Consider the following 115,343-nt stretch of genomic DNA (forward strand, 5'->3'; position numbering starts at 1 on the left):
AGTCTCTGCCGCAATCTGTATGGTCATATTAGTTTTTCGGTTCCCTATTGTTCTATTAACTACCGGACTATTCGCCATTCTCTCCTTTACCGAATTTGGAGTAACCAATGTTTGGCCCCCAGCCCCTGGCAAGCCCCCGGCCTGGGTGTTTGAGCTACTACTCACAACTTTAGTGAGCTTAACCTGTGGCCTTTATTATCTTTTTGATGCCTTAAAATGCAAATCCTGGCGTTACTGGCTGCTTGGTTACAAGGTGTTTGAATCCATATCCAGTCTGGATAAACGTTTATTATTTATTCTATTTTTCATCCTGGAGATAATTGTATTTTCAGTGAGCCCATCCAGCAAAGAAAACGATATAATAGCATTGCACTTGGCAGCACTCGCACTGATTCCTTTATTTTATATATTGACATTATTAGATGTGCATAGAAAAGATAGCAAATATCATTAATTTTTAAGCAGCCCAACTCTACCCCACTTATCATCTCGAAAACAATGCTCAATAAAAATCATAAATCCCCCAGCATCTAACAAATTATTTTGCGCCGCTTTTAAATCAAAATTTTTTCTTTATAAAAAACCGACAGACACATAAGATACCATTTCGCATTTTTAGATTTATTTCTCACAGAAAAAATTGCTAATGGCATGTAAGCCTGAAATCTATTTATTTAAGCACGCTTACACATAAAATTCTCAACTTTAAGTGTAGATAGGATAGAGTCTGATTTACCAGCAAGAAATCTTTTTTTTTGGGGGGGGGGGGGGGGGGGGGGGGGGATTTTTCTTCAGAAAAAAGGCGAGCTGAACTCGAAAAAATTCAGGTTAGGCAAGGGTATAAAGTGGATGGTATTAGTTGATGGCGAAGGAACTCCATTGAGTGGCGTCATTACTTCGGCCACACCAGCAGAAGTAAATTTATAACAACCACTACCGAGTGTTATCTAAAAAAATAACGTCTGGAGCATGACAAAGCCGCAAATTCAGACCAGTTAAGCTACAGTTTACCCCGTTGTGGGATTTACCTGACTTTTCCTCATCTTAGGAATAAAATGGAACCTTCGAAACAAGATGGCAGAAAGCTTAGAAGGTATGTGTGACATTGGAAGCGTTCAGCAAGCTTTTACATGGCTAGGAAATTGCCGTCGTTTAGCCGTCAGGTGGGATCGCTATTTATCTTCTTAAAGGGCTTTCTCCATATTACCTATATGTTAGATACATTAAAGAAATTCTGAAATATATTTTCATAATTATGAAATAAAAATGCGCCCATAATGTGGGCGCATTAAGTTTCTACACTAAATCTTAATTTGTAGTATAACTCCAAACTTTGGATGCATCATCTCCACATTCTACCTTACCGAGAAGCATCGTATCTGTTCTGGATGGATTAGTCTGTGGAATCAAGCAAGTCCCTGTCGATCTATTTTTTATCTGAAAATAGCTACCACCATCAGACAAGGTATATGGGCCAATGAAATCCCAGGTAGTGGAGCTCTCTATATTATTACTTAGACCCAAACTGTTATGCCCAAAGCCTTGATTCAAATCTTGTATATAAGAATCCGCAATGCGATCCCAAATTAAGTATCCACCCTCATGTTTCGTTACAGCTATGGATCCATAAGCGCAACTACCCACTCTAAATGCATCAACTTCACCACTTAGATCATCTCTATAACGAGATAAGCATAAATTCTCTCCTCCCGTTATTCCTGAAGGATGAATGCCTATAAGCTCACCATCGGCTTTACTAGGTAAATCGACAGTCTCTAAAGCGAAGAACTCTGTCTCAGATGGAACCAATCCGCAGTTAACAGCAACTAAGCTAGAACTATCGCTATTATAGTCAAGACACTTTTCAGTATATTTATTTTGCAAACGGAAAATACCATTGGTATCCAAATCCATCATATACCATGTGGCTACATCACCAAGCCCGCTTACAAATCTTATTCCATCTTCTTTATCCTTTAAATTTCTACCATTACGTGTTATCCGGTACCCGTCGTTGTATTTTGCCAGCTCATAGAGAAAAGCATTGTCATCACAACCTACTACACCTGATGTTCCAAAGCATACATCTGCTTCTGCATGTCGGATACGAACGAAGGCCTCTTCATCGGGAATATTTACACCGTCAACCTCCCAGATGGAGCCATCTTCGCAATTGCCTGCAGCAAGAGATCCAGCTTCATTTACAATCAGGCACCTTCCCGTATTCGCATTTTTAAATTCAAAGTATGGATTAAACCAGCTTGGAGGCTCTGAAAAAAGTTCCCATACTGAATCTGCTCCCAAACCACTGCGTATAACAAAACCTTCTGCATCCTCGCCTTTATCTTTAAAATTGCGATTATCACTGAGCCTGGTTATTTTATATCCATCACCATAAGGCAATAGAATAAAATGATTAGCCTCTATATCACAATATTTATCAACTTTTCCATCTAAATTGACACATGTATCAGTTGGCATATGTCTAAGCCTTACGCCAGCGAAACTCTTTACTGCATACGCATTAAAAAATTCAAATGAATCCTCAGCAATTTGGAATTTTGCTTCCGGCATATCGAAATTGTAACGATCCCATTGATCTGCAACATGCACAAGATCTCTGAAAATCATGTTACGCTCAGCTTCGCTGGAAAATAAACTGATATTATTAAGACTATCTAGATAAATATCACGATTTTCATTACATACAGAATCATTTGAATAATTACGGAAATCATTTAACCATTCATCTCTAAATAAACCATTGCTACAAGCAGTTACAAGAGACCGTCTATAGTCATTCAATTTCGTATTTGTAAAATCAAGAGTAGCTGATGCCATGCCAGGTACAGCACCTTCAGAAATTTTAATACCGACCTTACTCAACAAAGCATTGTGATCAGTACTTTCATTAGCCGTGATAATTTTATCATATACTTGATAGGTATCAAATCCTGCCCTACAGTCACTCTCGTCACCGTCTGGTATGTTTAAATAATCTTCTACATCTTCTTGCAGCATCTCAATCGAGTACAATATATCCTGAGAGATCATCTCCGTCGGTTCAATATTATTCCAGGTTGGATACTCTTCTCGATTGTAACAATAACGATTGTATTCTTGCCTATGAAGCAATTCTAACTGGATAAGAGAAACATATGTAGGGACGAGCTCATTAATCAGTTCACGATAAGATTCAGGAGTTGTGGCACCGATGTCCACTTTATTAAGCTCGTTTTCCAGATATCCAGACCAAGTGATTGAAAGGGCTTTTAATTTTTCAGCTAACTCTACATGCTTTTCGTATCTTTTGAAAATTGCTATTTCAGTTTTTGCATCTTCGAAAATAGATTCTAATGTTTGTTGTGCGTCAGTGGTAACATTAAGTTCTAATGATTGGAGACGTGAATTTAACTGTTCTAAACAGCCCACAATTTCCGGATCAGCTCCAGGTCTTTCTTGAAATGTCCGCCCTTCTGCAGCCTTAAAAGCAAAAGGAAATACCGCAGATAATGCTGATAAAGGAGAAGCATCCAAAACTTCCTCCATTAGCATACCTGCCATAACGAGCCCTACACCCGCCCCATCGTATCCCACAGTTGATGTGGCCTCTCTGGTGGCATAATCGTAACATGCGCCAGATAATTCGGTCGCATTTACCGACTGGTTTGAAATTGCTATGGCTATAGCCGCAATCAGCCCGGCTCCCTTTAAAGGTTTCATAACTCGTTGACCCTATATTTTTCTAAAGGAGAAATCAGGATAATCTGATATTTTTAGAAACGTAAGTTCCAGTTTTGAAAAAAATATAGGTCCAGTATCAAATAAAAATCTATCAAGATTACTGTTAATAAATTAGTTACAGATGATACTTTTTGGCAGGAAAAAGATGGTAAGCACTCACTCAAGCCTTTAAGTGACAAACATGGCAGATTAACAATCTGCTTGAGGATAAATGATATCCTATAAAATTAATTTTATTCTTTGAATTTTATCAATGATGAGCATACCTGATTTTAATGATTTATTAATAGACAAGAGAAAACCGATCAAAGAACAACTTTATTATGCTTTGCTCGAGCGAATTGTAAATGGCCGCCTGGAGACAGGTTCAAAACTTCCATCTTCAAGAAAAATATCTGAATATTTATGTATCAGCCGTAGCACTGTTATTCGAGTAATTGATCTATTAAAAAAAGAAGGTTTTTTAACTAGCAAACCATGTAGCGGAGTATTTATTACCGATAAGCTCCCTACTTATGCTTTTGATATTCCATATAAATTTCGAGCTGAAAAATTCAAAAAAAACACCAACTACTTGCCAAGCCTGTCAAACTATGGTGAGTCACAAAATGTATTAGCAATAAATAATTCGCCTTGGCCAGAAACATTGCCTTTTTCACCAGGGTTGCCAGATCTAAAAGCATTCCCAAACCGGGCATGGAATGAGTTATACCGAAAGAATATAGGAAAAATCTCAATTGATCATTTCAGTTGCTCAAGTGGCTATTTACCACTAAGGGAGCAAATATCCAAATATTTATGTAGTTATCGAGATTTAAATTGCACACCAAATCAAGTCATCATTACCAGTGGTGCTCTTGAGTCATTGAATTTGTGCAGCAGGGTCTTATTAGATCCTGGTGATACTGTACTAATGGAAAATCCAGGCTATAAGAGAGCAAGACATTTATTTGATGCAATGAATGCAAACATAGAGTTAGTAGCATTAAAGAAAAAGTATATAGATATCGAAGATCTATCAAAGAAAAATATGAATGTAAAGCTCCTCTATATTTCTCCGAATCATCAATATCCATTAGGAGGAGTTATCCCCATTAAAGAAAGATATACTTTATTAAATTGGATAACAAAGTCTAATTGCTGGGTGATAGAAAATGATTATCAATCTGAATTTTTGTTCAACAGAAAGAGTAGGGATACCTTGCAAGGCTTAAAAGAAAATACCCCTATAATCTATGCTGGTGGATTTAGTAGAACTCTAATGCCTGCTTTACGCTTAAGTTATATTGTTGTCCCCAAGGAGGTAGCATCAACCTTTGTAAACGCAAAAGCACACATATCTGGTCCGTCTCCTTCCATATATCAAGCAGTATTATCTGGTTTCATAAAAGAAGGGCACTATATAAAACATTTACGAGAGATGCGTAATTCTTATTTTGAAAAATGTAATCACTTTTGCAACATTATTAGTAGAGAACTAATAACCTCGGTAAATATTATTTCCAGCAACTCACCAATGGATATTGTAATTCAACTTAAACACCATGATGATGTTGAGATCTCAGAAAAATTATCTAAATATGGATTTGGAAGCACGCCTATTTCCCCGTATTATTATTCAGGAAATAAAAAATCTGGCTTAATAATCAATTGCGCTAACTCGACAAAATCCGAGAGAGAACGCTTTATATCTTGCATAAAGAATATTTTTAAAAATTAATTTTACGCAAAACCACTCGGTATAAATTGTTTTCACAAACAGATGCATTTAATTGTTAGCACTTACTCACTGTTCATTTCTCTATGCTACATTCTTTGTTATAAACACACTTTAAATTCACTTGTGATGCTGTATTAAATGTTTAATTGGCTTAAACCTCAATGAAATTAAAAAAATTTACTAATCTTATATTGTCTCAAAAATACCCTTTGCAAAAACAAATTTATAATTTCATTGTAAAGCTTATAGAAGATGGTGAACTGCTGCCAGGAAACAGGTTACCTTCCTCAAGAGTCTTGGCCAAATATCTGGACGTTAGTCGAAATACTATTATTCAAGTAGTAGAGAAATTGAAAAAGGAAGGTTTTTTAGTAAGCGAAGCTCAAAAAGGAATTTTCATAAATTCAAATATCACAATCTATAAGAAATCAAAGGAAGGCATTCAAAAAGTCAATGTAACTAATTGTAATGTTAAATCTCTTCCCGGTTTATCAAGTTTTGGTGAGTCAATGAAGAGATTGCCTTTGGTTAAATCACATTGGAGTAGTACGCTTCCTTTTTCACCAGGTTTGCCCGATCAAAATACTTTTCCTTACGATAAATGGCAGAAATTATATCAGATGCATCAAGGCAGGATCTCCGTAAGTGGATTTGGTGATCCAAGAGGTTATGCTCCTCTCAGAGAGAAAATTGCGGAATACTTGCGTATTTCTCGTGGTGTTCACTGTACAAAGGATCAAGTAATAATCACAAACGGGTGTATGGAAGCTGTAAATCTGTGTTCAAAGGTCATATTGAATCATGGAGATTCGGTGCTTATTGAAAATCCTGGGTATCCTCGTGCACATCAAGTATTCAGTGCGCTTGGCGCCAATATAAATTTGGTCGAACTAAAAAATGGATGTACAAATACTGATGATATAAAAAATTACAAATTATCAGGAAAAATTCTATACCTTTCTCCTACTCGCCAATATCCTACAGGATGTATAATGGAATATGAGAATAGGGTTAAGTTACTTGAATGGGCTACAAAGAACAACTGCTGGATTTTAGAGGATGATTATAACATTGAATTTTCAAAAAGAAATAATTTAGTAACCCCTCTACAAGGATTGATTAAAAATTCTCCAACACTTTATATGGGTAGTTTTGATAGAATTTTAATACCCAGTATACGATTAGCTTATCTGGTAGTTCCCGAGCCTGTGGTACCAGCTTTTATAAACATAAAAAATAATCTCCAAGGACCTTGCCCATTATTATATCAAGCAATCTTAGCTGATTTCATGAGTGAAGGGCATTTTATACGTTACATACGGAAAATGCGCTCTCTGTATACTGATAAGTTAAACCATTTATGTTGCCTCATTCACGAACATCTTACTCCTCAGGTTAAAATAATTTCAAAAGATTCAGTAATGTTTATTGTTTTGCTCACACCAGGTATGAATGATATAAAAATTGTAGAGGAACTTTCAAAGTATGGATTTGGCAGCACAGCACTTTCATTATGTTACTTTGGAAAAATAGAAAAGTCTGGTTTAATAATTGGTTGTGCAAACACAACAAAATTACAGCGTGTAGCCTTTACAAGGCGCCTAGAAAGAATAATCAACTCTAAAGACTTTAACTATTGAAGAATTTTTTATATGAACTTTTAATTTTTACCGAATAAGTAAACCTTCTTAAAAACGATTTAAACTTCTCATTCTTTGATGATGCTCGCGGAATTCAATTTGAGCTAGGTATATGTTGCATAAACTACTTCTGCTTGTAGTTTATGCAAAATTATCCTTATCAATATTCTTAATTTAAAACCATGACTTATTACTGAATGCGTAAGAATTATCTATAACGTTTATACCTATTTAATCTTACTTAATTTTATATATAAAACTTATTTGCTTTCAAATAAATTATAACTAAGAAAATAATACCAGTTTTAAAAAAAGTTTAGGGCCAGTTAAAATAATCATGATACCAGTTGCAAAAAAAACATGGTACCAGTTATAGAAATTTATCCTTTCAAATGTAGAATTCTTATAACACTAAAGGCCAATTGGCATGTGACGGACTAACCACAATCAAACTGTATGAAAAGTGATCTACCACAAGGCCTATAAAGTGATAATGAATCATCTACTACCGAAATATTTATCCACAATGAGAAAAGCATCTCAATTAACAAGCTCTATGAGTTTTATAAAAAATTAGAGAAATACTCTTATGGTTATTGGCTAGATTAGAGATCTCTAAAGTTTATTAATTAATGGTAGTGCATATTTTTAATACTGCTATAAATTAGCATTCGATTGGAGAGCTCCATAAATACTTATAACAGCAATATATATTATGAAAAAACAAAACGCTATATAAGGTTATGCATGAAATCTAAAATGGTAAATATCATAATTCATAGATAGCAATATAAATGAATCTATTCAAGGTTCCAAGTATATATAAGACTAATGATATTAAAAGAAATTGGTGCTAGTAGTGAGTGCTCCAGATTTTATTGATTTAAATATATCTCGCGATAAGCCACTTCAAGAGCAGTTATATAAAGCTCTTGTTGAACGAATAAAAAGCGGAAGATATCCAGCTGGTTCACAGCTACCCTCTTCACGTGCAATGTCTAAATCTATAGGTGTTAGTCGTAATACTATAATTCATGTTATAGAGCAGCTAAAAAAGGATGGCTTTCTGGTTAGTAAAGCATCTAAAGGGGTATTCGTATCTCCAATCTTTTCAGCTTGTATCGATAAAATAACTAATATCAGTAAGAACGCCAGCAAAACTGAATTATCACTTCCTAGCCTGTCGAACCAAGATAAATTAAGCGCGATAGAAAACACTTACTGGCCAGATTCTCACCCGTTTTCACCAGGGATGCCAGATGTAAAATCTTTTCCATATAAAAAATGGGGAAAGCTTTTTCATAGACATCAAGAAAATATAAAATTCAATGGGTATGGTGATATTAATGGATACCAACCATTAAGAGAATTGTTATCTGACTATTTAAATTCCACTAGAGGAACCTTTTGTACTCCTGACCAAATTATTATAACAAGCGGACGCCTAGAGTCTTTGGATTTGTGTGCAAGGTTAACTTTAGATGCGGGAGATACAGTACTCATGGAAAATCCAGGATGTACTAGAGCCAGATTTTTATTTAACACAATGCATGTAAATTTGAAACCTCTTGAGGTTAACCAGGGGGTTTTAAATGTAGATTATTTAATGAAAAATAAAATAAATGGAAAACTTCTTTGCTTAACACCAAACCAACAGTCCCCGTTAGGTGGAATTATTCCTTTTCAAGAAAGATTAGAAATACTCAATTGGGCTGAAAAAAATAAGTGTTGGATATTAGAGGGTGATTCTGACAATGAACTTTTCAACGAAGGTATACCCGTTGATTCAATTCAAGGCTTACATAGCAGCACTCCTGTAATTTATATAGGAGGGTTCAGTAGAGTTTTACTACCAAATCTGCGCTTGGGTTATTTAATATCTCCTAAGCCTCTAGTGCCTGCTTTCAAGAATGCAAAAATGCAGCTCTCAGGCCCTTGCCCTCTCACACATCAAGTTATATTGGCAGATTTTATACGCGAAGGTTACTTCACTCAACATGCACGTCAAATGAGGAAGAGTTATCAAGAAAAGTTGGATCATTTTTTTGGTCTAATGAGATGTGACCTATCTTCCAGTGTAAATATCATTTCCAAACGTTCTGCTTTAAATTTTACATTAAATATTCCTGGACATAATGATGTAAAGATTTCTGAAAATTTATTTAAAAAAGGCTTTGGTAGCGCTCCAATTTCTCCTTATTATTATTGTGATAACTCAAAAGAAAATGGTCTAGTTTTAGGATGCGCCAATACAAATTCATGTGACCGTATAAGATTTATTAGCACCCTTAAAGATCTACTAACTTAACTTCCTTTTCACTTATTGAGCCCAATTTATTACAAGGAAAATATCGTCACTATAAATGGCATTACTAACATTTATCAATGTACAAAATATAATCCAGAAAATTCTTAGGTTCTATGGTGAAAATTTTAGATCTTACAGATATATTTATAGATCGAAATCAACCTCTTCAAAAGCAGCTATATAAAGCTCTGCTGAATAAGATTGAATGTCAAGTATTTACGAGCGGGTCAAAACTGCCATCATCTAGGATAATGTCCGAGTCTTTAGGTGTAAGTCGCAATACTATTATTCAAGTTATTGAACAATTAAAAAGTGAAGGTTTTTTAGTTGCCCAGGCAGGTAAAGGGATATTTATATCTTCAAAAACGCCAAACAATATATCTGATAGATCATTCAGTTGTTCGAATAAGGGGCAGTTTTTTTTCTCAGAAAGCACTCACTCTTTACCTGACTTATCAAACTATGGTGAGTCTATAAGATCATCATCATATTCTTTGTCTCGATGGCCTGAATCGCTTCCATTTTCACCTGGTCTGCCTGATCTTGAGGCCTTCCCCCATAATAAATGGTGCAAATTATACCGTCAAAATTTAGATAGAATCACTATAAGTGGATATGGAGACTCACGAGGATATTTACCGCTTAGAAAAAGACTTTCAGAATATCTAAGAATATCTCGTGGCGTTCATTGTTCCGAGGAACATATCATTATCACGAATGGTGAATTGGAAGCTCTAGATATTTGCATCAGAGTCATATTGAATAAAGGTGATTTAGTATTGATTGAAAATCCTGGCTATAAGCGAGCTAGATTCTTATTTAAGTCTATGGACGTGAACTTACAAGAAATACAAATAGAAAACGGCACTTTTAATGTAGACAATTTAATTAAAAAAAATTTTGTAGCTAAACTTCTTTTTTGTTCACCAACTCATCAATATCCCTTGGGTGGTATTATGGAGCTTAAGGATCGAGTAAAATTGCTGAACTGGGCTGAAAAATCTAAGTGTTGGATTTTTGAAGACGATTATGAGAGTGAATTTTATTCTCAAAAAAAGCCAGTCGCTGCCTTACAGGGGTTAAGGAAGGATGCTCCAGTCCTCTATTGTGGAAGTTTTAGCAAAACTCTTATGCCGAGTCTAAATTTAGGTTATCTCGTAGTGCCTGAGCCTGTAGCACCAGCTTTTATAGAAGCAAAAGGCCAAATTTCTGGGCCATCTACATTGCTTTACCAAGCGATATTGGCCGATTTTATTGGCGAAGGACATTTTGTACGCCATATAAGAAGAATGCGTAATATTTATCAGGAAAAATGGGTTCATTTTTGCACACTTATTCAGAGTCGATTAAAATCACAGGCACAACTAATTTCTCCCGGTACACCAATGAATCTTGTAATTGCAACCCCTGGGCACGACGATATAAAACTGTCAAAAGATTTAGCTAACCATGGCTTTGGTAGCACCCCACTATCAACTTGCTACTTTGGAAAAATAAAAAGAAGCGGACTAATTTTAGGTTGCGCTAATACAACAACGTCACAACGTGAAGAATTCATATCCTATCTAGAAAGATACTTAATTAAAAAATGAAATATCTTAAGATTTAATTTCAATTATAAGTTTATCAAATCAGGAATGCTCCTGACATTTTTTGTAAGAAGTATTATTTTTTTCAAAATTAATTTTGCCCCAATTCCCCCCCAAAAAAAGAAGTGCCCCCCGGGAAGGGATTGCGAAAAGTGACTACCAGAGCATTCAACCAGTTCTTGAAGACGCTCCCACTGAGCAGGAGAGAGACCCTTTAATGCATTAGTCCCAAGTACCCTCTTAATAAGCACTCTATTTCTAATAAACGCCCAGTTAGAGGTATTCAGTAATACGTTTTCCGCATCAGATATCGAATCACCATGAATAACTACAGGAAAAGGATAATCGTCGTAATTGAAAGTGTTCGCGGACTTAAGGCTCCATTCTAAGTCTTCTACAAATTGGCCATTCTTATACATCAGGCCCGTGCCAATCAATCCCACAGGGGTGGCCCCCAGGATCCTCTGCCGATAAATATCTTTTGGGAGAATAGTGTGGCCGTTATAGGTACTTTGATCTTCCAGTGCCTGAAAAAACCAGGGGTATAAGCTCTCCCGGTTTGCCAGCCCTTCTGGTGTCATAGCGATATTTTCAGCATTTGCTTTTGGTAAGAAGCCCGGAACAGCGGGATCTCCCGACATGGCAACAAACAACACTATTGAGAAGCTCTTACCAATCGCCTCCTTCCCAAGAGCTCCTGCAATCTTGCATCCCATACTCCAGCCACAGACGATCACCTCTTGCTGCAAGCTATTCTCAGAGACAATCTTGTCAATTACTTCCGCGACCTGCTTACCCCAATCTGCGATGGTGAAATTGGGATAATATCCATCAAAGGCCTTATTGGCGATGGGGAAGGATATCGCGAGAAAAGGGTGACCTGAACGATGTACCCAATAACTGATAAAGTCTTCTTCCCTGGCCTCAGGGCAGCCATAAAAGATACGTGCCAAGTGAGAGTTACCCGGCACAAATACCATTAGAGGTTTGGATTTATCTGCAGCCATATAGCGATAAAGAACGGGGAATCCTGCTGCAGTGCTCATTACCTCCCCTTCTTGCAACCTGCCAGATTCGGTGTTCCCCATGCCGTTTACCACATCTGAATTATCCTAGTCAGCAGACTTATTCGCTTAAGGGCACCTCTATTTAAGAGATCAAAAAACACCCCAAACTCTTCAGCTCTTGCTCTTACCTTTTCCCCAAACTTCCTCAAGCCGCTGATCCCGCCCGCAGCGAAAGCGGTAGTATTTATAGCGTAGGGGATTGCGCTGATAATAATCCTGGTGGTAAGCCTCTGCCGGATAGAAAGTAGCGGCAGGCTTTATCTGGGTGACAACTTTCTTACCCAGCTCGGCCTCTACTTTCTTCTTACTCTCTTCGGCCAGCTTTTTCTCTTCTTCATTACCGTAAAAGATCTCAGCACGGTACTGATCGCCCCGGTCACAAAACTGGCCACCGGCATCAAAGGGGTCCACGTTGTGCCAAAAAATATTGAGTAACTCGGAATAACTCACTTTGTTTGCATCATATTTAACTTGCACCACCTCGGCATGGCCAGTGCCACCAGCAGAGACCTGATCATAGGAAGGGTTCTTTACATGACCACCGCTGTAACCTGAGGTGGTTTCCAGCACGCCATTCACTTTGTCATACGGCGGTTCCATACACCAGAAACAGCCTCCAGCAAAAATAGCGGTTCGTATATCAGGAGAATCCTGGGCATATCCGAGGGTGGCTGCCAGAAGAATAAACAGAGTAAAAATACCGCGCATAACGAATTCCTATGGAATGTTCTATTGATGGTTACTCTTCTGTCGACTCATAGAGGGAAACTCTTACAGTGTGACACTACCCTGGCAAGCACGCAGGAAAATATCGCGATATTTCACTGTACTAAACGACATAGGATTACTGGCTGCCGAGGGATCTGCCGCAGCCATATGAGCGATTCTATCGGCGTCTTCGGCTTTGATACCGATTTCAACCAGGGTGTGGGGAATATTTAATTGCTGACGCAGACCGAGAATCCAATTCAGCACGGCATCGAAACCGCTCTCGAACCTATCTTTGCCGGTCAATTGCAGTGAGAGGGCCAACTGCCCCATGGGAACCTCTATAGCGGGCCGGTTGGCTACAAGCACATAGGGCATCAATATGGCGTTGAGTAAACCGTGATGCTTGTCATATAGGGCACCGAGCGGATGTGCCAGGGCATGAATAGCTCCCAAGCCACGCTGAAATGCGGTGGCTCCCATACAGGAGGCTACCAACATCTGTTGACGGGCTTTCAACTCAGTGCCAATCATGTAAGCACGGGGCAGATAATTCTTAATCAGACGCATCCCCTGTAGTGCGATGCCCTCTGCCATGGGGTGGTAAATGGGGGAATAATAAGCTTCCAGGTTATGCGAGAGTGCATCCATGCCAGTGGCCGCAGTAATCTGGGGGGGAAGATCCAGAGTCAGCTCGGCATCCAGTATGACGATATCCGGCAATAGTTTGGGGTGAAATATCAGGCGTTTTACCTTCGCCTGCTCATCGGTTATGACCGCCACCCGCCCGACTTCCGAGCCAGTGCCCGCGGTTGTAGGCACGGCAATTACTGGAAGCATGCCGTCGAGGTCAACCCGCTTATAGTTATCGCCAATATCTTCAAAATCCCAAATGGGACGACGCTGCCCGGCCATTAGGGCAATCGCCTTACCGGCATCTATGGCTGAACCACCACCGAAGGCGATTACGCCGTCGCAATTTTTATCTCGTAACAGCTCGACACCACTGTCAATATTCTCACCGTTGGGATTCCCCTTGATTGTGGAGAAAATCTCCACCTCCAGGCCGTATTCCTTACAAGGCACCAATGCGCGTTGAAGCAGTGGTATGCCTGCAATACCGGGATCCGTTACCAGTAAGGGGTGCTGCATATTGAGATCAGAGCAGGCTTTGGCAAGATCTGATATCCGGCCGGGACCAACCCAAATATTGGTAGGAAAATTCCAGTTTACCCGGTATTTATCCACATTATCCTCTCTGCCTTTACCGCCTAACCATTTAAAATTTCTAGTTACTCACAGTCTCTGTGCGTTTAACCGATAGAATAAGATTAAAAACAAATTTTCTATTCATGACCTCAACGCTATCTAGATATCCCACCTGTAAAAGCTCGGGGTTATTATCCATAGGCCAAACTACAGCTGAAAAAAGCGCAATTGTCATTTTAGTAATTGGACCTATAAAGCCAGTAGAAGCATCATTAATCGACTACATCTTCTAAGGGCTCGATAGATTCAACTAACTTAATCACTGGAGTAAAGTCCACTGAATGACAGTCACCTTGATAGGACGCAATCAGTAGATCGCTCCCATCCCCCAAAAACCAATTTGCCGAACACTTTTCTTCCGCTGTAAAAGTGACAAAGTAACCTGAATATTTGCCAATCTGTACCGAAGAAACTGGATGCTCCAATGGGTGCATTTTTAAGAACACACTGGGGTCTCCTCCATTAACCAGCAACCCTTTCCTCAGAAAAAACCCCATCACATTGCCTGTATCATTCTGGCAAAATTCTATTCCCACATAGTCATTATATTCTCTGCGTATCGACCAACCATCAGGGACCTCTAGAGCAATATCTCTATAAACATAGGACTCCGCGTTTAGCACTAGGGGATAAGTTAAGAACACACCATAAATACAACAAGCAATCCACCTCACAACATTTCCCTCTTTACTGGTTTACTAGCCCCCAACTTTAAAGTGAAATGATTTGGGCCTGGTTAGCTGCTCAAACCCGACTCTGGACAAAGTACACCCCCTGCCAGATTGTTTAACGCCGCTCCAGGCCAATTCCGGGTCTAAATAGTCACAGCGATTGAGAAACACTGTGCCCACTCGCAAGTGATCGCCAATTGCCAGGGCAGTTTCTTCATCTTGTGAAAAAATAGCTGCCGTCAAACCGAAAGGGCTGTTATTCATTAATTCTAGAGCCTCACCATCGTCATGGACTTTTTGCACCCCCAAAACCGGGCCAAAAGATTCATCGCGCATTACCCGCATTTTTTGCCGCACACCAGTGAGTAATTGTGGTGCCATATACTGAGTACCGCGCCTGTCCATGGAAAATTTACTGCTGTGCAGGTGGGGCTGGGCGCCCTGGGCCACTGCTTCATCAATTTGAGTGCGCACTTTGTCGGCAGCCTCTGCATTGACTAACGGACCCAGGGTTGTTTGAGGGTCATCGGGGCGCCCCAATTGGTAATCATCCACTAGTGCCACGGCGCGTTCGACAAATTCTTCGAATAGATTTTCCTGTACATAGGCACGTTCAATACCACAGCAAGACTGGCCGGAATTAAAAAAAGCACCATCCACTACAGCCTCTACCGCCAGTTCAAGGTCCGCATCTTCACGCACATAAGCGGGGTCCTTACCACCCAGCTCCAGTCCCAACTGGATAAATCGGCCGGCAACGATACGCTCCATATTGGCCCCGGCATCCACAGATCCGGTAAAAGCAATATGCTGGATTTCTTCGGCACAGGCTAAACGTTGCGTATTGGAATGATTGAGGTGCAAATATTGAAATACTCCGTAGGGCAGACCCGCTTCCCTGAAAGCCTCCACCATACGCTCGGCGCACAAGGGCGTTTGTGCCGAGTGTTTTAATATGACCGCATTGCCAGCCAGCAAGGATGGCACCAGTGCATTTACTGCGGTTAAATAGGGGTAGTTCCAGGGGGCGATCACCAGGGAAACCCCCAGCGGTTCACGGCGTATAAAGCGGGAAAATCCCGGTTTAATTGGCAAGTGGATATCTACAAGGGCCTCCTCTGCCAGATTTGCCATGGCCGTAGCGCGCTCCGCAAAGCCATCTATTTCCCCTGGTGCAAAACGAATAGGTCTGCCCATCATCCAACAGAGTTCCTCAGCCAGACGATGCTTGCGCTCGGTAAAAAACTCCACTGCACGATGGACAATGGCGATACGCTCCACCAGAGGGGTCAATCGCCAGGCTTTTTGTGAAGCTGCCGCCCTATCCAGGGCTACACGAATTTCAGCCTCGCCGGCCAGGGCCCGCTCCAGATATACACTGTTATCGACAGGGGAAATACAGCGCAGGTGGTGCATATTAAATATTCCTTATCCGCGGCTTATTTTGATTTCCTTACCATCCAAAAAATCACAAAAGCGGGCTTTTAAAAGGGCCATTTAAATAATTTCAAAATACCTATCCAGCTCCCAGTCAGTAACATGGCGACGATACTCGCGCTCCTCCCATTCCCGGCTGGCGGCGAAATGCTCAATAAATTCACTGCCGAATAATTCATGAGCCGTCTCGGAATTTTTTAGACGCTGGGTGGCATCCCATAAAGTGGTAGGCAACGCCTGCTGTGCCTCTTGTGTCAGGGCATAGGCATTGCCCTCGATGGGCGTACTGGGCTGCCACTGCTGCATGATTCCGTAAAGGCCGGAGCCCAGGGCGGCGGCCAGCGCCAGATAGGGGTTGGCATCTGCAGCGCCCAGGCGGTATTCCACCCGCTGTGATTTTTCCCCGCCGGGGATGGCACGCAAGGCCGTGGTGCGATTTTCCACGCCCCAGTTCGCACCGGTAGGCGCCCAAAAACCCGGAACCAGGCGACGGTAGCTGTTGATAGTTGGCGCGAACAGAGCCAGGAATTCTGGCATCAGGCGCTGTTGGCCGGCGATAAAGTAACGCATGGTCTCACTGATTCCCTGGGGCTGAGAGCCATCGAAAAACGCGGCATTGCCGTTATTCAAATCGCGCAGCGATAAATGAATATGGCCACTCTGCCCGGGAAGATCGCTGGACCAGCGCGACATAAAAGTCGCCATCAGGCCCATACGCTGGGCCAGCACTTTCATAAAGGTTTTAAACAGTGCGGCTTTATCCCCAGCAGCCTCGACCCTATCCACGGCGATTGCCGCTTCGAGAACCCCTGGGCCGGTTTCTGTATGAAGCCCCTCCAAAGGAAAGTCCATACACTCACCCATTTCGAGGATTTCCCGGTAGAGTTCGGCATGAACCGAATTGCGCAGTATTGAATAGCCAAACCAGTCCGGCGTGAAAGGCTTCAGATTGCGAAAGCCCTTTTCCCGTACCGACTCGGGTGTTTCATCAAATAAAAAGAACTCGTATTCCAAAGCCGCGAAGGGCTCAAATCCAATAGCCCGACAACGGTCTACCACCCGCTGCAGAGCCGCACGCGGACACACGACCTGAGCCCGTTCATCAAACTCCGCCAGGAATAACAGCATATTGTCTTCAAAGGGAATATCGCGACAGCTGTGCGGCAGGATGCGCACCGGCGCGTCTGGGTAGCCCGTGTGCCAGCCGGTATAACGGGTATTGTCATAGAGCTGGTCTTTGACATCCCAGCCCAGCACCACATCACAGAAGGAAAACCCCTGCTCCAGGGCAGAGAAGAATTTTTCACGGCTCATATATTTGCCGCGCATGACCCCATCCAAATCAAACAGGCCCACTTTCACATGACTGAGACCGCGCCCCTCAACGATGGCACGAGCCTCCTGAACGGTTTTTACCTCCCGCGCTTTGATCATGGCCATCCCTGCCCATTGTTGTTATCAATGTCCTACAGGATAGACCCGCCAGCCGAGCCTTGACGCCCCATATTTCCTTTAAGGGCGTGACTTTCAGCCGTGCCGAACTGCATATATAATCCGCGCTCCAAATTTTTCGTTTTACCCAGTTCAGGACCAGCAATGAGCTTCGACAAGATCCCCGCAGGTAAAGACCTGCCCAGCGATATCAACGTAATCATCGAGATCCCTGCCAACTCCGACCCCATCAAATATGAGGTGGACAAGGACTCAGACGCCGTATTTGTGGATCGTTTCGTTGCCACTCCCATGTTCTACCCAGCCAACTACGGTTATGTACCCCAGACTCTGTCCGAAGACGGCGACCCCCTGGACGTACTGGTAGTGGCACCCTACCCGGTAATGGTTGGCTCCGTGATCCGCTCTCGCGTGATCGGCGTTCTGAAAATGACCGACGAATCCGGTGTTGACGCCAAGCTGCTGGCGGTACCTCACACCAAACTGACCAAGCTGTACGATCACGTTCAGGAAATTGGCGACCTGCCCGAGCTGCTGCTCAAGCAGATCGAACACTACTTCGAGAACTACAAGGCTCTGGAAGCTGGCAAGTGGGTGAAAGTGGAAGGCTGGGCCGACGCTGAAGAAGCGCGCAAAGAAGTGCTTTCCTCTCGCGAGCGCTACCTGAAAGAAGAAGGCTAATCACAGCTTCTCTTAAGCCCGGCACGATTTTGTATTGGCCGGGCTGACAGGCATAAAAAAACCGGCATCTAGCCGGTTTTTTTATGCCTGGGCGCTGTAATCAACGCGAATCGCAGAAGATCTAATTGAGATCCCATTGGGGAATATTGACTGGTGCAGCAACTGTTTCGGCCCGCTCGCTCTCATCCAGTAACAACCCCTCCGCCGCGCGCAGGCTGATATGTTCGGTGGGCACCTGCACCTCCGCTATCGACTCGCGTTCGTGGTCCTTAATCAGGTTGCCCTCCATTGGCGCGAGCGTCCAGTTTGGAACGCGAGGGCCCTCTGGCTGAGGTGTTTGGCTCGGTTCGGGCACCGGAGGGACGTCTTCAGGGCCACCCTCGCTTTTCAGATTGACCTGAGCCCCAACCTTGGCCAGGGTCGCTTGAAATTGCTCCGCCTGGGCGCGACTCAACCCCTTGCGCAGCACCAGCGGTCGACCACTAAACAGTTTTTCCACTGCCTGCGGGCTGCTCTTAAACAAGCGCGCCAAATTGGCCTTCACATCACCGGCAGTAAACCCGGCAATCAGGTCGCCGCGGAAAATCAGGCTATAGGTGGCTTGGGTCATCACTCAATCCCTATGTGTAATGCTGGTTGGATAATACTTGCTGCAGTGAGTTTATTCTTCAGAATCCAGGGTTTGATCCATGGTAAACGCGGGGGCCTTTTCTATCCGGCCACCCACTTGACGCGCGGGGACACCGGCCACTGTGGTGTGGTCGGGGACGTCCTGTAGAACCAGGCTACCCGCAGCAATCTTCACATCCTCACCCACCCGCACAGGCCCCAATATCTTGGCGCCGGCACCGATCATAACCCCGTGACCAATCTTCGGGTGGCGATCCCCAGAACCTCGGCCGCTGCCGCCCAGAGTCACCGAATGCAAAATAGAGACGTTGTCGCCCACCACCGAGGTCTCTCCCACGACCAGGCCCGTAGCGTGGTCAATCATAATGCCGCTGCCAAATTGAGCTGCGGGATGGATGTCCACAGAAAACTGTTCCGACACACGGCTCTGGAAGTACAGCGCGAGCGTCGTGCGGCCCTGCTTCCACAGCCAGTGGGCAATTCGGTGCGACTGCAGTGCATGAAAGCCCTTGAAGTAGAGAAAGGGGGTGAGGTACTGATCACAGGCGGGATCGCGATCGTACCAGGCACAGATATCCGCCAGCATACTGCTGGATATCCCTGTATCTGCCTGCAAGGCCGAAGCGATCACCTCCTGCAAAGCGGTGGAGGTGAGCGCATTGTGATCCAGGACTGAGGCTAACTGGTCGGCGATTGCGTGCTCCGCCGACTTGTGGCGCAGCACCGTATTGTGAAAATAACTCGCCAGAATTGGTTCATCCCTGGCAGCTACGGCAGCCTCTGCGCGCATAGCACTCCATACGTCTCTGGGCTCAGTTTGGCTGTCGATATTCAGTTCCTCACCTGTCGTACTCATTTTCCCGACGCTTTCCTAATGTATTTGATTTGTCTCACACAACTTTGCGCCATTGGGCCCGCGCAGCTTCGCAGGAATACCAGGGCCTTTCAAGCGCCATCCGGCGGTGAAAATAAAGCGTACAGATTTGCATAAATTTTGCTCAGAGCGGCATATCTGTCGGATAACAGTGATCCGGAATCCATACAAAGCGCGTATAGATTTGCTCCAGCTGCTCGCAAACTGTGTCACACAGCGCCAAGTCGCAGGAGCGCAACTGCGCCTCCAGGCGTTCGGGTGTCAACAGGTGCTGTAGCTCCAGGGCTCGCGGTGCATAACTCAAATGCCAGCGCTCCGGTGCAACGCCACCGAGATCTTCGGCATAGGGACGAAACAGGCCGTAACTTTGCCCCGCGGCTATACGCTGATCCAGCCATTGGTGAAAAGCGCCAAAAACCCCATCATCGGCCACTTCCTGTGGGGTGAGCTGTACCTGGTAGTCCTCGGCTACAGCGGCGGCATCGATAATATCGAAATCAGTACCCCAATGGTGGCGCGAGGCACCGGGCAGTGCCGACCAACGCAGTATGGCCAGCACTAACTCCTGCGGTGGCAGCTCAGAGACTTCAAGCTCTACGCCATCGGTGTTCAGCACTGGACGCAATCCTTGTGCCTTGTTATTCCAGATGGTGCGCTGGCGCTCAAAGCTGCGAAAACCTGAGACCACCTTGGGGTCAAAACCGACATCTCGCGCATCGCGCCGCAGGCGCTGAAATGCCACCAGTGCCTCAGGGTGTAGCAGCTGTCCTGAGGGTGGATCGAGGATAACGTGCATATCGGTTAGCCCGAAGAGCATGCTCTTAAGCGGTGTGGATAACATTTGGCTCCTATAGACAGGCGATTTTCAAAAGGCGGGCTAAAGTGAGTAAACCCCCAGCTATTACTCTACCAAAGAGCGGCATGGAATAAGTGGCCAATGGAAATGCTAGGCAAAGTAATAGGCGCTGTCTTAGGCCATGCGGCGGTTATCTTTGTTGGCAGCTTGCTAATTTATGTTAAGTTCAGCCCCGCGATTGGGGATTGATCGTGACTACTGGACGGAAAACCTTGCAGGGAAAACTGAATGCACCCAAGTCAATCAGAACTACTTAAGCTGAAAAATTTGGGGCTCGCCTCCGTTAACATCCTTCACTCCATTGGTATTCGCACCTACGAAGACCTCCATCGTATTGGCCCGGTTGAGGCCTTTATCAGTATTCGCAACCGCGGGATCAACGCCTCCCGCGTCATGCTTTATGCACTGCAAGGTGCTCTACTTGATGTGCACTGGAACGATCTGGACCCAGATCTTAAACAGCAATTGGTCACTGAAGCCGACCGCCTGCTGGCTACACAGAACTCAAACTAAAGCCTGTCACCAACAATTTTAGAAAGGGAAAAGCTACGCTGGGGCCCTTGCGCATCTGAGTGCCTGCGCATGATGTACCGAGACGTTCGCACTGGCCCCTAATGCCTTACCCCATGCTACGGCTACGCAATAACTCGAGCTTTTGTCACACAAACCACCACAACCTATCTAAACTTGTCTAAGGGCAAAGAGACGGAGAGAGCCGATGTTGCGCATTGGGCTATTCCTGCTGACCAACCTTGCGGTATTAGTTCTGGTTGGCATCATCTTCAATATTTTTGGTATCGGGGGCATCCTTCAGGCCAACGGGGTCGACCTGAATCTGGGGGCACTGTTACTCCTCTGCGCTCTTTTTGGGTTTGGTGGTTCGTTTATATCCCTGTTTCTCTCCAAGACCATTGCCCGCATGAGTACCCGCACCCAGATTATCACCGAGCCGCGCAGCGCCGATGAGCAATGGCTGGTAGAGACTGTACGGGAGCTTTCGCGCAAGGCCAATATCGGTATGCCGGATGTGGGGATTTTTCCCATGCCCCAGGCCAATGCCTTTGCCACCGGCTGGAATCGCAACAACGCTCTGGTCTCTGTGAGTGCCGGGCTATTGCAACGCTTTAGCCGGGAAGAGGCCCGCGCGGTGATCGGCCATGAGATCGGTCACGTGGCCAACGGCGATATGGTAACTCTGGCGTTGATTCAGGGAGTGGTGAATACCTTTGTGATGTTCTTCGCACGGCTGGTCGGTTTCTTTGTCGACCGGGTGATACTGCGCAATGAGCAGGGCCTTGGCATCGGCTACTACGTTACCTCTATCGTGATGGATATTATTTTTGGCTTCCTCGCCATGTTTATCATTGCTTGGTTCAGCCGCCGCCGGGAGTACCGCGCAGACCACGCCGGTGCCACCCTCGCCAGTCCCAATTCAATGATCGCCGCACTGCAACGGCTCAAAGTGGAATCTGAACGGGGTCACGAGGAACCGCTGCCAGGCAATATGAAAGCCTTCGGTATTTTCGGCAATATGGGCGCACTATTAGCCACCCATCCGCCCTTGGATGATCGTATCCTGGCCCTGCAAAACTTCCGTAAGTAATACCCTGATTGCTGTTGGCACGTTTTAGGGGCAGGTTTTAATTCTTTGCCGCGCCCCCATCTTCACTCCCTCACAACGAGCAAAGTAAACTTTTCATTAAAGTGCTAAAGCGAAGACAGCGACCATGACACCGCTTAAAACTCTGCCCACTATTCTGTCGATCCTTTTATTCATTCTCAGTGCTCCCCTGTACGCAGAGGTACAGGAGTTCGCTACAGATGACGAACGCAACACCATGCAGGTGTTTAATTTTGCCAGCCCCTCTGTGGTGTATGTCACCAATGAAACCCTGGTTCGCGACCGCAGAACCCTGCGCCTGCACGCAGTACCCAAAGGCGCCGGCAGTGGATTTATCTGGGATGAACAGGGTCACGTTGTGACCAATTTCCATGTCATCGAGGGCGCGCGTAAAGTCACAATCACCCTGCAGGACCGCAGTGAGTGGCCCGCCACTGTAGTGGGTTCCGCTCCAGAAAAAGATCTGGCGGTGTTGAAAATCGAGGCTCCGAAAAAATTACTTAAACCACTGGTTGCCGGTACTTCCAGTGAACTCTCTGTGGGCCGAAAAGTACTCGCCATCGGCAACCCCTTTGGCCTCGATACCACCCTAACCACCGGAGTGGTCAGCGCGTTGGGGCGTGAAATCGAGGCCGCCAACAACCGCACCATTCGCAATGTGATTCAAACTGATGCCGCCATTAATCCCGGCAACTCTGGCGGTCCTCTGCTCGATTCCCTCGGCCGTCTGATCGGGGTAAATACCGCCATCTATAGCCCCAGCGGTGCCAGTGTGGGCATCGGTTTTGCTATTCCTGTGGATACTGTAAAGAAAATAGTGCCGCAACTGATTAACTACGGCCGCCTGGTGCGACCGATTCTCGGCATTGAATCCGCACCGGATCAGTGGAGCAGCCGCTACGGTTTTGAAGGTGTGGCGGTGCTGCGCACAGCCCCTGGTATGCCGGCGGAAAAAGCCGGGTTGCAAGGCATTTATCGCACACGCCAAGGGGGCTGGCAGCTCGGAGACGTTATCGTGGAAGTCGAGCAGCAACCCGTCCGCAGCTACGACGACCTGCTCAACGCACTGGAGAAGTACCGCGCCGGCGACCAGATCACCTTGGGGATAATGCGCAACGGGACAATCCGCTACACCTCGATTACACTCGCGGCGCCCCAATAAATCGGGGCAGAATCTGGCGCAGCTTCCCCAAATCAACCTATTTGGAGAGAAGGCGCCGCAATAACGAATAAATAATTGCGCCTAAGGCCGACCAGTTATGCAGAAATACTTCCTGTGCCGTTACGAGGAATTAGCGGAAGGGCAATCCAAGGGCTTCTCCCTCGGTGACACTGCCGCCGGCACCGACAATGTGTTTGCGGTAATGAAAGGGGGCGAGGTTTTCGCCTATAAAAACACCTGCCCCCATCGCGGCATCAATCTCGACTGGCAGGAAGACCAGTTCCTCGATCCCGATGGTGCACTGATCCAATGCGCCTCCCATGGGGCGCTGTTCACCATTGAAACCGGCGAGTGTATTGCCGGGCCCTGCACCGGCGATTCACTTACTCCCATACCCGTTGAATACGCCCAAGACGGCCTCTACGCCCTGCTGCCTGAATAAGATATTACTGGCTGGGTGGCCCCCACCCGGCCAGTTACTCTAAATTCCCTCAGCGAAACGGCAGAGCTTCGCCTAAAACGATTTCATCGGCGCTCATCCGCGCCCGGTAAGCGAGCACCTGCACACCGGCTGAGACAGCACTGTCGAGAGCTTTAGCATAAGCCGGGTCAATTTCTCGCGCTGCCTCTACGCTATCTATGCCACTGTGCTGTACACAGTAAAAAAGCACTGCACGCACACCACTCTCAGCCAATTTCTGTAACTCACGCAGGTGCTTAGCACCGCGAGCACTCACCGCATCGGGAAAATAACCCCGCGCACCATCCGCCAGGGTGACATTCTTAACCTCCACATAGCAGTCGCCAGCATCGCCAGACAACAGAAAATCGATGCGGCTGTTTTCTTCGCCATAACGCACTTCCCGACGCAGGGATTCATACCCTTGCAACTCACTGATCACACCGGAATTTATTGCCTCTTCCACCAGGGCATTCGCGCGCCCAGTATTAACGCCGGCCAGAGATCCATCCGGTGTTGTACAAATTTCCAGCGTGTGACGGTACTTGCGCTTGGGATTGCCCGAGTCCGAATACCAGCAGGCGCCGCCTTCGATCCAGCAATTTTTCATAGAACCGGTATTTGGGCAGTGGATGGTAAATTTCTCGCCATCAGCCGTCTCCACATCAGCGAGGAAACGTTTGTAGCGACGCAACAGGGTGGCCTTTTGTAACTCAGGGGAAAACTTCACTGGCTGGCACTCTTGTACATTTCAGCGCCACAAAATAGCAGACAACTATTTGTGGCGCGAATCGCGCAGATTTGATAGCTTCCTCGCTCTCGGTCGCCGGGGTACCGGCAATCGGGGCAAGGATTAGCCTGCCACCGCAACTGATTTGATAGGTGAAAAAAGCATCACCCAAAAAGATTCCGGTCTAGGCTAGATTGAATTTGGTGGTATCGCCCCCATTATCGGGGGCCCGTAAAGAAAGAGAGGCAACGACTATGCCCAAAACTGCTGCGAGCACCGATTCTCTGCACGGCTTTGAGCCCTACAAGGAGACTAAGGGCGAAGAGTACATGAATGAGAAGCAGCAGGAGCATTTCCGCAACTTGCTGTTGGCCTGGAAGGCCGAACTGATGGCGGAAGTGGACCGCACCGTTTCCCACATGAAAGACGAGGCTGCAAACTTTCCCGATCCCGCTGATCGTGCGAGCCAGGAAGAGGAGTTCAGCCTTGAACTTCGCACCCGCGATCGCGAGCGCAAGCTGATTAAGAAAATCGACGCCACCCTGGAACTGATCGACCAGGATGATTACGGTTTCTGTGAAGCTTGTGGGGTCGATATTGGTATCCGCCGTCTTGAAGCGCGCCCCACCGCAACCCTGTGTGTGGACTGCAAAACCCTGGCGGAAATCAAAGAAAAACAGCTTTCCGGCTGATTTTTCCCATCGTATTGCGGCGATCACCCTTGATCGCCCAGCTCGACAGGGCGGTCGACGGGACCGCCCCTATCACTTTGAATAGTAAAACGCCCTATTTCGGTCGCTTCGCGCCTTCGCCGAGCGGTCCTCTGCATTTCGGCTCGCTAGTGTGCGCACTCGGCAGCTATCTGGACGCCCTTGCGCATGGTGGGCACTGGCTCGTGCGTATGGAAGATCTCGACCCCCCGCGCGAGGAGCCCGGCGCAGCCACTCGAATACTGAAATCCTTGGAATCCCATGGGCTGCACTGGCACGGCCCCGTGGTGTGGCAAAGTAAGCGCCACGCCCAGTACGAGGCAGTTCTGTCACAGTTACGCCAACGCGGACTCCTATATCCATGTCATTGCTCACGCAGCCAGATCCGTCAAAATGGTGGGCACGACAATCAAGCCTGCCGGATAAAAGACGGGGGCACAGGTGCCTGCGCCCTGCGCCTGTCCTGTGCCGGAGGTGAGGAGCACTTCGAAGATATCTGGCGCGGGCCCCAATCCCAGCCAGTGCGTGAAGACACCATTCTCAAGCGCCGCGATGGCCTCTACGCCTATCAGCTGGCGGTAGTGGTCGATGATATTGCCCAGGGCATTACTCATATCGTGCGCGGAACGGACCTGCTCGACACCACCGCTGCACAAATTCGCCTGTTTCACCTGCTCGATAACAGAGCACCGATCTTCGGCCACCTGCCGCTGGTCATGGGACCGGGGGGGGCGCAAAAACTCAGCAAACAAAACCACGCACCGGCTATCGACGACAACCGAGCCGCCAGCAATCTCTGCTCCGCACTGGATTTTCTCGGCTTTCATGTCGCGGATGGGCTGGAGGGCGAGGCGCCAGAACATATTCTCAAGTGGGCTGCTGCACGCTGGCAGCGTCATCAGATCGATAAACGCGACCGACAATTGCACTGATCGTTGGAGGCAATTAACATTTTTGCGCCAGCCGACAGGCTCGCCATTTAACTTTTCACCCTCCACGCGGATTTACATAACAACCTATGAGCAACCGCACCCTGCTAATCCTGCTCGTGCTGGTGGGCTATGTGTTCTCCCCCACCATATTTACCTGGATGATCAACCCCGTTGGCGCCTGGTACCGGCCCTTTATCCTCTGGTTCGTTTTGATCCTGCTGGCGATTTTTATCCAGTGGAGGCGCAACTCGAATGAGCTTTGAGATCGCCCATATTGCCCTGATCGGGGTTGCCTACATCGCTACCTTGTTCTTTGTCGCTTTCGCCACTTCCAAGGGCTGGCTGCCCGCACGCTGGGTGCGCCATCCACTGGTGTACGTACTCTCGCTGGGGGTCTCTCTATCCGCCTGGACGTTCTATGGCATTGTCGACCTCGCCTGGCAATACGGCTACGGGGTGCTTGCCTACTACCTGGGCACCGGTGCCATGTTCTTATTTGCGCCAGTGGCACTGGAGCCCTTGGCGCGCCTGGCCCAACGCTACCAGCTCTACTCCCCCGCAGATCTACTGGTTTTCCGTTACCACAGCCGCCAGGTGGGCACCCTGGCCACCCTGTTTATGCTATTGGCGCTGCTACCACTGGTCGCCCTACAGATCCAGGCGGTATCGGAAACCTTGGCACTGCTGTCACGAGACAGCGTTGCTGCCCTCGGCCTACCCGACAGTGGTGTTTCCAGTAAAAACCTGATCGCCTTTTTCTACTGTGTGCTGTTGGCAGTTTTCACCAGTATGTATGGCGCCACCCGCGAGCGCGGTGAGGGCCTCGCCAGTGCCATGGCGCTGGAATCCCTGGTTAAACTGGTGGCACTGACCGCGGTCGGTGGTTATGCCGTTTACGGTGTGTTCGGCGGTTTCTCGGGGCTCGACCAGTGGCTGCTGGAAAACAATGATATGCAGCAGCTGCTCTACACCCCCATTGAACAGGGCTCCTCGCATACACTGCTGTTAGTCTTTATCGCTACCGCCGTGGCCATGCCACATATCTTTTACCTCAGCATCGCCGAGCGCCCCACCGGCCAGGCCCTGCGCACCGCCAGCTGGGGTTTTCCGCTTTTCCTGTTGCTAATGGCGCTGCCGATCTTTCCGATTATGTGGGCGGGCTTCGCCCTGGATGTGGCTGAACCGGTACAGTACTTCTCGCTGGCGGTACCGCGTGCCAGTGGCTCAGCCCTGCTCACAACGCTGGCCTTTATCGGCGGGCTCTCCGCCGCAACCGGCGCACTGATTATGATCACCCTGGCATTATCTACCATGGTCATGAATCACTGGCTGCTACCGGGCACCCGTTGGGACTCCGAAGACAATATGTACCGCCAGTTGGTGTGGCTGCGCCGCGCTTTAATCGCTGCATTGTTTATTGCGGGTTTTGCTTTTTACCTGCTGCTGGACAATCGCCTAACCCTGTCAGATTTAGCCCTGCTGGCCTTTATCGGTTCCCTGCAGTTCCTACCGGGTATCTTCGCTGTTATTCACTGGCCGCGAGGCAATCGACGCGGCCTGATTGGTGGACTTCTGGCGGGGATGTTGATCTGGGGTTGCGGCCTGTTGCTGCCATCGGTATTCGAACTAACCGGTATCACCCTACCGGGTACTTCTCTGCAGATACCCCTGGGCATGTCCATCTGGACCCAGGTCACTACCCTGTCTCTCGGTGTCAACATACTTCTATTCGTCAGCCTCTCGCTGTTCACTTCAACGAGCAGCCTGGAGCAATACGCCGCCGACCTATGCAGTGACGACACCATCGCCCAAGCGCTACGCCTGGGACTCGATGTGCAGTCCGCAGCGGACTTTCGCCTGCGCCTGGCAGAGAGCCTGGGGGCGGCCACCGCCAACACCGAGGTGAAGCGCGCTCTCAATCAACTCAACCTGCCCGATAACGAGCGCCGCCCCTATGCCCTGCGCCAGCTGCGCAATCGCATTGAATCCAACCTGTCCGGGCTGCTCGGACGGGTACTGGCCGGCCAGATTATCGATCGCCACTTTCCCTTTCAGAACAGCGATCAGCCGGCCAACAAGGATATCCACCTGATCGAGACACGCCTGGGGCGTTACAAGCACCAGCTGACCGGGCTGGCCGCAGAGCTGAACAATTTGCGGCTTTACCACCGGCAAATGCTGGAAGAGCTGCCCATGGCCGCCTGCTCACTGGGGCGCGACGGCGAGATACTGTTGTGGAATTACGCCATGCAGGATCTCACCGGGATTGCCGCCGTTGAGGTAATTGGCTCCAAGCTGGAATATCTGGCAGAGCCCTGGCGGAGTCTGCTAGCGGAGTTTGCCGAATCCAGCGATGCCAGCCGCTTCAAGCAGCAAGTCAGTCTCGGCGGCAACAGCCACTGGCTCAACCTGCACAAAACCCGGCAGAAACGCAGCCGCAGCGGGCGGGCCCGCAACCAGCGTGGCGATGGGCAGATGCTACTGCTCGAGGACATCACCGAGACCCAGACTCTGGAGCAGGAGCTGATTCACAGCGAGCGCCTGGCCTCGGTGGGACGCCTCGCCGCCGGTGTCGCCCATGAGGTGGGCAACCCAGTGACCGGCATCGCCTGCCTGGCACAGAACCTCCAGTTCGATTGCGACAACCCGGAAGTGCTGGAAACCGCCGACCAGATCCTCAGCCAGACCCAGCGCATCAGCCGCATCGTACACTCGCTGGTGAATTTCTCTCACAGTGGCAGCCAAGAGAGCGAGCGGGCTCCGGTAGACCTCTACGCCTGTGTGCAGGAAGCGGTGCACCTGCTATCCCTGCAACGGGATAAAACCGAGGTGCGCTTCGAAAATGCAGTCCCAGCAGATCTGATCGCCCCTGGGGATAACCAGCGTCTGATCCAGGTATTTATCAACCTGCTCAGCAACGCACGCGACGCCAGCCCGGATGGCGGTCTCATCCGCATTGAAGGTCGAGAAGCCAAGGGTTGTGCCTGTGTGTCAGTCACCGACGACGGCCCCGGTATCTCTGCCCAACACCGCGAGCGTATTCTGGAACCCTTCTTCACGACCAAGGAACCCGGAGAAGGTACAGGCCTGGGCTTGGCCATGGTGTACAGCATTGTTGAGGAGCACGGAGGGCAGCTAGAGCTGGAGAGCCCGGCCAATCCGGAGACCGGCCGCGGCGCCAGATTTACTGTACAGCTGCCCTTGGCAGGCTAAGACTCCAGCCGGCAAACCGGCCAGGAACTGGGCAAAAATAACCCGGTTCTCCGTTTTTGAGTTGCATCGAAACGGCGGCCGGGTAAAACTAGGCGTTTATTGAGCATTTTGTAACCAGGCGTAACATATGAGCCACATCCTGATCGTCGAAGATGAAGCCATTATTCGAACGGCGCTGCGCAAACTGTTAGAGCGGCACCGATATAAGGTCAGTGAGGCGGGCTCAGTTAGGGAGGCCCTTAGTAAGCACCGGGTCAATGAAGTTGACCTGGTTATCTCAGACCTGCGCCTACCCGGTGCACCGGGCACCGACTTGCTCAAACATGCCGGTGAAGTACCGGTATTGATCATGACCAGTTACGCCAGCCTGCGCTCCGCTGTGGACTCCATGCGCATGGGCGCCGCGGACTATATCGCCAAGCCATTCGACCACGACGAGATGCTCGCCACCGTGCGCCGCGTCATCGGCAAGGCCGAACAAAGTCGCGCCCAAGCGCCTTTGGATAAAAGTAACCCAGGCACTATCGCCGGAATGATCGGCGACAGCATGGCTATGCGCGAACTCTACAGGCGCATTCACAAAGTGGCACCCACAGACGCCACCGTACTGGTGCATGGAGAAACCGGCACCGGTAAAGAGCTGGTGGCCAAAGCTATCCATGAAGAGAGCCGCCGCGCTGGCAAGCCGTTGATCTCCGTCAACTGTGCCGCCATTCCCGAGACATTGATCGAATCGGAGCTGTTTGGTTACGAAAAGGGCGCTTTTACCGGCGCCCAGAGTGCCCGTGAGGGACTGGTTGCCGCCGCTGATGGCGGCACCCTGTTTCTCGATGAAATCGGTGAACTCCCGCTAGAGGCTCAAGCACGGCTATTGCGGGTGATACAAGAGGGGGAGGTGCGCCCGATTGGCTCTATCGAGTCGCACAAAGTGGATGTGCGGCTGGTTACCGCCACCCACCGTAACCTGCGTCAACTCGCCGCTGAACGCAAGTTCCGCGAAGACCTTTACTACCGCATCAACGTGGTGCAGATGACTCTGGCACCGCTGCGCGAGCGCGGCCGCGATGTCCTTGCACTGGCAGAGCACCTTCTGGAAAAGTTCTGCACCAAAATTGAGCGCCCACTGCTGCGCCTCTCTCCCGAGGCAGTTCAGGCAGTCACCACGTACACTTGGCCTGGTAACGTTCGCGAACTGGAGAACGCCATACAACGCGCGGTCATCCTCACCGACCGTGACAGCCGGGAAATCGACCACAAAACCCTAGATATAGACTTGGACCTGGTCCCCGTGGAGGAGGCCATCGGCGAGCCTCGCCCGCGCAGCCTGCATACTGATCCCCGCGAGGATCTCTCGCTGGAGGACTACTTCGCTCGCTTCGTAATCGAGCACCAGGACACCATGAGCGAGACCGAGCTGGCGAAAAAGCTGGGGGTCAGCCGCAAGTGCCTGTGGGAGCGCCGCCAAAAACTGGGCATTCCCCGCAAGAAAACCCGCCGCAGCGCGGTTGCCGAAGCCTGATCAACTTTCTTGGGGGCTGAGCCCCCTCCCTCACCTACGCCACACTTCCTTAACAAGTAGCCCCTTAAACTTCTCTTCAACAGGCTTTAGCCGCGTCCATGACCGCTGTCCCACTTTGTTACATCACCGGTAACAGAGGGAAGTGTTACCCAAGACCTACCTCAAGTAACAGTTGCCGCACCTTACGTAACGCAATGCCACCCAGAAAAGTTCCATCAATTTTCGTAAAGATTATAAGCTGTTGATTTATAAGGGTTTTTAAAAGTTGGCACACTAAATGCTTTACTCTTAGTACAAAAATTAAAAACGGCCAACAATAAAAATAAATGACCGTTAAAAGCCCTATAACTACTCAAAATAAGTGGGCGAAACACAATAAAAATAATGGGGCGGCCGATAACAAAAGCAATGAGTGGCCAAAACCGCAAGAACAACAATAAACAATAACAATAATTTCGAAAGAAGAATAAAAATAACAACAAGCGCGTTGCAAACTGACTGATTTATACCTGGGAGAGGGTGTTTGCTTGATAGCAAATTAAGAGCGCAAGGAAGCCGCTGCCTTCATACCTGTAATAATAATTCCCAAACTTTTCCCCAACTTTCCGGCACCCGCAGATTGCGGGCGCATTGCTTTGCGTGTGTTAGAATCGCGCCAGCGAGTCCTCCACACTGACAGCAGATGCCATTGCCGCCCCCTGTTTTGGACTTCGCCCCCTGGGCCCGCCCAGGTACAGAGGCCCCAGTAGTGCAACAACATGCCCCAACTCCGTTGGGGAGGAAAGTGCAGGTGTAATGCCTGTCGCCACCGGAGATGTGGCCTCAGCACCAACAGGGCATTTTCGGTCACCAACAGATGGCAGCAGTCAAGACAGACAGCCGTATGCTCAATAATTTGATTAGTAGTATCAAACGCTGGCGCAAGCCGGCCAAGAAAGGCCCCAGGGTTATCGCCCGCAACGACCACAATATCTCCCGCCGGGATATCAGCCGCGCAGCCCTAACGGTCATGAAACGCCTACAGGAAGCAGGTTACCAAGCGTACATTGTCGGGGGAGGCGTGCGGGATCTAATGCTCGGCGGCCACCCCAAAGACTTCGATGTTGCCACTGACGCTACACCAGAACAGGCTAAAGTACTGTTTCGCGGCGCACGCATTGTCGGTCGGCGCTTTCGAATCCTGCACGCGCGTATTGGCCGCGAGGTTATTGAGGTCACCACTTTTCGGGGCCACCACAGCGATGGCGAGACGCACGAAGCAAAACAATCCGAACACGGTATGTTGCTGCGCGACAACGTCTACGGCGACCTGGAAAGCGATGCCATGCGCCGCGACTTTACAGTCAATGCTCTCTATTACACCACCGATGGCTTCGCTGTTCACGACTACACCGGGGGTGTTGAGGACATTAATAATCGCCTGATCCGCATGATCGGGGCCCCCGCTACCCGCTATAAAGAAGACCCTGTGCGGATGCTGCGTGCGGTGCGCTTCGCAGCCAAACTGGATTTTGCCATCGAACCCGCTACCGAGGCCCCGCTAAAAGAGCTGGCTCCTCTATTGCGCAATATCGCCCCCGCGCGCTTGTTTGACGAGATCCTCAAACTGCTGATGAGCGGCCAGGGCGAGCGCACTTTCGAACTATTGCGCCGCTATCATCTGTGGCAGCACCTGTTCCCAGATAATGCAGCCCAAATTGAAAAAAGCCCCGCAGCACTGGAGCTGACTAAGCGCGCCCTGCGCAATACCGACCAGCGCATCCAGGCTGACATGCGCGTGACTCCCGCCTTCTTATACGCGGCACTGTTGTGGCCGGCTGTGGACGAGGAGCAGAAAAAGCTCATCGAGAAAGGGATTCCACCGGCGCCGGCACTGGCCCAGGCGGCTCAAAAAATTACCAGTAACCAACTGGCCCACACCGCTATTCCCAAGCGCTTTTCTATCCCCATGCGCGAGATATGGGATCTCCAGCATCGTCTGCCACAACGCGGCGGCAGTCGCGCCCAGCGCCAGCTGGAGCACCCCCGCTTCCGCGCCGCTTACGACTTCCTGCTATTGCGCGAAGAGTGTGGAGAAATTGAACCCGGTCTGGGCAACTGGTGGACCGACTTTCAGCAAGCCGATGATGAACAGCGCCAGCAAATGGTACGCAAACTCCAGCGCAGCGGCGGCAACAATCGACGAGGCCGCAACTCCCGTGGCGGACGCCGACGCAAGCCAAAGGCTGCCGAATAATGGAAAGGGTTTTTATCGGGCTCGGCAGTAATCTGTCTGAGCCACAGAAGCAGCTGCGCAGTGCCCTGGCGGCCATGGAGGAAATCCCCGACTGCCGCCTGCTGCGCTGCTCCAGCTTTTATCACAGTGCGCCCATAGGCCCTGGCGAGCAGCCAGATTATGTCAACGCCGTGGCTGAGCTGGAGTGCGCACTAACGCCCATTGGGTTACTCGACCAGCTGCAAACGATTGAGCAGGCTCACGGACGCGAGCGCTCGGTGCGCTGGGGAGCGCGAACCCTCGATTTGGATGTACTTTTGTTTGGCGAACAGCAATTAGACGAGACGCGTCTGCAGGTACCGCACCCGCGTATGGCTGAGCGCAATTTTGTACTGCAGCCACTCGCTGAGCTCGATCCACAACTGCAACTGCCATCGGGGGAGCTATTGCAACAGTTGCTGCAGGATTGCCCACAAAACCGCCTGGAGAAATTCTAAACAGCCTCAAATACAGCGCTAAAAGTACTCGACTGGCCGCCCCGCTTGATAGTATTTTGGCGCCTGTAACCCATCAGGGAAGACGCCCCAACCAGAGGAGTCGAGCACGTGGTTATCGACAACAGCGAAACCAGTTCGTGTGAGTTTGGCCAGCCGGAAAGAACGCCACCGAAATTTATTGCCGTTGAGGGTAATATCGGAGTGGGCAAAACTACCCTCGCCAAAAAACTGGCCTGTACCTTCAATTACGACACTCTGTTGGAGCTACCCGAGGAAAACCCCTTTCTCGAGCGCTTCTATCGCGACCCCAAAAACGCCGCTCTACCCACCCAGTTACATTTTTTGCTGCAACGCTCTCAACAGATTCAGGCCCTGCGCCAGGATGATTTGTTTGAACCCGTGCGGGTGGCAGACTTTCTTATCGAGAAAGACCAACTGTTTGCCCAAGTCACGCTGGACGCGGATGAACTCGCGCTCTACCAACAGGTATTTCAGCACCTCACACTAGAGGCCCCCAAGCCCGACTTGGTTATTTATTTACAGGCCCCACTGGAAGTCCTACAGGCTCGTATCCGCAATCGAGGCGTCCCAGCGGAACGCGTAATCAGTACCGAATATCTGGCCACACTCAATGACGCCTACACGCAATTTTTCCACTTTTACGACAGCTCACCGCTGTTGATTGTCAACAGTGAGGAAATCGATATCGTCGATAGCCCCGAGGATTACCAACAACTGGTGGAGTATATGCTCACCGTCACCAAGGGCCGTCATTACTACAACCCGGGAAGTTAACCGCTATGTATGCACCTTCAGAATTAGAAAAGCTCGTAACCGTTCAAACCCTGCGAAAAATGAAAGCGAATGGTGAGAAGTTTATTACCGTTGCTCTCTACGATGCCCCTATGGCTGCGATGGCACAAAAGTCCGGGGTTGAGACACTGCTCGTCGGAGATTCCCTGGGCATGACCGTGCTGGGTTACGACAGCACCGTGCCAGTGACGATGGAGCAAATGATTTACCACGTCGAGGCGGTCGCGCGCGGCAATAAGAAGTCCCTGATTATGGGGGATATGCCGTTTATGACCTACGCCACCCCAGAGCAGGCACTCCAGAATGCAACCCGGATCATGCAGGCCGGTGCACATATGGTGAAGATCGAGGGAGGCGCCTGGCTCGCCGACACCGTGAAGATTCTTACTGATCGCGGTATTCCCGTTTGCGCCCACCTGGGCCTCACCCCTCAATCAGTACACAAACTGGGAGGCTATCGCGTTCAGGGGCGCGACGAAGAACACGCCAAGCAAATCCTCGAAGACGCCCTACAACTCGACGAAGCCGGAGCTGATCTGCTGGTGTTGGAATGTGTACCCGCCGACCTGGCAAAGCGTATTACCGAAGCCGTTTCCATGCCCACAATCGGCATCGGCGCTGGGCGCGATACCGATGCCCAAGTCCTGGTTATCAACGATATCCTCGGCCTTACCGAACAGCCGCCGAAATTTTCCAAGAACTTTTTAGTGGAGGCCGGCGATATCCCCGGTGCCCTGCGCAAGTATGCAGGGGACGTTAAACTCGGCGTATTCCCAGAAGACAGCCACACTTTCAATTAAGTTTCTACGGGGCCACTTAACGACAGTGCAGTGGCCCAGACACCTCCTCCCGCGGACTGCACAAAGCCCGCTCTCCCAGCGGTAACACTATGACTTTTGATGAACTTCTCCTTGATTGGCGCGATAAACATGGCGCCAATGTGGTACCGACAGGCTGGAGCCAGGGCCGCGCTACTTTTGGCGGCCTGGTTGCTGCCATGCTCTATGAGAAAATGGCAGTGGAGGTGATTGCAGAAAGCAGTTTACGCTCACTCACCTTCTCCTTCGTCAGCCCGGTTAGCGCGGATGCGGTAAAAGTCGAAGCGCAGCTACTGCGCGCAGGCCGCTCCGTCACCCAGGTGCAGGGCCAATTACAGCAAAATAACGCAACTGTGCTCGCTGGACTTGCCAGTTTTGGCAGCGGCAGGGAATCCTCCGTTAAAGTCGACACCCCTGCTGCTCCTGAGTTTGCCAGCCCGGATAAATGTATCGCCCTACCTTATATCGAGGGTGTGGTGCCAGAATTCACTCAGAAATATGACTATCGCATCGCTCGTGGCCAACTCCCCTTCAGCGGCACCACGGAGCGGCAACTGGGTGGTTGGGTGCGCTTTAAAGACGGCAGCGAATCTACTGTAGGCATTAGCCATCTACTCACACTCATCGACGCCTGGCCACCAGCTACTCTACCGATGCTAAAAGTTCCAGCACCGGCCAGCTCGCTCACCTGGACGCTGGAGCTGATGGAACCGCTACCACAACGCAGCGCGTCGGACTGGTGGCAATATTTAGCAGAGGTGGAGCAGGCTGAAGATGGCTATGCGGTGATCCAGGCGCGCCTTTGGGATAACGCGGGCAGACTCGTCGCTATATCCCGGCAAATGGTGACTATTTTTGCTTAAACAAACTCACGACTGACCTCCCTTCTTTTAGGCGCGCCATATAGAAACCACACCCAATACCACGCAGGGCCATATTCTAATAAAGTAAAAGAAAGTGCTCTGCAACTAGGTTCTTTACTTAATTGCCAAACAGAAAATACTGACGCAGAAAAACCTGTGAGCAAGCATGTGGCTGGCGCCGCTTTATTGTCAGGATAATCTCAACTGACCGGCCTGTTAGTGTCTAACTTTTCTGACGCTGAGTATTTTCCTGGCAAAGCGTACAAATTAACGTCAATTAAATTAAAAAATAAAATAAAAAAAACCTTCCTTACTCCAATTTGTAATCTACGCTATCCATTATCCCACCCTCGAAAAATCAAAGACCGAGACAAAAAGGCCACGCCTTTTTAATTTCAATCCACCGGCGATAAGAACCATGGAGAATAAAGAATGATAAAAAAAATCTGTATATCCCTTGCTCTACTGATCAGCTATCCCGCTAGCGCGGCAGATTTTGAGGATGTATGGGATGCGATCACCTCATGCAACTGGTTCGAATTTATTGATGATGTGGATGACACGGGCTCAAAAGATCTGGATGGCTACGAGTATGGTGACACCAGCTTCGAAGATGCCAACTCAGGCAGCTTTGACATGATGGTGTATAACATGGATGGATTTTTACAATGTATTGGTGGCAACAGTAAGTCAGATTTCAAACAAATTATCCGCACTTTTAATGATGACCCCAAGGATCTCTGGTTAATGCAGGAAGTGTGGAGTAAAACCAAAGCCAACTATCTGGATGACGATGACAAACTGAGCAACGGTACAGTTCCCTATCGCTCAAAACATTGGAAGGGTGGCGGCACCTCTTTTGGTAACGGCTTGCTGACTTTTTCCAAATTCCCCTTTGACCGGGACAATCGCGACGATAACGATTATTCCTTTGCCACTTATGAAGAGGAAACTTTTGATAAATGCTCAGGCAACGATTGTGATACCGAGAAAGGTTTCACCGTGGCCAACGTTGAAGTGACGGAGAACTATCATGTGCATATTTATAACACCCACATGGATGCGGGCCATCAGGATGCCGACCTAAACGCCAAGGCAAAGCAACTTGATCAAATCGCCGATATGATTGTCTCCCACTCAAATAATGCCACTGTTATTTTGGCAGGGGACTTCAATATGGCATTCGATGAAAATGATGATGGCTGGCGCGGCGTTAACTACCAAACCTGGAAGGCCTTTTTCGAAAAAACCGGCGGTAAGCACGCCTGCCAATATATGCTCTCTGGCAATGACACCAGCCTGGAAGCCTGCTCCGATGAGCTACAAAATGACACAGACCATGTAGTAATCATTAACAATAATCCCAACTACACGCTGGAAGTTACTGATTATTTTATCGGTTCTGCAACCTATTCTGGGTTAAGCGACCACGACCCAGTTTTTGTAGATTTTTCCTGGGTTAAACACTAATTTCAAAAAGGCTTCTTCTACTGCATTACTGAAGGAGCCTTACAACCATTTCTTCCAGAAGAAAAATGCAATTTGTCCGGCAAGGGCAACGACCAATAGAACACAAAATGTAACAAAACCCTCTTGAGACTGTGCCCAGGGCAAGCCCCCAACATTGATACCAAACAGCCCGGTCAAAAAACTTAATGGTAGAAATACTGCTGCCACCACCGACAGCATGTACATACGGCTATTCAGCTGCTCGGAGTTGTAACTCAATAACTCCTCCTGAGTGACGGAAGCGCGCTCGCGCACCACATCAATATCCTCAATATGCCTCTGCAAGCGATCACTGACCTCGCGCATATGCAGTAAATTCGCCTCGTGGAACCAGGGCATTTCCGCAGCCATAATCCCAGACAGTGCTTCTCGTTGCGGGGATAAATAACGCCGTAGAGTAATAGCCTGCTTGCGAAGGTGCGCCAGTTCTGAACGCAACTCACCACCAGATTCATCCAGAGCCAAGCTCTCCAGCTCATCAATTTTTTCCTCGAGCTGATCCACGGTGTCACTCATTCGCCGCACCAGTAAATCCACCAGAGAGACAATAAAGTTAGAGGGACCGCTGGGACCGCGACCAGCGCGCAGGCGCCCGAGCAAATCCTCTATCGATAATAAGCGGCGCTTGCGGGTACTGATAATGCGGTTTTCTTCTATCCACAGGCGGATCGAAACCATATCTTCAGGCTGTGAGGCCGGATTTAGATTCACACCGCGCAAAGCGATTAACAAGCTATCCCCTATCGGCGTGGTACGGGGACGCGACTCCTCTGTCAGGAGAGCCTCTACCACCAGACGATCCAAACCACTTTCTGTGCGCAACCACTGGGCTGCTGTCTCATCGGTGTAATCCATGTGTAACCACAGCACTCCCTGCCCGGGTTGCCAGTCTGCTACCTCTGCCCAGCTCAGCTCCCTGCCGCCACCGCGATGATCAAGTAGATAGGCGTGAATCAACCCAGATTGCATTTTCCCTCTCCTGCACCGGTCTAACTCAAATACCAAAAACCCGGTTGCTAAATAACCCCAAAAAGCCGACACGAATACCAAGCTTGAAGTATTTCCTTCTTGCTCAAGACCCAATTTTTATTTGGCCGAAAAACCGAGCGACTATTTCTCTGCTGTACTCAAGTGCGCTAATCCCGCAGCATTCTGTTCCCAGTTTTGCCCATCAAATGGCTCGACCTCTAATTCCTGCGGCACAATATCGAGACAACGCGCATTGAGGCTGTAACCATCGGGATTGGAGCGCGGTATGTAAAAGGGTTTTACACCGCAATGACGGCAAAAATAGTGTTTTGCCACACCCGTATTAAAAGTGTAACAAGTGAGGGCTTCCTCTCCCCGCTCCAGCTGGAAGTTTGCCGCAGGTACGATCAGATGTAAGTAACCCACCTTTTCGCACATAGAGCAATTACAGGCGTGCGCCACCAGCGGCTCTCCATTTTGGCGACGATGTATCGCACGAAAGCGCACAGCATCACAGTGGCAACCGCCCTGCAGCGGCAAGATAACTTCACTCATTATTAGATTGATCCAGATTAAATAATGGACGTGCCCACAATAGGGATAAAATTGAGAGGGCAAGAAGTAGGTGGAACCAATTAGTACGGGCAAGGCCCAACAGTCGTGAAGCTCCGGTGCCAATAAAGAGCCCATTGAACACTACTAACAGTGCACCCGCGCCAATTAACAGGGCTTGGTTGCGCTTGAGCCGGCGCGGCGCTATCAGCTCCAATAATGCTACCAATAACCACAGTACCAGCCCCACAGTAGAAAAGAGGTCGATCACTGTAAGGGCTGACATGCTGCTACTTTGCGCGAGACCAATTGCCCCAGCCAATATCAAAACCATTACCAGATAAGCCGGCGCGCGAGTATCTCGGCCCCAAGATATTTCCAGACGTGCCCAGGCAAGACCTATGCCGATCAACAGGAAGGAGGCAAAACCGGAGATCTGCGCAAGTGCCCGATGCAGCTCTGTCACTCCAGGATCAATGCCATAGCGATAAGCGCCCACCAGGGCGGCCAGGGCCATAATCATCAGGGCGGCCACGATTATCAGAGCTGCCGATTGAAAGCGCGCGCGGGTGAGATACCAATACTGGTTGGCAACCAGCAGGCTAGCGAGACCAAGGAGTGCATCGAGAAGCCAGTAGTTGTGCAAAATTTTCCCCTTTTTCGACAAATTCTAACCGAAAAATCCCTGGGGCAAGTGCCTTTATTCCGTGTGAAGCCACTTTGAGCAGCTACAAAAAAACCCGGCACTGGGCCGGGTTTTTTCAGGCTTCATCAGCTCGAGAGGTTTATGCCTCTTCGGAACCCTGTTTCGCCTCTTCGGAAGCGGCTTGGTCAGCCTTTGCTTCCTTGATGGACAGCTTGATACGTCCGCGCTGGTCAACGTCGAGCACCTTAACCTTAATCTTCTCACCTTCACTCAGGTAATCAGTTACGGCATTTACACGCTCTTCAGCGATCTGGGAGATATGCACCAGACCGTCTTTGCCCGGCAGGAAGTTAACGAATGCACCGAAATCTACGATGCGTACCACGGTACCTTCGTAGATAGCGCCAATCTCAGCTTCCGCAGTGATCTCCTCGATGCGGGTTACCGCCGCTTCCAGGCTCTCACCATCTTCACCGAAGACTTTGATAGTGCCGTCATCTTCGATATCAATGGAGGCGCCGGTCTCTTCAGTGATGGAGCGGATAGTCGCACCACCCTTACCGATCACGTCGCGGATCTTGTCTGGATGGATTTTCAGGGTCGCGTAGCGCGGTGCGTTCTCATTCACGGTGGTGCGGGAAGAGTCGATCACCTTGTTCATTTCCGCCAGGATGTGCAGACGTGCGTGCAGGGCCTGTTCCAGAGCGGTTTCCATGATCTCTTCGGTAATACCTTCGATCTTGATGTCCATCTGCAGCGCGGTTACACCAGAGGCGGTACCCGCTACTTTGAAGTCCATATCGCCGAGGTGGTCTTCGTCACCGAGGATATCGGTCAAAACCGCATAGCCTTCGTCTTCCTTCACCAGGCCCATAGCGATACCGGCTACCGGTGCCTTCAGCGGAACACCCGCATCCATCAGCGCCAGGCTGGAACCACATACGGAAGCCATGGAGCTGGAACCGTTGGATTCAGTGATCTCGGAAACCACACGTACGGTGTAGGGGAAGCTGTCCGGGCTCGGCAGAACCGCAGCGATACCGCGACGAGCGAGGCGGCCGTGACCGATTTCGCGACGACCGGTAGCACCTACACGACCCGCTTCACCTACAGAGTAGGGAGGGAAGTTGTAGTGCAGCATAAAGTAGTCTTTGCGCTCACCTTCCAGGGCGTCGATGATCTGTGCATCGCCAGTGGAACCGAGGGTAGCCACTACCAGAGCCTGGGTCTCACCACGGGTGAACAACGCAGAGCCGTGGGACTTGGGCAGAGCACCAACTTCCACTGCGATCGAGCGTACAGTTTTGCTGTCGCGACCGTCGATACGGGGCTCGCCGCGCACTACAGCGCCGCGCACCAGTTTCTTCTCCAGCTTGCCGAAGTAGCTTTTTACCAAATCGGCGCTAATTTCTTCAGTAGCCAGGGCTTCAGCGGCTTCGTTGCGCAGTTCCGCCAGGCGGGTGCTGCGCTCTTGCTTGTTGGTGATGCGGTAGGCTTCGGCAACCTTCTCGCCGAACTGACCTTCCAGGGCAGTTTTCAGCTCGGTATTTTCTGCAGGTGCCTGCCAGTCCCATTGGGGCTTGCCCGCTTCCGCTTTCAGTTCTTCACAAACCTTGATGATGGCCTGCATCTCTTGGTGTGCATACAGCACAGCACCGAGCATGATGTCTTCCGGCAGCTCTTGCGCTTCAGATTCCACCATCAACACAGCGTCTTTGGTACCGGCAACGACCATGTCCAGCTCGGAGGTCTTCAGAGCTTCATAACCCGGGTTTAACAGGTAACCGTCTTGCTGGGTGTAACCCACGCGTGCAGCGCCTATGGGGCCTGCGAAAGGAATACCGGAAACAGACAGCGCTGCGGAAGTGCCGATCATGGCAGCGATATCCGGATCCATGTCCTTCTCAGCGGAGAGAACGGTACACATCACCTGAACTTCGTTCATAAAGCCATTCGGGAACAGCGGGCGGATCGGGCGATCGATCAGACGGGAAGTCAGGGTTTCTTTTTCAGACGGACGGCCTTCACGCTTGAAGAAACCACCGGGAATTTTGCCAGCCGCGTAGGCTTTTTCTTGATAATGCACGGACAACGGGAAGAAGCCCTGATCTGGCTTGGCTTCTTTAGCGCCGACAACAGTACACAGGACGACGGTCTCACCCATGCTAACCAGGGCAGCACCGGTTGCCTGGCGCGCGATGCGGCCGGTCTCGATGGTGACTTGGTGTTGTCCGTATTGGAAAGTTTTGCTTACTGGATTCACTAGTTTTTTCCTATTTCCTTACGGTTACTGGCCCATTCCAGTAACCCCTACATAGTTGCCCGGGAGAGAGTTCCGAAAGCCTCACCCGAGGCGGCACGGGGATGTGCCACCACCGACCTGGGGTGGCCGGTGCAAACACTACACATCCAGCTCGGGTTGTTTTCCGCTGGCCTGTGCAGTGCGACTTCTGAAAAATGACAGTAAGGCCACTTTTCAGCAAGCATTAAAAAAGAATGCCCGCCAGAGGCGGGCATTCCAGGGTCTTAGCGACGCAGGCCGAGCTTGGCGATCAGCTGTGCGTAACGATTCAGATCCTTGCGCTTCAGGTAGTCCAGCAGCTTACGGCGCTGGTTTACCATGCGGATCAGACCACGACGAGAGTGGTGATCCTGCTTGTGCGCAGAGAAGTGACCCTGCAGTTTGTTGATGTTAGCGGTCAGCAGGGCTACCTGGACTTCCGGAGAACCGGTATCGCCTTCAGATTGGCCGTGCTCTTTCAGGATGGCTGCTTTTTCAACTGCAGACAGTGCCATAACGAATTACCTCGTCGTAATATGCTTTAAAAGATTCGGCTGGCCCGTGCATATTTACAGACCAGCTAATCGTGAATGCGGCTGCGCCGCGCGGGCACCTTGCGGGTTACCGAATGTTGGCTTTCACCAAAAAGCAGCTTCCATTCAGGTGCCACTTACCAGACGTCGTGGTGCCACGCACCCTTCGTCGGTAATTTCTCCTACGCCCAGAAAATCACCGTTTTCCAGGAAGAGGCGCACCATATCACCTTCTGTACCGATACGGTAGACCTGCAAATCCATTACCGGTTGCCCCTGACGCACATAGTAACCAGAGTCGTCCGGCAGGACGAGTTTGGGCAGTGAAGACGCTGGAGAATCCATCGGCAACAAGTGGTGATCAAGCACTTCTGCCTTATCTTCACCGCGTTCTTCTGTAAGCTCATCCAGGGTCACTGCGTCGGCTTCATCGAAGGGGCCGGCAGCACTGCGGTGCAGTACTTCCACATAGGCGCCTACACCCAGAGCTTGACCCAGGTCCTCGGCAATACTGCGAATATAGGTTCCCTTGGAGCAGTGCACCTCAACTTCCGCACGAGGCTGTGCGCCCGGCGTAAAGCTCAGCAGTTCAAACTCAAAAATTTCCACTTCACGCGCTTCGCGTTCCACTTCCAAGCCCTGGCGCGCCAGCTTATATAGAGGCTGCCCCTTGTGCTTAAGGGCGGAATACATGGAGGGCACCTGTTTGATGCTGCCGCGAAAGGCTTCCATGGCCTTGAGCACTGCTTTTTCGGTCAAACCGGAAGCATCTTTGGTTTCCAGTACATCACCATCGGCATCGCCACTGGCAGTGGTCATACCGAAGACAAAGGTGCTGCGGTAACGCTTGTCAGCATCGAGCAGGTACTGGGAAAACTTGGTGGCTTCGCCGAGACAGATCGGCAGCACACCGGTTGCCAGTGGATCTAAGGCCCCGGTATGACCGGCGCGATTGGCAAAAAAGAGTCGTTTGGCTTTCTGCAGGGCGTCATTGGCGGTAATACCGGCGGGCTTGTTTAATAACAGCACGCCGTGAACCGGCCGGCCCCATTTTGGTCTGCGGCCCATGGATCAATCTTCGTTAGAGTCGCTGTCGTCTTGGTGCTTGCGATCGGCGCGCACCGCCTTGTCGATCAGAGCGGAGAGCTCCTGGCCGCGCACCGAGGTCTCGTCGTAGCGGAAATACAGACGCGGGATGGTGCGTATCTGGATGGCGCGCGCCAACTGGCTGCGCAGAAAACCTGCGGCCTTGTTAAGCACTTCCATCGAGGTATTGATCTTACTGCGGTCGTCCTCACCCACAAAGGTGACAAACACTTTTGCGGTGGTCAGATCACGGCTGACTTCAACATCGTTGATATTGACCATGCCCAGACGCGGGTCGCGCACTTCCTGCTGAATCAGCTGGGCCAGTTCGCGACGCATAGCATCGGCGACACGGTCGGCGCGTTGGAATTCTCTTGCCATTGTTTACCTATTGAGAATGGCGGTTTAAAGACAGGAAAACCCGCACGGCCAAAGCCGCGCGGGTTTTCCTTCACCAGGTGCCGGAACGCTTTACAGTTCGCGGGCAACCTTGACGATATCGTAAACTTCGATCTGGTCACCGGACTTAACGTCGTTGTAGTCCTTCACCCCGATACCACACTCCATACCGTTGCGCACGTCCTGCACATCGTCTTTGAAGCGGCGTAGGGATTCCAGCTCACCCTGGTAGATTACAACGTTGTCGCGCAGCACGCGGATCGGCTTGTTGCGGTAAACGGTACCCTCGGTAACCATACAACCGGCAATCGCGCCAAACTTCGGTGAGCGGAATACATCGCGAACCTGGGCAATACCCACGATCTCTTCGCGAACTTCCGGCTCCAGCATACCAGACAGTGCCTGCTTCACTTCGTCGAGCAGGTTGTAGATCACGCTGTAGTAGCGAATCTCTACACCTTCAGTCTCTGCCGTTTTACGCGCTGCAACATCGGCACGGGTGTTAAAGCCCAGTACGATAGCACCGGAAGTCAGTGCCAGGTTGATATCGTTCTCGGCGATACCACCCACACCACTGGAGACTACATTTACGGAAACCTCTTCGTTACCGATATCCGCCAGTGCACCCAGAATAGCTTCCAGGGAACCACGCACGTCGGCCTTGATGACAACCGGCAGCACCTTGCGCTCGCCAGCTTCCATATCCGCAAACATGTTTTCCAGCTTGGCTGCCTGCTGGCGCTGCATACGATCGCGTCGCTCGCTGTCAGCGCGCTGTTCAGCCACCTCACGGGCCTTGCGCTCATCGGCAACCACCATGAACTCGTCACCGGCATTCGGGGTGGAATCCAGACCCAGCAGCTCTACTGGGGTGGACGGACCAGCTTCCTTCACCTGCTTGCCGTGCTCGTTGGTCATGGCACGTACGCGACCATAGCTCTGACCAGCCAAGATAATGTCGCCGCGCTTCAATTCGCCATTCTGCACCAGCAGGGTAGCAACAACACCGCGGCCTTTTTCCAGGCGGGACTCAATCACAACGCCAGTGGCCGGTACATTTACCTTGGCCTTCAGCTCCAGCATTTCCGCTTGTAGGGACACCGCTTCCAGGAGGTCATCAATACCCTGGCCAGTATGCGCGGATACGTTGATGAACTGGGTATCGCCGCCCCAGTCTTCTGGGATTACGTCTTTTGCGGCCAACTCATTTTTCACGCGATCGGGATCCGCGGCTTCTTTGTCGCACTTGTTCACGGCAACAACCAGCGGTACACCGGCGGCGCGGGCGTGATTCACGGCTTCCTCGGTCTGCGGCATAACGCCATCATCGGCGGCCACTACCAGGATTACCACGTCGGTGGCCTGAGCACCGCGGGCACGCATGGCAGTAAAGGCGGCGTGTCCCGGAGTATCCAGGAAGGCAATCTCGCCCTGGCTGGTTTTCACTCGGTAGGCACCGATATGCTGGGTAATACCACCAGCCTCACCAGAAGCCACCTTGGTCTTGCGGATATAGTCGAGCAAAGAGGTTTTACCGTGGTCGACGTGCCCCATTACGGTTACTACCGGTGCGCGGGTAACCTCGGTGCCCTCTTGGGCCTTAGATTGCGCCATCAAGCTGTCTTCCAGCTCGGTCTCGGAGCGCATTACGACTTTGTGGCCCATTTCCTCGATGATCAACTGTGCAGTCTCACGGTCCAGGCTCTGGTTGATGGTAGCCATCTCGCCCATTTTCATCAGGCGCTTGATCAGCTCCCCAGCCTTCACATTCATCTGCTTGGCCAGTTCTGCGACGGTGATGGTATCGCCCAACTGTACTTCGTACACCTGCTTCTCCGTGGGCCGTTTAAACCCATGAGTCGGTTTAATTTTCAGATTCGGACGAGACAGGGAGCGCGTGCTGCGCTTGCTGGCTTCATCTTCCTCAAATACTTCCAGTGCCTGCTCGTACAGAGAGGTTTTGCTGGACTTCTTCGGGCCGGACTTGGAGCGACGACCTCGACGCTTGCGGGGCTCGTCCTCAGCACGAGCAGCTTCGCTTGGGGCGGCTTCTAGCTTGCGGCGCAAAGAGGGTTTAACCTCTTCGGTTTTTTCCGTAGCTTTGGTGGGCTTCGCCTTAGCAGCCTGAGAGGCCTGAGCAGCCTTCTCTTTTTTCTCTTGGGCGGCGCGTCGGTCGGCTTCTACTTTCGCCTTCTTCTCTTCTAGCTCGCGCTTCTCTTGCTCAGCCTGCTGCTTGCGACGCTCCATCGCGGCGATACGCATCGCCTCAATGTCATCTACATACGTTGAGCGGATGGGTGCGGCGGGTTGCGCCTTTTTCGCTACATTATCTACGGGTTTACCCTCTGCCTTTTTATCGGCTTTCTGTGCTTCTTTAGCGGCTTCCGCTGCGGCAGCTTCCGCGCGAGCCTTCTCTTCTGCCTCGGCAGCGGCCTTCGCCTCTGCCTCAGCCTTCAAACGTGCTTCCTCTTCCTCAGCAGCGCGACGAGCGGCCTCAGCTTCAGCGGCAGCCTTGGCTTCCGCTGCTGCTTTAGCTTCAGCGGCTGCTTTGGCTTCCGCTTCTGTGATAGCAGTAGCATCCGCGCCCTGAAGAGCCTCTTCCACCTCGGCAGCGCTCTCGGTACCAGCTCCTGTTTCAAGCTCAGCCTGTGGACGCTTCACATAAGTGCGCTTCTTGCGCACTTCCACGTTTACAGTTTTACGGCCGGTGCCAGAGCCGGTTTTCAGCGTGGTTGTGGTCTTGCGCTTCAAGGTGATCTTGCGTGGGCTAGCGCCCTGCTCCCCGTGACTGCTTTTCAGGAAACTGAGCAGGACCTGCTTTTCCTCATCTGACACCACTGCATTCGCAGAGGTGTGAGGCAAACCCGCTTCTTTCATCTGCTTGAGCAGACGGTCTTCGGTGGCACCAACCGATTTGGCGAGTTCGCTAACTGTTACTTCGGCCATTCTCTCTCCTAAAAGTCACTTGGTCGGAGGGGGTTACTTATACGTAATACTTATTGCGGTGTGTTTAAGCCTGCTCGCCATCATCGTCGGCAAACCAGGGCTCACGCGCCTTCATAATCAGCGCTGCGGCGCGCTCCTGATCGAGACCCTCGATATCGAGCAGGTCATCCACCGCTTGTTCCGCCAGGTCTTCCATCGTGGAAATACCGCGGCTGGCCAGCTGGAAGGCCAGGTGGCGCTCCATACCATCCATATTCAACAGATCTTCCTGGGGCTCAGAAGCATCCAGCTTTTCTTCAGAGGCCAGGGCCTGGGTGAGCAGGGAATCCTTGGCTCGGGCGCGCAATTCTTCGGCGATATCCTCATCGAAGCCCTCGATTCCGAGCATCTCTTCGATGGGCACGTAAGCCACTTCCTCTAGGGAGGTAAAGCCCTCTTCCACCAGTACAGCGGCGACATCTTCATCAATATCCAGGCGATCGATAAACACCTGCATGATGGAGCTGGATTCAGCCTCCTGCTTATTCTGCCACTCGTCGGAACTCATGACATTGATTTGCCACTGAGTCAGCTCTGAAGCCAAGCGAACATTCTGGCCACTGCGGCCGATAGCCATAGCGAGATTTTCCTCAGCTACCGCCACATCCATAGAACCGGTGTCTTCGTCGACAACGATGGATTCAATTTCCGCCGGCGCCATGGCGTTGATTACAAACTGGGCCGGATTTTCGTCCCACAGCACGATATCTACACGCTCACCAGACAGCTCATTGGAGACTGCCTGAACACGCGCACCGCGCATGCCCACACAAGCACCGACAGGATCGATACGGCCGTCATTGGTGTTTACTGCGATTTTTGCACGCAGGCCGGGATCGCGGGCCGCGCCTTTAATTTCGATTACCTGCTCGGAGATTTCCGGCACTTCAATGCGGAACAATTCGATAATCATTTCCGGGCAAGAGCGGCTCAGCATTAGCTGAGGGCCGCGGGCTTCCGGCTGGATTTCCAACAGAATTGCGCGCACACGATCACCGAGTCGGAAAATTTCGCGGCCAACCAACTGGTCGCGGGGCAGGCGCGCTTCGGCGTTATTCCCCAGGTCCACAGCAATAAAGTCGCGCGTCACTTTTTTCACAGTGCCGCTGACCATCTCGCCTACGCGATCGCGGTACTCGTCTACAACTTTGGCACGTTCGGCTTCACGTACTTTTTGCACGATAACCTGCTTTGCGGTCTGCGCGGCAATACGGCCGAACTCTACATTCTCTACCTGCTCGCGGTAGATATCACCGGCCTTCAGCTCAGCATCTTTTTCATGGGCTTCTTCCAGGGTGAACTGGGTACCCAGCTCCGCCAGGACTTCATCACCGACTACTTCCCAGCTGCGGAAAGTCTCGTAATCGCCCGAACGACGATCAATGATAACCTCAATGGTTGAATCTTCGTCGTAGCGCTTCTTCGTGGCCGTTGCCAATGCCGCTTCGATGGCCTGGAAAATAATCTCCTGGTCAACGCCCTTCTCGTTGGATACCGCCTCGGCTACCAGCAAGATCTCTTTGTTCATGCAACTGTGCCTCAAAATCGCCTGAGCTCAGGCTCCTACAGGTTACTTGGTAAATTGGGGAATAATATTTGCTTTCTCGATGCTGTCGATCGGCAGCAGGTATTCATTTTCACTGTCCACGCGCAGAACGACTTCATCCCCCTCCACACCGGCCAGCAGGCCGCGCCACTTGCGCTGACCGTCGAGCGGCATACGCAGGCGCACCTCGATTTGGGCACCGGCAAAACGCTCGTACTGCTCCAGCTTATACAGGGGACGGTCTAGTCCTGGGGAGGAGACCTCCAGGGTATATCTACCGCTAATGGGGTCTTCCACATCCAGTACGGCACTGGCCTGGCGACTGACTTTCTCGCAGTCCTCCACACCTATGCCATTTTCAGAATCGATATAGATGCGCAGCAGCGCGTTGCGACCATGGGTCTGATAATCGATCCCCCACAGTTCACACCCCAGCGATGCCACCACCGGCGCCAGAAGTTCTTCCAGCAATTCGCGTTTGCTCGCCATTTACGTCACCACATACAAAAAATGGGCCTGCGGCCCACTTCGAAAATTATCTGCAACTTTTCTTGCAGATACGAAAAAGCCCCTGACGGGGCTTTGACCGCACATTCATGCAGCCAGTATGCATGAATGCAAAATTTGGTAGCGGGGGCAGGATTTGAACCTACGACCTTCGGGTTATGAGCCCGACGAGCTACCAGGCTGCTCCACCCCGCAACAACACATGCGCATCAAAGCTTTTCATAGAAAAGCAAAATTGGTAGCGGGGGCAGGATTTGAACCTACGACCTTCGGGTTATGAGCCCGACGAGCTACCAGGCTGCTCCACCCCGCAACAACAAATGCACATCAAAGTTTTTGCTAAAAGCAAAATTGGTAGCGGGGGCAGGATTTGAACCTACGACCTTCGGGTTATGAGCCCGACGAGCTACCAGGCTGCTCCACCCCGCAACAACTCCGAGAAACAAAGCCTGGTTGACCTTTGTTTCCCTGCGGCGGGACCAGCCCAACCACTCAAGAGGCTGCGCATTCTATGGTTAGCGCCCCTATGAGTCAAGCCACAATTGGCATTTGTTTTCCCCTTCAGTCGGGAACAGCCTCGAATATACCTCGCTGATCAGTATAGAAAAGGAAGAAAATCCCGCAAATACAGCCCACTGCATATGCCGATTCTTACTTCCAATGCCACGGCCCTGTGTGCATTCATCACATCAAGCCTTGCTGTTTAGCGGGTGAGCTGGTGCACTATGGCACGCCGTACCGGTGGAAAATGTTCACTGATACGCAATATCGCTCTGCGTAATAATTTCGCTGGCAGTCGATCATCGGTGAAAAGGTCCACAACCCGGTTAGTACCGGTATAAATAGGGTGCGAATCCAAACGGTGCTGAGCCTGATAGCGAGACAATGCAAGGGAGAGCCCCGCCGGCTGATACAGCCGCGTTACATTATGCAATTGGCTAGCCAGAGTATTCGCGCCGGCCAAGCCCAGGTTAAAACCGTGCGCCGTAACGGGGTGCATCCCCACCGCAGCATCTCCCACCAGGGCAAAGCGCTCAGCAAGAAATCGATGGGCATAAACTGCCACCAGCGGGTAACAATGGCGCCTAGTGAAAGCCTCAACAGCCCCAAGAGCCCCAGCGCTCTCTCTCTGTACATGGGCCGCAAATTCCCTATCGCTGTAGGCCATCATTTCCTCGGCACAACTGGCGGATACCGTCACTACCGCCGAACAGGTTTGCGCATCGGACATTGGCAGTAGAGCAAGGGTTGAACCGTAACGAAAACACTCCCGGGCAACGCCACCATGCTCCCGCTCTGTGCGCACCGGACCTAGCACCGCAACCCTGCCGAAGTCGCGCATATCTGCGCCAATCCCAGCCATACGACGAACCTCAGAAAAGCGGCTATCCGCCGCCACCAACAAGGCCGCAGTAACAACCTGCCCCCCTTCAAGCTGTACCAGTCGCCGACTCGTCTCGCAACCTGTGCCAATCACCTTACTATTAGGCAGCAGCTGTATATTGCTATCCTCACGCACCGCTTCATAAAGCACCCGCCGAATTGCAGCATTGGGCACAATAAAGCCCAGTGGACCTCGCCCCCGAGTATCGAAGTCCAGACTAGAGGGGGAATCGCCATCCACCACCTGCGCAGACTGCAGCGAGCTCTGCTCCTCGGGCTTCAGCCGCTGCCAGGCTCCTAGAGACTGCAACAATCTTACGGATTTGTGAGTGAGCGCAATTTCCCGCCCATCGTTCGCTGGACACGCCAGTATTTCATCATCCTGGCGCTCCAGCAACGTTACCCTGCAATCCCGAGCAGCCAGCATAAGCGCCAAAGCCAGACCCGCAGGACCCGCCCCTACAATCGCGACATCTGTGTGCAGCATCCTCCCCCCCTAGAACATCCCACTTCAATTTCTGCTTGTGATAAATAACTTTTGTTATCTACCGATCGAAGCTCACTGTATGCTGGAGTAACAGCGGAGCAACTGATACAAATCAGAAAACCTCAAGGCAGGCGCAACAAGAGAATAGACACATACAAAGGATCGTATATGCAGGTAGAAATCGATATCGTCGACGCTTTCACCAGCGCCCAATTTGGAGGCAACTCTGCAGCGGTAATCATTACTGAAAAGTGGCTCAGCGAGCCCTTGATGCAATCCATCGCCGCACAAAACAATCTCTCGGAAACAGCATTCCTACTCAAACGCAGCGACAGCGAATATCATATCCGCTGGTTTTCTCCGTTAACCGAAATCGACTTTTGTGGCCACGCCACCCTGGCCTCTGCTTTTGTAGTCTTTCGAAAGCACCCACATTTAAAAGCTTTGGATTTATTTGCCGAGGCAGTCGGTGAGATGCATGTCACTCATAGAGGGGACGGCCTGATCGCTATGAATTTTCCCTCCCGCACCCCACAGCCATTAGCTAACATTCCCTGTGACCTGCTCGAAGGGCTATCGATCACACCGAGAGAAGTTCTGCGCAACAATCAAGCCTACTTTGCCATTTACGCTGAAGAAGAGGATATCCTACAGCTGCAGCAGGACCCCGCCAGGCTGGCAAAACTCGCTCCCTATGATGTGGTAGCCACCGCACAATCTAGGCAATACGATTTTATCTCCAGGTATTTTTGGCCCACCAATGGCGGTGCTGAAGATCCAGTAACCGGCTCCATTCACACCGGACTGGCACCCTACTGGGGAGTAAAACTGGGAAGATCAAACCTGATAGCCTTCCAAGCCTCAAAACGCGGAGGCCTGCTACACTGCCAGCTTGATGGGGAGCGAGTGATCATCTCCGGTAACGCAGTGCCATACCTTAGCGGCGTGATTGATGTAGTCGAAAAGGACAAATAGTTTTTAATCACTGCACGATCGTCAGATTTCACGCACAAAAAATCCTTTGCCACAAAAAATAAATGGAGAAAAAAATGAATCACAAAGGCTCATGCCTCTGTAATGAAGTCCAGTTCACAGTGGAGGGGGCTTTTGAAAGCTTCTTCCTTTGCCACTGCGACCACTGCCGTAAAGACACTGGTTCCGCCCATGCCGCCAGCCTCTTTTCCACCTCGGCCAAGCTCCACTGGAACCACGGGGAAGAACTCATCAAAGTCTTTAAACTCCCCTCAACCCGGCACGTAAAAAGCTTCTGCGGTCAGTGCGGGTCCGCCCTGCCCTTTGCCGACAAAGAAGCAGGATTACTGGCAGTGCCCGCTGGCAGCCTTAACAGCCCCATAACCATCAGACCCAATGCACATATCTTTATGGCCAGTAAAGCCGATTGGGACAAGGACCTTGGCAAAGTACCAGAACTCGATGGTTTCCCCCAGGTTGATAAAGCCGCCCCCCCCTGAAAGGAACAACGGTGCCGCTTGCAAATAGGCAAAGCAACACCTCACAACCTTTTGTAAGTTTTAGCCTGGGTGACCATCTACTCTGGGTTGAAATAGAACTGGGGTGTAGTAAATCAGGAAAAGTGAGTAACCCAGCACCCAGGCAACAATAGCAGCGAGAAAGCCACTGGGAGCCGGCGCCCAGAAAATACGGGCCAGGGCGGATAGCGCCAGTGCGGCAAACGCTAACGGCATAAGACGCGGCGCCTGTAAAATACGGCCGGTATGCCCCAAACTCACACGGCTGGTCATAGCCAGAATCAAACCACCAATGCCACCCACCGCAAAAGCATGTAGCGCTGGGCTCTGCCAAGCGGGTGCGATTCCGCTCCAGGCCAAAGCGGCGAGAAAGCAACCCAAAATCACCAACCAATAACTGAGGTGTAGGGACCAAACCATGGGCTCCGCCCAGATCTTGGTGGGATGCCAGCGCAACACTCTTACCAGCTGCAAAACACCCAGGGTAATGGCCAGCAATGCCCAAACCATCTTGGGCAGATCCAGGGCCACACTAAGCAGTAAGAGTACGGCCGCAATATGCGTGCCCCATTCCACAATGGGTAACTTCTCACGCGGGCTCAAATGGAAGCGCCGCGCAGTAAAGAAAGGAATAACCCTGCCACCAATCACCAAAATAATCGCCGTCACCAAGAGCAGAACCATCAACGCCACCCGGCTCTGCGAAGCGGGTAGCAACCAGTGGCTGGCCGCCAGTCCAGCAAAGGCCAACATAGCCGGCAGTACAAATAAGTTGCGCCATTGCTTGGTGCGCAGTACACGCGCCCCTAACAAGAATGCAGCCAGTAGGAAGAAAGACACCTCGGCCACGACCGGCATCCACAGAGGCACTGCCGCAAAGAGATATCCTAGGCGTGCCAGCAACCATAAACCCACCAGGCTTATCAGCTGAGTCCCCTTTGGTGAGGGAATTCCGGTCCAGGTTTGCATGGCAGTACCCAAAAAGCCCACCACTACTGCCGTAGCAAAGCCAAACAACATTTCATGGGAATGCCAGGCAACCCCCACACGTAGGGCGGGCAACTGCCAACCGAACAGAGAGGCCTGCCAGATCAGTAATGCGATCATGCTCCACAGGGCACCACCCCAAAAGAAAGGTCGAAAAGGCATGCGCCAGAAAGGGGCGATGGATTCCGCGCTCGCGCGGTCGACAATGGGTATCACAATCTTTTCTCCTTAAACAAAGGGAGGTTAATTCTCCCGGGGCAGGCATTTGCCTTCACAAGGCTCCATTCACAGTTAACACGCACTGCACAACGCCATTCTCACTGCTTCGAAATCAGCAATTTAAACGCAGGAGCCAAGAAAGGGGTCAGCACCAATAAGTCCCGTTTCTACTCAATGCCCAATGTAATGCCAGCCTGATGATTCATCACGATGTGAATTAACATCTGAGAGTCCATTCTAAGAATTGAGCACTCCGCTTATTTTCCCCCAATCAATCCTATTAGTTAATAGGCAAGGGGCATAGTTTTTAAAATTTATAACCCTATGCAAAAAGCGGGCATTTCTCCATAAAAAAATCAAATAATGATTGACAAAAAAGCAACCTCACCAAAAAACCGCTAACTTAAAGTTCAACTTTAAGTTAGTAAGCCAGCAACTTTATTCAAAGAATCCTCACTGGTTATCGATAAAATTTATAAACCCCGAAATATCAACAATTAAACAACTAGGATTTATATTTTACATTTTGTTATCTGCAGGCTTTCCACGTACAAACAGAACACATACCAGCAGCGCCAATAAAGCCAAGTAAGCATTGACCACAAACGCACGATCAATACCTGTGGCTAAACTCGGGGCCAAGGATACTATGGTGGTATTCATTGCCAGCCCTATCGCTCCACCAATAATCTGAAACATAAAAATCAGGGCTGCAGCAAGGCTAGCTCGATCAGGGCCCACTGCAGTAACAGCAGCAGTGGTAATGGTGGGAAAAAATAGACCCAGCCCAATTCCTAGAGAAATTAAGCCAGGTACTAAATGAAAATAACGGGTGTGCTCCAAGAGGTTCGATAACAAAAACATCCCTCCACCAAGAAAGATAGCTGCCGCTGACAAAATCACCTTGGCCCCAAGCATGGCATATAGCCTGCCAGCAACATAGGAAATAATTCCATAAGTAATCATAACCGGCAGCAAGCCGGCACCAGACCAGACAGCGGAGAGTTTTAATTCTTTTATTAAAAATTGTGGTACATAAAGCAACATTGAGACAAAAATAACGGAGAGTAACAGCGTGGTAATGCCCACAGTAAAAAATCGCCCATTTGTTGCCACATCTGCAGGGATGAGTGGACTTACCCTCGCATGAGCCTCCACCCAGGAAAAAGAACAAAATGCAATAACAGAAACGATAAGCAACCCCAAAACCAAGGAGCTACTCAAGCCCATATCCACAACAAAATCCAGAGCCAGCAAGAGTGTTAATAAAGAAATCGACAGGAAAATAATTCCTGCATAATCCACCTGCTCACCAGATTTTTCTGGGCTGTCATCATCAATTACTCGCCAGCTAATCAACATAGCGATAAGGGCAATAGGGAAATTAATAAGAAATATCCAGCGCCAACTAAGGAAATCAGTAAGCAGGCCTCCGAGTAGCGGCCCAACCGAATTGGCAAACCCGCAAACTGTCATAATCAAACCACCAGCCTGTCCAGCGCGATCCTTCGGCATAATCTGATAGGTCATCCCAAGAATAGCCGGCCACATCAAGGCCCCACCCACCCCCATCAGCGCCCGGCTGCCCAATAGCATCCAGACATTAACCGCAAAGCCACCCAATAGAGAAAACAGAATAAAAATACTGCTGCCAATAAAAAACAGACGGCGACGCCCAAACATATCAGCCAGGCGACCTCCGGTGACAATCAACACACCGAATACCAGTGCATAACCGTTAATTACCCACTGCATCGTAGAAATATCTGCCTGGAAATGTCTCTGCATAGCCGGTATTGCCACAGAGAAAGCTGTAAAGTCATTGGCGATTAGAAAAATCGCAAAGGTTAATGCGATAAGAGCAATGATCTGTTTTTTTGAAAGTGCCTCTTTTGCCGCTGCCATAGGTACTCCAGGCTGCCAATAGCTGAATTTATCGGCTCAATCTATTCACAATTTTAGAAGTAAAAAGTTGATCTCAAACTTTAAAGGAGAGGATTCAATTTGACATTTTAAGAGCTGGGATCTAATTACTGATAACAAAGTCCTATATTACTGAGAAACTCCCCTTATAAACGGTAGCCACCCAATAGCCTCCTACTTTATTCCCAGGATTTCTACACTTCTCTCTCATACCGCCTTCCCGTTTTATCACCAACACTTACCCATGTAACAAGGTGAGTCCGGAAAGTTACTCTCAGAAATAAATTAGGGTATCTCACGGCACAGTGAGAACGAGGCAGTAGAATTCGGATTTTAATCCTATGCGCCATGAATTTAATTCATCAGGATGAGAATAGTGAAACCCATCCTGATTCAAACTCCGCCATCGACCGGCACCTAGGTAAAGACAAGCAGTAGTGCCATTAACAGTGGTTTGGGAAGGGTTCTATTAAGCTGTTCTGGAACTGATCCGCCACTAAAGCCGATCCAATGCAGTAAACCGACTTCAGCGCCAGGCAGAGGCGGAAAGTAGTCGCCTGCGCTTGAAGTCGGACTTTTACGAACAAACAAAAAAATAATACATAGATCTCAGTGCCAGCTGTGAATAACATCCAGTGTACACACTGTAACTAGAATGGCTCACACTTACGATATAACCCCGCTTACTTAAAGCGATTTACCGTCATAGTTAAAGGTTTAGGCCAGACTACACTTACAGTCGAGCCAGGCAAAAGTAATAGGGCTGTTATTCTATAGCAACCACCCTAGCTGTCTTTTTGTACTCACCATTTACTGTTACACCATATACGATCCCCGTGCGCTATATTCATATCTGCCAGCACTTTATCGAAAACACTATTAATTTTAATCTAGTGGAGAGCTACCGATATGCTCGAACGGAAAACTGTCGAAGAGGTATTCAACGCTCTCCGTACCGACCCCCAACCATTTTTAGAGCGCGTTGCGAACAATGTGCACTGGGTTGTAAAGGGCACCCATGCTATGGCTGGTGAATATTCCTCCAAGAGAGAATTGGTTGAGCGTGCCTTTCATGGAATTGGCAAGGTACTCCAAGGAGGTAAAGTAATGATGGAGGTCAAGCGAATACTAATCGACGGGGACTATGCGGTGGTTGAAATGGAGAGCACCTGCATCGCATTAAATGGTAGAAGGTACAACAATACCTACTGTTGGATTGTTAAATTTGAGAATGGCTTAATTACTGAAGGCACTGCCTATGTGGATTCTGCACTGGTACAGCAGGTCTTGGATGAAAACTCTTAACCCAATTTTTTATTGCCGAAAAACTTGCTTTGGCTTCAGACTGTATAAAAATTATCTGTACAAAGCCCGGTAGCAATACTTGCTACCGGGCCCACTGATCAGTAAAGAGCCGCATATTTACGGCCCCAGATTTTAAGTCGCCACTATTAGTTAGTTTTGCTAATCGATAGTCATATCAAAATTACCCTCTACACATTTAGCGTAATCGCCTTGATTCAGTGCGGAGTAGGCGGTTTGATAGTTCACCAACTGACAGGCAAAACTCTCATTATTGGGATTGTCGGCAGACCAACCCCAATCCTTATCCCAATAGATACTCAGGGAGGCAGCACCACCGGTCTCAAACTGACCCATATTGGCACATCCCAACTCTTCATCCGCAGGAATGTTCACGCCCAAATAGTCGGTGAAACTTTTGTAGTAGTCCATGCGATTCTGAGAGCGAGCGTCCTCTGAGCCCTTACTACACTCGATAGCGCCGTTCACAATATTGGTAGTGACACCAAAACCGGAACTCAGGTTATTGGCCCGGTCAACACTATTGGGCTCCCAGGTCCCATCAACCACATGCAACATGCTCGGCTTGGGCGGCTGTGGATACACGAAGAAGAAAATAGCGCTCGCCAGGTTCAACCAGGTATCCGCAACCAGCTCCGGATTTTCCAGCAGTGTATAAATATCACCGTACATAGCCTGGGAGAAAGGCCCGTAGTTATAGTTCCAGCTCAACTGCTTGGCACCGCGGCCAAAATAACTCTTGTAGCCACCATCCGCATTGATGGCGCAGGGCCAAACATCTGCCGCCCAGCTGCTGCTGGACTCACAGGCGCCATAGCCACCGGAAGTTTCCTCAGTCCAACCGATTTCGCGAATCCAGTAAAGACCCTGACGCCATTCCGGCTCATCCCAGGCAGCTGCATGGGCACCAGTCTCCTGGCCGAAGTGGGCAAACATCACCGCCAGTACCTTGCGACAGATGGCATCGGAATCGCGGCCATCGGTGTAGTCACCGCAAAAAGCCGGAAACTTGGCCACTGCGCGCAGGAAATTGGTGTAAGTGTATGCATCGGCCCGCAGGGGGAACAAATAGTCCCAGGTATCCTCAGAAATAATACTCTCAACACGCTGAACATTTGTCGGGTTAGCACTGCGACCGGGTTGAACCGCTTCCACAATCGCGTTATCTCGGGTCTCAACAGTATTTTTCACTTCTTGCAGAAGCGAATCAGTGGTACGGGCACTCTCCTCCGCCTTCAGTTCACTCAAGCCCATGACATGACCACTTGCGGAGGCACAACCCGTTTGATTGATGCTTACCTCTGCAACGTCACTGGCCGCAGAGAAATCGGTAGCCGTCAGCTGGAAGGTGTAGGTCACATTGCTGTAAACCTCAGACAATACCGCCTGAGTGGAGCTGCCCACGTAGTTTGAGAGCTTGATGGAAGGGCCACCTGTCTGACTCCAGATATAGCGCATACCGCTACCACCGGTAGAGTCAGAACCATCCAGAGTAATGCTGCCGGTACAGCCCACACTATTGGCAGAAGCGGAGATCACCGCATTCACTGCACCACCTGAGTTGCCATTATCATTGGCGTCATCACCGTTACCAGCGTCAATGGCGAGGTTTTGCACTGTAACCTGCGCCTCCTCACTGGTTTCACCATCGCTGACAATCAGACTAAAAACAAAGTTCACATCATAGGTTGTGGCCGGCAGAGTCACAGAAGTCGAGGCGCTTGTCGCTGAGGCGATATCCGCTTTAGGAGCGCTCGGTGAGAGCTGTGCCCAACTATAACTGAGCGCGCCATCACCGCCGGAAGCACTAGCGCTGAGCTGCACCGTACCACCACCAGTCACTTGCGTTTGTGAAGTAGACAGGTTGAGAGAGATCGGAGTATTGCCGGTATCACCGCTGTTACCAGTATCTCCTCCACTATTACCGCCGTTATTACCGCCAGAGTCTCCGCCGTTTTCGCTTCCATTGTTTTCATCGTTAACGCTACATCCATCGGCCTCTTTGCGAACCCAAGGTGAATCCCAAGTATTTTCCGCTGTCAGTGCATCAGAGGGTAAGTCACTGCCATTTGCCCACCATTGAGCAACAAAAATATCGCCGGCATAGCAAACTTCACTGCCCTTGCGATAGCTTTGCCCGGATTGGTAAGCGGCTACGTCACTGGAGCTATCACTACCGGAATTATCTGAACCAGCAGAATTTCCGGAATCAGAATTGTCGTTGTCATTGTGATTATCGGAATGATCACTGTCACTACTATCATCAGAGGCGTCGCAGACTCCCGTTTCTTGCACGATCCAGGGGGAATCCCAGGTGTTCTGCGCAGTCAGGGCCTCAGCTGGACGCTGTTCTGCAGTAGCCCACCACTGCGCTTTAAAAAGATCGCCGCCATAGCAAACTTGGCTACCTCCCCGGTAATGCTGGCCTTCCACATAGTCTTCTGCGGGCTGATCGGCTGCCACAGCCTGGGCACCAATGATCAATGCCGAAGCAATCGCTGTACGAATAAAAAGGTGGCTCATGGAGTCTCCACTATTCATTTTTAGGGTTCTATTCAAAAATGGATGTATGCAAGGAGGTAGTGCAGCACGCTAGTGTTATTACAAGAAGTGCGGGCTAAGATTTTATCGTTAAACTCTATAGTGGGTTTTCAATTTCTAATTATGTGGTCAGAATTTATAAGCCATCTGACTTTAGCCCCAGGTATTTAGAGGAATAATATTCCCATCCAATTAGACTCTTATTTCGGCACAGATAAACTGAGCCATATGATACCTTCAACAAATACTTAAAATTTTTCTGCGCTTTATAGCCAAAACCCCATACATACACTGCAAATTCGATAGAACCTTCTCAGAATGGTTCCCACCATAAAAAACAATTCTTTACAAAACAGCCACCTCAAAACACACATAAAGTACTAGGAAGCGGAAGCAAATAGGAAATCTATTCCAAAGCATATCGAAAACACCTCTGCCTAGATTCAACTCAGCCTATCTTAAATAGAAATTTAATTTTTAATAAAACAGACAAATCAATACACAAAAAGCATATAAATATCATTCCATAGATAATCTTTTGCATATTTCTTCCATATTTATATATTTCAGGCTGTCGGCAAATGTAAAAAAACTAAACGAGCCAAAGTCATTCTCCAGAGCAATTTCTGTCGTACTTCCAACAATCCAGCTTAACAGCCCTCCTTTTCCCTATGAGTGGGCTAGAGCCTCAATAGAAAATCTCTGGTAAAACTATCAATTCCCATTCAGCCTCAACTCCAGCTTTACAATTGAATCGGCTATCGAACTTATCCCTTCAACCTACAGCCCAGCTTGAGCCTCATCCGAATTACCCTTAAAGGACAACCAGGATTACCTAGCAACTGTTTCCCCACCATATGAAAAAATAGAAAAAAACTAATAGATCAAAGAGCAAGATATTGGTGCTTATCGCACTCAAGGCATTAAGTCATAATGCCAAGCTTAGCATCAATGCCCCCCCGTAATTAGATCAACCTCTGATGACTCTGAAATTAGAAATCATTAAAATAAAGCAACATTAAGAAACTTATTTGGAATCTAATCGATATAAAGATAAAGACACGAGCCAATAAGGCATCGGATGTATCACAACTTCTATTTCTCTTCCAGGCTCTACCCACTAAGTAATGAAGGGTTGCCAGCCGGGTCAGTGAAAACTAGGATACAACTTCAAGTCTGCTTGAGGTCAATACAGATGAGTGGTCAACAGGATATAGATATTCGCGAAGTCGCGAAGCGCAGTGGGCTTCCCTCCTCTACCCTTAGATATTATGAGGAGAAGGGTCTGATCCAATCTATCAGTAGACGAGGTATTGCCAGAGTCTTCCATATCAGTGTGCTGGAGCAGCTCTCTCTAATAGCTCTGGCACGCTATGCGGGCTTCTCTCTCGATGAGATCGCTAGTATGTTTACATACAACGGAAAACCCAATATCGATCGGGAGCAATTGCTCGAAAAGGCCGATGCAGTGGATAAGAATATCCGCCGCTTGGAAGCCATGCGCGATGGTTTGAGGCATGTGGCAAATTGCCCAGAGGACAATCAGCTGGAGTGTTCAAACTTCGAAAACCTTGTGAAAAGAGCGATGAAATTACAGCAAGAGCCTAGTGATGACTCTACCGAAACGACTCAGAACAAGCTAAGTCACAACCAATAATCTATTATTCCCTTAAAGATGCCATCCCACTAACCTGTTGGGAAACTTGTAAACGGTTAAAGATTTATTAGAGAGCCAAATGAATCACTACATATTGTGATACCTATAAATGCACCTTCCAAAAAATTCGGTACTGGCAGCCCAAGATCTTATTGAGGATGCCGCCAGTTCTGAAAACAAGAAAAAGCAATCTACAAATATAACGATTAATGACCGATACATTTAAAGAAGTCATGAAGGTATCGATTCACAGCCACCCATTTTGCACTTTACAATCCAGATACCTCCCTCGAGAGCTGTACTATCGTTGTGATAAGGGAAACAACAGCTTGCTATTATGAAGGTACTGATTGTCGGTGCGGGACCAACTGGTCTTACTCTTGCCGTGGAATTAGCACGCCGGAATATATTTGCCAGGATTATAGATAAACGTGATAGTGCCTCTACTCTGAGCAGAGCCGTTGGTATTACCTCTAAAAGTTTAGAGCTACTATCACACTCAGGTGTATCTAAAAGGCTGATTGAAGAGGGGGTACCCATTCAAAATGCTTGTATCTATCAAGATAGCCACCTTGCTTTGACCTTGCCGCTGCATTCAAGTACCTCTTATTTTCCTACCATATTGGGGTTACCCCAAGACCGCACCGAAACAATCTTAGCGGAGTCTCTGGCCTCCATGGGTGTGAAAGTCGAGTATAAACTCGCACTCAATGAGCTTCATGAGGAAGCGCAATCCGTTATAGCTCAATTATCCAGTGGAGAGGAGAGTAGCTTCGATCTTATTATCGGCGCAGATGGTGTTCGCAGCGCAGTTCGACAAGGTGCCAATATCCCCTATCCCGGATTTGATTTAAATGAAGACTGGTCAATCGCCGATGTGGAACTGGATGATTGGCCTCATCCACAAATGTTCACCCTCACGCAGACCAAGCCGGGAATAGTGGCAGTGTCAGTCCCCATCGGTAAAAATCGCTATCGCTTTGTTGGTAACTGCGAGAAGGTTTTGGAAGTCTTTCCGCTGCCGCTAAGAATTCACAAGGTGAGGCGGGAAGGGGTCTTCAAGATATCTATCCGTCAGGCACAGAGCTACTCCAAGGGCAGAATACATCTAGCCGGTGATGCTGCACATTGTCACTCCCCAGTTGGCGGACGAGGTATGAATTTGGGTATCGCCGATGCAGCCGAGCTAGCTAAATGTATTGCAGAAGGCCAGCTAGATGGTTATTCGGCGCTACGCCATCGGGAAGATAAGAAGGTTATAGATATCACAGAGCGAGGAAGAAAAATTGTCACGTCACAATCATTTCTCACCAGGCTCGAATTTTCTGCCTTATTAGCCGCGGCCAATCATCTACCATTTGTTCAAAGAAGGCTCAGTAGGTTTGTGGTTGAGTTTTAAGGAGAGCAATAATCCCGCGCGGCCCTCTTTACTAGGCCACACTAAACTCTGTCATCATGCCAGAGTCCTCGTGCTCCAGAACATGGCAATGCACCATGTAGGGCATATCCGGCATCGCCTCCAGAGGAAAACGTACATAGATTTCTGCACTACCGGCATTGGATATAGGCACCGTATCCTTCCAGCCACGCATATAGGCCGGCGGCGTAGCATCGTTAAATTTAACCAGCCGAAACTGGCAACCGTGAATATGGACCGGGTGTAGCATAGTGTCTTTGCCCTCAGAAATTCGCCAGTGCAAGTCTGTATTAATGGGGGCCTTGAACCCAGGTTCAGTGAATGAAAATGAAACACCATTAACCGCATTAGCGGTCAATTGTGCTTTCAAAGGCAACGCCGGCGCCTCAGTGATGAGTTTGAGCACCCTAGCTACCACAGCAGGGTCCGTTTTTCCCGAGGCTACCATTTTTTCCAGTCCTGTCGCATCAATAAGTTTGTCTGCGATCTGCGAGCGATTCATCTGCATTACCAACTTCTGGCTGATCGGCGGCAGCTTAGCCGGTATTTCAGGCATTGATACCAGCCGCTCAGGCAAAGAACCCCGCCCCTTCTCATTAGTGGGGACCACACTGAGAAACACTACAGGCCCATCGAATGGGGGCAACCGCATCACCTGTTGGGGCACTGGTAGAGTTATAAAATCAAAGGGCTGGCCATTGCGGGCATCCACCATTACCTCGTAACGCTCCCCGGCAGCTATGGGTAATTCTTTAACCTCTACGGGTTCCGGTAAAAATCCACCGTCTGTGGCAATCACATAGATGGGCCGCTGATCACTAGTGGAGAGTCGGTAGTTACGAGCGTTTGATCCGTCCAGAATCCTGAAGCGCACCCATCCTCTTGGGGGATTAACCACCGGGTTGACCACACCATTGGTAAGCAAGATATCCCCGCAATAGCCCGCTGCAACCGTAATCTCATTAAAGCGATGAAAGAAGCTGCCGTCTTTGTTAAAGCGTCTATCTTGGATAATCACAGGGATATCATCCACCCCCCAACGCTTCGGCAGAGGCAAGGCATCACTATTTTCATCATCAATGATAATCAGCCCTGCCAGCCCCTTAAGTACCAACTCGGCAGTGGTGGGATAGAGATGCGGATGAAACCAAAGCGTCGCCGCCGGCTGGATAATCGGTAACTTTGCAGTCCATGTATGACCCGGCTTGATGGGCATATAGGGACCACCATCGGTATGACCCGGCACAATCAAGCCATGCCAGTGTGCAGTTACATTCTGGGTCAACTGATTATGTACGTTGGCCGTTACCGTTTCACCCTTGCGCAAGCGCAAAGCCGGGCCTAAAAAGGGGCCATTAAAGCCATAGGTCGGCGTTGTTACTCCCTTGAGAAATACTTTCTCCGCTGGCTTGGCTACTAGATTGATTTCTCCGGCTGAGTCCGCCCTCAACTCCGGAGGAATTGGCAGCACAGGCCTTGCAGAGGAATCCCTGATGCCATTGATTTGCGCCCTCATATTAGAATTAGCCAATAGAGATGCCGCCAAGGTACCAAGACAGAAATCTCGACGTGATAAATGAGACAAGAAGAATCCCTCCTCATAATCGTAACGTTAAAATCTGGTAATACTCTGGCGGCTTAAACCTCTCGCTAACTACACACCTTTAATAAGCCCCAAAGCAGCATAGACAGCGGTGGCATCAGCAATAATTGGTTACAAGAGTTGGGGTTAGGTGGCCTTACGTTTATCTATATTTATATACCAATAGCATTACTGTCATTTGAGATACAGGCCGAACTCTTATTTTTCCTCAGCACAACAATATCCATATCTAGACTCCAATGCATATTAAAACCGCTGGCTTTATCATTTAACCGAAAAAGTTGGGGCGACACAATCAAAAGCATGGTCTCTCAATAGCGTCTCAATATAATAAATCCACCAGTGTACATATAGAAATAGACACTCAATAAATCTAAGAAAATATTCCTATACAGTTAACTCAAATAATCAATAAAGCGCCTAAAACTATAAAATAATCCGTAGAATAAATTGCCAAATTTTTTTAGACCTTAACTCTAGGCATATACAGAATCACAAAAAAGGCAACATACGCCAAACCCATACTTTTTTCTCATAATTTTAACACTTATTTCCCATGGCGGATAATCTGACATCTATAGATACTTTTATGAGAAGATTTACTTAGAAAGGGGAACCAACTCCAAAAGACCAACCCCAACGCTAAATAGAACACTCTCGTATAAACGGGACTCCCTCTAAATCCATGAAGGAGATCATTTAAATCTTATTTTCCACTTAAAGAATCAAAAAAATAATTAGACCTCAATATAGACCTGCCATTTATTTCAGACTCATGCAGTAAAGGAGTCACACATGAAGCCATATTGCAACTTATTCACAGGGATAATTACATTTATTAGCATTGCAGCCTTTGCCGCAGGGAATCATAACTCTCAAGATCACTTACAAACAGACTTCAACTCCAGCAGCGATCAAATAGAAAAAAATAACAATAATTTCAGGACGAGCATTCAAAATGGCAATAAGAATATTGTGAACACCCAGCAAAATGACGAAACACTTGGAAGTAGCATACAATCCATTCAAATAGGCGACTTAAATCAGGCAAATATTTCTCAGCCAGGAACCATAACCTCATCCATTATTAATCGCCAACTTGGCAGTAAAAATATTTTATCTGTCACCCAGACTAACAGCATCAACAGCAACATATTCATTAATCAACAGGGCAACCAAAACTATTCAAACACAAACCAAATTTCTGGAGACAAAAATAGAGTCATTAATACTCAGATAGGAAGTTCAAATTATTTCATTGCCAAACAAGAAGGGAGCATATCCAGCACTATAAAAGTACATCAAGAAGGCAATGTTCAGCATACCTTTGTAGAGGAAAGCAAATCTAGCTTATTCAATACTGTTTCAGTTATTCAGATGAATCTAAAAAACTCAGCAACTGTTAATTTAATTGCAACAAATAATAGCAGTATTGATATATTTCAAGAGGAAAGCAAAAATTACATAGGAATATTGCAGCGCTTGTCTACTAGAAATAGTGTGCAAATTCGACAATTGGGAACTTCTGATATTGCTTTGATCAGCCAAACCGGTAGCTCTGACAACACTATCGTCTTACGCCAGAGTGGAGACCACGTACTTGACATTCCAGGCCAGGAGTCCACTGAAAATGGCAAAGACATACAACTAACCAATTCCAACAATCAAGTAATTGTCAATCAGCAAGGTACTGAGTTAAGCAGCATTAACTCCAATCAGTTTGGCTTAGCTAACCAACTCACCATTAACCAGAGCGGTCTAAACATTAACACTTCTAATGAACAACAAGGCAATAAAAATGTTACAGGCATTGATCAAGCTGGAGAGAACCTCACCATCCTTACTCGCCAGATTGGCAATGAAAATCAGTCAACCTTTTATCAAATGGGAAGTGACCTAAACATAATTACCAAGCAGCTTGGCGATAGAAATAGCCTTTCAATTATTCAGAAAAGTAATTTTAGTGTTATTGAAAGTGTCCAGATTGGAAATGGGAACCGACAAAAAATAGTGCAAAACAACTCTAGTAGCCGGGCCTCTTTGCATCAAGTAAGGCAAGGTAATAACAGTCAGGTATATCAATGATAGATCGGCTCGCTTCGACTTATATAGACCACAAATATTGCAAATTTAAAACATAACCCATCTACTCAACACCAGTAAAACTCAAGCAACAAAATTAAAAACCCCGATATACGGGGCTTAAATTAAGAAACTATCTACAGAGCAAATTTGCTAATCGACACCTAGCTCATACGTAAGACTTTCACTCTTTGCCATGGAAGCATCAACCTCAACAACCTCACCTGTACTTAATCGCTCGACTGAAACAGATTTCACTTCAACCGAAAAAGCTTTACTCACTGACTCGACAGTTGATTCCGGGAGCGTAATTTTTCTAGATGAGTCACTGCATGCTGACAAAACTAACACCAATACCGCTCCACCAGTATTCTTAACCTTTCTCACATCTAATTTCATAATATTTTCTCTCGTGACCCCCAAATACTACAAATTATAATTAGACTTAAAAAGTATAAGTGACGAACCATCGTGTTTCACCAACAGGCAGCTGGAGCTTATCATCCAAGGTAAAAGTCAAGGTTGAATTGTCACTTGCGTACAGAGCGGTACCCATATGTTCCGAGAACTCTATTGTACCGTCACTGTTGGCATCAAAATATAGCTTTACCTTTTTTAGATCCTCAACCTCATTTAGACTACCCTCAGCCTTCAAGGTAAGGCCATTCAAAACCGCATCTGCAGAATCACTTTCAAGTAGCAAGGACAGAACCACCTGCTCACCCTCTCCCTGGAAATTATATTTATCAATCTCTTCCGATTTAATGGTCACTACTGGTTCAGCAACACCTAGTGTAGCAATAGCTCCAAGATCTACTATGGACCCGTTTACGTCTCCATCAGCATCATTAGGACCGCCATCCTCTATAGTTAATTGCAAGCAATAATACCCTTCTTTAAGACCTGATTTATATTCATCACTCCCCGGAGAAGGGCAGGCACCAAGCTTACCAGAAGCCGAGGCGACATAATTTTTATCATCCTCAACAAAGTCCATCCAGCCAACACCCTGCCTATATTTTATATAGCGCGCATCCGCAAGAAGAGCTGCTTTTAGTGGAATTACAACCTGAGTATTACTGCCAATATCGGTTTCTCGTACGATGAAATCAAAAATTCCATGTAAGAATTGATAATTATTTTGAGTAGCAAGATTTTCACTGTAAAATTTATCAATATCACTAAGAGTAACATTGCTTGAATACCTACCTGCCATATAAGCGCTGTCCCCAAGTACCAAGGATGCACCCTCAACACTTTGAATTTGTGCTCCGCCAATATCTACTGGTAATAAATTACCATCTCCTTTTTTATCAAGATAATCAGGGATCTTATCCTTATCTAAATCTATAACACCTTCAGCAAGATCACTGAGACCATCGCCATCAGTGTCTTCAGTATCGCTCAGCTCTGGCAATGACTCTTCAACCCGAATTAAAGTGGTAGTACTGGTTGAACCTCCACTTGAATGTGTAACCTCAAGATTAATTTCATGAGTTCCATTTATTTCAGCGGGATCAAAAATAAAACTATCTTTGTCAAAACCATTTAGCGGCACCAGTGTTGGACTACTCCAACTATAGGCAAGGCTATACGGTTCATCGGTATGATATAGAGCCATTTGTATATCTACTGTTACCTCACCTGCGTCACTGTAAACTTGTGATAAATCTGTAAAAACTTGGTGAGATGGCAAGTCCGATTGATGAAAATAAGTAGCAAGGCTCGCTATATAATTACCGAGAGTAGGGTCGATTATTTCATGTCCATCGGGGGATGGAAAATAGTCTTGCCCATGACCTTCACCGAGAATGTGATGAAAGCTTTCGCCCCCAGAATTGACTTCGCTTCCAATATATACACTATCATTTATGATCATCACATCATGTGGAATTCCAGCCAGTTGCCCCCCGTGTTCAGCCCCACTCAAACTTATGTCAGATTTCCAGCTCACTTGCCAGCCTGGGCAATTTTTGACTAGTTGCGCAATAGGCAAAAATATACCAACTGAAAGCGATACACCACTTTCACTAGCCTCATTTTTAGCACAAGAACCTATGTATGGATCCTGCTCACTGGTAAGAATTGCATGATCTCCATTAGCATTTATTACCTTAAAGTCAAAGACTGCATTCGATTCAAATCTCCGACAACCACTGGAAGTACAGCCTGTACTCACCTCATAAAGCGAGGCGCCTTCCAAGTTATTAAGAATTTCATTGAAATCTGCCAAATCATTGATTTCTATCAAACCATCATCATCCAAATCAAAGTCGGTTCGATTTACATCAGATAAAGCTGTAATAGATTGCAGTACTATAAAAGAAGCTAACAATCCTTTCAGAATGTTAATTCTTGTTAGTACATACCGATATTTCATTTAAAAATTTCCTTTTTTAATCTCTTTCTGTAGTCATAGCTAGGTACTTGATATTGTAGAGGCGCCAACTTTTATTAAAGCATGAATAGAACCAACTAAAAGAGTAAAAGAACACAAGAATTACTAGGTTTTTATTGAGCCAAAATCAGAGCTTATGGTAAGAGTAAGTATTCAACGTCAAAGAAAAGCTAGCAACAGCCATATAACACATTCCAATTACACTGAATTACAGAGACCAGATTCACCACCTGATCGATGGATAAATCTTCAAAACATATGGGGCACATTTCTGGATCAGCTGTTTCACCGAACAAATTAAAACCAGCCACAACAATATGCTCTATAGATTTTTTTGGAGGATGACCCAGTAAAAATTAGAGAAGCGATAAAAATCAAAAAGCCCTACAATTCGGAGTTAACTGGATGATTCCGAACTTCTTTGGATCTTGATGTGGTGCCTAGGCGGGGCTATGAACATACATAGTGAAATCCAAGTATTACCAACAAGATACGCTACTAGACGAGCCATACAAGAATGGTTGATCAAAAATTGTATAGCAGATGTGTATCGTCGACAAGTATTTTGAAGAAAGAACTGAGTGCTCAATTGAACTAAATGCTTCAGTTTCTCTCCCCTCGGAGAAGGGGCACCCCAACTTCATTAGGAATAGACAGGCCAGAAACAAGGCGTTGCTGAGCCCTCAATAACTATATCTGTAACTTCCCTATCCGTGCTTGAAGTGTTGTAGTCTTTCTTTCAGATCTTACACTGCTACTAAGAAGTTCTTCCTCCGTACCCAAATCCAATTCACCCTGAGGACCATTCTCAACACTCTCCCCTAAATGCTTCGCTAAAAACTGCTTTGTATCATAGCTATGTAGAGCGTATCCCCCTTTACTCAAGAACTCATCCAGCCAATCATCACGAAATTTAATTGCCTGCCCGCTAGCGTTACATTTTATCAGCTCGTAGTCCATACCCAACCAGTACCATTGCTTGACCTTCCTTGCTAGGTATAACGCTCTCTTAGGGGCCTTATCTCTGTCAACTGTATGTAAGGAGAAGAGCAAGAACCGCGATAATTTAGGGAGGCGAAAATTGAAATACAGGTGGGGCTATTCGGACGCTTCAACAGGTGCATGAGTGTGTACCAATTGTGTGCCAGCGGAGTGCCAGACATAAAAAAGGAGGATAATGCCTCCTTTTAACTCTATGATTTGACTGAGATTTTTCTCAGTTACATGTACCAGGACGGGGACTTGAAAAACACCCTCAACACCAGTAACTATGAGCTACACATGGAGTTATTGCAAAAAAGGGAACACCATATGTAGCACCACTTTGAATTCCTACCCCTACTGAGAAGCGCCAATGGCTAGATTTAATGGTGAAATTGAACGTCCACTCTAAACTGACAAAGTGTCGGTTTGCCTAATACTCGACAGGTGAATCAGCTTTAGAGGAATTGGCTCCCAAAGCATTTCAAAGGGATGCCCTGAATCACAGCTTCTTTAGAGCCTTTGGAGGGCAGCCCCTCAAACCGCAGAACTGACGGTTTTAAAACACCCCAGAGTACATAGCTAGTTGTTATCCCCTGCCTGAATATAGCCACTGTGGAAACTTAGTTATGGTAGCGGTGCCGGATACAAAGCTGCCAAAAGTAAAGTCTATCCCTTCTCTATTTATAACACACCATAAAACTCTATCTTTGGGTTACGTACGACTAGAGGAGCAGTGCTGTAGTGGTCAACTATTTCCGGAAAGTAAGCTAAGTTTTTCTTCCGCTTTTGCGAGCGGTACTCCGTCATTGTGTTGCTGGGGACGCTTCCAGTTGTAGTAAGTCATCAAGTAATGGTTGATGTCTCGGCTTGCTTCTGTGATAGAGGTGTAACCGAGAGAAGGTATCCATTCACTTTTCAGGCTCCGAAACAGTCTTCCCATTAGTGCATTATCCCAGTAATTTCCACGCCGACTCATGCTCTGGGCCATTCGGTAGCGCCACAGCCATTAGCGGAACTGATGGCTGGTATACTGACTGCCTTGATCCGAGTGGGCCATAACCCCATTAGGCATCCCTCGCTGCTCCCAGGCCATTTCCAATGTCTTTATCATTAGTGTGGCAGAGGGCCCATCCAACGATACGGCGAGCGTGTAAATCTATAACGGTAGCCAGGTAACACCAGCTTGAACCAGCCCAGATATAGGTAATGTCACCACACCAAACTTGATTGGTTTTCTCAACATTAAACTGGCGATCAAGTTCATTCAGTATACCTAAGTACTCGACTATTGCTCTCTTATGCTTATGAGGACCAGGTTGTTTGCACGCTAAGCCGGCCTCACACATTAGTCTTCGAACTTTAAAGCGTCCGATTGATATCCCTTACTCATAAAGCAAACCTACAACTGTACGACTTCCTACAAAGCTACGGCTGCGCTCGAAGACTTCAATGACTTTGGGGCGAAGCTGCATTCTGGGTTCATCAACAGAGTTCTTATTTTTTCCTGTATTCGTAGTAGCATGATCGAGGTATTTCAAAGTGATCAGATACTCACCAGGGCTAAGTGCCGCATCCTCTATGTGAGACCTTTTTCACCTAACGCCGCGAGCAGCGGCTGATTGCTTTATGCGCTTTAGAGCACAGCGACCTGTACATAAAGTGTAAAAAGTAAGCTGTCCGGTGGAAGCCCACAGGGCCGGAAGGGACTGCCTCGCCTTGTTACAAACTTTCGTGAAGGGCGTATCTAAACACTAACCTGCAGGCCGCAAGGTATACATATCCTACGATAACAACATAAATTGCTAGCCCACCCCAGACCCCCAACACGTGCGGAATTACTGACTCCATTCCTGGTGATGGAGACATCCATTTAAACTGAACCGCCGAAAAAAATTGAAACATTGCTGCTATGAGTGGGGAAAAGCGAATCACATTTCTCCAAGTAGTCCATTCTTTTTTCCTGAGGTAGAAAAATGATGCAACGACAAAAGCTAGGTAACCGGCAGCACTTAACATTACTCCAAATCCTAAAAATGTCAGTATCGGAGTAGAAAACCCAAGCTCCAGAGCTCCGAACATTAATACCGGCCACAGTATTGGAAGAGCTAGGCAAATTAACCAATATGCTTTCTTACTCATGGTTTGTAACACCTGCCGCAGAGGCGAATAACTTGTTGCAAGTCCAGCGCACGAAGTGCGTGCTTGTGCCGACTCTTTTTAGAGAACGAGTACACTACTGGCAGTGACATAAAACGGCTCCTCAATAACGTCAACTGTTTCAGGAACAGGAAAGTTGTTGCCAGAATACTTTATTTCAATGTATTCAGTCATTCCTGATTTTCCAGAGAAAATGAGAACCTCTAACGTTTACCTACTTCTGCAAGATTAAAGTTATCTTCAAAAATCACACCATACTTAGCTGGAGCCGCAATCGCTTTATTAGAAGCCGGGACCAGAAGCTAGAAGCTAGAAGCTATTACAACCGCACTGACAGAACTCAGTAAACACAGTTTTATTGAGATGATTCTTTAACACTTGTGTATCAGGGAACTGACACCTCTCTAAAATGAAGTTAATCCAACCCCGTGCTTTGTGCTCGTTATTCATTGGTTCTCTAACGCCTCAAGAAGGGGGGCCGTTAAGGCGTCCCGCTTCCTTGATTTGTTAGTACCTTTGACGGATTTAGGGGCCCAAATAATTATTGATAGTAATACTTTGAATATCAATTAAGCCTGAGGAACCATCATAATCACGGAGATTATCATTCAGTTCTCCAAGTTGATCAGTAAACTCATTCACCAGCGGATAGTAGTCCCTTGATAAAACAGTTTCTTTATTTGGTCCAGAAAAAAGAATTGTTTCTACATTTGTTAAGACGTTACCGCTAACTAGATTATCATATGTGCTTTTAGTAAATTTTCCATGATAGCTCATAGTTAACTGTAAATACCCTTCTACATTCGTGAGTTCATACGAAAGATCGCGCCCAATAAGAGTGCAGCACCAGCCTATAATATCCCCATAGCTCCAAGTAAAGAAGTAATCTGTCAGATCGCAACTTTCAGAGCCGCTTGGACAATCCATATTGTAAAAAAGGGCAAAGTCCTGCCCCATAACATCACCAGCTCCATCGGTAGCCACCACAACTTTTACTCCGATATTGAGTGCGTCTTCTTGCGATACGTTCTGTGCAAATCGTACAACAACTTCAAAAGTAGGAGGATCAATTGAAAGTATTTCGGTGGAGGTAAAGCTTTCTATTTCAGCGGGCATTTCTACTGGATCAGAACTGTCTCCGCCGCTGCCACCGCTGCATGCGAGCAGAAGGCCCGCAAAAGAAGCGAGAGAGATCAAATGTAGAATTTTTTTTAACATATATAACATCTAAGTTTAGGTTATTTTACTTTGGGTATCAGTATAAACGCCGCCGGCAGGGGTAGCTTACCTTGTGCGTATTTTGCGCAAAAATGGGAGCAAAGCCACCCATACAAAAGGTGCACAAGGTAAGCTGTCCCGCGGAGGGCCCCAGGCTCGGAGCCATATGCCCAGCCTTGTATGGATGTTTTTGCCCGATTCTGATGTTGAAAATCCTTTTCGCTAACGGGTAAATTGAGACCCACCTTCGGCGGCCACCGAAGGCCTTGTTTATCACAGTTCGCTGCCTGGCCGGCTCGTAAAAGACCAATAACAAGTATGAACGTGATAAGCACTCACTAGGCATAACTCGAATAGTCATGTGGGCCTCGAGCTCGAATAGCAAGGCGGAGATAGCTTATCTTATGGAACCTCAAGAGATCAATGTCGGTATCGATACCAGCAGTAAACAACTCGATATTTATGTGAGACCTACTGGCCAGTTCTTTAGTGTTACCAATAACAAAGAAGGCATTAAAGACGCTATTAAACAACTACAACCGCTTAAACCTCAAAGAGTATTGATCGAGTCCACTGGAAGGCTAGAATTAGAATTTGTCTGTGCTGCTCATAAAGCGGGACTGCCGATAGTTGTTTGCAACCCCTCACAAGTAAGAAACTTTGCAAAGTCAGCGGGGCGGCTCGCAAAAACAGATAAGCTAGATGCAATTGATATCGCACATTTTGGTGAAGCAATGAAGCCAAGATTATCATCGATCAAACCAGAAAAACTAAGAAATATCAGTGATTTGCTGACGGTCAGGAACCAGTGCTTAGAAATGAGCACAATGCAAAAGAATCGCCTCAAGAGAATGCCTAAGTCTGTTCACAAGCCCATTCAGGCTATCTTAAAGGCCATCAAAAAGAGCTAGAAGGAGTCGATAAGCAACTTGATAAACTTGTTAACAGCGCTGCCGAGTGGCGACAAAAACGCGATCTCTTATTAAGCGCTAAAGGAGTCGGCAATGTACTGGCTTACACGCTAATGAGCGAACTTCCTGAGCCGGGCAAGCTAAACCGCAAAAAGATTGCGGCACTTGTGGGTATCGCCCCGATGAATCGTGATAGCGGCAGCTTCCAGGGTAAGCGCTATATTCGAGGTGGGCGACATCGTGTACGCACGGTTTTGTTTGTTTCTATGATGTCGGCCATACAATGCCACCCTAAATTAAAGCCAATGTATGAGCGCCTGGTCGCCGCTGGTAAACCAAAGAAAGTAGCCCTTATCGCATGTATGAGGAAGCAGCTTACCATTCTAAATACGATGGTAAAAAACAATACTTACTGGGATGAGAAAATGGCTTAAATACTTGACAAAGGACCATAGTCACTTGTTAGCTGTGTTACTCATGGATGAAGTAAACATCTGTTTCTCTTCCTTCATCTACCATTGGAACCTCAATTGAAACCAGAGCTTCTAAAATAGATATGAACTCATCCTCCGATACAATTCGCCCCTGCTTTTTACTATATAAACTTCTTAGTTCTTTCCTAGAAATACTAATTTTATCAATACTCAACAGGTTCTTCTCATTCAGAAGCTCAACTAGCTTTCTAACATTTTCAGGCGGTACTTCTGACTCTTGTACGTGCCAGATGGACTCTTGAACCTCTTCTGGGTCATCAATTTCGTAAATAACTACTCCAGAGATACTTGTATCCGTCTCCTTCTGCCATTGAATTTCTTTGGCGCCGAGAGCACCTAGGAATTCTGTAAGAAATTGCTTTCTTCGCATGACACTCTCGTACAGCTAACGCCCGGCTTAGGGGCGGGTTTGTAGCTGCAAAGCAGCGGAAAAGCCGTCCCAGCCCCGAAGGGGCAACTACAGCCGCTTGTTATGTGCTTTGACTTAGCCATAACTATCAAAGAGCTTACGCTGATTCTTTAACTCATTGAAAACACTTATATAGTCATACAACTGAGCTGGATCAGTGCTGGAGCCATCGCCGCAAATACCTAGAGAGCCAAGGAGCCATGATGTATCCACCTCTCCACGCTTATGTATCTCTAGAACAAACTGATACATCAATTCGTATGAGTCTCTTAAAGATATTTTCTCAGAGAACTTATCGTCTTTTAACTCTAAGTAGCTCACATTCAGCTTCCTTTAAGGCACATAACGCTCTGCGCACAGGCGAGCGAAACGTAGTGTAGCGAGTCCAGCCCGCGCTTTTTACGGGCGATTGTGCAGCAGTTTTTTATAAGTTTTTGCCACGATGTTTCTTCCTTAACGCCCTAGCACTAACTGGCTTTAGTGGGCAGTATTTTGCAAAAACAAATTCAGCTAAAAACGGACCCGCTAGTAGTAAGGAGCCAAGAACCAGTAAACTTTGAAACCTCAATCCCAAGTAAATAGCAAGAATAGGTATAAACGCGCATCCGAACGCTATCACCCTCTTAGATAAGGCTGCATATTCATACTGGAAAAAGCATTTCTCACAATGCATTCTACTTGAGAAAGATAACATCTTTACCTTTACAGTTTTCTCTTTACATTTTGGGCATTTTCTCATCATGACTTATAACGCCCCAATAAGCGGCGGATAATAGTTGGCTAAAATTGTGAACGAAGTGAACGCAGCCAACTGTTAGGCGTCCGACTTGATTGGCTTGTTATGCGTATCTCGCTAGATTCGAACGACACTGTGTGCCCAAAACGTAATTGATCCATTATTAGCTTCAAAATCACCAACATATACACTGATGCCATCAAGCTGATGAGATGAAACATCTTCAATGAACATGCCTCCGGTTGCATAGGGGAACCCTTTCTCAATCTCCAATCCTTGCGGCGACTTGAATCTTAACTTCACTAAGTCCCCATCTCTTTCCAGATGAAGATCTATGTATGAATCTCGAATGTTGGAGGCATCGACCTTATAGGAAAAATAAACAATATCATATAGATGGGGGGATTCGATGATGTTGTGATAGATCCGATCCATATTCTCCCCCTTTACGCATAACGTTGCCATCTGCGGTGGCTGGAGCGCTTTTAGAGCGAAGCGCGTTGCGTAAGATGTCCGTCAGCATGGCTTGGTTATGCATTTTAACTCCCTGTTGCTGCGAGATAGAACATAAAAATTGAGGCGGCAAAATACAGAGGTACACGAATTATGCCCGCTAATCTATTTGGCCCCCATTCATCTACAGACCTTGCCACTTTGTATTGATCTACCATCAAGTAGAAAGATAAGCAGCCAAATATAAATGAACTTATCGGATTCCTAATAGATGAATAGTTCAAAAGCTCTGGCTTAAGAAACCGGACAGCCAATAGAACAACCATGCCTAACAAAGCTATGAGGATGACAAACTCTTTAATTCCGAAATTCATCTTATTCATGATGCATAACGCCCAGCGCAGGCGCAGCCAGCACGGAACACCTTTTGTGTTAATGTTTGAGCGACAGCGAGTAACACAAAAGGTGCGTAGCGTTGGCTGTCGCTCTGCCGCTGATTGTTATGCCTAGTTCTGGGGGGTTACCTGGACCTCAAATGGAACCCCACTTGAAGCTGTAAACTTAATGCCCGCAGATTCATGAAACTCTGTGAGTAAAACCGGGCTAGCCACAAGTACAAACCCGGTAGACTCATTGAATTCGTACACTTTCGTTTTTAGCCGGATTTGGTTCTCCGGTGTTTGCTCAGCGTTTAGCTCAATTTTTAGCATGTTATCTATACGCATTTCACTTTCAACGCCTTCCTCATTAAGAAGCTGAATAGATGCCAGCTGCTCATTATTTGAGCTAGCATCTACTTTAAGCATAATTGGAGACGCCGTGGAAAATGAGGCGTATAGAAGAGATGCGCCCCCAAGTGCCAGTATTGCGGCAATATAATTCTTGACTCGTTTTCCGACAGAAAATTTTTCTGGTTCTGTTACAAGAATATCTTCTGGCACAATTGAAAATGCAGAAGAAATTGATTTAACCGACTCTTGGGACGCGTTACCACTTTTCTCTATTCGCTGTATGGTTCTTAAGCTAACTGATGCTACTTCAGCCAGCTGCTGCTGACTCCAAGCTCGCGACTTTCGTAGGCTGATGATCTTGTTTGTATCTACTTGCACTTCCATTTCTCTGTCCTCTGAAAATTGAACTTAAATTTTCATCGGATCAGCCTTAATTAGTTATGTCATTCTTACGACATTAGTACGAAATATAGGCGACAGGCATAACGTTGCCAGCAAGGGCAGCCGAAGCGGAGCGTAGGCTGTCCAGCCCAGCCTCCGGTGGGCGATCTTGCCTGGCCTGGTTATAGCTGGCGCGCTCTGAACGACCTACTAGCTCTCTGCCAGCCAACTTTGGCTGGCCACTGCCCGATAAATTTACAAGGGAAAATACCATACTTTCCCCACCAATTGACTAGCTGATTGGCACTACATAATGGTGCAACTGACTTGCAGGGCTTGTTGACTTAAAACGAAGGCACGTGAACGAAACTGCGATGCCAGCTTGCAGGAAAACTCTCTGGCGAAGCGTGTTCAGGTAAAGATTGTTACTTGCACCAACTACAAACCATCTAAAAATTGACCGCCACAATAACGCCGCGCTCAGCCGCCGTAGGCCAATGGCGGCTTTTTTGCTGCGAAGCGCAAAAAAGGTGACAGTGGCCGGAGGTCGGTTGCAGCGCCTTGTTAGGCTATTCTACTTAAATACTATGCCATATAGGTAGAATAAGGCCGGCAATATGAAAGATGCAAATATAAGGGCTGAAAAAACGGAGTTGAAGAACTCTTTAACTTTATAAGAAAGACTATACGTCCATTTAGAACTGCCCCCATTTAGGTCTATTTCTACAACATCAATATTTCCCGTTTTAACCTGGTGAATTTGACTAATTGTTTTTTCTATAGAAAAAGGACCTAAATTGACCCCAATTTTTTCCTCTCCATCCTCACTTTTAAGGTACATATACCATTTGTACCAGACGCCATCATCTTCGTATGCTTCTCGTGCAAACTTTTTGATATTCCTTAATTGATACTCGAATGGTTCAACTTCTTTATCATCAGGAGTCTCAAGTTTTATAGAACTTGAGTTTACTTCAACCCGCCAATTTCCAGTAACACCAAGAACTCTAGATATCTGATACAAAAAGAGAAAAATGAAGAGTAACGACGCCAGCCCACAAACTACCGATATAAATATATAGGCTAATTCTTGCGCGTCTCCATTTGTATTTCTTCCCCAAACAGAGATACTTCCTGCTGCGGTTAAGACCACAAGCATCAGCAAAAAAATAGAATCGGTGAATAGCTTTCTAAGAGCTGAATGTTTATTTTCGTATACCATCAAGATAGCCTAACGCCTTTGTCACAGGCTTGATTGTAGTGGAACCTTTTGCCGTATAATTGCGAAGCAATGGCAAAAGGTGTAACGGAAATTAAGTCCTGTGTACAAACTTGTTATGTGCATTTTTTATTAATATTACAATGCCAGCTACAACAGGTGAGAAAACTGCTAAAAATAGCTCTCTAAACATATTAGGTTCTGTAAAATATATTACACAAGTAACAATACAACCAAGGATCATCCCAATAGAAATAAGTGCTTTATATTTATCTGGCTTTAGCAACTCAAGCCAGAAGCCTAAGACTCCAAATAGAGCAAAACTATAAAACAATAACCATAACGGGATATTGACAATATTATTAAATAAGCCAAAAGACCAATATGACCCAAGCAAGAACCAACATGTTGCAGGAGCTACTCCAGTGATAAAGATAAATATTTTATAAAATAATCCGATTTTAATTTCCTTGCACATAACGCTAAGCTAAGCGGACCGAAAAGCCGCTAGGCTTTTTGGGTCCGGTGGAGGCCCGTAGGGCCGGAACGAACTTGAGCGCCTTGTTAGGTTTTTTGGCTTTCAATTTCCTCGACCTTACTGTCGTACAGTGCTTTTGCGCCTGCAATTAGTATTTGTAGCCTCTGTTCTGTGGCAGTTTCTATAAGGTCTGCCACTTCTTCAACCATGTCTATTTTTTCCGCGATTTCGATCTCACTCGACAGGTGCTGCTGAAGCTCAGACCACATATTTTCTTGAGCTTTTCCAATTTGCTCTTTGAATATTTCTAATTCCGCCGCCGCTACCAGTTTTGGATCGTGCTCAGGGTCTTCACACACTGTTTCTAGTCGGCCTTTAAACACTTCAAGAAGGTTTACCGTAATTTGATCTAACCTTGCAGATGAAAATTCATCTACTTTTGATACCAAGTGGCCACCGAAGTCTTGGCCTTTCTCATATGCGGCCTGATTTTTCTTATCTTTATTTCGTTTACCTGAAATCCAATCGAGAAACGCCATATGATTCTCCTTTTGAAACCTAACGCCCACAGCACGGGCGGCCGGAGCGCAGCGTAGGCCGTCTCGCGGAGGCCCACAGGGCCGTAGCAATGTGCCTGTGATTGTTATGTTTTTTCACGGAGCCGCCAGCAAGACCATAATTTGACAGCATATTTTACCTCGAAGTAGCCGGTGATAAGTTGCAAGCCTACTAGGAGAGCATATACCCAATCTGGCGGGCCAAGACTAGCAATAACCCAGGTTGGGAGAGCCATTACGGCAATGCCGAATGCTACTAAACCCGTGACCAAGTACTCTACAGCTCCCCACTGCTCTTCAAAACCGAACCCAAGTGCGACAACGAGTGCGCTAGTCCATAGCAGGCAAACTACGAGGAAGTGAACGGCCGTAAGTATTGCTATTTTTCTTCTGCTCATTGCAGGCGCCTAAAAACATAACGCCGCCAACAAAGGCCGAGTGGTAGCGAGGTCCAGCCGCGCTTTTCGCGGCGATTTTGCTTGGCCTTGTTAGCATTTTTCTTTGAGGCTGTAAGATGCATACCCAGAACGTTTTCCTTTTTTGTACTTTTCATGCCTTCCGAGTTTTTTAATACAGCCCACATCAATTCGCCGTTCTTCGGCGACATATTGAACGAGCGTAAAGTAATTCTTCGGATTTTGGCAATCCAACCTTCTAGGATTACAGAAGAATTCAGCAGGACTTATATTCCTACTGTTTCCCTTACAGATTCTTAAATAAGGTTGTTTCTTACACAAGACTCCTGCATGAGCTTGAAATATATTCTCACTAGGTAGAGATATCACAAGATTTTCCTCTCCCATACATAGGCTTGACAACAAGAAGCTTGCAACTAATAAGATGCCCCTCACTTTATACTCCGAAATGCTAACGCTTCAAGCAGCGGCGCGCGTTAGCGCGTCCAGCCACGAAGTGGCGATGCTGCCTTGACTTGTTAAATGTTGATTTGGCACAGGCCATACTTTGCCTCTACTGCTTTAAATACTTTTACAAGCTCACCTTTTACCATTGCCTTCAGCTGCTCAGGGCTATTTTCTATTTCCTTACCTTCGGAAAGGCTGATAGTTGTTGCAACCTCAAGACTATTTTTGGCCTTACGCAATGGGCCTATTTCTGGGGCCTCAATTCTTTCATTGCCCCAGCGAATGATCATATTTATTTCTTTGAACGGCATTTCATCAAAGGCTCTGCTTTGTTCGATGATGAGTTTAACTTCTTCACAAACAGAAGCCATTGCTTGGCCGATATTCTTAATTCGACCCTTAACTAAACCCACTCCGCCAATAAGTACTGGATATTCGCTCATAGACATTTAACCCTCGCAACACCGGGCAATTTGGAGCGTAGCGGAAAGTTGTTCCGTGTGCTTGCGCTTGTTAGGAGTTTTATCTTTGCTAGTCATTTTCAACTAAGAAGAGCTAGTCAATGTACGGATAAGCTCTACCTTCTCTCTCCTTTTACGCTTATATTTTTCGTGGTTGATTTCACCCACAATATAAATATGCCTATCCCACCCTTTTTCTGTCGCTGGGGACTCATCCACTTCCTTCCAAAATAGACCTTTTGCACCGGTTTTATCTACTTTTAGTAGGTCAATGAAGTCTTGAACATTCTCATTTGTAATAAGTGAGAATGCAGCGTCAACTAGATAATCAAGATCAGGTTGAGGTAACGAAATTTCTTCTTCGTACATTTTTTGGAACGTTTCAAAATTTCGGTCCATTCGTACTCCTAACGAAAATAGATATGCGGAACCGTTAAGAAAGTTGGCAGTGCCTTTGCCCAAGCAAAGGGAATGACAACTTTTAGGTTTCCGCATCATCGGGTTGTTATTTGTTGCTCGTGGTACTCTGTACAAATTCACTACAAATACCTTTCTTCTTACTGTCTACCACGATTCGGAGAGAGAAATTAGCAGCACTTGGTTCGCGGCCTTGCTTCGAAGTGGCTGCGCCGTCCGCATCAACTTCGTTATGCGAGCGTCGCTGAAGCTTCGAAGCTTACACGAAGGTCGAACCGTTGACTATGGGCTTTCCCGCCAATACTGTTTATTTATACAGCACTCTAACAATCACCCGCTATTCTTAATTGAATCCCTACAAAACTGGAGCGAGCGACCAATAACGCCCGCAACAGTGGCGACCAATGCTATGTACATTTTGTGCGAAACTGGGAGCGTAGCGACCCGCACAAAATGTGCATAGCGTTGGGCGTCCCGCGGAGGCCCGAAGGGCCGGAGCAAACTGCTTGCGTTTGTTATGCATTGATACCCACCAAACTACCAACCAAACCTACCACAACAGAAATTATCACTAATTGGGCTAGCACCCAAAATGCAGAAAAATACACTTTTGACACTCCACGCTGAACCACAGCCGATGAATACGCCACCTGACTGAGTTTGTCATAAGCGAGGAGCAGTGGGACTAGAAGTAACAGATACCAAACAGCTCCCCTGGACATCTGGCCGATAATCAGCGCAACAAAAATATAATAAGGAATTCCTAAAAACCACAATAATTTCATTTTATTCTCACCGACCTACGACACCGATGCATAACGCCGCGATAATCGGCTGGGCGCGCGAAGCGTGGCCAGTCCGGTGGAGGCCCGTAGGGCCGGAACGAAATTCATCGCCTTGTTATGTCTTAAACAAGTCTTTGATAAAGCTTACCGGAGACTTTCTACTTACCACTAAATTAGAAACTGCTTTGACAAATAACTTCTTGTTTGGAGCTGGGCCAGGCCCATGATTTGCTCGGCTATCTTGCGATCTCTCTGTAAGCATTGTGCCCACCTCACCATTCATTGGATTAACGGAATACTCCAAACTGAAACATCTATAATTCTCACTACACTTTGGTTTTACTAGACCTATGTAGTATGTTTCGTTTCTCTGAATAGGCGTAGGTAGCTTGATTGTTGTGAGCACCACTCCTTTTTCAAGGTCATCAACGAAAACATCGATTTCTTCACTGGATATAATTTCATTTTCAGGGAGCTTATCTGCAAAACTATCCCAAATATTAGAAATCACATCTCGACCATCTCGATGGATAGCCGCTACAAAATTTTCAACTGCATCACTAAATATTACTTTCGGAAGTATTATTCTAGTCATGCAATAGTGATGCTCTCTGTTACCAGTTTTTTCCATTCTTTAATTCTCAATCTCAAAGAGACATAACAGTTAATTCAAAAGAAGCTTCTTTATATCACCCTGCTCTATATTTCTAAGCCCCATTTCCTTCGAAGAGGAAAAAAACTTAGCAAACCAATAAGCTATCTGCACTTGGCGCAAATGTACAAAAAAAGATATAAAGCAGCGTCTTTATAATTCTGTATTTTCTCTGCTTTATATCACTTTTGGAACCCTTTAAGTATCAATGGGTTACAGAGTTTCACCTAGAAATAGGAGCAGCTGCTGCTGATCTTTGTTATAAAATGCACAGCTGTACATTTTTCGACCACCCTTAACGCACATAAAGGTCTTAATCCTATAACTCGACTTTTTGTGCTACCCATCCACCAACGCCCGCCAAACAACCCCATCATCCGACAGCCGCTTGCGCACCAGATACTCCAAACCGCCAAGGGTAATCACCGCCTCAGAACTGTAAGCCCCTACTTCGCTCACCAGCAGACTCAACTCGATACGCGGTACCCGCACACGCTCATCATCTTCGAACTCGTCGATCTCTTGATCTTTAACCACACGGCAATCTACAGACTCAGCCCCGCTACCGTCTGTATAGGTAGCGGGCTTGCCCCGTTTACGAAACGCGCGCTCTGCGGCTCGTTGGTCCAGATCCATGCTTCACCTAGGCCTTCACGGTTCCCGGCACGCCGGTAAATTTGACCGCTAGGCTGGTAACGCCAGCGGCCTCTGCGGCAAAGGCGGTGGGGCCAGTGATATTGCCGGTTGCGGCTGGCGTGGTGGGGGTAGTTTTCGGCATGGCTTGCGCCTCCTGGCTATGGGTTTGGTTTGGATTACCTGCAACCGCAGACGGGAATCTAAATTCAGAGGGCCCCTGCATAACCAATGCACTAATGGCTTGAGGGGTATTTTTGAACTGGTTTAAGTGATCAGCATTGAAGCTTGCGGCCATTTCCATTGCTGCGGTAGTGTCGGTGGCAAAGTCTGTGTAACGCCTTAAAATGCTTTGGCGAGGACTTTGACTCCATCCCAGTGCACAAAGCGAAGCTAGCGGATCTGCGTAAATGGTGGGAATCCCTTACCTTTCACCAGAAACATGCACGGCGCGCAGAATTTAATAAATTCTTTAATTTCTTAATGGCAGAGGGGTTGTGTAAACTGGAAAGCAACCCATTTACCACCGCCGATGATCGCCCGCGTTTACTGGAAAAAGGCAGACCCAACAAGAGGCGGCAGCGCCTCAGCTTGGAAGCCTACTGGGTTATTTATGAAAAGGCTGGTGAGCTGGGCTATGAGGCACTTCAGATCGCCATGAGTATCAGTATGCTCACCACTATGCGCCGTGCCGATATCTGCGAGCTACGATTTGATAAACATCTACAAGGGAACCACCTTCGCAAAACGATCAATAAGTCCGAAGCGCAACGGGACAGCCTCGCCGCCAGCCACCTAAGTTTTAATTTAAAAACCCACCAACAACTCGGCAAACTGATTAGCCGTGCAAAAGAACTCAGCCTAAGAAATTACCATTGTCCCTATATTCTGAGCCATACACCTAAACAGCGGCGCACGGGGAAAACTAAAAACCATATTTGCCAAGTCAGCCCCGACCGACTGAGCGATATGTTTACGGAGGTCCGCAACGCAACTGGCCTTTACATCGGCTTGCCCAAAAACCAAACTCCACCCAGCTTCCACGAAGTGCGCAGTCTAGCCTCAGACCGGTTTAAGCGAATGGGGTATGGCGTAAAATCAGTACAGCAGCTAATGGCACATACCGATGAGCGTGTCACACAGGCTTATCAAGCAGGACACGGTATTGATTATGAGGAGATCAGTATCTATTTGGATGAGCAGGCAATTGGGCGAGAATTTTGAAAAATCCTAATGTTTATAAAATATCTAGCTGGCCGTCTCTCATTAATTTAATATTTATTTCTGCCAACTATCAGTGATGTAGTGAACAACATCTAACTCCAAAAGGGTAGCGACCTGACAATGATTGAATAAAGAGGTAAGAAAAATACTGAAGTTACTGGGCAAACCATCATTCTCCAGCTCATACCAGACCTGCTCACTGCTCCTATCACCCCATATAATAGGGTAAGTATAATCCATAGAATTTTCATTCCTGTACGAATGATGTCCGCTATCAATTCCTATTAATATGTTATGCATATGTCGAGGTTCGATATCACATTCTAAGACAGGTCTTTCCTTTAAGTTTTTTGGGAGCGATTTACTTAAAACAAAAGAATAAATCTGATCAAAATAATTGAGCTTGGCATTAACAAGTCTATCTCCATAAATCCTATACGCCGAAGGATTCTTAATTGCTTCTTTCATTTTTTTATTTTCGATAATTTCTCCAGAATCTCCACCAGAGATGAGGTACCACTTATTTCTGATTTAATTTCCCCTATGGCGACTACACACTCCACAGGAAAAAATTTTTGATGCTCAGTGTCAGCTATTTTAGGACAATAAGAAGGATCATAAATTATGATGTCGCACTGAGTACTTACATCTCCAGCACTAGTTATAATAAATCCCTCCGAGATTTTGAAATTTTGAGGGATAAATAGCTTTAATAAATCAATTACAGCCTTTTCTCGATACTCACCATACTCACCATACTCACCTGCATGAATTAGCCTCTTGGTTTTCTTGTCCCAAAATATTTCTTTTGAAGTATCAAAAGATCGCTTCAGCACCTCTATTTTATTTTTTACAAGAGCCTGGAAAATTTCACTACTCATCACTCCCCTCATCAAAATAAAGCTATTAACTTAAATAGGAACGCTAATTATTGCGTTGCACTTTATGCACATTTTGAGCAAGGAAAGCAAATCTTGAGTATTAAGGGCTCTAATACAGAAAATCGAAAGACCAGGAACCAATATGAAGCTACTCCCTCTTGTAGAATCAAACGCTCTAACAGAAGGTAAACCTGGGGGACTAACTAGAGAGGAATATTTAGACGAAAAAAAAGAGCCCTAAAGGCTCTTTTTTCTTTCTTGCGAGTTTGTGTTCACGTTTATGATCAGTTTGTGTTCACTTGGTAAGAAGCTGTGAGCTTCTTCTCGCAACCCCTTGATAGACAGGGGAAATTTGGTGGAGCTAAGCGGGATCGAACCGCTGACCTCAACACTGCCAGTGTTGCGCTCTCCCAGCTGAGCTATAGCCCCAAATCCTTTTTGCTTAACGTTTCCGTTGAAAGCGAGGCGCATTTTAGCAAGGTTTAGACGCCTGTCAACAGAAAAAATAACTTTTTAATCAATTAGTTAGCAACTTAGCCGGCACAGCCCCCTAGCGGGGGCTGTGGGGTACTTAGGGGAGTGAGGCGTACTCTTTCTCCCAACGTTTGAGGACTTTTTTCCCGGCGCCGCCCAGGGCGTCGATGGCCTGGCGCAGGCGGGCGCGACTGAGGTCTGGGCCCAGTAGTACCATGGCGTCCATCACAGAGAAGGAGGCGGTGGTGCCACTAATGGCAACAAACAGGGGCGCGTTGAAGTCCTTGAGCTTAATCTCCATGGACGTGGATAGAGTCTTCACCGCCTGGAAAATACTGTCGCGGTCCCAGGCACGCAGGGCTTCCAGACGCCACAGGGCGAATTGCAGCAATTTCTTCTGCTCATCCAGCTCCAACTTATTGCCACTGAAGCTCTCCTCGGTGAGCGGCAGCTTACCGGAGGCAAGGAAGCTCACCAGCGGTGCGAAATCGCCGAAAGTCTCCATACGCTCTTTGGCATGGGGCAGTACCTTAAGCAGGTTCTCGCGGTTAAACATCCAGTCTATAAGGCGGTCGGCAAGCTGCTCATTTTCCAGCTCGCGAATCCACAGGCCGTTCAGCCAGGACAGTTTCTCTACATCGAACACCGGGCCGCCCAGAGAAACGCGGTGGATATCGAAATGCTCAAGCATTTCTTCCAGAGAAAACTTTTCGCGCTCATCCGGCATGGACCAACCCATACGGCCCAGATAGTTGAGCAGCGCTTCGGGCATAAAACCGGCGCGCTGGTAATAAAGAATAGAGGTGGGATTTTTGCGCTTGGACAGCTTAGTTTTATCCGGGTTGCGCAGCAGCGGCAGGTGGCAGAGCACCGGCATTTCCCAACCGAAGTATTCATATAGCAACTGGTGCTTGGGTGCGGAGTTAATCCATTCCTCACCGCGCAGCACATGGGTGATCTCCATCAGGTGATCATCCACCACGTTGGCCAGGTGGTAAGTAGGCATGCCATCGGACTTGAGCAGAATCTGCGCATCGACCTGGGCCCAGTCGATCTCAATAGTACCGCGCAGCAGATCTTCCACTACACAGGTACCGCTCTCCGGTACGTTCATGCGCACTACATAGGGGGCTCCGGCGGCGCGACGCTTCTCTACTTCCTCTTCCGACAGCGCCAGGTCACTGGGCTTCAGTGAGGTGCGGCCGGCTTCGCGCAGTTCTTCGCGCAGCTGCTCCAGCTCTTCGGCGGTGCGGTAACAGTGGAAGGCATGGCCTTTCTGCACCAGTTCATCGCAGTAAGTTTTGTAGATATCACCGCGCTCACTCTGCCGATAGGGACCGTGGGGACCGCCTACGTCTGGACCTTCCTGCCAGTCCAATCCGAGCCAACGCAGGCTATCGAGAATCGCCTGCTCGGATTCCGGGGTGCTGCGCTGCTGGTCAGTATCTTCGATACGCAACACAAACTGGCCGCCCTGGGCGTGGGCAAAACACTGATTAAACAGGGCAATATAGGCGGTACCAACGTGGGGATCACCGGTTGGAGACGGTGCGATTCGGGTTCTTACGGTCATGACAAACCTGGTTGAAGATAAATAAAGGACTCTAAAGGCGCGGGATTATAGCGCTGGCCGCGCGTCGGGCACAGATACAAGCTGGTCGCTAATAAGATCTTTTAGGCGCCATAAATCGAAAACTACCCGTAAATGACGTGACTTGAATCACAAAAAAAGTATGATCCCCGCCATAAAGATGGAATAGCTTGACTAACGCATTACCCCTGACAAGTGCAGGATCTTCGCGAGCGGCTTTTCACAGAACGATAACCAACGGCTCAGGAAGATACGCCATGCACAAAAATGTAGTTCGTTCACTGGCCTCTGCTCTCGCAGCAGGCATGCTTTTCAGCGCTTCGGCCGCCACCATGGCAGCCACCAATAGTGCCAGTAGTGATATCACCCTTACCTTTAACCCGAGCATTGTAATTGCCGATGTCGGCGATATCACAATTACCGACCCTGCCCTGGGGACCGATGCCGTTGCCAGTGATGCCTTTTGTATCGGCGGTTTTGGTTTTCCCACCTTTAGCATTACCTTTGAAAGCAATGATGGCAATAACGATACGGCTTTCAGCCTCTCCGGCAACGGCCTAGACGTTCCCTACAGCGTCGGCTTCGACAACAGCACTAACGGTCCCTTTACTGTGGTTAATGAGGGTGAGCCACTAACTGGACTAGATCGTAACGCCGCTTCTTGCAGTGGTTCCGACAATGCCAGATTCCAAATCACTGTTGCCAATAGCGCCTGGCAGACCAACGATGTGCTGGATGGCACCAGCTACACCGATACGCTGCTGATCACTGTAGCCTCAGAATAATTTTGTGGCGTGGCCGGATAGGATTTCCAGCCAAACCCATCGCAGTTTATGGCAGGACGTCTTAACCAATGGCATGCGCTGGCATTTTGTCTGGCGCAGGCCATTCACGCCGATAGCTTTGCAACAACAGCAGCCACTTTTCTGCTGGAGACCTCTGCACCGGAAGGGTTTGATTCACTGACCGAACCACAGCAGTTATTGGTAGACCTCTACTATGGCGGCCACCAAATAGGCGCAGCGCCAATTACTGTTGACCCCACCCATATCCAATTCGACGAGCCAGAGCAATTGCTCCCTCTTCTACCTAAATTATTAGATAGAGAGACCGTAATAGCGGCGCTGGCCGAGCCTTTGCCCAGAAATTCACAGTATCTCTGTCGTTCAAGCTGGCAGCGAAAGTGTGGCTATCTAGTGCCTGAGCAGGTGGCGGTCATTTACGATGAAAACCGCTATCGGCTCGATTTATTTTTCTCCGCAAAGTTACTGCCACAAGAAGCCGCCATCAGCGACCCCTATCTCCCGGCCTCCACCAGTGAATTTTCCATTGTTCAAAACCTCAGTGGCGCCTGGAGTGGTGTGGAGAGTAATCTCGGTAAAAACAGTCAGAACGCCACTTTGAATGGCAACACCATTATCAGCTTTGGCGAGAGCGCCCTACACGCCCAGTGGTCGGCTGCCACTGCGCAGCACAATCAGATTAGCGCCTTACACTGGTCCAGGGATTATCGTGGAAAAGCCTATTCGATTGGCTTACTACAACCCCAAGGGGGCTGGCACTATTTCGGTAACCACAGCAGCCTGTATGGGTTAGAGATGCGCAGCTCCCAGCTCAGCCGTACAGACATTAAATATCGGCAGGGTAGCCCACTGGAAATCAATATGCCGGTACGCGGGCGTGTGGAAATTTACCGGGATCAGCGGCTGATCCACACAGAAATGCTGGAGGCCGGTAACCGGTTGCTAAACACCAGCACCCTGCCGCATGGTTCCTACGAAATTGAGGTGCGAACTTTTGATGAAATGGGGCGCTCGCTGCACAGCCACTCAGAGTTCTTTACCAAAGACTCCCTGCTACCGGCCCCAGGGGAATGGTCCTGGAATTTTTATGCAGGGCAACCCGCGCACAATTACAGTAACTATCAGACGCTACCCGAGCGCTACGAGGATGTGCTGGCTCAGGGATCTATAGCTCGACGCTTAAGTGGCAATCTGGGGTTCTTTGCCTCGGCAGCCTCAACCCGTGAGCAACAACTTTACGAGATTGGCGCCCGCTGGATAGGTGGCTTCTTCGAAGTTTCGCCGAGCATAGTGACTAACAAGGGTGGGCGCAGTGGTCACAGGGTTCAGGCGCTGTTGAAAACCCCATTCGCCACACTGAGTGCTATTGATACCAGGCTGGATGACGCTGCCGATTTTGATCAAACCAAGGGTCTGCAACTGCTACCACTAGGTTACTCGCAGCGCAGCCTGGCTCTACAGAGCAATCTACTGGGAGGGCAACTCTCTCTGCGCTTGCGTGAGCGAGACAGCGGGTATCGCTTGTTGCCCGGAGAGCAAGTCGACAAATTAGATAATGCGAGTAAGCTCACCAGCCTCTCTTTCAAACGCAACTTCTTACAAAGTGCTAAGTGGCTGGGCAGTGCCACTTTCTCACACCATAAGGCCGACGGGCAGCAATATACCGGCCTGGAGATAGAACTCCGACGCCGCGCCAAACACTGGCAGCACAGCGCCAATCTACACAGTGAGCGCAGTAATCACAGCGATCGCGAACAGCGCTTGCTCCTGGAGAGTCGCTGGCACGATAGGGACCTGTGGGCAGCAGAATTTGAGCAACAAATCACTGCAGAAAAAAGCACGCATGGCCGTTATCTTGAGAGCAGCAGCCATCTCGCCGGCCACTTCGGATATTTAAACAGCACTCTCAGTTTTAATAACGTTAACCATAGCAAGGCTTTCAATTATCTGGGTGGCTTCAGTACCAACCTAATTGTTGCAGAAAATACCTTCGCCTGGGGTGGTGAACGCGCACTAGAAAGTGCGGTAGTTATTGAAATCGATGGCAGCGACCAACAGAATTTTGAAGTACTAGTTGATGGCAACCGGCGTGGCTATGCCAAAGGCGGTGATAGGTCTGTAATCAACTTGCCGGCATTTCAGAGTTATGACTTGTCTCTGCGCCCATTGGATAATGGTTTCTTTGATTACCGCGAACAAAGTAAAACCTTCACCCTATATCCCGGTAATGTTAGTTCCACAACTTATCAGATAGAGCAACAGCTGCTTATTTTGGGGCGTCTAACCGATATGGGTGAGGGGTTACCTAACACCCGATTATTTATCGGTGAACACAGTACCACCACCGATCGGTACGGCGTTTTCCAATTAGGTATAAATACCAACAAGAAGAGCCTGCTTACTCAAGCATTAACTTGGGATCACTGTCAGGTTCCCATAAATATTCTGTCTTCTGGGGATAGCTGGTTGAATCTAGGCAGCATTGAACAATCCAAGGCCAACTGCCACATCGAAACTACTGCGGGGTTAACCAGTGCGCAGCATTAAACACTTAATTGGAAAACTCCTTTGGCTGGGTGTTCTTTTTTTACATTGTCATAATCCGGCCAAGGCACAAAGCTGCTCCAGCAATGACAGCTTGCGCACCTGTAATCTGGGCGACACACACACCCTAAATTACCAGTCCAATAGCCAAGAAGTTCCCTTCACCTTGCGCAGTCGCAGCGCATTCAGTGGCCGCGCCCTAGCATACTACGCGGAGCTCACTCCTTTAAGTGGTAGCACTTACTCTTTAACTGCCGACAATGGCGACACTTTGGATATCTCCTTTACATTAAACCCTAGCAATAGTGATGCTCAGCTACTCACACTGAACAATCTCGCTGGCCCCTTTAATGGTAGTAGCAATGATGTCAACGCCTCCTTAACCCTGAACATAGACGATACTAAAACGCCCTCCTCCAATCGCTACAATGGTAGTTTTCAAATCACCCTAGAGCAGTACTTCCTTATTTTCCTGGTTGATAGCGAAACAGTAGAATTTGATATTGTTTTGCAGGTAGAGCCCCGTATTGCAATTCGTAACCTGGGGGATATTAATCTCAGTAACTCGGGCATTTCCTTCGGCCAGGCGATTGAGGGACAGGAAGACTTCTGTATTGGCGGCATTGGATTTGACCGCTATACCGTAAATCTATCTAGCAGCAATGGAAGCACAGGTGGAACTGGGATTCAGCCTTTTTCCCTCAAAGGAGTTAATGAAAATATTACCTATTCGGTTGGCTTTAGTAATACGTTAAACAGCAACACGTTCAACAGCCCTAATAGTCAGGGTGATATCGCGGGATCATTTTCTAGACAGTCAGATGAAGCTTGTACTATTGATAACGCCAGAGTATATATCTCAGTTGCTCCCTCAGATTGGGAACAGGCCGGGGAACCTGTATATACTGATGTACTGACAATTACGGTTAGTAGCCAATAATAACTTTTACAACTTCTTACTGACCGCCAGCTTTGTAAAACAACTTTAGTATTAAATAAAATAATTACGCCAACCAAAAAAACTCCATTAGCTGGCGCTAATCCTTCAAAACTCTTATACACCTCCCTCATTAGCGTTTCTATGGGAATCGCTCTGCTAACACCTATCTCAAATTCCATGGGCGCCGCATAAGAACTCTTGATTCATATAAAACGGCATTTTAAATACTCTAAAAACCCCACAAATCCAGGCAAGCAAATATTGTGACAATTCAGGCGCACCATTTATCCAAAAATAAGAAATTATCACTATTTTCTACCGACCCACTGGGAAATTTTCCCTATTCTTTTAGCCGCAAGATCAACTATACCCTTCTCCGCTCACACTTAACAAAAGGACATCAATAATGAAGCACATGTTAAGAGGTTGTGTCATCCCTGTGGCGATGGCTGCTATATCCACCGTTGGGGCACAATTTGCCCTAGCAGCCACTGATCAGGCCAATACAGAAATAATGCTAAAGTTTAATGAGTCGATTGATATAAATGGCCTCGAAAACCTCACCTTTGAAGACCCCGCCCCAAGTACTGATGCCGAGGGCTGGGTAGATTTTTGTATTCGAGGCATTGGATTCACAAACTTCGAGATTCAATTTGACAGCTTCAATGGAGACGGTGCATACATACTAAGTAATGGCTCCACGGATATTCCCTACCAAGTTAGCTTTAGAAATGTTTCGGGAGGAAGCTTTTCTCCAACAAATGAAGGTGTAGCCCTAAACGGACAAATCCTCCAGAATCCTGGCAACTGTAATGGAGCTCCAGATAACTCCACCTTTGAAGTATTAATTCCAAATGCAAATTGGGAAAATCCCAATGTTTTAAGCGGCACCATATATACCGACGTTTTGACAGTGACAGTTACGTCAGAATAACCAATAGAAATAATAAAATATAATTTTGGTCAGGGAACAACCTCCCTATGGTAATGGTAAATAAAAGCAACGTCGGGAAGTTTCCCTGGATGCTCTTACCGCTATGGCTCTGGCATACGACTGCAGTATCAACAGAACCAATGCATCTCGTAACCACAGATGTACCTGCAGGTTTTGCAGATCTAACCAAGCCCCAAAGGATTGTGGCAGACCTGTACTATGGCGGGCGCAGTTTGGGCTCGGCGCTAATTATTGCCGAGCCTGAATTCGTGCGTTTTGTAGAACCTGAGGAGGCTATCAAGCTTCTCCCTGTCAGCCTTAACCCCGAGCGCCTGCTGCTTTCATTACAGGCTTCACTGAAAAAAATAGTGATCGAATTTGTCGTGATAACTCCCAAACAGATTGTGGATTTATAAATCCAGAATACTTCGCAGTAATCTATGACGAAGAGAGGTATCGACTGGATGTCTTTTTCTCACCAGAGCTACTTCCTCAACAAGAGGCCCTGACCGACCGATACTTGCCCTCAGCCAGCAATAGTTTTTCCATTGTGCAAAATATCAGTGGTTCTTGGTCGGGAGCACAAAGCGATGAAGTAGACAGCAACACACAAACTACTTTATCTGCTACCAGCATTATTGGATTTGGTGAGAGCGCTATTTACGGGGATTGGTACACAGCCAACGAAATTGGTACCCGTGTCAGTAGTCTGCATTGGGAAAGGGACTTCCGCGGAAAAGCCTATAGCCTTGGATTATTACAACCAAAAGGAAATTTTAGTACTTTCCAATCATTACACCGTCTCTACGGGTTTGAGCTCCGTGACTCTCAGTACAGCCGCACAGACATCGGTTATCAACACTCCGCCCTGGTAGAAATAAACATGCCCGTGCGTGGCCGGGTGGAACTGTACCGAGATGGTCGTATGATTCACTCCGATTTGATGGAAGCTGGTAATCACTTACTGGATACCACCACCTTACCCCATGGCGCTTACAACATAGAAATTCGTATTTACGACGAAGCTGGCAGATTAATTAATAATACTACTGAATTTTTTACCAAGGATTCACAACTGCCCGCACCGGGTGAGTGGCGCTGGAGCCTGCAGGGAGGAATGCCAGTAAAACCTGAAATATCCTCCGGAATGCCGGATCATTATCAGCAAGAGTTACTGCAAGGATATATTGCCCGCCGCCTTTCAAAAAATTTTGGCGTTTTCTCTACACTAGCAGCCACAGAAGGTCAGCAATTTATGGAAGTTGGTGGCCGTTGGGTAAGCTCTTATTTAGAACTCTCCCCCTCTATGGCTAGGGAGTCCAATGGTCTAGACGCCTATAAATTACAGGCTCTGATAAAAACGCCCTATGCAATGCTGAGCGCCTATCGGATTAAGATTGATGAGCAGAGAGATGATGTAAAGCCCGATAGATATACCCTGCTAAGCAATAGGTTGTCTCAAAGCAGTATTAGCCTGAGAGCCCCACTTTTTGGTGGAAACCTAACGCTAAGGCGCAGTAAGCGCAATCGAAGTCCGGGAAATTACACTGACTCACTCTCTCTGGACAGTCAATTCAGTGAAGCCCAAGAACTTAGGACCTTGGAATATCGTAGGAATATATTTCGAGGAAGAAAATGGCAAGCTACAGCCAATCTGGCCTACAGTGACGCTGACGGGGAAAAATATACACTACTGAGTATTGAACTTCTTCAAACCAATAAAAACTGGCAAAACTCTTTCAACCTACGTGGTGAGCGCCAACAAGGAAGCGGTGACAACCAATATCTAGAAGTCCAAACTCGCTGGCGTGATGCCGACCGCTGGGCAGCAGAAGTAAACCAGGAGTTCACTATAGAAGCAACGCCGGAAGATTACTATTTAAGAAGCTATAGTCGACTTGCTGGACAATATGGTTTTATCAGCTCCACCATTAGTCATAGTGACGTTAACAATAGCCGCTCTACAAATTATATTGGGAGTTTTAACACCAATATCATTGCCACAAAGGACCATATAGCCTGGGGCGGTGAACGCTCATTGGAAAGTGCCATCATTGTAGATATTGAAGGCAGCCAACGGGAAAACTTTGAAGTATTAATCGACGGTAGCCGCCAAGGTTATGCGAAAGGCGATAGTAGGTCCGTGATCAATCTTCACCCATTTAAAAGCTACGATATATCACTTCGTCCTCTAGGGGACGGCTTCTTTCGCTACCGTGAAAATACCGATCAAGTGACGCTTTATCCTGGCAGTGTGACCACCGCTACTTACAAGATTCAACCTGTCTATCTGACCATAGGTCGAGTTATGGCTAAGGGTCAGGGGTTAGACAATGTGTTAATTTCCATTGAAGGAGAGTCAACACTCACAGATAGCTTTGGTGTTTTTCAATTGGAAATACCTCTTTCTGACGAGCCCCCTTCACATCTCGAAGTCACCTGGCTTGATTGTAATGCCAAAGTTGAGGTTGTGGAGTCCAGTGAAGATTGGTTAAACCTCGGGGTTATTGATGAAAGTTCAGCCAACTGTCAAATCTCACAGACTGCTAAAACAAATGACACCCAATAAAAAATCAAGAAAATTTATTAATAATTTTTTAATAGTTATTTTTTTACTCTACCTGTCAAATAGCAGCCTTGCAAACTGTCTAGGTGACTCCCATCTACGTGTCTGCAATCTATCTGGATGGCACACAATACATGGAAAAGGGAAGCATCAGGATATCCATTTTACTTTTCGCAGTCAGAAGCACAGCTCAGCCACTCCCTTTTCACTGGAAATTCAACCCGAGCGTGAGGGGTTCTATAGGTTATATGCAGAAAATGGAGAAGCTGTTGATATAATTTTGGCCTTATCAGCGCCACATCATAGATCCTTTACATTCAACCCCGGTACAGTTTATCAAGACATTCCGGGTAGTAATAACGATGCCAATGCAGACTTGAGAGTAAAGCTAGTTAGACCTAGAAATTTTTCCTCTAATAGCTATCAAGGAAACTTCCAATTATTGATAGCGCAGACAGAGTCTGGAAAAACTCAAAAAATAGATTTTTCGATAGTATTAAAAATTCAACCCAAAATTTATATCAAGCAACTCGACGATATCTTTCTTAGTAATATGGGGGTCTCACCCGGGCAAGATATTGTTGGCCATGAAGACTTTTGTGTTGGTGGCAGCGGCTTTAGTCAGTACTCCGTATCCCTGTCAAGTAGTGGGGGGATCAGTGCGGGAGCCTTTGTACTTACTGGTATCAGTGAACACATGCCCTATATAGCCAGTTTCTCAGATAATATTCACCGAAGTACTCCCTCAATACCCGGTGCATCCGGGCGCATTCCAGGTCTTTTCAACCGCTCAGCGCCAGAAGAATGCCTCAGCAATAATGCCAGAATCACGATTACGGTACCTTCGCCCTTCTGGGAAAGGGCAAATGAATCGAAATACACCGATGTTCTCACCGTGACAGTTACTAGTCAGTAATCATTATTAATAGCCATGTGCAATGAGGACTTCGGCTTTTCTATACCAACAGACCCCTACCAACAGTTCATTTAGAGTTTGAATGATTGGCTTAGATTAAACCCCAGACATAAAACAACAATGAGCTTCCTTCTTAAAACTGAAAAAAATCATTGCTCTGAATCAGATATACACTTTCGATATTATAAGAGGGATACCAAACCAGGCCTTAGATATCCCTTTATCGTTTTTAATCCATACCACTAAGTCAGTAAAAATCTTAGCTAACTGACTCTCAACCGCCCAAAGGGAGGCGCACTCGCTCGCTATCACGCCCTCTGAGTAAGACCTCCAACTCACCTTCGGTGGGAAGGCCCTCTAACGTCAGGCTTGTTCCAGCATAAAGACGACCTGAAATATCAAGCTTTTGACACTCACCCTCGCTTGGGCAATGGCGAGCCTCAACCACTTCAACATTGATATTTCCGGTATTCTTTAAGTAGCGTTGACTCCCGTCGGCCTGTAACTCCAGCTGGTAACTTCCATCCTCAGGCTGAACAAATACTAATGCCTGGTAGGCCACAAGAATTTTCAGTGCGGTTTGCTCCGATTTAACCTCCCCAACTACCGGCTTGAAAGTAACCCGATAGACCTTCTCTTCCTTTAAATCTCTATCCAACGCCATTAGACGAAAACGTTTCCGCTCTCCTGGCGCCAATATGGCCTTGGCCGGACTCACCAACAACCTGAATTCATCCGGGTTAATCACTCGAATGCGCTCTTCGTTCTCTAGCCCGGGATTATCTACCCGAAATATTTCTGTCTGAACATACAGGGTCTCTTTATCCGGATTAGTGATAACCACGTCATCACGCGCATTGGGAGCATCATCAAGATAGAAAATTATTTTATCCAGGGACATGGCTGCCAGTGCGGGCTGCCCCAATAGCAACAAGAAAGAGAGCAGTATTTTTTTCATCGCTCTATCATCCACCTAAATTAACCATTATTTTAAAAACTGCATTCATCGAATTTATATGGCTGTTTGTAATACTCTTGCCATATTTCTGTTCCAACTCAGGGAGTCCTACAGAAATTCACCCCCATACAAAAGAATTAACTTAGAGCCAGTCATTCAAAAATGATTTGTTCTTGAAATGATTACTCCGCTGAAATCATCACTCCCGAAAATTTCTCAATGGACTTTGTTTCCAGGCACTTATCAGCACCTGAATAATATACACGCTGCTCAGAGGAAGACAGCAGAGCTTCGCTTGTTAAACGAAAATGTTTGGCCGGTATGTTGCGTAGACAAAACCTTGCCGATTCCCTGCTTCGCTCATAACGCCACTGCACCTGAGGTGTAAAACTCAGCACTATCTGTGAAGTTGCCTGGGCAGTCTGTCCTGCAGACTGTACATGCTCCGCTAACGCTAGCACAGTGGTGGAAATTGCCAAAAGCAGAATACGTCTTTTACTACTCACGGGGGCTATATACCTCTTTAACAGCGCAGTTATGCCACAGCTGCACAGACATCTAAAGGGCACACCTTAAGTTTAGCTGGCTATTCCCTAGTCTTGAGGTATGCACTTGAGCATTGAAATTTCCGCCCAACTCTACTTGCAACAACCTCTCCAGGGTCTATTTTTCCTGTAAGACCCAATTCCAGCCTGGGTCATTTGACCCTTGGGTTACAGAGCGCCTAAGCGCCTATATCCACTCGACAATAACGCCTGCTTTCCGGATTTGACTCACATGCTAATCGCGCACCGAGGCGACAAAACCCGCCACCCGGAGAATACCATCGCCGCCTTCGAGGCGGCCCATAATCTGGGCGCCTGCGCCATTCAGTGCGATGTCCGTTTTAGCTTGGATGGCACTCCCTGGTGCTACCATAGCGATACACTGCCTATGCCAAGTGATAAGCGCCAACATTTCTTCCACGATCTAAGGGACTCCCAACTCAACCGCTTGCCTATCGACTCCTTTATAAAATTAGTGGACTGGGCCAGCTGTCACCGGCACCTGGATTGGTTTGTAGGCATCTCCGCAGCCAATATCACCAACATGGGTTTTACAGCCGCGGTAAAGAAGCTCATGGAGTTAATGCGTAACGAACGGGAGTCCTTCGCGCTACTCACAAAAGACTGTCGCAGTCTTCGGGCCGCCCGCAGCATGGGCTGGCATAGGGTGGCCTTGCAAATCAACAGCGTTCCACGCTGCCTGTCTGCCGATATCGTCACTCTCGCCCCGGAGTTTCTGCTGATTCGCGACAGCTTCGTCGATTGCGAAGAATTACCCCCTGGCCCCTGGCAGTGGGTTGTCTATGAAATTAACTCTGCTGAAGAAGCTGTACTCTGGCGAAAGCGAGGTGCGCACCATATCCTCACCGGCAACCTGCCACTATTGATGCGCTCCTGGGAAGCGAGTGATGTCTACGGATTTTGATGTACTGGTAGTTGGCGCGGGAATTCTTGGCGCAGGCACCGCAGAGGCCCTGGCCAAGGAACGGCATTCAGTCGTGATTCTGGAACAGCTCGGTATCGCCGCAGCCACCTCCTCACGCTCATCCAAGCTTATCCATGGGGGCCTGCGCTACCTCGAGAGCGGTCAATTCCGACTTGTCTACGAGTGCCTGCGCGAACGTCACTGGCTGCTGGAAAATAAGCCTCAGTTGGTACGTATGGTGCCCTTCTACATTCCTATTTACCGTGACAGCAAACGACCACCATGGATGGTCAGACTGGGGCTTAGCCTTTACGCGCTCCTCTCGGGTATCGGCAGTGAGGCCTCGCGCTTTCGCGCTTTACCCAAATCCGAATGGGATACCCTACCTGGCCTCAAGCAGGAGGATCTACTCGCAGTATTTCGCTATTACGATGCGCAAACTGACGATGCCGCCCTAACCCGTGATGTAGTCGCCTCAGCAATTGCGCATGGTGCGCAAATCATCTGTCCCGGCAGTTTAGTTGGGGCGGAAGTTACCGAGGAGGGGGTGCGGGTTGATTACGTGGCCGACGGCAAACTCAATACTCTACACACCCGCGCCTTGGTTAATTGCAGCGGCCCCTGGGTAGCGACCACCAACGCGCGCTGTTCTCCCTCTGTAACCCTACCTCCTATAGACCTTGTCGCTGGCACCCACATATTGTTGCCACTGTCGCTCGGCAATAAGATCTTCTATGTGGAAGCCGAGGATCATCGAGCAGTCTTCGTAATGCCCTGGCAAGACAAAACCTTAGTTGGCACCACAGAGCGCCCCTTCTTCGGCGATCCACGGGAAGTGGTTCCCACCATGGAAGAGGAGGCTTATTTGCTACGTACGGTACAGCAGTATTTTTCCCAGACACGCAGCCTACAGGTGGAGGATATATGTGATAGCTATGCTGGATTGCGGGTTCTACCAGAAGCGGAAAAAAGTCCTTTCGCCCGTTCGCGGGAATCCATGATTTGCTGTGATAATGAGCGCAAGCCGCGTATTCTCGCGGTTGCCGGCGGCAAGCTTACCAGCTACCGCGCCACCGCACGCAAGCTGGCCAAAAAATTACAAGCCACCCTGCAAGGTAAGGGCCCCCCAAGCGAAAACTATTCCTCACACATTAATACGTCCAGCACCTCAGAAAGGGAGCGCAATCTTTAAAATTATCTAAACTGCATTTAGAAGTCTGTAAATACCTAGATCCATTTATAGTGTTTTAGATAAATAATGCGATGCTTGCCCTTTGGGGCGACCGGACAAGGTTGCCATGTGCTCATAGCCATTTTTTTCATAAAATGGCTTTGCCTGCCAGCTTGTTGTCTCAACCAATGCTTTCTCACACCCTTTCTCTCTAGCGAAAAGTTCAGCGTTTTTTACAAGTTCCGCACCCACACCTTGACCTCGGCACTCTTCCGAAAGCCAAAGCAACTCAATATGCAAAGTATTCCAATAACAAGAAGCACGGATACCACCAATTACCTCATTAGAGGAATTTCTAGCAAAAACTGTAAATTTAACCTCATCTTCATTTCGCTCAAGCCCAGGAACACTTGCTTGGTTAAAGTCGATAATACCTTGACTTAATAAATTGGAATCGTCTTTAGACGGTGACGTTGTAATATCTATACTGAACATTTTTCACTCTTATACTTAACAACCAATAAAGCTGGACCAATACCAATTTTCACTTTTTAATTTGCATAAAAAATTGACCATCGAAGATGGTATGGTTTCCACTGTTGCAACCAAGACTTTTAATCACTTGAACTTAGTCTAATTATTATTTTTCTGCTAATACCAATTACTCCCTGAAGCACTACACAATAAGTAACAAGAGGTAGTACTCACAAGTACGATATGGTTGAAATTTACATGACCAATTATTAACCCATCTCGCACCAAAGTACAAAAAATCCAATCTTTAGAGATTTAAGTCAAGTGTTATATATGACTGTTTCTTAACGTTGTCGCGAGAAGATAAAACCCATTTAATTTCTAAAAGGTACAAATCGATAAGCAACTGGAAGAAAATATTAAATACGAATTTACAGAGTTAAGATATTGATTGAATTACTCCTACCAACTCCCAATTACCTTGTTTTTTCTCTCTGAGGGCGAGTTAACTTTGTCACTCAGTTTTTATAAAGTATTCAAGTATATTGAGCCACCCTCTCGCCCACTTCTGCCCCCTCTCTTTTATGCAATGTACCCTAACACTATGGGGTCTTTGTTTTACATCCCATATAATGGCGGGCTACTCTGTTTTTATTAGTCTTTTACATCGTAGTTTATGTCTGATTACAGTCCCCACCGCTTTTGCACCGCGCCACTACTCGATTGGAGTGACCGTCACTGCCGCTATATGTGGCGCCTACTGAGTAAACGCGCTCGCCTTTATAGCGAAATGGTGACCACTGGGGCAGTTTTGCACGGAGATCGCCAGCGCCACCTGCAATTTGACGCTGGCGAACTGCCTGTCGCCCTACAACTTGGCGGAAGCGACCCGCGCGAGCTGGCGGAGTGCGCACGAATTGCCGAGGAGTGGGGGTATGCGGAAATCAACCTCAACTGCGGCTGCCCCAGTGACCGGGTTCAGTCTGGACGTTTTGGCGCCTGTCTGATGGCGGAACCAGATGTCGTAGCTGCCGGCTTATCTGCGATGCGTGACGCAGTGTCTATTCCGGTCACAGTCAAACACCGTATCGGTATAGACGATATGGAAGACTACCCTGGCCTGACCCGTTTTGTGGAGGCACAGGCAGCCATCGGCACAGAGACATTTATCGTCCATGCCCGCAAAGCCTGGCTGCAGGGCCTCAGCCCAAAGGAAAACCGCGAAATCCCACCGCTTAACTACGATATGGTTTACCAGCTGAAAAAGGATTACCCACAGCTGCAAGTCATCATTAATGGTGGCATTAATTCTCTGGAAGAATGCCAGCAACATTTACAGCGGGTAGATGGTGTTATGCTCGGTCGCGCCGCCTATCAGACCCCAGCGCTTCTTTCGCAGGTGGACAGTGTGTTGTTTGGAGAAAATGAAGGGCCCGATGCCGCGCAAGTGGTCGAGCAGATGCTGCCCTATATCGAGCGAGAACTGGCAAGTGGTCAACGCCTCAACCATATTACCCGGCATATGCTCGGGCTCTTTCAGGGCCTGCCCGGGGCACGCCGTTTCCGTCGTCATCTGAGTGAAAATGCTCACAAGAAAGGGGCAGGGCCTGAGGTTGTGGAGCAAGCTTTGTCACTGGTCACCCAAGCAGCTTAACTTGGAAGGCCAGTATTTCATAGGAAGGGAAGCCAAATACTATCGAGGGAATCGCGATGAATAAACTGGATCAACTCAAACAGCGCAGCCAGGTGGTAGCAGATACTGGCGATATTGATGCCATACGCCGCTATCGCCCCCAGGATGCCACCACCAATCCCTCTTTACTCTTTAAGGCTGCCCAACTGCCCCAATACAAGGGCCTGATCCAAGAGTCACTGGACTGGGCAACTCACCACCACAGTGGCGCTAACTCCTCTGAAACAGCGCGGCTGGCTGCAATCAAGCTGGCTGTCAGTATCGGCAGTGAAATATTGCAATTGATCCCTGGGGTAGTCTCTACCGAGGTGGACGCGCGCCTGTCTTTCGATACTCGCGCCACTATTGATTACGCCAGACACCTTGTGGCCCTGTACGAGCGCGAAGGCGTAGCCCGGGAGCGAGTACTAATTAAAGTCGCCGCCACCTGGGAGGGAATAGCAGCAGCAGAGATACTGGAACGGGAGGGCATTCACTGCAACCTCACCCTGCTGTTCTGTTTGAGCCAAGCGATTGCCTGCGCCGAAGCTGGAGTGACACTGATCTCTCCCTTTGTGGGCCGCATCCTCGACTGGCATCTAGCCAATGGGGACCGCAAAGCCTTTAGCGGTGAAGAGGATCCCGGTGTACTGTCGGTACGCAATATCTATCATTATTATAAGTCGCGCGACTACTCCACCATTGTGATGGGCGCCAGCTTCCGCAACACGGAGGAGATCGAAGCGCTGGCCGGATGCGATCGCTTAACCATCAGCCCTCAGCTGCTCCAGTCTCTGGAAGAGAGCGAGGGTTTATTGGTTGGTGGGCTTCCCACGGTCAACGAACCGCTGCCACGCCCTGAGGGGCGACTCTGCGAAGCAGCATTCCGCTACCAACTCAACAGTGATGCCATGGCCACAGAAAAGCTCGCCGAGGGTATCCGTAATTTTGTCAAAGACCAGGAGCGGCTCGAAATGCTACTGCAGAGCCAAGTGATGGGACGCCGGGAAACTGATGCTGCAACAAATCCGTAAGCTGTTTGAACAGATTGGCAACAGTGCCGATGTCGAAATGCACGATGAAAAAGACGTGCGAATGATTAGTGCCGCCTTACTGGTTGAGGTGGCTACTGTGGATCAAAAGCTAGACCCGCGCGAACGTAACACTTTGATCGAACTACTTTGCCAACACTACGCACTGAGCAGCCATGCGGCGGCAGAGATTATTGATGAAGCCATAGAGCAAAGGGAGCGAGCCACTTCCCTGTTTGAGTTTACCCAGGCCGTCAATGACCAGTTCAGCGAGCGAGACAAGTACCTGCTGGTTCGGCAGATGTGGCAGGTGGCTTTTTCCGACGATGTGATCGAGGCTTTTGAAGAGCATCTAATCCGCCGGGTTTCCGAGTTAATTTACCTTCCCCACGGACTCTTTACCCGCGCACGGGCGGAAGCTAGAGACATGCGGAGTAGCTGAAAAGTTTTGCCGGGGTGTTAAAACTTTGAAGGAGGGTGTTTGTTAAATCTCAGTGCAGGTGCGCGGAGGACTTGCTGTGGGAGCCACATTCTAGCTCGAGGGTATGGACCAGATCGCGAAAAGTTTCCGCATTCTGCTCGTTCATACTCATCAGCACCCGGTGTGCCTCTAGCACCTTCTCCCGAGCAGCACATTCATCCGGGGTTTTACAGACCAGGGGTGTTGTCTCCACGGAGAAATCACGTTTCTCATCGCTGATTTCCATCAGGGAATCGAACCCCATCGCATCAAGCAGGTGTTGAATACCCCTATCGGCAAGGAATACCAAGGGCTTCTGGCAGCCGCGCTCCTGGGCGCGAATCGCGATCTTGGCCATCAGCCCCAGGGTTGTGCTATCCACACCCTCGGCACCGTGTAGGTCAAAGGCCACACCGGCAAAGTCACTGCTTGCAAACATATTATCGATAAAACTATCGAAAGAAGTGCATAGGTTGAGGCGAACATCGCCCATCAATTTAATGATGTAAACGCCCTGGTGGGCCCCAACCATAATTTGCCCGGACTGCATAACAACCCCTGGCTCACCCGAACACACTCAGTGGATTAAAGTGTACTGGATGGCGAAAGTTCACTGGTAGAGCAAAAATGCTTGCGGCGGTTTTGCCGCCTCGGCACTTTTGTGCATAGGATGGGCGGAGCTTACTCCTGACTGCTGGGACTGACAAGAGTGCTAGGGCATGAAATTCGACTATTTAGTCGCAGAAATGCCACCTCTAAACGTGGGCAAGGGTAAGAATTGTAATGTCATCGGGTAATGCGCCAAAAGTGTCCACTTTCAGGCTCTCACACAGTACTCCCAACTCACCGCCCGTAGCGCTTATCAACTCTAGTAACCGCTCTTCTTTTTGCAGTAAATCGCCTTCGAGTAACTCCAGTACACCATCGGAGCAGGCCACCAACCGCCAACTGCTGGGCAGCTCGGCACACATTACCTGCCAGTCACCCCGCTCAAAAATGCCCAAGGGCCGCCCCTTGCCCGGCAGCCAGTCGGCGCCAGCGGCACTGGCAAGCGCCGGCATGGGGATCTGTCCGGCGACTGCATAGTGCAGTTGGCTAGCAGCGGTATCTACCACACCGATAAACATGCTGGCGTGCTTACCCATACCTGTGGATAAGAGCTCGCGGTTAATCAACTCCAAAACTTCCAACAAGTCGGAGTCCAGGGACTCCAGTTGGGAAAACAAAGGGCGCTCACGCAGGCGATGCATCACGCTGTTTTTGATCAGTGCCGTAACCAGTGCGGAGGACACCCCATGCCCTGAGACATCCACCAGATAAAACGCCACAAAGCGCTCGCCGAACAAACCGTAATCGACAAAATCGCCGCTGAGATACAGAGAGGGGATCAGGCGGTAGGCGGCCTCAACGCCGCCGGGATAAAAATAGGGACTGCGTGGCAACAGGTGCTGCTGCAGCAAGCGACCGGCCTCCTGATCACGGCGCAATACTTCTACGTGCTCTCGCAGCTCGCTATTGCGCTGCTCCAGGGTGTTGCGGTACTCAATATTCTGCTGGGCGAGGTTTTCCGCGCCGGTGATACGGCAGATTACTTTATCGATCAATGCAGCCTGTTGAATGGGTTTGATCAGATAATCGCAGGCCCCCAGACGCATGGCCTGTAATACTTCGTGAAGCTCACCCTGCTCGGCAATCATTACAACCGCCGTCGCCGGGGAGCGGAGCTTGATTTTGCGCAGTACCTCCAACCCATCCATATCGGGCAGGAGTAGATCGACGATAACCAGCTGAAACAGTTCGGGAGTAAATTGTTCTATGCCTTGCTGGCCACTATCAGCTACAGCAACTGAAAGCCCTTGACGCGAAAGCGCTCCACGCAAGAAATTGCGGGAGCGCTCATCATCGGTCAGTAACAGGCTACTGGGGCCGGCCATGGTAGGCTCTTTTGGAAAGAGGGTTAACTAGCTGTTGCTCAGTAGTCACTGGACTCTTCGACTTCCCCCTGATCGATTGCCTCGGCAGCTTCGGTCGCGGTATCCACATCCACTTCACCATCCACAATCAAGAAATCGCGGCGCTGCAGGTAGGCGTCGCGCAGCAGAATATAGCGATCACCCTGCAGAAGGGATTCAGCCTTCAGCAGGCTAGCGCGACTCTGGATAATATCGGTAGCCTTAAGCGTATAGCGAGTGGGATCGTGCTCCACATAGGTCAGAGGATTGGTGTAGTAATCCACCACTCTAGCTGGCGTATCCCGCACGGTGGAGGGCCCTAGCAGTGGCAACACCAGGTAGGGACCAGAGGGTACCCCCCAAACCGCTAGAGTTTGGCCAAAGTCCTCACCGTCACCTTTCTCCAAGCCCATATGCTTGGCAACATCAAAAAGACCGGCAATACCAATGGTGGTATTGATTAGCAGACGACCGGCGTCATTACCCGCCTGGCCCCACTTGCCCTGTAACACACCATTGAAGGTATTGGTCACTTCAGCCAGATTACTGAAAAAGTTGCTTACACCTTGCTGTACAAATATCGGGGTAATCTGCCGATAACTCACAGCCGCCGGTTTTAGCACATAGCGATCCGCACCGTCATTGAAGCTGAATATGGCGCGGTTAAATCCCTCCCAGGGATCGCGAAGAGAAAAGTCTTCACCTTCCTCACTCTCAAATTCTTCCGCGGGGTCAAAGCCATACTCATCCAGTAGTGAACCATTGGATTCACCACTAACGTCATTCTGCTCTACCGCCTCAGGCTGGGCTGAGGGAGTGGCGGCGTCACCAAATGGGTCCTGTGTCGCCAAAGCGCCCATGGGGGAGATGGCCAGTAATGCGGCCATCAACCAGGGCGATAAATCTCTGCGTCCTAGCAAAACCCTGCTCCTCTTCTAACAAATTTCAAGGTCAAGGATTCTAACGCCCCCGCAAACTGTAAACCACCCTCGGCAGCATAGCAGCTGGTATTCATCAAAGATGCCGCAGTTTCAGGCAAGCACACGCTGTCACAGAAAGGTAATTTGCGCCAGAAATCCTAGGCCCGGCCGATCTACTCTGTCGCCTGAGGCCGCAAACCAGCGATCACTCCGTTATCCAGTAATTTCTGGAGTAACTCAATACCAAAGCCGAAAAGGGCTTCGCTATCGACTTGCGGTAGCTCGGCAGCAATTTGTGCCAAGAGCTGCTCCCCTGTGACATCACCCTCTGAGGCCAACTGCAATAGTCGTGCGGTTACTGCATTGATTTCCATAAAGCTGACTTCATCGCTAAGGTCGCGATAGACCAGCAAGAAGGTGGGAGAATCAGCTGGCTCCTGGGGCTGATAGGTAGGACCGATACGGTGCACCGGGAAACGGTAACTGAGACTCCACACCAGCGGTGACACCACCGGAATAGAGGTCAATAAATCTCCCTGGCGATCCAGGTCGGTGGGAATCTCCTCAGTACTCACATCCAGCGCCAGCTCCACCCACTCATAATGAGCCAGCTCCAATAGAAACGCTGGGTCTTCCTCCCGCTGTTCCCTCTCCTGTTGCAGGTAAGTGAGAAACTCCTCACTAATCTGCAGAAAGTAGGGGCTCTTGGAAGTGTGGTGCTGAACAAAATCACGCACCATTTTATGCCAGTGCTCATCACTGTAGAGGCTGCGTAATACAGGGAAACCACTGGCAATAAAAGATTCGATATTGTTGTAAATCAGGTCCCGATATATGGCAACTCGCCGGTCCTCAATATCCTCTGGCGCCTCAACTTGATCAGGGGCGCGTAGGTGATTGGCTAAAGCCCGCTGTAAGCCTTGGAACCTGGCTGTCTTATCGGCGACTGATGACATAGCTCTCTTCTTCTCGGTGACAGGCCTGAATGCTCTTGATCTGTTCCACTTCCTGAAACAATTGCGGCAGCGGTGGGATATTGAAATCGCGCTCCAGCAAGGTCGGCATGACACCGTGTATCTCGTAGGCTTTGTTCAACAACTGCCACACGGGATCAATCACTGCAGCACCGTGTGTATCCACTTTCAGATCATCCGCCTCATCGTAATGCCCGGCTACATGTACATAACGCATACGCTCGGAGGGAAGCCCGCGCAAAAACTCCAGGGGGTCATAGCGATGATTGATTGAATTCACATAGATATTATTTACGTCGAGCAGAAGGTCGCAGTCCGCCTCTTGCAGGACCGCCTGCAAAAATGCCAGCTCACTCATCTCCTGACCCGGCGCCGCATAATAGGAGACATTCTCCATGGCAATACGTTGCTCCAGGGTATCCTGCACAATGCGAATTCGCTCGGCGACATACATTACCGCTTCTTCGGTAAAGGGGATGGGTAATAAATCGTAGAGATGGCCCTTATCTGAGCAGTAGCTCAAGTGCTCGCTGTAAAGACGGATATTGTGATCGCGGATAAACTGCTTGATCGAAGCAAGCAGGTCCATATCCAGCGGGTCAGACGAGCCAATAGATAGAGACAGGCCATGTAGGATAAATGGATGTCGTTCGCTGAGCTGGTGAAACCAGCGGCCATAGCGCCCGCCGACGCCAATCCAATTCTCCGGCGCCACCTCAAAGAAATCCACCGCACCCGATGAAAGTTCTTCACCCATCATAGAGCGACGCAGCCCGAGACCGGCACCCTCCACTGGATAATTACGCACCGCTATTTGCCTCTAGTGATAGTGAAAAGTACTTGGGGCGGCCCTTAACACAGTGCCGCCCCAATCGCGCGTGTTGGGGTATTAGTTACCGCATTTCCCCTCGCCGCACTTACCTTCTTTCTTTTTACCTTCTCCACACTTGCCTTCGCCGCATTTACCTTCTTTCTTTTTGCCTTCGCCGCATTTACCTTCTTTCTTTTTGCCTTCGCCGCATTTACCTTCTTTATTCTTGCCGTGGCCGCACTTGCCTTCTTTCTCCTTGTCATCGTGATCGGCCAGAGCCAAGTTATAACCGGAGGTGAGCTCAGCAGCGGCAAACGGGTTAGCTTCAGCGGTGGATGCAGATACATTCATCGCAGCAGTTGCAATAAAAGCAGCACCAACAGCAGCTGCTACAGGGGAAAGATGCTTCTTGTTCATAATGAATCTCCTAACTAATACCCAATGTAATATAACTCTCTATGACTTTTTCTATGTCCCGCAACAGTATAATGATGCGCACTGAAAAACCGTCATATTGTGAAACCGGCTCACAGCCATCACATATTTAATGATGCCGCGTATGCTTACCGACTCTCATTCATCTGTCGGGCCAGTTTGGGAAATATTACACAAGGCCACAAATTTTTTTGTGAACTGTGGCTAAGCAGTACTCAACCGAACAGCTCCATGCCATCAATTTCTATCCAAACTTTGTGTAGGCGCTTGACGGAGATCGGCATCAGAGTCTTTAACGTCTGTGCAAACAGGCTCACACGGAATTCCTCAAGCATCCAGCGATACTCTACCAGTGCAGGCTCTGATGCCAGCTCTCTCCTCGAAAACTTCTCAATCTGATTATCGAAAGACTCGGCAGCCTTGTGGTACTCCACTTGCAACTTGCGGTCGCGGTTTGGATCGAGGGCCGCCTTTTCCAGACGCACAGAAATCGCCTTGAGATAACGGCCATACTGGCGCAACCATTGCAGAGGGGTATCAAACAAGACACCCCGGTAGAAAAGTCCTGCCAATTGCTGCTGGATATCCCCCACCGCCATAGCGACTGCCAGGTTCTTTTGCTGTTTGATCTGCTTGCGCAGGGGAACCAATTGCCCCAGGGCTTTGACCAAAAGGTCGCCAATTTCCTGGGCCACTCCCACCAAATCACCCTCTTTCTCCAGTGCAGATAGAAACTCAGCTTCACTGCGTGGCCAGTTTTCATCTCCCCAGAAGACTTCACGCGCGGCAGCCATCAGAATATCGTCTGCCACTTCTTCGCGGCGCCCCAGATCTGCGGCGGAAAGCCCCAACTCTTTGCCACGCAACAGCTCTTTACGTAGATATTTCACCTTCTCGGGCAAGTGCAACAGAGCCAAGCGGCAGATCCCAGCACGACTCAGGCGTCGCGCTTCAGCGGGATTATCCAGCAATTTCAGGGAAACACTTTCCTTAGCTTCTACGAGCGCCGGATAGGCGCGCACCTTGAGCCCTCCCTGATCGAGGGTATGAGTTTCCGGCAGTTCACCAAAATCCCAGCTGGTAATATCATCCCGCTCGAAGCTATCGCCCGCATTTGCCAGTCCCTGCTGTACCCGGTCGCGATAGCGTGCCTGCAATAGCGAGAGATCGCGATCCTGATCCAGCAATTTTCCTGACTCATCCAACACCTGAATATTAAAGCGGTAGAAATCTTCCAAGGAATGTTCCGCAGATTCCCAGGCATCTTCAGGCAGCTTCTGAGCGGTCTGACGTTGCAGCTCCAAGGCCAGCGACTGCCATAGGGGAGTATTGTCTGCGCGCAGTCGCGGCAGGGCCTTATCCACAGCCGCCGGTACCGGTACAAAGTATTTGCGCCACTGTTTCGGCAGGGCTTTTATTAGGGCGATACATTTATCTCGTAAAATTCCAGGTACCAACCAGGAGAGTCGAGCAGCAGGCACCTGATGTAACGCCCCAACGGGCACCTGGATACTGACGCCATCATCTACACTGCCGGGCTCGAAGTGATAACGGAGTGGGTAAACAATACCCCCAGCCTGCAGTTCGTTAGGGAATTGCGCCTCACCCACGTGATCAGCACTCTGCTGCATCAACAACTCACGGGGGACAAACAGCAACTGCGGATCACTGGTTTCAGCTTTCTTGCGCCAATGCTCAAACCCGGCCAGGTTGACGACATCTGCGGGAACTAGCTCATCGAAAAAGCGATAAACCACTTCATCGTCCACCAAAATATCTCGGCGACGGGACTTGGCTTCCAACTCTTCCAGGGATTTCAACAGGCCAGTGTAGTGCTTATAAAAACGACCCTTGCCACGATAACGCTGTTCCACTAATGCTTGGCGAATAAATACTTCCCGGGCGATTTGCGGGTCCAACTTGCCATAGGGAATACGGCGTTTTTCTACCAGTACCAAGCCGTACAGAGAGACTTTTTCAAAAGCCATTACTTGCCCAGAGCGGACATCGTAGTGGGGCTCAAAATAATTGCGTTTTACCAGGTGCTTAGACGCAGCCAACACCCAGTCCGGTTCTATTTTCGCAACAGTGTGGGCGAACAAGCGGCTGGTTTCTAATAACTGAGCGGAAACCACCCAGCGCGGAGGTTTTTTAAATTGGCCGGAGCCGGGGAAAATATGGAAGCGACGATTACGACAACCGATAAATTCCTTATTCTCATCTCGAGCGCCAATATTACCAAGTAAACCCACGACAATGGCCCGGTGTATTGCCTCGTACTCCGCAGGTTCTTTGTTTTCTTTGACTTCGAGGTCCCGGCAAGCCACACGCAATTGGTGGTGAATATCTCTCCACTCACGCATACGCAGCCAGGATAAGAAGTTTTTCTGGCACCATTTGCGCAGCTGGTTTTGGCTCAGTTCCTGGCGCTGAGTCTCGAAGGCATCCCATAGCTGCACAAAGGATAGAAAATCCGATTGCTCATGCTGCCACTGTCGGTGCTTTTCATCCGCCGCTTGGCGCTTTTCCGCCGGACGTTCGCGCGGGTCCTGCACGGCCAGGGCAGCGACAATAATTAATAATTCGCGCGCACTGCCATTGTCCGCACCGGACAGCAACATTCGACTCAATCGTGGGTCCAGCGGCAAACGTGAAAGTGCGCGGCCCAGTTTGGTTACTCTGCCCTGGTCATCGACTGCCTGTAATTCCTGCAACAATTTATAGCCGTCATTGATTAGGCGCGGATCGGGCGGATCGACAAAGGGAAACTCACGGATATCGCCGATACGCAGCTGCAACATTTGCAGGATTACCGCTGCCAGGTTGGTGCGCAGAATTTCCGCATCGGTAAATTCTGCGCGCTGTGCAAAGTCCCGCTCTTCGTACAAGCGCACACAGACACCGGCACTGACACGACCACAGCGGCCAGCGCGCTGGTTGGCACTGGCCTGTGAAACCGGCTCTATGGGCAATCGTTGGATTTTACTGCGATAGCTGTAACGGCTGACACGCGCAGTACCCGGGTCAATCACATAGCGAATACCCGGCACCGTAATGGAGGTCTCCGCCACATTGGTGGCCAGCACAATACGGCGACCTTTATGGCCGTGAAAGACCTTAGCCTGTTCTGCCAAACTTAACCGTGCATATAAGGGCAGTATCTCTAACTGAGCAATCTGCGCATCCCGCAAAGCCTTGGCACACTCGCGGATTTCCCGTTCACCACTCATAAATACCAGGATGTCCCCGCCGCGCCGGCTGCTGGACTTTTCCTCATGCAGTAACTCTTCAACTGCTGCGACAACCTGCTCATTGAGGTCTGCATCGCTATCTGCCGTCGGGCGATAGTGAATTTCCACCGGGTAAGTGCGACCGGATACTTCGATAATCGGTGCGTCATCAAAGTGCTGAGAGAATTTTTCTAGATCAATCGTAGCTGAGGTAATAATCAGTTTTAAATCTGGGCGCTTGGGCAGAATGGTTTTTAAATAGCCCAGTAGAAAATCAATATTGAGGCTACGTTCATGGGCCTCGTCGATAATCAACGTATCGTATTTATTCAACAGCGGATCGCGCTGAATTTCAGCCAGCAGAATACCATCAGTCATCAATTTGACATGTGTGTGCTCGGTGCTGTGGTCGGTAAAACGAACCTGGTAACCGACTGATTCCCCCAAAGGTTGCTGCAATTCTTCAGCAATTCGATTGGCCACTGTGCGCGCGGCGATTCTACGTGGCTGTGTATGCCCAATCTGGCCATAAATACCCCGCCCCAGGGACAGGCAGATTTTGGGTAACTGGGTGGTTTTACCGGAGCCGGTTTCACCAGCGATAACAACAACCTGATGCTTTTCGATCAGCTCGGCGATTTCCTCACGCCGCGCCACTACAGGTAACGACTCCGGCCACTGCACTTCGGGCAATTTGCCCCGGCGCTCTTCTGCCAGAGACTGGGAAACCTGCAGCTGCTGCTCCAGCTGGGCCAACATACGATCGACCGGCTTGCCCTCTTTCTGGCGCCGGCGCACATTTTTAACCGTTCGATACAGCTGGAAGCGGTCCTGCCCCATACAGCCGGAGATTCGGGCCTGTAAAGCGCCCAGGCTTTTATCTGCTTCGGTGTGACTCATAATTCATACAGAATTGGTAAACGGGAGATTATACCCGCACTTTGCTAAGGGGCAGAAAATCCCTTGGTGGCGCTCAACTATACTGGTCCAGATAGTAATTTTTTTCACAGGCGCACTGCTTTTGGTGGCAGTGCTGCGCCTTAGGGTCACACCTTGCGAGCAGTACTATGCAAGAGATCAAGCCCAAGCCCCCCGCCAGCGCCGGACAGCTGTTTGGCCACCCCAAAGGGTTGTTTCTGCTGTTTGGCACCGAGATGTGGGAACGTCTCAGCTACTACGGCATGCGCGGTATTTTTGTCTTTTACCTGACTTCCACTGCCACTGCCGCAGTCTTCGGCTGGGAACAGCTCACCGATACTGAATTGCAGTCCAAAGCCCTGAGCTATCTGGGCTGGTACGCCATGTTGGTGTACCTGACCCCCATTATCGGTGGCTGGATGGCTGACAACCACTGGGGGCAGCGCCGCTGTATCATGTTTGGCGGTACCCTGATGATGCTGGGGCAATTCTCCCTGGGTTTTCCTCATACCTGGCTACCAGACGGTAGTGAGATTTACATGCTGTGGCTGGGGCTGGCCCTACTGATTATCGGCAATGGTTTCTTTAAACCGAACATCTCCACTATGGTCGGGGATCTCTACGAAGAGGGGGACCACCGCCGCGATACCGCATTTACTATTTTCTATATGGGGATCAACCTGGGCTCAATTCTCGGTTATTTGGTCGTAGGCTGGATTGGGGAAAAGGTGGACTACCAGCTCGCCTTTATTGTTGCAGGCATTGGTATGTTGCTGGGCCTGATTCTGCAAATGACTCAAGCCAAACGCTACTTGGGAGAAATAGGCGTAGAACCCTCCGCTCATCTGGAACTGAAAAATAAAAAAGACGAGGAGGAAAATAAACATCGCCCCCTCACACAGGAAGAGCGGGATCGCATTAAAGTCATTCTGGTTCTGGGTGTGTTTATCGTGGTTTTTTGGGCTGGTTTTGAGCAAGCTGCCGGGTCAATGAATCTATTTGCCAAGTACCGCACCGACCTGAATATCTTTGGATGGGAAATTCCTGCCAGCTGGCTACAAATGGTCAATCCCTTGTTTATTATTATCCTCGCACCGATTATGGCCTCTATCTGGGTAGGTATGGGAGATCGCGAGCCGAGTTCACCGGCTAAATTCAGCTTGGGGTTAGTTTTTCTCGGAATCGGTTTTCTCTCTATGTGCGGCGCGGCACTACAAATCGGTGACTCCGAGACCATTAAAGCAAGCATCTGGTGGCTAATTTTCGCCTACATTTTTCACACCATTGGGGAACTTTGCCTGTCACCTATCGGACTTTCTGTGGTGACTAAATTATCTCCCCTGCGCTATTTATCCCTGATGATGGGACTCTGGTTTGCCTTTATTGGTATCGCCAACAAAGGGGCGGCAGAGATCGGTAAATTAGTGGGGGTTTCTGGACCACTCGCCACTTTCGGCGGTGTCGCACTAACTGCCATAGTGGCCGGTTTTATTCTATATTTGATTCGTGAAAAACTAGTGGATTGGATGCACGGTGCAGAAGAGGTGCATGTTACAGTGGGCGAAACCACCAGAGAAGAAATCAGTATCACTGCTGATCATGAGGGAACGCCACCCAAACACTTCAGCGGTAATAAAGAATAGTACTTGATTAACTCTAAAGTTATTCATCGGGTAGTACGACACAGGAGTGTGCCGCCTGCAGATAATTCCTTGCCTAAAACTCCTTAGATTAGAGCTTCTTGCAAGGAACCTTCATTGACGCCGCTATTAGCGGCCTTTGACTAAATAGGCAATCGCCCGATCCAATCCCTCAAGAGTCATCGGATACATGTGCCCATCCACTAGACGCTGGGTCATGCCGATACTGGGCGTAAACTGCCAATACTCCTCATCAACCGGATTTAGCCAGATCAGATTGTGGTAAATATCGGTGATACGTTCCATCCAGGCTGCACCCGGCTCTTCATTCATATGCTCAACACTGCCGAAACGGCTGGTAATTTCGTAGGGTGCCATAGAGGCATCACCGACAAAGATTACCTTGTAGTCCTTGCCATAGGTACGCAGTACTTCCAACAGAGACGTATTCTCGCTATAGCGCCGCTGGTTGTCTTTCCACACATGTTCATAGACAAAGTTGTGAAAATAAAAATACTCCAAATGCTTAAATTCTGAGCGGCAGGCAGAGAATAACTCTTCACACACACGCACATAAGGGTCCATAGAACCGCCCACATCGAAAAAGATCAGCACTTTTATTGCGTTGTGCCGCTCTGGCACCATCTTAATATCCAACAAACCCGCATTGCGCGCAGTGGAAGAAATGGTGTTATTCAAATCCAGTTCTTCTGCTGCGCCAGTGCGGGCAAATTTACGCAACTTCCGCAGAGCCACTTGGATATTGCGAGTTCCCAGGCTGATACTGTCATCCAGATTTTTAAATTGGCGCTTCTCCCAAACCTTGGATGCCGAGCGATTACGTCCCTGCCCTCCCACCCGAATACCACCAGGGTGATAGCCACTGTTACCAAAGGGGCTGGTGCCACCGGTGCCTATCCAGCGATTGCCGCCACTGTGGCGCTTTTTCTGCTCTTCGAGACGCTTTTTGAATTCCTCCAGCAACTTTTCCAAACCACCCAGGCTTTGGACTTTAGCCTTTTCCTCTTCGCTTAATTGCTTGAGGAATTCCGCTCTGAGCCAGTCTTCCGGGATCATTTGCTCAACGATATCG

At 48.5% G+C, this 115,343-nt stretch carries 101 protein-coding genes, 4 tRNA genes and 2 pseudogenes (2 of these 107 running past the window's edge); 42 read left to right on the top strand and 65 right to left on the bottom strand.

The features are described 5' to 3' along the window. Positions 1-454, top strand: partial view of a hypothetical protein gene (locus ACJJH9_RS15390; RefSeq protein WP_444923290.1) — the 3' end only. Its footprint begins 887 nt before the window's first position; the window shows 454 of its 1,341 coding nt (coding positions 888-1,341); its start codon lies off the left edge, out of view; its stop codon occupies positions 452-454. An 854-nt stretch (positions 455-1,308) separates the two neighbouring features. Here ACJJH9_RS15390 and ACJJH9_RS15395 read toward each other — a convergent pair. After that, positions 1,309-3,723 carry a ricin-type beta-trefoil lectin domain protein gene (locus tag ACJJH9_RS15395; protein ID WP_444923291.1) on the bottom strand — a complete coding sequence of 805 codons (2,415 nt, stop codon included), beginning with the start codon at positions 3,721-3,723 and terminating at the stop codon, positions 1,309-1,311. Between the two features lie 274 nt (positions 3,724-3,997). Here ACJJH9_RS15395 and pdxR (ACJJH9_RS15400) point away from each other — a divergent pair, with 274 nt between their 5' ends. The 4 genes from pdxR (ACJJH9_RS15400) to pdxR (ACJJH9_RS15415) all read left to right on the top strand — a co-directional run bounded on the left by pdxR (ACJJH9_RS15400) (position 3,998) and on the right by pdxR (ACJJH9_RS15415) (position 11,004). Further along, positions 3,998-5,464, top strand: a complete 1,467-nt coding sequence (gene pdxR, locus ACJJH9_RS15400) for a MocR-like pyridoxine biosynthesis transcription factor PdxR (RefSeq protein ID WP_444923292.1) — start codon at positions 3,998-4,000, stop codon at positions 5,462-5,464. A gap of 161 nt (positions 5,465-5,625) precedes the next feature. Continuing rightward, entirely contained in the window at positions 5,626-7,104 is a 1,479-nt protein-coding gene (gene pdxR / locus ACJJH9_RS15405; RefSeq protein WP_444923293.1) for a MocR-like pyridoxine biosynthesis transcription factor PdxR, read from the top strand. 859 nt (positions 7,105-7,963) lie between these two features. Further along, positions 7,964-9,412, top strand: a complete 1,449-nt coding sequence (pdxR, locus tag ACJJH9_RS15410; protein WP_444923294.1) for a MocR-like pyridoxine biosynthesis transcription factor PdxR — start codon at positions 7,964-7,966, stop codon at positions 9,410-9,412. A 116-nt stretch (positions 9,413-9,528) separates the two neighbouring features. Then, positions 9,529-11,004, top strand: a complete 1,476-nt coding sequence (pdxR, locus tag ACJJH9_RS15415; protein WP_444923295.1) for a MocR-like pyridoxine biosynthesis transcription factor PdxR — start codon at positions 9,529-9,531, stop codon at positions 11,002-11,004. A 23-nt stretch (positions 11,005-11,027) separates the two neighbouring features. Here pdxR (ACJJH9_RS15415) and ACJJH9_RS15420 read toward each other — a convergent pair whose 3' ends face one another. From ACJJH9_RS15420 to ACJJH9_RS15445, 6 genes are all read right to left on the bottom strand, one after another. After that, positions 11,028-12,047 carry an alpha/beta fold hydrolase gene (locus tag ACJJH9_RS15420; protein WP_444923296.1) on the bottom strand — a complete coding sequence of 340 codons (1,020 nt, stop codon included), beginning with the start codon at positions 12,045-12,047 and terminating at the stop codon, positions 11,028-11,030. A 132-nt stretch (positions 12,048-12,179) separates the two neighbouring features. Beyond that, on the bottom strand, positions 12,180-12,776 hold the full coding sequence (gene msrA / locus ACJJH9_RS15425; protein ID WP_444887072.1) for a peptide-methionine (S)-S-oxide reductase MsrA: 597 nt from the start codon (positions 12,774-12,776) through the stop codon (positions 12,180-12,182). Between the two features lie 63 nt (positions 12,777-12,839). After that, on the bottom strand, positions 12,840-14,024 hold the full coding sequence (locus ACJJH9_RS15430) for an iron-containing alcohol dehydrogenase (RefSeq protein WP_444923297.1): 1,185 nt from the start codon (positions 14,022-14,024) through the stop codon (positions 12,840-12,842). 233 nt (positions 14,025-14,257) lie between these two features. Then, complete coding sequence (locus ACJJH9_RS15435) at positions 14,258-14,719, bottom strand: hypothetical protein (RefSeq protein ID WP_444923298.1); 462 nt, start codon at positions 14,717-14,719, stop codon at positions 14,258-14,260. 24 nt (positions 14,720-14,743) lie between these two features. Continuing rightward, on the bottom strand, positions 14,744-16,132 hold the full coding sequence (locus ACJJH9_RS15440) for an aldehyde dehydrogenase family protein (RefSeq protein WP_444923299.1): 1,389 nt from the start codon (positions 16,130-16,132) through the stop codon (positions 14,744-14,746). Between the two features lie 81 nt (positions 16,133-16,213). After that, positions 16,214-17,587 (bottom strand): glutamine synthetase family protein, encoded by a 1,374-nt coding sequence (locus ACJJH9_RS15445; RefSeq protein WP_444923300.1) that lies wholly within the window; start codon positions 17,585-17,587, stop codon positions 16,214-16,216. Positions 17,588-17,749: 162 nt separating this feature from the next. Between ACJJH9_RS15445 and ppa the strand changes: the two genes are divergently transcribed. Then, entirely contained in the window at positions 17,750-18,286 is a 537-nt protein-coding gene (gene ppa, locus ACJJH9_RS15450; RefSeq protein WP_020412430.1) for an inorganic diphosphatase, read from the top strand. Between the two features lie 121 nt (positions 18,287-18,407). On the opposite strand, the gene ACJJH9_RS15455 is transcribed toward ppa, so the two are convergent. The 3 genes from ACJJH9_RS15455 to ACJJH9_RS15465 form a co-directional block, all read right to left on the bottom strand. After that, a complete protein-coding gene (locus tag ACJJH9_RS15455) occupies positions 18,408-18,896 on the bottom strand; it encodes a hypothetical protein (protein ID WP_252083152.1) in 489 nt (162 codons plus the stop codon). A gap of 51 nt (positions 18,897-18,947) precedes the next feature. Then, positions 18,948-19,772, bottom strand: a complete 825-nt coding sequence (cysE, locus tag ACJJH9_RS15460) for a serine O-acetyltransferase (protein WP_444923301.1) — start codon at positions 19,770-19,772, stop codon at positions 18,948-18,950. Positions 19,773-19,914: 142 nt separating this feature from the next. Beyond that, positions 19,915-20,631: a M15 family metallopeptidase gene (locus ACJJH9_RS15465; protein ID WP_444903049.1), complete on the bottom strand. Its 717-nt coding sequence runs from the start codon at positions 20,629-20,631 to the stop codon at positions 19,915-19,917. A gap of 243 nt (positions 20,632-20,874) precedes the next feature. Here ACJJH9_RS15465 and ACJJH9_RS15470 point away from each other — a divergent pair, with 243 nt between their 5' ends. The 4 genes from ACJJH9_RS15470 (at position 20,875) to ACJJH9_RS15485 (ending at position 23,871) form a co-directional block, all read left to right on the top strand. Next, positions 20,875-21,159: a TfoX/Sxy family protein gene (locus ACJJH9_RS15470; protein ID WP_252083155.1), complete on the top strand. Its 285-nt coding sequence runs from the start codon at positions 20,875-20,877 to the stop codon at positions 21,157-21,159. Between the two features lie 205 nt (positions 21,160-21,364). Further along, the gene (htpX, locus tag ACJJH9_RS15475) at positions 21,365-22,249 is read left to right on the top strand and encodes a protease HtpX (protein WP_252083156.1); all 885 of its coding nucleotides are present in this window, start codon (positions 21,365-21,367) and stop codon (positions 22,247-22,249) included. A 124-nt stretch (positions 22,250-22,373) separates the two neighbouring features. Then, positions 22,374-23,429: a S1C family serine protease gene (locus ACJJH9_RS15480; RefSeq protein ID WP_252083157.1), complete on the top strand. Its 1,056-nt coding sequence runs from the start codon at positions 22,374-22,376 to the stop codon at positions 23,427-23,429. 97 nt (positions 23,430-23,526) lie between these two features. Next, positions 23,527-23,871 carry a Rieske (2Fe-2S) protein gene (locus ACJJH9_RS15485; protein ID WP_252083158.1) on the top strand — a complete coding sequence of 115 codons (345 nt, stop codon included), beginning with the start codon at positions 23,527-23,529 and terminating at the stop codon, positions 23,869-23,871. Between the two features lie 49 nt (positions 23,872-23,920). Here the strand turns inward: ACJJH9_RS15485 and sfsA are convergent, their stop codons facing one another. Continuing rightward, complete coding sequence (sfsA, locus tag ACJJH9_RS15490) at positions 23,921-24,619, bottom strand: DNA/RNA nuclease SfsA (RefSeq protein ID WP_444923302.1); 699 nt, start codon at positions 24,617-24,619, stop codon at positions 23,921-23,923. Between the two features lie 254 nt (positions 24,620-24,873). On the opposite strand from sfsA, the gene dksA reads away from it, so the two are divergent. The 11 genes from dksA to ACJJH9_RS15545 all read left to right on the top strand — a co-directional run bounded on the left by dksA (position 24,874) and on the right by ACJJH9_RS15545 (position 37,669). Further along, complete coding sequence (gene dksA, locus ACJJH9_RS15495; protein WP_152454721.1) at positions 24,874-25,311, top strand: RNA polymerase-binding protein DksA; 438 nt, start codon at positions 24,874-24,876, stop codon at positions 25,309-25,311. Positions 25,312-25,388: 77 nt separating this feature from the next. Continuing rightward, on the top strand, positions 25,389-26,261 hold the full coding sequence (gene gluQRS / locus ACJJH9_RS15500) for a tRNA glutamyl-Q(34) synthetase GluQRS (RefSeq protein WP_444923303.1): 873 nt from the start codon (positions 25,389-25,391) through the stop codon (positions 26,259-26,261). 86 nt (positions 26,262-26,347) lie between these two features. Then, positions 26,348-26,524: a hypothetical protein gene (locus ACJJH9_RS15505; protein ID WP_252083161.1), complete on the top strand. Its 177-nt coding sequence runs from the start codon at positions 26,348-26,350 to the stop codon at positions 26,522-26,524. Beyond that, positions 26,514-29,474 carry an ATP-binding protein gene (locus ACJJH9_RS15510; RefSeq protein ID WP_444903052.1) on the top strand — a complete coding sequence of 987 codons (2,961 nt, stop codon included), beginning with the start codon at positions 26,514-26,516 and terminating at the stop codon, positions 29,472-29,474. Before ACJJH9_RS15505 ends, ACJJH9_RS15510 begins: the two co-directional genes overlap by 11 nt. Positions 29,475-29,601: 127 nt before the next feature. Beyond that, positions 29,602-30,993, top strand: coding sequence for a sigma-54-dependent transcriptional regulator (locus ACJJH9_RS15515; protein ID WP_252083163.1), 1,392 nt, complete (start codon positions 29,602-29,604; stop codon positions 30,991-30,993). Between the two features lie 856 nt (positions 30,994-31,849). Continuing rightward, positions 31,850-33,229, top strand: coding sequence for a polynucleotide adenylyltransferase PcnB (pcnB, locus tag ACJJH9_RS15520; RefSeq protein WP_444923304.1), 1,380 nt, complete (start codon positions 31,850-31,852; stop codon positions 33,227-33,229). After that, on the top strand, positions 33,229-33,705 hold the full coding sequence (gene folK / locus ACJJH9_RS15525; RefSeq protein ID WP_444923305.1) for a 2-amino-4-hydroxy-6-hydroxymethyldihydropteridine diphosphokinase: 477 nt from the start codon (positions 33,229-33,231) through the stop codon (positions 33,703-33,705). The genes pcnB and folK overlap by 1 nt, the downstream gene beginning before the upstream one ends. Positions 33,706-33,813: 108 nt before the next feature. Continuing rightward, positions 33,814-34,500: a deoxynucleoside kinase gene (locus tag ACJJH9_RS15530; RefSeq protein WP_252083166.1), complete on the top strand. Its 687-nt coding sequence runs from the start codon at positions 33,814-33,816 to the stop codon at positions 34,498-34,500. A gap of 5 nt (positions 34,501-34,505) precedes the next feature. Then, positions 34,506-35,318 (top strand): 3-methyl-2-oxobutanoate hydroxymethyltransferase, encoded by an 813-nt coding sequence (gene panB, locus ACJJH9_RS15535; RefSeq protein ID WP_444923306.1) that lies wholly within the window; start codon positions 34,506-34,508, stop codon positions 35,316-35,318. Positions 35,319-35,407: 89 nt separating this feature from the next. After that, on the top strand, positions 35,408-36,199 hold the full coding sequence (locus ACJJH9_RS15540) for an acyl-CoA thioesterase (protein ID WP_444923307.1): 792 nt from the start codon (positions 35,408-35,410) through the stop codon (positions 36,197-36,199). Positions 36,200-36,631: 432 nt separating this feature from the next. After that, positions 36,632-37,669, top strand: coding sequence for an endonuclease/exonuclease/phosphatase family protein (locus ACJJH9_RS15545; protein WP_444923308.1), 1,038 nt, complete (start codon positions 36,632-36,634; stop codon positions 37,667-37,669). Between the two features lie 39 nt (positions 37,670-37,708). Here ACJJH9_RS15545 and zntB read toward each other — a convergent pair whose 3' ends face one another. The 14 genes from zntB to ubiM form a co-directional block, all read right to left on the bottom strand. Next, entirely contained in the window at positions 37,709-38,677 is a 969-nt protein-coding gene (zntB, locus tag ACJJH9_RS15550) for a zinc transporter ZntB (protein WP_444923309.1), read from the bottom strand. 141 nt (positions 38,678-38,818) lie between these two features. Continuing rightward, complete coding sequence (locus ACJJH9_RS15555) at positions 38,819-39,232, bottom strand: GFA family protein (RefSeq protein WP_444923310.1); 414 nt, start codon at positions 39,230-39,232, stop codon at positions 38,819-38,821. Beyond that, on the bottom strand, positions 39,225-39,875 hold the full coding sequence (locus tag ACJJH9_RS15560) for a hypothetical protein (RefSeq protein ID WP_444923311.1): 651 nt from the start codon (positions 39,873-39,875) through the stop codon (positions 39,225-39,227). The genes ACJJH9_RS15555 and ACJJH9_RS15560 overlap by 8 nt, the downstream gene beginning before the upstream one ends. A 139-nt stretch (positions 39,876-40,014) precedes the next feature. Beyond that, a complete protein-coding gene (gene pnp / locus ACJJH9_RS15565; RefSeq protein ID WP_444923312.1) occupies positions 40,015-42,138 on the bottom strand; it encodes a polyribonucleotide nucleotidyltransferase in 2,124 nt (707 codons plus the stop codon). A gap of 263 nt (positions 42,139-42,401) precedes the next feature. Further along, on the bottom strand, positions 42,402-42,671 hold the full coding sequence (gene rpsO, locus ACJJH9_RS15570) for a 30S ribosomal protein S15 (protein ID WP_252083174.1): 270 nt from the start codon (positions 42,669-42,671) through the stop codon (positions 42,402-42,404). Between the two features lie 144 nt (positions 42,672-42,815). After that, positions 42,816-43,757, bottom strand: a complete 942-nt coding sequence (gene truB / locus ACJJH9_RS15575) for a tRNA pseudouridine(55) synthase TruB (protein ID WP_252083175.1) — start codon at positions 43,755-43,757, stop codon at positions 42,816-42,818. Positions 43,758-43,760: 3 nt separating this feature from the next. Beyond that, a complete protein-coding gene (rbfA, locus tag ACJJH9_RS15580) occupies positions 43,761-44,156 on the bottom strand; it encodes a 30S ribosome-binding factor RbfA (RefSeq protein WP_252083176.1) in 396 nt (131 codons plus the stop codon). Between the two features lie 90 nt (positions 44,157-44,246). Then, the gene (gene infB, locus ACJJH9_RS15585; RefSeq protein ID WP_444923313.1) at positions 44,247-47,120 is read right to left on the bottom strand and encodes a translation initiation factor IF-2; all 2,874 of its coding nucleotides are present in this window, start codon (positions 47,118-47,120) and stop codon (positions 44,247-44,249) included. A gap of 64 nt (positions 47,121-47,184) precedes the next feature. Beyond that, entirely contained in the window at positions 47,185-48,687 is a 1,503-nt protein-coding gene (gene nusA / locus ACJJH9_RS15590) for a transcription termination factor NusA (protein ID WP_444899942.1), read from the bottom strand. A gap of 42 nt (positions 48,688-48,729) precedes the next feature. Then, the gene (gene rimP / locus ACJJH9_RS15595) at positions 48,730-49,194 is read right to left on the bottom strand and encodes a ribosome maturation factor RimP (protein WP_252083179.1); all 465 of its coding nucleotides are present in this window, start codon (positions 49,192-49,194) and stop codon (positions 48,730-48,732) included. Positions 49,195-49,330: 136 nt separating this feature from the next. Beyond that, positions 49,331-49,407 (bottom strand) — tRNA-Met (locus ACJJH9_RS15600). Positions 49,408-49,448: 41 nt separating this feature from the next. Next, positions 49,449-49,525: transfer RNA gene (locus tag ACJJH9_RS15605), tRNA-Met, on the bottom strand. A 39-nt stretch (positions 49,526-49,564) separates the two neighbouring features. Then, positions 49,565-49,641 (bottom strand) — tRNA-Met (locus ACJJH9_RS15610). A gap of 274 nt (positions 49,642-49,915) precedes the next feature. Next, positions 49,916-51,082, bottom strand: a complete 1,167-nt coding sequence (gene ubiM / locus ACJJH9_RS15615) for a 5-demethoxyubiquinol-8 5-hydroxylase UbiM (RefSeq protein ID WP_444923314.1) — start codon at positions 51,080-51,082, stop codon at positions 49,916-49,918. A gap of 168 nt (positions 51,083-51,250) precedes the next feature. Here ubiM and ACJJH9_RS15620 point away from each other — a divergent pair, with 168 nt between their 5' ends. Together ACJJH9_RS15620 and ACJJH9_RS15625 are read left to right on the top strand one after the other, a co-directional pair. Then, on the top strand, positions 51,251-52,057 hold the full coding sequence (locus tag ACJJH9_RS15620) for a PhzF family protein (RefSeq protein ID WP_444923315.1): 807 nt from the start codon (positions 51,251-51,253) through the stop codon (positions 52,055-52,057). Positions 52,058-52,131: 74 nt separating this feature from the next. Then, positions 52,132-52,554, top strand: a complete 423-nt coding sequence (locus tag ACJJH9_RS15625; protein ID WP_444923316.1) for a GFA family protein — start codon at positions 52,132-52,134, stop codon at positions 52,552-52,554. Between the two features lie 60 nt (positions 52,555-52,614). On the opposite strand, the gene ACJJH9_RS15630 is transcribed toward ACJJH9_RS15625, so the two are convergent. Then, on the bottom strand, positions 52,615-53,775 hold the full coding sequence (locus tag ACJJH9_RS15630; protein WP_444923317.1) for an NnrS family protein: 1,161 nt from the start codon (positions 53,773-53,775) through the stop codon (positions 52,615-52,617). A gap of 522 nt (positions 53,776-54,297) precedes the next feature. Further along, positions 54,298-55,683: an MFS transporter gene (locus ACJJH9_RS15635; RefSeq protein ID WP_444923318.1), complete on the bottom strand. Its 1,386-nt coding sequence runs from the start codon at positions 55,681-55,683 to the stop codon at positions 54,298-54,300. 927 nt (positions 55,684-56,610) lie between these two features. On the opposite strand from ACJJH9_RS15635, the gene ACJJH9_RS15640 reads away from it, so the two are divergent. Further along, positions 56,611-57,006, top strand: coding sequence for a nuclear transport factor 2 family protein (locus tag ACJJH9_RS15640; RefSeq protein ID WP_444883893.1), 396 nt, complete (start codon positions 56,611-56,613; stop codon positions 57,004-57,006). 159 nt (positions 57,007-57,165) lie between these two features. Here ACJJH9_RS15640 and ACJJH9_RS15645 read toward each other — a convergent pair whose 3' ends face one another. After that, entirely contained in the window at positions 57,166-59,547 is a 2,382-nt protein-coding gene (locus tag ACJJH9_RS15645; protein WP_444923319.1) for a chitinase, read from the bottom strand. A gap of 1,213 nt (positions 59,548-60,760) precedes the next feature. Here ACJJH9_RS15645 and ACJJH9_RS15650 point away from each other — a divergent pair. Both ACJJH9_RS15650 and ACJJH9_RS15655 read left to right on the top strand, forming a co-directional pair. Continuing rightward, positions 60,761-61,222: a helix-turn-helix domain-containing protein gene (locus ACJJH9_RS15650; RefSeq protein ID WP_444923320.1), complete on the top strand. Its 462-nt coding sequence runs from the start codon at positions 60,761-60,763 to the stop codon at positions 61,220-61,222. A 337-nt stretch (positions 61,223-61,559) separates the two neighbouring features. Next, positions 61,560-62,621: an FAD-dependent oxidoreductase gene (locus tag ACJJH9_RS15655; RefSeq protein WP_444923321.1), complete on the top strand. Its 1,062-nt coding sequence runs from the start codon at positions 61,560-61,562 to the stop codon at positions 62,619-62,621. Between the two features lie 31 nt (positions 62,622-62,652). Here ACJJH9_RS15655 and cueO read toward each other — a convergent pair whose 3' ends face one another. Next, the gene (cueO, locus tag ACJJH9_RS15660) at positions 62,653-64,224 is read right to left on the bottom strand and encodes a multicopper oxidase CueO (protein ID WP_444923322.1); all 1,572 of its coding nucleotides are present in this window, start codon (positions 64,222-64,224) and stop codon (positions 62,653-62,655) included. 813 nt (positions 64,225-65,037) lie between these two features. Here cueO and ACJJH9_RS15665 point away from each other — a divergent pair. Then, positions 65,038-66,327 carry a hypothetical protein gene (locus ACJJH9_RS15665; protein WP_444923323.1) on the top strand — a complete coding sequence of 430 codons (1,290 nt, stop codon included), beginning with the start codon at positions 65,038-65,040 and terminating at the stop codon, positions 66,325-66,327. 150 nt (positions 66,328-66,477) lie between these two features. Here ACJJH9_RS15665 and ACJJH9_RS15670 read toward each other — a convergent pair whose 3' ends face one another. The 5 genes and pseudogenes from ACJJH9_RS15670 to ACJJH9_RS15690 form a co-directional block, all read right to left on the bottom strand. Beyond that, entirely contained in the window at positions 66,478-66,723 is a 246-nt protein-coding gene (locus ACJJH9_RS15670) for a hypothetical protein (protein ID WP_444923324.1), read from the bottom strand. 46 nt (positions 66,724-66,769) lie between these two features. Continuing rightward, a complete protein-coding gene (locus tag ACJJH9_RS15675) occupies positions 66,770-68,704 on the bottom strand; it encodes a hypothetical protein (protein ID WP_444923325.1) in 1,935 nt (644 codons plus the stop codon). 1,747 nt (positions 68,705-70,451) lie between these two features. Then, positions 70,452-71,245, bottom strand: a pseudogene (locus ACJJH9_RS15680) (IS3 family transposase); the annotation flags it as partial. A gap of 180 nt (positions 71,246-71,425) precedes the next feature. Continuing rightward, positions 71,426-71,845 (bottom strand): hypothetical protein, encoded by a 420-nt coding sequence (locus ACJJH9_RS15685; RefSeq protein WP_444923326.1) that lies wholly within the window; start codon positions 71,843-71,845, stop codon positions 71,426-71,428. Positions 71,846-72,388: 543 nt separating this feature from the next. Next, positions 72,389-73,081, bottom strand: coding sequence for a hypothetical protein (locus ACJJH9_RS15690; RefSeq protein ID WP_444923327.1), 693 nt, complete (start codon positions 73,079-73,081; stop codon positions 72,389-72,391). 404 nt (positions 73,082-73,485) lie between these two features. Between ACJJH9_RS15690 and ACJJH9_RS15695 the strand changes: the two are divergent. Further along, a pseudogene (locus ACJJH9_RS15695) lies at positions 73,486-74,426 on the top strand (IS110 family RNA-guided transposase). A 37-nt stretch (positions 74,427-74,463) separates the two neighbouring features. On the opposite strand, the gene ACJJH9_RS15700 reads toward ACJJH9_RS15695, so the two are convergent. The 16 genes from ACJJH9_RS15700 to ACJJH9_RS15775 form a co-directional block, all read right to left on the bottom strand. Continuing rightward, entirely contained in the window at positions 74,464-74,856 is a 393-nt protein-coding gene (locus tag ACJJH9_RS15700) for a hypothetical protein (RefSeq protein ID WP_444923328.1), read from the bottom strand. A gap of 114 nt (positions 74,857-74,970) precedes the next feature. After that, entirely contained in the window at positions 74,971-75,216 is a 246-nt protein-coding gene (locus ACJJH9_RS15705) for a hypothetical protein (RefSeq protein ID WP_444923329.1), read from the bottom strand. 532 nt (positions 75,217-75,748) lie between these two features. Further along, positions 75,749-76,066 carry a hypothetical protein gene (locus ACJJH9_RS15710; protein WP_444923330.1) on the bottom strand — a complete coding sequence of 106 codons (318 nt, stop codon included), beginning with the start codon at positions 76,064-76,066 and terminating at the stop codon, positions 75,749-75,751. A gap of 104 nt (positions 76,067-76,170) precedes the next feature. Next, positions 76,171-76,467 (bottom strand): hypothetical protein, encoded by a 297-nt coding sequence (locus tag ACJJH9_RS15715; protein ID WP_444923332.1) that lies wholly within the window; start codon positions 76,465-76,467, stop codon positions 76,171-76,173. Positions 76,468-76,590: 123 nt separating this feature from the next. Then, positions 76,591-77,199: a helix-turn-helix transcriptional regulator gene (locus ACJJH9_RS15720; RefSeq protein ID WP_444923333.1), complete on the bottom strand. Its 609-nt coding sequence runs from the start codon at positions 77,197-77,199 to the stop codon at positions 76,591-76,593. A gap of 73 nt (positions 77,200-77,272) precedes the next feature. Further along, positions 77,273-77,470 carry a hypothetical protein gene (locus tag ACJJH9_RS15725; RefSeq protein ID WP_444923334.1) on the bottom strand — a complete coding sequence of 66 codons (198 nt, stop codon included), beginning with the start codon at positions 77,468-77,470 and terminating at the stop codon, positions 77,273-77,275. 300 nt (positions 77,471-77,770) lie between these two features. Continuing rightward, positions 77,771-78,418 carry a hypothetical protein gene (locus ACJJH9_RS15730; RefSeq protein WP_444923335.1) on the bottom strand — a complete coding sequence of 216 codons (648 nt, stop codon included), beginning with the start codon at positions 78,416-78,418 and terminating at the stop codon, positions 77,771-77,773. Positions 78,419-78,509: 91 nt separating this feature from the next. Continuing rightward, the gene (locus ACJJH9_RS15735) at positions 78,510-78,893 is read right to left on the bottom strand and encodes a hypothetical protein (protein WP_444923336.1); all 384 of its coding nucleotides are present in this window, start codon (positions 78,891-78,893) and stop codon (positions 78,510-78,512) included. An 86-nt stretch (positions 78,894-78,979) separates the two neighbouring features. Next, a complete protein-coding gene (locus ACJJH9_RS15740; protein WP_444921922.1) occupies positions 78,980-79,432 on the bottom strand; it encodes a hypothetical protein in 453 nt (150 codons plus the stop codon). A gap of 104 nt (positions 79,433-79,536) precedes the next feature. Beyond that, positions 79,537-79,848: a hypothetical protein gene (locus ACJJH9_RS15745; RefSeq protein ID WP_444923337.1), complete on the bottom strand. Its 312-nt coding sequence runs from the start codon at positions 79,846-79,848 to the stop codon at positions 79,537-79,539. 536 nt (positions 79,849-80,384) lie between these two features. After that, positions 80,385-80,756, bottom strand: coding sequence for an Imm39 family immunity protein (locus ACJJH9_RS15750; RefSeq protein ID WP_444886892.1), 372 nt, complete (start codon positions 80,754-80,756; stop codon positions 80,385-80,387). Between the two features lie 102 nt (positions 80,757-80,858). Further along, the gene (locus ACJJH9_RS15755) at positions 80,859-81,173 is read right to left on the bottom strand and encodes a hypothetical protein (RefSeq protein ID WP_444923338.1); all 315 of its coding nucleotides are present in this window, start codon (positions 81,171-81,173) and stop codon (positions 80,859-80,861) included. A gap of 533 nt (positions 81,174-81,706) precedes the next feature. Further along, positions 81,707-81,976, bottom strand: a complete 270-nt coding sequence (locus tag ACJJH9_RS15760) for a hypothetical protein (RefSeq protein ID WP_444923339.1) — start codon at positions 81,974-81,976, stop codon at positions 81,707-81,709. 115 nt (positions 81,977-82,091) lie between these two features. Next, the gene (locus tag ACJJH9_RS15765; RefSeq protein WP_444923340.1) at positions 82,092-82,607 is read right to left on the bottom strand and encodes a hypothetical protein; all 516 of its coding nucleotides are present in this window, start codon (positions 82,605-82,607) and stop codon (positions 82,092-82,094) included. Between the two features lie 360 nt (positions 82,608-82,967). Beyond that, the gene (locus ACJJH9_RS15770) at positions 82,968-83,264 is read right to left on the bottom strand and encodes a head-tail joining protein (RefSeq protein ID WP_444923341.1); all 297 of its coding nucleotides are present in this window, start codon (positions 83,262-83,264) and stop codon (positions 82,968-82,970) included. 7 nt (positions 83,265-83,271) lie between these two features. Continuing rightward, positions 83,272-83,559 (bottom strand): hypothetical protein, encoded by a 288-nt coding sequence (locus ACJJH9_RS15775; RefSeq protein ID WP_444923342.1) that lies wholly within the window; start codon positions 83,557-83,559, stop codon positions 83,272-83,274. A gap of 80 nt (positions 83,560-83,639) precedes the next feature. Between ACJJH9_RS15775 and ACJJH9_RS15780 the strand changes: the two genes are divergently transcribed. Continuing rightward, positions 83,640-84,485: a tyrosine-type recombinase/integrase gene (locus ACJJH9_RS15780; RefSeq protein WP_444923343.1), complete on the top strand. Its 846-nt coding sequence runs from the start codon at positions 83,640-83,642 to the stop codon at positions 84,483-84,485. 54 nt (positions 84,486-84,539) lie between these two features. Here ACJJH9_RS15780 and ACJJH9_RS15785 read toward each other — a convergent pair whose 3' ends face one another. From ACJJH9_RS15785 to gltX, 4 genes are all read right to left on the bottom strand, one after another. Continuing rightward, positions 84,540-84,953, bottom strand: coding sequence for a hypothetical protein (locus ACJJH9_RS15785; protein ID WP_444923344.1), 414 nt, complete (start codon positions 84,951-84,953; stop codon positions 84,540-84,542). After that, entirely contained in the window at positions 84,950-85,366 is a 417-nt protein-coding gene (locus ACJJH9_RS15790) for a DUF6602 domain-containing protein (protein ID WP_444923345.1), read from the bottom strand. The genes ACJJH9_RS15785 and ACJJH9_RS15790 overlap by 4 nt, the downstream gene beginning before the upstream one ends. Before the next feature lie 353 nt (positions 85,367-85,719). Next, positions 85,720-85,795 (bottom strand) — tRNA-Ala (locus ACJJH9_RS15795). A gap of 142 nt (positions 85,796-85,937) precedes the next feature. Beyond that, on the bottom strand, positions 85,938-87,413 hold the full coding sequence (gene gltX / locus ACJJH9_RS15800; protein WP_444923346.1) for a glutamate--tRNA ligase: 1,476 nt from the start codon (positions 87,411-87,413) through the stop codon (positions 85,938-85,940). Positions 87,414-87,688: 275 nt separating this feature from the next. On the opposite strand from gltX, the gene ACJJH9_RS15805 reads away from it, so the two are divergent. The 7 genes from ACJJH9_RS15805 (at position 87,689) to ACJJH9_RS15835 (ending at position 96,134) form a co-directional block, all read left to right on the top strand. Next, the gene (locus ACJJH9_RS15805; protein ID WP_252084710.1) at positions 87,689-88,216 is read left to right on the top strand and encodes a hypothetical protein; all 528 of its coding nucleotides are present in this window, start codon (positions 87,689-87,691) and stop codon (positions 88,214-88,216) included. Between the two features lie 48 nt (positions 88,217-88,264). Beyond that, positions 88,265-90,781, top strand: coding sequence for a TcfC E-set like domain-containing protein (locus tag ACJJH9_RS15810; protein WP_444923347.1), 2,517 nt, complete (start codon positions 88,265-88,267; stop codon positions 90,779-90,781). Continuing rightward, entirely contained in the window at positions 90,768-91,718 is a 951-nt protein-coding gene (locus ACJJH9_RS15815; protein ID WP_444923348.1) for a hypothetical protein, read from the top strand. Before ACJJH9_RS15810 ends, ACJJH9_RS15815 begins: the two co-directional genes overlap by 14 nt. 406 nt (positions 91,719-92,124) lie before the next feature. Further along, on the top strand, positions 92,125-92,652 hold the full coding sequence (locus ACJJH9_RS15820; protein WP_444908786.1) for a hypothetical protein: 528 nt from the start codon (positions 92,125-92,127) through the stop codon (positions 92,650-92,652). A gap of 140 nt (positions 92,653-92,792) precedes the next feature. Further along, a complete protein-coding gene (locus ACJJH9_RS15825; RefSeq protein ID WP_444923349.1) occupies positions 92,793-93,068 on the top strand; it encodes a hypothetical protein in 276 nt (91 codons plus the stop codon). 134 nt (positions 93,069-93,202) lie between these two features. Beyond that, positions 93,203-95,221 carry a TcfC E-set like domain-containing protein gene (locus ACJJH9_RS15830; protein WP_444923350.1) on the top strand — a complete coding sequence of 673 codons (2,019 nt, stop codon included), beginning with the start codon at positions 93,203-93,205 and terminating at the stop codon, positions 95,219-95,221. Then, complete coding sequence (locus ACJJH9_RS15835) at positions 95,163-96,134, top strand: hypothetical protein (RefSeq protein WP_444923351.1); 972 nt, start codon at positions 95,163-95,165, stop codon at positions 96,132-96,134. The genes ACJJH9_RS15830 and ACJJH9_RS15835 overlap by 59 nt, the downstream gene beginning before the upstream one ends. A 274-nt stretch (positions 96,135-96,408) precedes the next feature. Here the strand turns inward: ACJJH9_RS15835 and ACJJH9_RS15840 are convergent, their stop codons facing one another. Together ACJJH9_RS15840 and ACJJH9_RS15845 are read right to left on the bottom strand one after the other, a co-directional pair. Then, on the bottom strand, positions 96,409-97,092 hold the full coding sequence (locus ACJJH9_RS15840) for a fimbria/pilus periplasmic chaperone (protein WP_444888093.1): 684 nt from the start codon (positions 97,090-97,092) through the stop codon (positions 96,409-96,411). A gap of 182 nt (positions 97,093-97,274) precedes the next feature. Beyond that, positions 97,275-97,598 carry a hypothetical protein gene (locus ACJJH9_RS15845; protein WP_444923352.1) on the bottom strand — a complete coding sequence of 108 codons (324 nt, stop codon included), beginning with the start codon at positions 97,596-97,598 and terminating at the stop codon, positions 97,275-97,277. A 271-nt stretch (positions 97,599-97,869) separates the two neighbouring features. On the opposite strand from ACJJH9_RS15845, the gene ACJJH9_RS15850 reads away from it, so the two are divergent. Then, entirely contained in the window at positions 97,870-98,562 is a 693-nt protein-coding gene (locus tag ACJJH9_RS15850) for a glycerophosphodiester phosphodiesterase family protein (protein ID WP_444923353.1), read from the top strand. After that, positions 98,546-99,754 (top strand): glycerol-3-phosphate dehydrogenase/oxidase, encoded by a 1,209-nt coding sequence (locus tag ACJJH9_RS15855; protein WP_444883869.1) that lies wholly within the window; start codon positions 98,546-98,548, stop codon positions 99,752-99,754. Before ACJJH9_RS15850 ends, ACJJH9_RS15855 begins: the two co-directional genes overlap by 17 nt. Before the next feature lie 45 nt (positions 99,755-99,799). Here the strand turns inward: ACJJH9_RS15855 and ACJJH9_RS15860 are convergent, their stop codons facing one another. Then, positions 99,800-100,228 carry a GNAT family N-acetyltransferase gene (locus ACJJH9_RS15860; protein ID WP_444923354.1) on the bottom strand — a complete coding sequence of 143 codons (429 nt, stop codon included), beginning with the start codon at positions 100,226-100,228 and terminating at the stop codon, positions 99,800-99,802. Between the two features lie 655 nt (positions 100,229-100,883). Here ACJJH9_RS15860 and dusA point away from each other — a divergent pair. Genes dusA through ACJJH9_RS15875 form a run of 3 tightly spaced genes read left to right on the top strand, consistent with a single transcriptional unit; the run spans position 100,884 to position 103,352 of the window. Continuing rightward, a complete protein-coding gene (dusA, locus tag ACJJH9_RS15865; protein WP_444923355.1) occupies positions 100,884-101,861 on the top strand; it encodes a tRNA dihydrouridine(20/20a) synthase DusA in 978 nt (325 codons plus the stop codon). 56 nt (positions 101,862-101,917) lie between these two features. Further along, positions 101,918-102,913 carry a transaldolase gene (tal, locus tag ACJJH9_RS15870; RefSeq protein ID WP_444883866.1) on the top strand — a complete coding sequence of 332 codons (996 nt, stop codon included), beginning with the start codon at positions 101,918-101,920 and terminating at the stop codon, positions 102,911-102,913. Further along, positions 102,894-103,352 (top strand): tellurite resistance TerB family protein, encoded by a 459-nt coding sequence (locus tag ACJJH9_RS15875; protein ID WP_252084695.1) that lies wholly within the window; start codon positions 102,894-102,896, stop codon positions 103,350-103,352. The genes tal and ACJJH9_RS15875 overlap by 20 nt, the downstream gene beginning before the upstream one ends. Positions 103,353-103,401: 49 nt before the next feature. Here the strand turns inward: ACJJH9_RS15875 and ACJJH9_RS15880 are convergent, their stop codons facing one another. The 7 genes from ACJJH9_RS15880 to hrpA all read right to left on the bottom strand — a co-directional run bounded on the left by ACJJH9_RS15880 (position 103,402) and on the right by hrpA (position 112,592). Beyond that, positions 103,402-103,920, bottom strand: coding sequence for an STAS domain-containing protein (locus tag ACJJH9_RS15880; protein ID WP_252084694.1), 519 nt, complete (start codon positions 103,918-103,920; stop codon positions 103,402-103,404). Between the two features lie 205 nt (positions 103,921-104,125). Next, positions 104,126-105,304 (bottom strand): PP2C family protein-serine/threonine phosphatase, encoded by a 1,179-nt coding sequence (locus tag ACJJH9_RS15885; protein ID WP_252084693.1) that lies wholly within the window; start codon positions 105,302-105,304, stop codon positions 104,126-104,128. Between the two features lie 38 nt (positions 105,305-105,342). After that, positions 105,343-106,242, bottom strand: coding sequence for an MlaA family lipoprotein (locus tag ACJJH9_RS15890; protein WP_444908780.1), 900 nt, complete (start codon positions 106,240-106,242; stop codon positions 105,343-105,345). A gap of 173 nt (positions 106,243-106,415) precedes the next feature. Beyond that, positions 106,416-107,198 (bottom strand): HvfC family RiPP maturation protein, encoded by a 783-nt coding sequence (locus ACJJH9_RS15895; RefSeq protein WP_252084691.1) that lies wholly within the window; start codon positions 107,196-107,198, stop codon positions 106,416-106,418. After that, on the bottom strand, positions 107,179-108,024 hold the full coding sequence (locus ACJJH9_RS15900) for an HvfB family MNIO-type RiPP peptide maturase (RefSeq protein ID WP_444883861.1): 846 nt from the start codon (positions 108,022-108,024) through the stop codon (positions 107,179-107,181). The genes ACJJH9_RS15895 and ACJJH9_RS15900 overlap by 20 nt, the downstream gene beginning before the upstream one ends. Before the next feature lie 81 nt (positions 108,025-108,105). Beyond that, positions 108,106-108,444 (bottom strand): HvfA family oxazolone/thioamide-modified RiPP metallophore, encoded by a 339-nt coding sequence (locus ACJJH9_RS15905; protein WP_252084690.1) that lies wholly within the window; start codon positions 108,442-108,444, stop codon positions 108,106-108,108. 233 nt (positions 108,445-108,677) lie between these two features. Next, positions 108,678-112,592, bottom strand: coding sequence for an ATP-dependent RNA helicase HrpA (gene hrpA / locus ACJJH9_RS15910; RefSeq protein ID WP_444923356.1), 3,915 nt, complete (start codon positions 112,590-112,592; stop codon positions 108,678-108,680). Between the two features lie 167 nt (positions 112,593-112,759). Between hrpA and ACJJH9_RS15915 the strand changes: the two genes are divergently transcribed. Next, entirely contained in the window at positions 112,760-114,253 is a 1,494-nt protein-coding gene (locus tag ACJJH9_RS15915; protein WP_444923357.1) for a peptide MFS transporter, read from the top strand. Between the two features lie 126 nt (positions 114,254-114,379). On the opposite strand, the gene ACJJH9_RS15920 is transcribed toward ACJJH9_RS15915, so the two are convergent. Further along, positions 114,380-115,343: the 3' portion of a vWA domain-containing protein gene (locus ACJJH9_RS15920; protein WP_252084687.1), read on the bottom strand. The gene runs 218 nt beyond the window's last position; 964 of the gene's 1,182 nt are visible here — the last part of the coding sequence; the start codon falls outside the window, past its right edge; it ends in the stop codon at positions 114,380-114,382.

The sequence above is a fragment of the Microbulbifer mixtoriginis (SeqCode) genome (genome assembly GCF_052466715.1).

What these genes read in the sequence shown, in the direction of transcription:
- ACJJH9_RS15725 (WP_444923334.1), bottom strand. Translation starts at nt 77,470, where the DNA reads ATGGTATTTTCCCTTGTAAATTTATCGGGCAGTGGCCAGCCAAAGTTG.
- ACJJH9_RS15810 (WP_444923347.1), top strand. Translation starts at nt 88,265, where the DNA reads ATGGCAGGACGTCTTAACCAATGGCATGCGCTGGCATTTTGTCTGGCG.
- ACJJH9_RS15480 (WP_252083157.1), top strand. Translation starts at nt 22,374, where the DNA reads ATGACACCGCTTAAAACTCTGCCCACTATTCTGTCGATCCTTTTATTC.
- ACJJH9_RS15640 (WP_444883893.1), top strand. Translation starts at nt 56,611, where the DNA reads ATGCTCGAACGGAAAACTGTCGAAGAGGTATTCAACGCTCTCCGTACC.
- zntB (WP_444923309.1), bottom strand. Translation starts at nt 38,677, where the DNA reads ATGCAATCTGGGTTGATTCACGCCTATCTACTTGATCATCGCGGTGGC.
- msrA (WP_444887072.1), bottom strand. Translation starts at nt 12,776, where the DNA reads ATGCGCGGTATTTTTACTCTGTTTATTCTTCTGGCAGCCACCCTCGGA.
- dksA (WP_152454721.1), top strand. Translation starts at nt 24,874, where the DNA reads ATGCCCAAAACTGCTGCGAGCACCGATTCTCTGCACGGCTTTGAGCCC.
- dusA (WP_444923355.1), top strand. Translation starts at nt 100,884, where the DNA reads ATGTCTGATTACAGTCCCCACCGCTTTTGCACCGCGCCACTACTCGAT.
- ACJJH9_RS15690 (WP_444923327.1), bottom strand. Translation starts at nt 73,081, where the DNA reads ATGTTAAAAAAAATTCTACATTTGATCTCTCTCGCTTCTTTTGCGGGC.
- nusA (WP_444899942.1), bottom strand. Translation starts at nt 48,687, where the DNA reads ATGAACAAAGAGATCTTGCTGGTAGCCGAGGCGGTATCCAACGAGAAG.
- ACJJH9_RS15740 (WP_444921922.1), bottom strand. Translation starts at nt 79,432, where the DNA reads ATGGCGTTTCTCGATTGGATTTCAGGTAAACGAAATAAAGATAAGAAA.
- ACJJH9_RS15905 (WP_252084690.1), bottom strand. Translation starts at nt 108,444, where the DNA reads ATGAACAAGAAGCATCTTTCCCCTGTAGCAGCTGCTGTTGGTGCTGCT.
- folK (WP_444923305.1), top strand. Translation starts at nt 33,229, where the DNA reads ATGGAAAGGGTTTTTATCGGGCTCGGCAGTAATCTGTCTGAGCCACAG.
- ACJJH9_RS15825 (WP_444923349.1), top strand. Translation starts at nt 92,793, where the DNA reads ATGCATCTCGTAACCACAGATGTACCTGCAGGTTTTGCAGATCTAACC.
- ACJJH9_RS15745 (WP_444923337.1), bottom strand. Translation starts at nt 79,848, where the DNA reads ATGAGCAGAAGAAAAATAGCAATACTTACGGCCGTTCACTTCCTCGTA.
- ACJJH9_RS15785 (WP_444923344.1), bottom strand. Translation starts at nt 84,953, where the DNA reads ATGAAAGAAGCAATTAAGAATCCTTCGGCGTATAGGATTTATGGAGAT.
- ACJJH9_RS15835 (WP_444923351.1), top strand. Translation starts at nt 95,163, where the DNA reads ATGAAAGTTCAGCCAACTGTCAAATCTCACAGACTGCTAAAACAAATG.
- ACJJH9_RS15445 (WP_444923300.1), bottom strand. Translation starts at nt 17,587, where the DNA reads ATGATCAAAGCGCGGGAGGTAAAAACCGTTCAGGAGGCTCGTGCCATC.
- ACJJH9_RS15770 (WP_444923341.1), bottom strand. Translation starts at nt 83,264, where the DNA reads ATGGATCTGGACCAACGAGCCGCAGAGCGCGCGTTTCGTAAACGGGGC.
- ACJJH9_RS15620 (WP_444923315.1), top strand. Translation starts at nt 51,251, where the DNA reads ATGCAGGTAGAAATCGATATCGTCGACGCTTTCACCAGCGCCCAATTT.
- ACJJH9_RS15915 (WP_444923357.1), top strand. Translation starts at nt 112,760, where the DNA reads ATGCAAGAGATCAAGCCCAAGCCCCCCGCCAGCGCCGGACAGCTGTTT.
- ACJJH9_RS15540 (WP_444923307.1), top strand. Translation starts at nt 35,408, where the DNA reads ATGACTTTTGATGAACTTCTCCTTGATTGGCGCGATAAACATGGCGCC.
- ACJJH9_RS15875 (WP_252084695.1), top strand. Translation starts at nt 102,894, where the DNA reads ATGCTGCAACAAATCCGTAAGCTGTTTGAACAGATTGGCAACAGTGCC.
- rpsO (WP_252083174.1), bottom strand. Translation starts at nt 42,671, where the DNA reads ATGGCACTGTCTGCAGTTGAAAAAGCAGCCATCCTGAAAGAGCACGGC.
- ACJJH9_RS15735 (WP_444923336.1), bottom strand. Translation starts at nt 78,893, where the DNA reads ATGTGCAAGGAAATTAAAATCGGATTATTTTATAAAATATTTATCTTT.
- ACJJH9_RS15760 (WP_444923339.1), bottom strand. Translation starts at nt 81,976, where the DNA reads ATGAAATTATTGTGGTTTTTAGGAATTCCTTATTATATTTTTGTTGCG.
- rimP (WP_252083179.1), bottom strand. Translation starts at nt 49,194, where the DNA reads ATGGCGAGCAAACGCGAATTGCTGGAAGAACTTCTGGCGCCGGTGGTG.
- ACJJH9_RS15805 (WP_252084710.1), top strand. Translation starts at nt 87,689, where the DNA reads ATGCACAAAAATGTAGTTCGTTCACTGGCCTCTGCTCTCGCAGCAGGC.
- ACJJH9_RS15775 (WP_444923342.1), bottom strand. Translation starts at nt 83,559, where the DNA reads ATGGCCGCAAGCTTCAATGCTGATCACTTAAACCAGTTCAAAAATACC.
- ACJJH9_RS15685 (WP_444923326.1), bottom strand. Translation starts at nt 71,845, where the DNA reads ATGAGTAAGAAAGCATATTGGTTAATTTGCCTAGCTCTTCCAATACTG.
- htpX (WP_252083156.1), top strand. Translation starts at nt 21,365, where the DNA reads ATGTTGCGCATTGGGCTATTCCTGCTGACCAACCTTGCGGTATTAGTT.
- tal (WP_444883866.1), top strand. Translation starts at nt 101,918, where the DNA reads ATGAATAAACTGGATCAACTCAAACAGCGCAGCCAGGTGGTAGCAGAT.
- ACJJH9_RS15470 (WP_252083155.1), top strand. Translation starts at nt 20,875, where the DNA reads ATGCACCCAAGTCAATCAGAACTACTTAAGCTGAAAAATTTGGGGCTC.
- cysE (WP_444923301.1), bottom strand. Translation starts at nt 19,772, where the DNA reads ATGAGTACGACAGGTGAGGAACTGAATATCGACAGCCAAACTGAGCCC.
- rbfA (WP_252083176.1), bottom strand. Translation starts at nt 44,156, where the DNA reads ATGGCAAGAGAATTCCAACGCGCCGACCGTGTCGCCGATGCTATGCGT.
- pdxR (WP_444923293.1), top strand. Translation starts at nt 5,626, where the DNA reads ATGAAATTAAAAAAATTTACTAATCTTATATTGTCTCAAAAATACCCT.
- ubiM (WP_444923314.1), bottom strand. Translation starts at nt 51,082, where the DNA reads ATGCTGCACACAGATGTCGCGATTGTAGGGGCGGGTCCTGCGGGTCTG.
- ACJJH9_RS15755 (WP_444923338.1), bottom strand. Translation starts at nt 81,173, where the DNA reads ATGGACCGAAATTTTGAAACGTTCCAAAAAATGTACGAAGAAGAAATT.
- pdxR (WP_444923292.1), top strand. Translation starts at nt 3,998, where the DNA reads ATGATGAGCATACCTGATTTTAATGATTTATTAATAGACAAGAGAAAA.
- gltX (WP_444923346.1), bottom strand. Translation starts at nt 87,413, where the DNA reads ATGACCGTAAGAACCCGAATCGCACCGTCTCCAACCGGTGATCCCCAC.
- ACJJH9_RS15455 (WP_252083152.1), bottom strand. Translation starts at nt 18,896, where the DNA reads ATGACCCAAGCCACCTATAGCCTGATTTTCCGCGGCGACCTGATTGCC.
- ACJJH9_RS15465 (WP_444903049.1), bottom strand. Translation starts at nt 20,631, where the DNA reads ATGTTATCCACACCGCTTAAGAGCATGCTCTTCGGGCTAACCGATATG.
- ACJJH9_RS15710 (WP_444923330.1), bottom strand. Translation starts at nt 76,066, where the DNA reads ATGGATCGGATCTATCACAACATCATCGAATCCCCCCATCTATATGAT.
- ACJJH9_RS15860 (WP_444923354.1), bottom strand. Translation starts at nt 100,228, where the DNA reads ATGTTCAGTATAGATATTACAACGTCACCGTCTAAAGACGATTCCAAT.
- ACJJH9_RS15885 (WP_252084693.1), bottom strand. Translation starts at nt 105,304, where the DNA reads ATGGCCGGCCCCAGTAGCCTGTTACTGACCGATGATGAGCGCTCCCGC.
- ACJJH9_RS15485 (WP_252083158.1), top strand. Translation starts at nt 23,527, where the DNA reads ATGCAGAAATACTTCCTGTGCCGTTACGAGGAATTAGCGGAAGGGCAA.
- ACJJH9_RS15850 (WP_444923353.1), top strand. Translation starts at nt 97,870, where the DNA reads ATGCTAATCGCGCACCGAGGCGACAAAACCCGCCACCCGGAGAATACC.
- hrpA (WP_444923356.1), bottom strand. Translation starts at nt 112,592, where the DNA reads ATGAGTCACACCGAAGCAGATAAAAGCCTGGGCGCTTTACAGGCCCGA.
- ACJJH9_RS15820 (WP_444908786.1), top strand. Translation starts at nt 92,125, where the DNA reads ATGAAGCACATGTTAAGAGGTTGTGTCATCCCTGTGGCGATGGCTGCT.
- ACJJH9_RS15515 (WP_252083163.1), top strand. Translation starts at nt 29,602, where the DNA reads ATGAGCCACATCCTGATCGTCGAAGATGAAGCCATTATTCGAACGGCG.
- ACJJH9_RS15505 (WP_252083161.1), top strand. Translation starts at nt 26,348, where the DNA reads ATGAGCAACCGCACCCTGCTAATCCTGCTCGTGCTGGTGGGCTATGTG.
- ACJJH9_RS15395 (WP_444923291.1), bottom strand. Translation starts at nt 3,723, where the DNA reads ATGAAACCTTTAAAGGGAGCCGGGCTGATTGCGGCTATAGCCATAGCA.
- ACJJH9_RS15880 (WP_252084694.1), bottom strand. Translation starts at nt 103,920, where the DNA reads ATGCAGTCCGGGCAAATTATGGTTGGGGCCCACCAGGGCGTTTACATC.
- ACJJH9_RS15420 (WP_444923296.1), bottom strand. Translation starts at nt 12,047, where the DNA reads ATGAGCACTGCAGCAGGATTCCCCGTTCTTTATCGCTATATGGCTGCA.
- truB (WP_252083175.1), bottom strand. Translation starts at nt 43,757, where the DNA reads ATGGGCCGCAGACCAAAATGGGGCCGGCCGGTTCACGGCGTGCTGTTA.
- ACJJH9_RS15895 (WP_252084691.1), bottom strand. Translation starts at nt 107,198, where the DNA reads ATGTCATCAGTCGCCGATAAGACAGCCAGGTTCCAAGGCTTACAGCGG.
- ACJJH9_RS15720 (WP_444923333.1), bottom strand. Translation starts at nt 77,199, where the DNA reads ATGGAAGTGCAAGTAGATACAAACAAGATCATCAGCCTACGAAAGTCG.
- ACJJH9_RS15790 (WP_444923345.1), bottom strand. Translation starts at nt 85,366, where the DNA reads ATGAGTAGTGAAATTTTCCAGGCTCTTGTAAAAAATAAAATAGAGGTG.
- ACJJH9_RS15635 (WP_444923318.1), bottom strand. Translation starts at nt 55,683, where the DNA reads ATGGCAGCGGCAAAAGAGGCACTTTCAAAAAAACAGATCATTGCTCTT.
- infB (WP_444923313.1), bottom strand. Translation starts at nt 47,120, where the DNA reads ATGGCCGAAGTAACAGTTAGCGAACTCGCCAAATCGGTTGGTGCCACC.
- panB (WP_444923306.1), top strand. Translation starts at nt 34,506, where the DNA reads ATGTATGCACCTTCAGAATTAGAAAAGCTCGTAACCGTTCAAACCCTG.
- ACJJH9_RS15670 (WP_444923324.1), bottom strand. Translation starts at nt 66,723, where the DNA reads ATGAAATTAGATGTGAGAAAGGTTAAGAATACTGGTGGAGCGGTATTG.
- ACJJH9_RS15855 (WP_444883869.1), top strand. Translation starts at nt 98,546, where the DNA reads ATGTCTACGGATTTTGATGTACTGGTAGTTGGCGCGGGAATTCTTGGC.
- pcnB (WP_444923304.1), top strand. Translation starts at nt 31,850, where the DNA reads ATGGCAGCAGTCAAGACAGACAGCCGTATGCTCAATAATTTGATTAGT.
- ACJJH9_RS15700 (WP_444923328.1), bottom strand. Translation starts at nt 74,856, where the DNA reads ATGCGAAGAAAGCAATTTCTTACAGAATTCCTAGGTGCTCTCGGCGCC.
- ACJJH9_RS15730 (WP_444923335.1), bottom strand. Translation starts at nt 78,418, where the DNA reads ATGGTATACGAAAATAAACATTCAGCTCTTAGAAAGCTATTCACCGAT.
- ACJJH9_RS15645 (WP_444923319.1), bottom strand. Translation starts at nt 59,547, where the DNA reads ATGAGCCACCTTTTTATTCGTACAGCGATTGCTTCGGCATTGATCATT.
- ACJJH9_RS15675 (WP_444923325.1), bottom strand. Translation starts at nt 68,704, where the DNA reads ATGAAATATCGGTATGTACTAACAAGAATTAACATTCTGAAAGGATTG.
- ACJJH9_RS15665 (WP_444923323.1), top strand. Translation starts at nt 65,038, where the DNA reads ATGAAGCCATATTGCAACTTATTCACAGGGATAATTACATTTATTAGC.
- ACJJH9_RS15555 (WP_444923310.1), bottom strand. Translation starts at nt 39,232, where the DNA reads ATGAGTGAAGTTATCTTGCCGCTGCAGGGCGGTTGCCACTGTGATGCT.
- ppa (WP_020412430.1), top strand. Translation starts at nt 17,750, where the DNA reads ATGAGCTTCGACAAGATCCCCGCAGGTAAAGACCTGCCCAGCGATATC.
- ACJJH9_RS15715 (WP_444923332.1), bottom strand. Translation starts at nt 76,467, where the DNA reads ATGAATAAGATGAATTTCGGAATTAAAGAGTTTGTCATCCTCATAGCT.
- ACJJH9_RS15750 (WP_444886892.1), bottom strand. Translation starts at nt 80,756, where the DNA reads ATGAGCGAATATCCAGTACTTATTGGCGGAGTGGGTTTAGTTAAGGGT.
- ACJJH9_RS15510 (WP_444903052.1), top strand. Translation starts at nt 26,514, where the DNA reads ATGAGCTTTGAGATCGCCCATATTGCCCTGATCGGGGTTGCCTACATC.
- ACJJH9_RS15625 (WP_444923316.1), top strand. Translation starts at nt 52,132, where the DNA reads ATGAATCACAAAGGCTCATGCCTCTGTAATGAAGTCCAGTTCACAGTG.
- ACJJH9_RS15545 (WP_444923308.1), top strand. Translation starts at nt 36,632, where the DNA reads ATGATAAAAAAAATCTGTATATCCCTTGCTCTACTGATCAGCTATCCC.
- ACJJH9_RS15650 (WP_444923320.1), top strand. Translation starts at nt 60,761, where the DNA reads ATGAGTGGTCAACAGGATATAGATATTCGCGAAGTCGCGAAGCGCAGT.
- ACJJH9_RS15440 (WP_444923299.1), bottom strand. Translation starts at nt 16,132, where the DNA reads ATGCACCACCTGCGCTGTATTTCCCCTGTCGATAACAGTGTATATCTG.
- ACJJH9_RS15765 (WP_444923340.1), bottom strand. Translation starts at nt 82,607, where the DNA reads ATGGAAAAAACTGGTAACAGAGAGCATCACTATTGCATGACTAGAATA.
- ACJJH9_RS15655 (WP_444923321.1), top strand. Translation starts at nt 61,560, where the DNA reads ATGAAGGTACTGATTGTCGGTGCGGGACCAACTGGTCTTACTCTTGCC.
- ACJJH9_RS15840 (WP_444888093.1), bottom strand. Translation starts at nt 97,092, where the DNA reads ATGAAAAAAATACTGCTCTCTTTCTTGTTGCTATTGGGGCAGCCCGCA.